The organism is Pseudomonas sp. RIT-PI-o, from assembly GCF_001297215.1.
GTDB lineage: Bacteria > Pseudomonadota > Gammaproteobacteria > Pseudomonadales > Pseudomonadaceae > Aquipseudomonas > Aquipseudomonas moraviensis_A.
This window is the reverse complement of record NZ_LHPA01000011.1, coordinates 286657-399946: the sequence shown is the minus strand read 5'-3', so window position 1 is coordinate 399946 and position 113290 is coordinate 286657. Positions and strand designations below refer to the sequence as shown.

The 113290-nt window shown below is 59.6% G+C and carries 100 protein-coding genes and 3 pseudogenes (2 of these 103 running past the window's edge); 47 read left to right on the top strand and 56 right to left on the bottom strand.

Translation table 11 applies throughout. The annotated features are described in order from the left end of the window. Positions 1 to 483: the 3' portion of a DUF3618 domain-containing protein gene (locus tag AEQ63_RS04375; protein WP_064361916.1), read on the top strand. 330 nt of this gene lie to the left of the window's left edge; the window shows 483 of its 813 coding nt (coding positions 331-813); its start codon lies beyond the left edge, outside the window; its stop codon occupies positions 481 to 483. A 486-nt stretch (positions 484 to 969) separates the two neighbouring features. On the opposite strand, the gene AEQ63_RS04370 is transcribed toward AEQ63_RS04375, so the two are convergent. After that, positions 970 to 1872 (bottom strand): LysR family transcriptional regulator, encoded by a 903-nt coding sequence (locus AEQ63_RS04370; RefSeq protein ID WP_064361915.1) that lies wholly within the window; start codon positions 1870 to 1872, stop codon positions 970 to 972. A gap of 131 nt (positions 1873 to 2003) precedes the next feature. Here AEQ63_RS04370 and AEQ63_RS04365 point away from each other — a divergent pair, with 131 nt between their 5' ends. Continuing rightward, complete coding sequence (locus AEQ63_RS04365) at positions 2004 to 3215, top strand: MFS transporter (RefSeq protein ID WP_064361914.1); 1212 nt, start codon at positions 2004 to 2006, stop codon at positions 3213 to 3215. Between the two features lies 1 nt (position 3216). Here the strand turns inward: AEQ63_RS04365 and AEQ63_RS27055 are convergent, their stop codons facing one another. Next, positions 3217 to 3375: a DUF2986 domain-containing protein gene (locus AEQ63_RS27055; protein ID WP_082367714.1), complete on the bottom strand. Its 159-nt coding sequence runs from the start codon at positions 3373 to 3375 to the stop codon at positions 3217 to 3219. Positions 3376 to 3502: 127 nt separating this feature from the next. Between AEQ63_RS27055 and AEQ63_RS04360 the strand changes: the two genes are divergently transcribed. The 3 genes from AEQ63_RS04360 (at position 3503) to AEQ63_RS04350 (ending at position 6053) form a co-directional block, all read left to right on the top strand. Further along, positions 3503 to 4003, top strand: coding sequence for an anti-virulence regulator CigR family protein (locus tag AEQ63_RS04360; RefSeq protein ID WP_064361913.1), 501 nt, complete (start codon positions 3503 to 3505; stop codon positions 4001 to 4003). A gap of 152 nt (positions 4004 to 4155) precedes the next feature. Further along, positions 4156 to 5130: a quinone oxidoreductase family protein gene (locus AEQ63_RS04355; protein WP_064361912.1), complete on the top strand. Its 975-nt coding sequence runs from the start codon at positions 4156 to 4158 to the stop codon at positions 5128 to 5130. Next, complete coding sequence (locus AEQ63_RS04350; protein ID WP_064361911.1) at positions 5127 to 6053, top strand: LysR family transcriptional regulator; 927 nt, start codon at positions 5127 to 5129, stop codon at positions 6051 to 6053. The genes AEQ63_RS04355 and AEQ63_RS04350 overlap by 4 nt, the downstream gene beginning before the upstream one ends. Positions 6054 to 6258: 205 nt before the next feature. Here AEQ63_RS04350 and AEQ63_RS04345 read toward each other — a convergent pair whose 3' ends face one another. Together AEQ63_RS04345 and AEQ63_RS04340 are read right to left on the bottom strand one after the other, a co-directional pair. Further along, positions 6259 to 6735: a hemerythrin domain-containing protein gene (locus AEQ63_RS04345; RefSeq protein ID WP_064361910.1), complete on the bottom strand. Its 477-nt coding sequence runs from the start codon at positions 6733 to 6735 to the stop codon at positions 6259 to 6261. 257 nt (positions 6736 to 6992) lie between these two features. Next, a complete protein-coding gene (locus tag AEQ63_RS04340) occupies positions 6993 to 7208 on the bottom strand; it encodes a PLD nuclease N-terminal domain-containing protein (RefSeq protein WP_042609659.1) in 216 nt (71 codons plus the stop codon). Between the two features lie 252 nt (positions 7209 to 7460). Here AEQ63_RS04340 and AEQ63_RS04335 point away from each other — a divergent pair, with 252 nt between their 5' ends. Genes AEQ63_RS04335 through AEQ63_RS04325 form a run of 3 tightly spaced genes read left to right on the top strand, consistent with a single transcriptional unit; the run spans position 7461 to position 12989 of the window. Then, positions 7461 to 11303, top strand: coding sequence for an autotransporter outer membrane beta-barrel domain-containing protein (locus AEQ63_RS04335; protein WP_064361909.1), 3843 nt, complete (start codon positions 7461 to 7463; stop codon positions 11301 to 11303). A gap of 59 nt (positions 11304 to 11362) precedes the next feature. Continuing rightward, positions 11363 to 12490, top strand: a complete 1128-nt coding sequence (locus AEQ63_RS04330) for a saccharopine dehydrogenase family protein (RefSeq protein ID WP_064361908.1) — start codon at positions 11363 to 11365, stop codon at positions 12488 to 12490. Position 12491: 1 nt separating this feature from the next. Continuing rightward, positions 12492 to 12989, top strand: coding sequence for a DUF2269 family protein (locus AEQ63_RS04325; RefSeq protein ID WP_042609662.1), 498 nt, complete (start codon positions 12492 to 12494; stop codon positions 12987 to 12989). Here AEQ63_RS04325 and AEQ63_RS04320 read toward each other — a convergent pair. Then, a complete protein-coding gene (locus tag AEQ63_RS04320) occupies positions 12972 to 13424 on the bottom strand; it encodes a thiol-disulfide oxidoreductase DCC family protein (protein WP_064362052.1) in 453 nt (150 codons plus the stop codon). The two genes, AEQ63_RS04325 and AEQ63_RS04320, sit on opposite strands and share 18 nt — an antisense overlap. A gap of 51 nt (positions 13425 to 13475) precedes the next feature. After that, on the bottom strand, positions 13476 to 14396 hold the full coding sequence (locus tag AEQ63_RS04315; protein ID WP_231982503.1) for an AraC family transcriptional regulator: 921 nt from the start codon (positions 14394 to 14396) through the stop codon (positions 13476 to 13478). 87 nt (positions 14397 to 14483) lie between these two features. On the opposite strand from AEQ63_RS04315, the gene AEQ63_RS04310 reads away from it, so the two are divergent. Next, positions 14484 to 15452: an oxidoreductase gene (locus AEQ63_RS04310; protein WP_064361907.1), complete on the top strand. Its 969-nt coding sequence runs from the start codon at positions 14484 to 14486 to the stop codon at positions 15450 to 15452. Positions 15453 to 15859: 407 nt separating this feature from the next. Here AEQ63_RS04310 and AEQ63_RS04305 read toward each other — a convergent pair whose 3' ends face one another. Further along, a complete protein-coding gene (locus tag AEQ63_RS04305) occupies positions 15860 to 16735 on the bottom strand; it encodes a LysR family transcriptional regulator (RefSeq protein WP_064361906.1) in 876 nt (291 codons plus the stop codon). Between the two features lie 98 nt (positions 16736 to 16833). Here AEQ63_RS04305 and AEQ63_RS04300 point away from each other — a divergent pair, with 98 nt between their 5' ends. The 4 genes from AEQ63_RS04300 to AEQ63_RS04285 all read left to right on the top strand — a co-directional run bounded on the left by AEQ63_RS04300 (position 16834) and on the right by AEQ63_RS04285 (position 20787). Further along, positions 16834 to 18003 carry a mandelate racemase/muconate lactonizing enzyme family protein gene (locus tag AEQ63_RS04300; protein WP_064361905.1) on the top strand — a complete coding sequence of 390 codons (1170 nt, stop codon included), beginning with the start codon at positions 16834 to 16836 and terminating at the stop codon, positions 18001 to 18003. A gap of 102 nt (positions 18004 to 18105) precedes the next feature. Then, positions 18106 to 19413, top strand: a complete 1308-nt coding sequence (dctA, locus tag AEQ63_RS04295; protein WP_042610193.1) for a C4-dicarboxylate transporter DctA — start codon at positions 18106 to 18108, stop codon at positions 19411 to 19413. A gap of 142 nt (positions 19414 to 19555) precedes the next feature. After that, positions 19556 to 19987: a MarR family winged helix-turn-helix transcriptional regulator gene (locus AEQ63_RS04290; protein WP_064361904.1), complete on the top strand. Its 432-nt coding sequence runs from the start codon at positions 19556 to 19558 to the stop codon at positions 19985 to 19987. A 65-nt stretch (positions 19988 to 20052) separates the two neighbouring features. After that, a complete protein-coding gene (locus AEQ63_RS04285; protein ID WP_064361903.1) occupies positions 20053 to 20787 on the top strand; it encodes an NADPH-dependent F420 reductase in 735 nt (244 codons plus the stop codon). A 17-nt stretch (positions 20788 to 20804) separates the two neighbouring features. On the opposite strand, the gene AEQ63_RS04280 is transcribed toward AEQ63_RS04285, so the two are convergent. Continuing rightward, entirely contained in the window at positions 20805 to 21296 is a 492-nt protein-coding gene (locus tag AEQ63_RS04280) for an AAA family ATPase (RefSeq protein WP_064361902.1), read from the bottom strand. Between the two features lie 28 nt (positions 21297 to 21324). Beyond that, entirely contained in the window at positions 21325 to 22221 is an 897-nt protein-coding gene (locus tag AEQ63_RS04275; RefSeq protein ID WP_064361901.1) for a LysR family transcriptional regulator, read from the bottom strand. A 222-nt stretch (positions 22222 to 22443) separates the two neighbouring features. On the opposite strand from AEQ63_RS04275, the gene AEQ63_RS04270 reads away from it, so the two are divergent. Further along, the gene (locus AEQ63_RS04270) at positions 22444 to 23070 is read left to right on the top strand and encodes a hydrolase (RefSeq protein WP_064361900.1); all 627 of its coding nucleotides are present in this window, start codon (positions 22444 to 22446) and stop codon (positions 23068 to 23070) included. Positions 23071 to 23163: 93 nt separating this feature from the next. Here AEQ63_RS04270 and AEQ63_RS04265 read toward each other — a convergent pair whose 3' ends face one another. The 4 genes from AEQ63_RS04265 to xylA all read right to left on the bottom strand — a co-directional run bounded on the left by AEQ63_RS04265 (position 23164) and on the right by xylA (position 28474). Then, positions 23164 to 24300 carry a sugar ABC transporter permease gene (locus tag AEQ63_RS04265; protein ID WP_064361899.1) on the bottom strand — a complete coding sequence of 379 codons (1137 nt, stop codon included), beginning with the start codon at positions 24298 to 24300 and terminating at the stop codon, positions 23164 to 23166. Further along, on the bottom strand, positions 24301 to 25857 hold the full coding sequence (gene xylG, locus AEQ63_RS04260; protein WP_064361898.1) for a D-xylose ABC transporter ATP-binding protein: 1557 nt from the start codon (positions 25855 to 25857) through the stop codon (positions 24301 to 24303). A 151-nt stretch (positions 25858 to 26008) separates the two neighbouring features. Next, positions 26009 to 27010 carry a D-xylose ABC transporter substrate-binding protein gene (xylF, locus tag AEQ63_RS04255; RefSeq protein ID WP_064361897.1) on the bottom strand — a complete coding sequence of 334 codons (1002 nt, stop codon included), beginning with the start codon at positions 27008 to 27010 and terminating at the stop codon, positions 26009 to 26011. Positions 27011 to 27157: 147 nt separating this feature from the next. Next, positions 27158 to 28474 (bottom strand): xylose isomerase, encoded by a 1317-nt coding sequence (gene xylA, locus AEQ63_RS04250; RefSeq protein WP_064361896.1) that lies wholly within the window; start codon positions 28472 to 28474, stop codon positions 27158 to 27160. A 286-nt stretch (positions 28475 to 28760) separates the two neighbouring features. Here xylA and AEQ63_RS04245 point away from each other — a divergent pair, with 286 nt between their 5' ends. Then, positions 28761 to 29936 (top strand): XylR family transcriptional regulator, encoded by a 1176-nt coding sequence (locus AEQ63_RS04245; RefSeq protein WP_042610203.1) that lies wholly within the window; start codon positions 28761 to 28763, stop codon positions 29934 to 29936. Between the two features lie 13 nt (positions 29937 to 29949). Here AEQ63_RS04245 and AEQ63_RS04240 read toward each other — a convergent pair whose 3' ends face one another. Next, positions 29950 to 31116: an MFS transporter gene (locus AEQ63_RS04240; protein WP_064361895.1), complete on the bottom strand. Its 1167-nt coding sequence runs from the start codon at positions 31114 to 31116 to the stop codon at positions 29950 to 29952. A gap of 95 nt (positions 31117 to 31211) precedes the next feature. On the opposite strand from AEQ63_RS04240, the gene AEQ63_RS04235 reads away from it, so the two are divergent. Then, a complete protein-coding gene (locus AEQ63_RS04235; RefSeq protein ID WP_064361894.1) occupies positions 31212 to 32105 on the top strand; it encodes a LysR family transcriptional regulator in 894 nt (297 codons plus the stop codon). Between the two features lie 103 nt (positions 32106 to 32208). Beyond that, positions 32209 to 32598: a DUF2694 domain-containing protein gene (locus tag AEQ63_RS04230; protein WP_042610206.1), complete on the top strand. Its 390-nt coding sequence runs from the start codon at positions 32209 to 32211 to the stop codon at positions 32596 to 32598. 112 nt (positions 32599 to 32710) lie between these two features. Here the strand turns inward: AEQ63_RS04230 and AEQ63_RS04225 are convergent, their stop codons facing one another. Beyond that, positions 32711 to 33226 carry a hypothetical protein gene (locus AEQ63_RS04225; RefSeq protein ID WP_042610207.1) on the bottom strand — a complete coding sequence of 172 codons (516 nt, stop codon included), beginning with the start codon at positions 33224 to 33226 and terminating at the stop codon, positions 32711 to 32713. Positions 33227 to 33298: 72 nt separating this feature from the next. After that, positions 33299 to 34249, bottom strand: coding sequence for an aromatic alcohol reductase (locus AEQ63_RS04220; protein ID WP_042610208.1), 951 nt, complete (start codon positions 34247 to 34249; stop codon positions 33299 to 33301). Positions 34250 to 34342: 93 nt separating this feature from the next. Between AEQ63_RS04220 and AEQ63_RS04215 the strand changes: the two genes are divergently transcribed. After that, positions 34343 to 34801, top strand: a complete 459-nt coding sequence (locus tag AEQ63_RS04215; RefSeq protein ID WP_042610209.1) for a winged helix-turn-helix transcriptional regulator — start codon at positions 34343 to 34345, stop codon at positions 34799 to 34801. Between the two features lie 11 nt (positions 34802 to 34812). Here the strand turns inward: AEQ63_RS04215 and AEQ63_RS04210 are convergent, their stop codons facing one another. Beyond that, a complete protein-coding gene (locus AEQ63_RS04210; RefSeq protein WP_064361893.1) occupies positions 34813 to 35226 on the bottom strand; it encodes a PaaI family thioesterase in 414 nt (137 codons plus the stop codon). A gap of 132 nt (positions 35227 to 35358) precedes the next feature. Between AEQ63_RS04210 and AEQ63_RS04205 the strand changes: the two genes are divergently transcribed. Further along, positions 35359 to 35814 carry a GNAT family N-acetyltransferase gene (locus AEQ63_RS04205; RefSeq protein ID WP_042610211.1) on the top strand — a complete coding sequence of 152 codons (456 nt, stop codon included), beginning with the start codon at positions 35359 to 35361 and terminating at the stop codon, positions 35812 to 35814. Positions 35815 to 35821: 7 nt separating this feature from the next. On the opposite strand, the gene AEQ63_RS04200 is transcribed toward AEQ63_RS04205, so the two are convergent. The 6 genes from AEQ63_RS04200 to AEQ63_RS04175 all read right to left on the bottom strand — a co-directional run bounded on the left by AEQ63_RS04200 (position 35822) and on the right by AEQ63_RS04175 (position 40982). Then, the gene (locus tag AEQ63_RS04200; protein WP_064361892.1) at positions 35822 to 36451 is read right to left on the bottom strand and encodes a DUF3885 domain-containing protein; all 630 of its coding nucleotides are present in this window, start codon (positions 36449 to 36451) and stop codon (positions 35822 to 35824) included. A gap of 48 nt (positions 36452 to 36499) precedes the next feature. Beyond that, positions 36500 to 37441: an AraC family transcriptional regulator gene (locus tag AEQ63_RS04195; protein WP_064361891.1), complete on the bottom strand. Its 942-nt coding sequence runs from the start codon at positions 37439 to 37441 to the stop codon at positions 36500 to 36502. Positions 37442 to 37733: 292 nt separating this feature from the next. Further along, positions 37734 to 38558, bottom strand: a complete 825-nt coding sequence (locus AEQ63_RS04190) for an oxidoreductase (protein WP_064361890.1) — start codon at positions 38556 to 38558, stop codon at positions 37734 to 37736. A 197-nt stretch (positions 38559 to 38755) separates the two neighbouring features. Continuing rightward, entirely contained in the window at positions 38756 to 38965 is a 210-nt protein-coding gene (locus AEQ63_RS04185) for a hypothetical protein (RefSeq protein WP_042610215.1), read from the bottom strand. A gap of 206 nt (positions 38966 to 39171) precedes the next feature. Next, on the bottom strand, positions 39172 to 39612 hold the full coding sequence (locus AEQ63_RS04180) for a type II 3-dehydroquinate dehydratase (RefSeq protein WP_064361889.1): 441 nt from the start codon (positions 39610 to 39612) through the stop codon (positions 39172 to 39174). Beyond that, a complete protein-coding gene (locus tag AEQ63_RS04175) occupies positions 39609 to 40982 on the bottom strand; it encodes an MFS transporter (RefSeq protein WP_064361888.1) in 1374 nt (457 codons plus the stop codon). Before AEQ63_RS04175 ends, AEQ63_RS04180 begins: the two co-directional genes overlap by 4 nt. Before the next feature lie 163 nt (positions 40983 to 41145). Between AEQ63_RS04175 and AEQ63_RS04170 the strand changes: the two genes are divergently transcribed. Further along, positions 41146 to 42030, top strand: coding sequence for a LysR family transcriptional regulator (locus AEQ63_RS04170; RefSeq protein ID WP_064361887.1), 885 nt, complete (start codon positions 41146 to 41148; stop codon positions 42028 to 42030). 12 nt (positions 42031 to 42042) lie between these two features. Here AEQ63_RS04170 and AEQ63_RS04165 read toward each other — a convergent pair whose 3' ends face one another. After that, positions 42043 to 42957, bottom strand: a complete 915-nt coding sequence (locus AEQ63_RS04165; protein WP_064361886.1) for a LysR family transcriptional regulator — start codon at positions 42955 to 42957, stop codon at positions 42043 to 42045. 157 nt (positions 42958 to 43114) lie between these two features. Here AEQ63_RS04165 and AEQ63_RS04160 point away from each other — a divergent pair, with 157 nt between their 5' ends. Beyond that, positions 43115 to 44125, top strand: a complete 1011-nt coding sequence (locus AEQ63_RS04160; protein ID WP_064361885.1) for a zinc-dependent alcohol dehydrogenase family protein — start codon at positions 43115 to 43117, stop codon at positions 44123 to 44125. Positions 44126 to 44190: 65 nt separating this feature from the next. Here the strand turns inward: AEQ63_RS04160 and AEQ63_RS04155 are convergent, their stop codons facing one another. From AEQ63_RS04155 to AEQ63_RS04145, 3 genes are read right to left on the bottom strand one after another with little or no spacing between them, the layout of a single operon-like run. Then, positions 44191 to 45192, bottom strand: a complete 1002-nt coding sequence (locus AEQ63_RS04155; RefSeq protein WP_064361884.1) for an NAD(P)H-quinone oxidoreductase — start codon at positions 45190 to 45192, stop codon at positions 44191 to 44193. Position 45193: 1 nt separating this feature from the next. After that, on the bottom strand, positions 45194 to 45526 hold the full coding sequence (locus AEQ63_RS04150) for a carboxymuconolactone decarboxylase family protein (RefSeq protein ID WP_064361883.1): 333 nt from the start codon (positions 45524 to 45526) through the stop codon (positions 45194 to 45196). Between the two features lie 10 nt (positions 45527 to 45536). Next, positions 45537 to 46973: an NAD-dependent succinate-semialdehyde dehydrogenase gene (locus AEQ63_RS04145; protein WP_064361882.1), complete on the bottom strand. Its 1437-nt coding sequence runs from the start codon at positions 46971 to 46973 to the stop codon at positions 45537 to 45539. Positions 46974 to 47185: 212 nt separating this feature from the next. Between AEQ63_RS04145 and AEQ63_RS04140 the strand changes: the two genes are divergently transcribed. Next, on the top strand, positions 47186 to 48112 hold the full coding sequence (locus AEQ63_RS04140) for a LysR family transcriptional regulator (RefSeq protein ID WP_064361881.1): 927 nt from the start codon (positions 47186 to 47188) through the stop codon (positions 48110 to 48112). A gap of 69 nt (positions 48113 to 48181) precedes the next feature. On the opposite strand, the gene AEQ63_RS04135 is transcribed toward AEQ63_RS04140, so the two are convergent. The 3 genes from AEQ63_RS04135 to tspO form a co-directional block, all read right to left on the bottom strand. Further along, on the bottom strand, positions 48182 to 48433 hold the full coding sequence (locus AEQ63_RS04135; RefSeq protein WP_064361880.1) for a DUF2790 domain-containing protein: 252 nt from the start codon (positions 48431 to 48433) through the stop codon (positions 48182 to 48184). 222 nt (positions 48434 to 48655) lie between these two features. After that, positions 48656 to 49639 carry an alpha/beta fold hydrolase gene (locus tag AEQ63_RS04130; RefSeq protein WP_064361879.1) on the bottom strand — a complete coding sequence of 328 codons (984 nt, stop codon included), beginning with the start codon at positions 49637 to 49639 and terminating at the stop codon, positions 48656 to 48658. Beyond that, positions 49636 to 50079 (bottom strand): tryptophan-rich sensory protein TspO, encoded by a 444-nt coding sequence (gene tspO, locus AEQ63_RS04125; RefSeq protein WP_039758892.1) that lies wholly within the window; start codon positions 50077 to 50079, stop codon positions 49636 to 49638. The genes AEQ63_RS04130 and tspO overlap by 4 nt, the downstream gene beginning before the upstream one ends. A gap of 133 nt (positions 50080 to 50212) precedes the next feature. Between tspO and AEQ63_RS04120 the strand changes: the two genes are divergently transcribed. Continuing rightward, the gene (locus AEQ63_RS04120; RefSeq protein ID WP_064361878.1) at positions 50213 to 50479 is read left to right on the top strand and encodes a hypothetical protein; all 267 of its coding nucleotides are present in this window, start codon (positions 50213 to 50215) and stop codon (positions 50477 to 50479) included. Between the two features lie 42 nt (positions 50480 to 50521). Here AEQ63_RS04120 and AEQ63_RS04115 read toward each other — a convergent pair whose 3' ends face one another. Next, on the bottom strand, positions 50522 to 51433 hold the full coding sequence (locus AEQ63_RS04115; RefSeq protein ID WP_042610228.1) for a magnesium transporter CorA family protein: 912 nt from the start codon (positions 51431 to 51433) through the stop codon (positions 50522 to 50524). A gap of 3 nt (positions 51434 to 51436) precedes the next feature. Continuing rightward, positions 51437 to 53017, bottom strand: coding sequence for a RimK family protein (locus AEQ63_RS04110; RefSeq protein ID WP_042610229.1), 1581 nt, complete (start codon positions 53015 to 53017; stop codon positions 51437 to 51439). 94 nt (positions 53018 to 53111) lie between these two features. Between AEQ63_RS04110 and AEQ63_RS04105 the strand changes: the two genes are divergently transcribed. After that, the gene (locus AEQ63_RS04105; protein WP_064361877.1) at positions 53112 to 54206 is read left to right on the top strand and encodes a GNAT family N-acetyltransferase/peptidase C39 family protein; all 1095 of its coding nucleotides are present in this window, start codon (positions 53112 to 53114) and stop codon (positions 54204 to 54206) included. A 10-nt stretch (positions 54207 to 54216) separates the two neighbouring features. On the opposite strand, the gene AEQ63_RS04100 is transcribed toward AEQ63_RS04105, so the two are convergent. Continuing rightward, the gene (locus tag AEQ63_RS04100) at positions 54217 to 55788 is read right to left on the bottom strand and encodes a sensor domain-containing diguanylate cyclase (RefSeq protein WP_082367711.1); all 1572 of its coding nucleotides are present in this window, start codon (positions 55786 to 55788) and stop codon (positions 54217 to 54219) included. A 160-nt stretch (positions 55789 to 55948) separates the two neighbouring features. Between AEQ63_RS04100 and AEQ63_RS04095 the strand changes: the two genes are divergently transcribed. Next, positions 55949 to 56380: a DNA methylase gene (locus AEQ63_RS04095; RefSeq protein ID WP_064361876.1), complete on the top strand. Its 432-nt coding sequence runs from the start codon at positions 55949 to 55951 to the stop codon at positions 56378 to 56380. 39 nt (positions 56381 to 56419) lie between these two features. Here AEQ63_RS04095 and AEQ63_RS28580 read toward each other — a convergent pair whose 3' ends face one another. From AEQ63_RS28580 to AEQ63_RS04080, 4 genes are all read right to left on the bottom strand, one after another. After that, positions 56420 to 56560 (bottom strand): hypothetical protein, encoded by a 141-nt coding sequence (locus AEQ63_RS28580; protein ID WP_161806062.1) that lies wholly within the window; start codon positions 56558 to 56560, stop codon positions 56420 to 56422. Positions 56561 to 56572: 12 nt separating this feature from the next. Next, entirely contained in the window at positions 56573 to 56875 is a 303-nt protein-coding gene (locus tag AEQ63_RS04090) for a hypothetical protein (protein WP_064361875.1), read from the bottom strand. Positions 56876 to 56928: 53 nt separating this feature from the next. Further along, positions 56929 to 57810: a manganese catalase family protein gene (locus tag AEQ63_RS04085; RefSeq protein ID WP_064361874.1), complete on the bottom strand. Its 882-nt coding sequence runs from the start codon at positions 57808 to 57810 to the stop codon at positions 56929 to 56931. 274 nt (positions 57811 to 58084) lie between these two features. Further along, a complete protein-coding gene (locus AEQ63_RS04080) occupies positions 58085 to 59623 on the bottom strand; it encodes a class I SAM-dependent methyltransferase (protein WP_064361873.1) in 1539 nt (512 codons plus the stop codon). A gap of 346 nt (positions 59624 to 59969) precedes the next feature. Here AEQ63_RS04080 and AEQ63_RS04075 point away from each other — a divergent pair, with 346 nt between their 5' ends. Further along, the gene (locus AEQ63_RS04075; RefSeq protein ID WP_064361872.1) at positions 59970 to 61889 is read left to right on the top strand and encodes a tyrosine-protein phosphatase; all 1920 of its coding nucleotides are present in this window, start codon (positions 59970 to 59972) and stop codon (positions 61887 to 61889) included. 127 nt (positions 61890 to 62016) lie between these two features. Here the strand turns inward: AEQ63_RS04075 and AEQ63_RS04070 are convergent, their stop codons facing one another. After that, positions 62017 to 63144 (bottom strand): mechanosensitive ion channel family protein, encoded by a 1128-nt coding sequence (locus AEQ63_RS04070; RefSeq protein ID WP_042610236.1) that lies wholly within the window; start codon positions 63142 to 63144, stop codon positions 62017 to 62019. Between the two features lie 166 nt (positions 63145 to 63310). Then, on the bottom strand, positions 63311 to 64294 hold the full coding sequence (locus AEQ63_RS04065) for a helix-turn-helix transcriptional regulator (protein WP_064361871.1): 984 nt from the start codon (positions 64292 to 64294) through the stop codon (positions 63311 to 63313). 189 nt (positions 64295 to 64483) lie between these two features. Between AEQ63_RS04065 and AEQ63_RS04060 the strand changes: the two genes are divergently transcribed. The 3 genes from AEQ63_RS04060 (at position 64484) to AEQ63_RS04050 (ending at position 68476) form a co-directional block, all read left to right on the top strand. Then, positions 64484 to 64999, top strand: a complete 516-nt coding sequence (locus tag AEQ63_RS04060; protein ID WP_064362049.1) for a sigma-70 family RNA polymerase sigma factor — start codon at positions 64484 to 64486, stop codon at positions 64997 to 64999. Beyond that, complete coding sequence (locus AEQ63_RS04055) at positions 64986 to 65966, top strand: FecR domain-containing protein (RefSeq protein WP_064361870.1); 981 nt, start codon at positions 64986 to 64988, stop codon at positions 65964 to 65966. Before AEQ63_RS04060 ends, AEQ63_RS04055 begins: the two co-directional genes overlap by 14 nt. A gap of 119 nt (positions 65967 to 66085) precedes the next feature. Next, positions 66086 to 68476: a TonB-dependent siderophore receptor gene (locus AEQ63_RS04050; protein WP_064361869.1), complete on the top strand. Its 2391-nt coding sequence runs from the start codon at positions 66086 to 66088 to the stop codon at positions 68474 to 68476. Between the two features lie 79 nt (positions 68477 to 68555). On the opposite strand, the gene AEQ63_RS04045 is transcribed toward AEQ63_RS04050, so the two are convergent. Further along, a complete protein-coding gene (locus AEQ63_RS04045) occupies positions 68556 to 69572 on the bottom strand; it encodes an AraC family transcriptional regulator (protein ID WP_082367709.1) in 1017 nt (338 codons plus the stop codon). 153 nt (positions 69573 to 69725) lie between these two features. Between AEQ63_RS04045 and AEQ63_RS04040 the strand changes: the two genes are divergently transcribed. The 4 genes from AEQ63_RS04040 (at position 69726) to AEQ63_RS04025 (ending at position 73020) form a co-directional block, all read left to right on the top strand. Next, positions 69726 to 70400, top strand: coding sequence for a glutathione S-transferase family protein (locus AEQ63_RS04040; RefSeq protein ID WP_064361868.1), 675 nt, complete (start codon positions 69726 to 69728; stop codon positions 70398 to 70400). 46 nt (positions 70401 to 70446) lie between these two features. Further along, the gene (locus tag AEQ63_RS04035) at positions 70447 to 71187 is read left to right on the top strand and encodes a class I SAM-dependent methyltransferase (protein WP_064361867.1); all 741 of its coding nucleotides are present in this window, start codon (positions 70447 to 70449) and stop codon (positions 71185 to 71187) included. Between the two features lie 157 nt (positions 71188 to 71344). Further along, complete coding sequence (locus tag AEQ63_RS04030) at positions 71345 to 72448, top strand: tetratricopeptide repeat protein (protein ID WP_064361866.1); 1104 nt, start codon at positions 71345 to 71347, stop codon at positions 72446 to 72448. Positions 72449 to 72564: 116 nt separating this feature from the next. Then, positions 72565 to 73020, top strand: a complete 456-nt coding sequence (locus AEQ63_RS04025) for a hypothetical protein (protein ID WP_064361865.1) — start codon at positions 72565 to 72567, stop codon at positions 73018 to 73020. Positions 73021 to 73138: 118 nt separating this feature from the next. Here the strand turns inward: AEQ63_RS04025 and AEQ63_RS04020 are convergent, their stop codons facing one another. Next, positions 73139 to 73750, bottom strand: coding sequence for a transferase (locus AEQ63_RS04020; protein WP_064361864.1), 612 nt, complete (start codon positions 73748 to 73750; stop codon positions 73139 to 73141). Between the two features lie 135 nt (positions 73751 to 73885). Between AEQ63_RS04020 and AEQ63_RS04015 the strand changes: the two genes are divergently transcribed. Beyond that, on the top strand, positions 73886 to 74185 hold the full coding sequence (locus AEQ63_RS04015) for a hypothetical protein (RefSeq protein ID WP_042610244.1): 300 nt from the start codon (positions 73886 to 73888) through the stop codon (positions 74183 to 74185). 30 nt (positions 74186 to 74215) lie between these two features. On the opposite strand, the gene AEQ63_RS04010 is transcribed toward AEQ63_RS04015, so the two are convergent. The 3 genes from AEQ63_RS04010 to AEQ63_RS04000 form a co-directional block, all read right to left on the bottom strand. Next, positions 74216 to 75130 carry a bestrophin family protein gene (locus AEQ63_RS04010; protein ID WP_064361863.1) on the bottom strand — a complete coding sequence of 305 codons (915 nt, stop codon included), beginning with the start codon at positions 75128 to 75130 and terminating at the stop codon, positions 74216 to 74218. 165 nt (positions 75131 to 75295) lie between these two features. Continuing rightward, positions 75296 to 76606, bottom strand: a complete 1311-nt coding sequence (locus AEQ63_RS04005; protein ID WP_064361862.1) for an NTP/NDP exchange transporter — start codon at positions 76604 to 76606, stop codon at positions 75296 to 75298. 58 nt (positions 76607 to 76664) lie between these two features. Further along, complete coding sequence (locus tag AEQ63_RS04000; protein WP_064361861.1) at positions 76665 to 77711, bottom strand: SDR family oxidoreductase; 1047 nt, start codon at positions 77709 to 77711, stop codon at positions 76665 to 76667. A gap of 145 nt (positions 77712 to 77856) precedes the next feature. Between AEQ63_RS04000 and AEQ63_RS03995 the strand changes: the two genes are divergently transcribed. Beyond that, positions 77857 to 78774, top strand: coding sequence for a LysR family transcriptional regulator (locus AEQ63_RS03995; protein ID WP_064361860.1), 918 nt, complete (start codon positions 77857 to 77859; stop codon positions 78772 to 78774). Positions 78775 to 79255: 481 nt separating this feature from the next. Here AEQ63_RS03995 and AEQ63_RS27680 read toward each other — a convergent pair whose 3' ends face one another. Then, positions 79256 to 80836, bottom strand: coding sequence for a hypothetical protein (locus AEQ63_RS27680; RefSeq protein ID WP_152972322.1), 1581 nt, complete (start codon positions 80834 to 80836; stop codon positions 79256 to 79258). A 450-nt stretch (positions 80837 to 81286) separates the two neighbouring features. Between AEQ63_RS27680 and AEQ63_RS28910 the strand changes: the two genes are divergently transcribed. Next, positions 81287 to 81505, top strand: a complete 219-nt coding sequence (locus AEQ63_RS28910; protein ID WP_064361858.1) for a hypothetical protein — start codon at positions 81287 to 81289, stop codon at positions 81503 to 81505. 118 nt (positions 81506 to 81623) lie between these two features. Here AEQ63_RS28910 and AEQ63_RS03980 read toward each other — a convergent pair. Next, positions 81624 to 82244: pseudogene (locus AEQ63_RS03980) on the bottom strand (tyrosine-type recombinase/integrase). 403 nt (positions 82245 to 82647) lie between these two features. Between AEQ63_RS03980 and AEQ63_RS03975 the strand changes: the two are divergent. Next, positions 82648 to 85779 carry a P-loop NTPase gene (locus AEQ63_RS03975; RefSeq protein WP_064361857.1) on the top strand — a complete coding sequence of 1044 codons (3132 nt, stop codon included), beginning with the start codon at positions 82648 to 82650 and terminating at the stop codon, positions 85777 to 85779. Positions 85780 to 86031: 252 nt separating this feature from the next. On the opposite strand, the pseudogene AEQ63_RS03970 reads toward AEQ63_RS03975, so the two are convergent. Both AEQ63_RS03970 and AEQ63_RS03965 read right to left on the bottom strand, forming a co-directional pair. Then, positions 86032 to 87031, bottom strand: a pseudogene (locus AEQ63_RS03970) (diaminopimelate epimerase). A gap of 158 nt (positions 87032 to 87189) precedes the next feature. Continuing rightward, positions 87190 to 87702: a nuclear transport factor 2 family protein gene (locus AEQ63_RS03965; RefSeq protein ID WP_064361856.1), complete on the bottom strand. Its 513-nt coding sequence runs from the start codon at positions 87700 to 87702 to the stop codon at positions 87190 to 87192. A gap of 187 nt (positions 87703 to 87889) precedes the next feature. Here AEQ63_RS03965 and AEQ63_RS03960 point away from each other — a divergent pair, with 187 nt between their 5' ends. After that, positions 87890 to 88870 carry an AraC family transcriptional regulator gene (locus AEQ63_RS03960; RefSeq protein WP_236705232.1) on the top strand — a complete coding sequence of 327 codons (981 nt, stop codon included), beginning with the start codon at positions 87890 to 87892 and terminating at the stop codon, positions 88868 to 88870. Between the two features lie 87 nt (positions 88871 to 88957). On the opposite strand, the gene AEQ63_RS03955 is transcribed toward AEQ63_RS03960, so the two are convergent. Then, complete coding sequence (locus AEQ63_RS03955; protein WP_064361854.1) at positions 88958 to 89644, bottom strand: hypothetical protein; 687 nt, start codon at positions 89642 to 89644, stop codon at positions 88958 to 88960. Between the two features lie 70 nt (positions 89645 to 89714). Further along, a complete protein-coding gene (locus tag AEQ63_RS03950) occupies positions 89715 to 90074 on the bottom strand; it encodes a DUF6124 family protein (protein WP_064361853.1) in 360 nt (119 codons plus the stop codon). 539 nt (positions 90075 to 90613) lie between these two features. On the opposite strand from AEQ63_RS03950, the gene AEQ63_RS03945 reads away from it, so the two are divergent. From AEQ63_RS03945 to AEQ63_RS03920, 7 genes and pseudogenes are all read left to right on the top strand, one after another. Next, positions 90614 to 91936 (top strand): APC family permease, encoded by a 1323-nt coding sequence (locus AEQ63_RS03945; protein WP_064361852.1) that lies wholly within the window; start codon positions 90614 to 90616, stop codon positions 91934 to 91936. Positions 91937 to 92069: 133 nt separating this feature from the next. Continuing rightward, entirely contained in the window at positions 92070 to 92696 is a 627-nt protein-coding gene (locus AEQ63_RS03940) for a TetR/AcrR family transcriptional regulator (protein ID WP_064361851.1), read from the top strand. Between the two features lie 153 nt (positions 92697 to 92849). Then, positions 92850 to 93003, top strand: a pseudogene (locus AEQ63_RS27675) (transporter); the annotation flags it as partial. Positions 93004 to 93103: 100 nt separating this feature from the next. Next, positions 93104 to 94213, top strand: coding sequence for an efflux RND transporter periplasmic adaptor subunit (locus AEQ63_RS03935; RefSeq protein ID WP_064361850.1), 1110 nt, complete (start codon positions 93104 to 93106; stop codon positions 94211 to 94213). After that, a complete protein-coding gene (locus AEQ63_RS03930) occupies positions 94210 to 97299 on the top strand; it encodes an efflux RND transporter permease subunit (protein WP_064361849.1) in 3090 nt (1029 codons plus the stop codon). Before AEQ63_RS03935 ends, AEQ63_RS03930 begins: the two co-directional genes overlap by 4 nt. A gap of 169 nt (positions 97300 to 97468) precedes the next feature. Next, positions 97469 to 98041 carry a hypothetical protein gene (locus AEQ63_RS03925; protein WP_064361848.1) on the top strand — a complete coding sequence of 191 codons (573 nt, stop codon included), beginning with the start codon at positions 97469 to 97471 and terminating at the stop codon, positions 98039 to 98041. Between the two features lie 261 nt (positions 98042 to 98302). Continuing rightward, the gene (locus tag AEQ63_RS03920) at positions 98303 to 98572 is read left to right on the top strand and encodes a hypothetical protein (protein ID WP_064362047.1); all 270 of its coding nucleotides are present in this window, start codon (positions 98303 to 98305) and stop codon (positions 98570 to 98572) included. Positions 98573 to 98739: 167 nt separating this feature from the next. On the opposite strand, the gene AEQ63_RS03915 is transcribed toward AEQ63_RS03920, so the two are convergent. Further along, the gene (locus AEQ63_RS03915) at positions 98740 to 99756 is read right to left on the bottom strand and encodes a hypothetical protein (RefSeq protein WP_064361847.1); all 1017 of its coding nucleotides are present in this window, start codon (positions 99754 to 99756) and stop codon (positions 98740 to 98742) included. 103 nt (positions 99757 to 99859) lie between these two features. Further along, entirely contained in the window at positions 99860 to 100801 is a 942-nt protein-coding gene (locus AEQ63_RS03910; RefSeq protein ID WP_064361846.1) for a LysR family transcriptional regulator, read from the bottom strand. Positions 100802 to 100922: 121 nt separating this feature from the next. Between AEQ63_RS03910 and AEQ63_RS03905 the strand changes: the two genes are divergently transcribed. Continuing rightward, on the top strand, positions 100923 to 101675 hold the full coding sequence (locus AEQ63_RS03905; protein ID WP_064361845.1) for an SDR family NAD(P)-dependent oxidoreductase: 753 nt from the start codon (positions 100923 to 100925) through the stop codon (positions 101673 to 101675). A gap of 219 nt (positions 101676 to 101894) precedes the next feature. After that, entirely contained in the window at positions 101895 to 102491 is a 597-nt protein-coding gene (locus AEQ63_RS03900) for a trypsin-like peptidase domain-containing protein (RefSeq protein WP_152972320.1), read from the top strand. Here AEQ63_RS03900 and AEQ63_RS03895 read toward each other — a convergent pair whose 3' ends face one another. The 4 genes in view from AEQ63_RS03895 to AEQ63_RS28905 are tightly spaced (at most 46 nt apart) and all read right to left on the bottom strand, a layout consistent with a single transcriptional unit that may run on beyond the window. Continuing rightward, the gene (locus AEQ63_RS03895; protein WP_408980794.1) at positions 102492 to 103679 is read right to left on the bottom strand and encodes an HlyD family type I secretion periplasmic adaptor subunit; all 1188 of its coding nucleotides are present in this window, start codon (positions 103677 to 103679) and stop codon (positions 102492 to 102494) included. 5 nt (positions 103680 to 103684) lie between these two features. Then, positions 103685 to 105847 carry a type I secretion system permease/ATPase gene (locus tag AEQ63_RS03890; protein ID WP_064361843.1) on the bottom strand — a complete coding sequence of 721 codons (2163 nt, stop codon included), beginning with the start codon at positions 105845 to 105847 and terminating at the stop codon, positions 103685 to 103687. Beyond that, complete coding sequence (locus tag AEQ63_RS03885; protein ID WP_236705231.1) at positions 105844 to 107280, bottom strand: TolC family outer membrane protein; 1437 nt, start codon at positions 107278 to 107280, stop codon at positions 105844 to 105846. Before AEQ63_RS03885 ends, AEQ63_RS03890 begins: the two co-directional genes overlap by 4 nt. A gap of 46 nt (positions 107281 to 107326) precedes the next feature. Next, positions 107327 to 113290: the 3' portion of a BapA/Bap/LapF family large adhesin gene (locus tag AEQ63_RS28905; protein WP_064361842.1), read on the bottom strand. 1164 nt of this gene lie beyond the right edge of the window; the window shows 5964 of its 7128 coding nt (coding positions 1165-7128); its start codon lies off the right edge, out of view; its stop codon occupies positions 107327 to 107329.

The window sequence follows — 113290 nt, the reverse complement described above, 5'->3', positions numbered from 1 at the left end:
GATGGTTTGGCCGACGGCGTCGACAGTGCGCGCGCGCATCTGCACTCGACCACCGACTCGCTGAAGGACGGGTACCAGACGCTGAAAGGCAAGGCCAGCCACCTCGGTGAAAATGTCGGTGCAGCCAAGGAAAATCTGAGCCATGCGATGCATGACGCCAGTGACCGCTTGTCGCGCAATTCGCAAGTGCTCGGCCAACAGTTCAGTCACCTGCTCAAAGAGCAACCGCTGATGGTGGCTGCCGCTGGAGTCGCGCTCGGTGCGTTGCTCGGCGCGGCGTTGCCGACCACCTCCACTGAGCAGCGCTACATGGGCCGCACCAGCGCCGGCATGGTCGACAAGGCCAAGCAGAAAGCGCAGGAAGGTTATGAAGCGGTGCGCGACACGGTGACCCGGACCACCGAGCAGACCGAGGGTGAAACCAGACCGGATCCGGCGCGGCCGTCGTCCTCGGATCTGTCGCAGGGGCTGGGTACATCCTGAAGGTGAAAGACCAAGGGAGGCCTGTAACAGGCCTCCCTTTTTGTTGGGCGGCGGTGATTCGGTACGGCGCTATCGCGAGCAGGCTCACTCCTACAGGGGTATGAGTGGCGAAGAAGATTGTCGATCTGCCCCGATCCTTGTAGGAGTGAGCCTGCTCGCGATAGCAGCGTGTCAGGCGATGCAGGGTTGTCTGACCGGACGCAATCGCGAGCAGGCTCACTCCTACAGGGGGATGAGTGGCGAAGAAGATGGTCGATCTGCCCCGATCCTTGTGGGAGCGAGCCTGCTCGCGATAGCGGTGTGTCATTCAACGTGGATGTATCTGATCTGGCCTCTTCGCGAGCAGGCTCGCTCCCACAGGGGTAAGAGTGGCGAAGAGGATTATCGATCTGCCCCGATCCTTGTAGGAGTGAGCCTGCTCGCGATAGCAGCGTGTCAGGCGATGCAGGGTTGTCTGACCGGACGCAATCGCGAGCAGGCTCACTCCTACAGGGGAGCGGTGTTCAGCTTCAGTGCTTCGACAAACGCTGCGAACGCTGCCGAGCCCTGGCGCCGGTTCGGGTAATACAGGTGGTAACCCTGAAACGTCGGGCACCACTCTTCCAGGACTTCCACCAATCGGCCGTCCGCCAGATACGGTGCGACCAATTGCTCGGGCACGTACGCCACGCCGATGCCATCCACGGCGGCATTGAGTACATGCATGATGCTGTTGAACACCAATTGCCCGTCGACCTTGACGCTGAAATCCTGGCCCTTGTGCGCAAACTCCCAGGCGTAAATCGCGCCGGCCGGTTGATGGCGGATGTTGATGCAGGTGTGCTCCATCAACTGATGCGGCGTGACGGGTGCCGGGTGGCGCGCGAAGTAATCGGGCGCGGCGACCACCGCCAGGCGCCAGTCCGGGCCGATGCGCACCGCGATCATGTCTTTGCTGATCGATTCACCGAGACGAATCCCGGCGTCGAAGCGCTCCTTGACCACATTGGTGAATCCGTAATCGACGTAGAACTCCAGCGTGATGTCCGGGTAGTCCTTCAGGAACCCGGCGAGCATCGGCCGAATGCACAATTCAATCTGATCGTCCGTGCAAGAAATCCGCAGCGTGCCGCTGGGCTTGTCGCGCAATTCGCCCAAGGCCTCGAGTTCGGCGCTGATCTGCTCGAACAGCGGCGCAATCGATCGCATCAGGCGCTCACCCGCTTCGGTCGGCGAAACATTGCGCGTGGTCCGGGCCAGCAGGCGAATACCCAAGCGCTGCTCCAGCGCGCGGACGGTATGGCTCAACGCAGACGGCGTGACGCCGAGACGGGCGGCGGCTTTGGTGAAGCTCTGCTCCTGCGCCACCGCCAGAAAGGCCTGCAGGTCGTTGATTTTTGCGTTACTCATTGCTGAATTTATCTCAAAAGCACATGAAGATTACCGCTACTAATCAAGTTAACCGCAATCCGTCAAGCTTTGCAGCCTGAGTAGCGGGGCAAAAATTGCTCCGATCAAGTCTTTTCCAAAACAGGTTCTGCATGACGGCCCAAGTAATCGATAACCCGACAGCCCAGTCCATGGACGCCTCCACCGCTGGCGAGCAACCGGCTTACTGGAGCGGCGTTTTCGCGATGACGTTGTGTGTCTTCGCGCTGATCGCTTCCGAGTTCATGCCGGTCAGTCTGCTCACGCCGATGGCGACGGACCTGCACATCAGCGAAGGCCTAGCCGGCTACGGCATCGCCATCTCCGGCGCGTTCGCGGTGCTGACCAGCCTGACGATCGCCAGGCTCGCTGGTTCGATGGATCGCAAAAATCTGTTGCTGCTGTTGACGGCGCTGATGTGCGCGTCCGGGCTAGTGGTCGGACTGGCGCCCAACTACACGGTGTACATGATCGGTCGCGCATTGATCGGCGTGGTCATTGGCGGCTTCTGGTCGATGTCGGCGGCGCTGGCCATGCGTCTGGTGCCGTCCGCCAGCGTGCCCAAGGCACTGGCGATTTTTAACAGCGGCAACGCCCTGGCGACCGTCGTGGCGGCGCCGTTGGGCAGTTATCTCGGTAGCGTGATTGGCTGGCGCGGGGCGTTTTTCTGCCTGATACCGGTGGCGCTCATTGCGCTGCTCTGGCAGTGGATCAGCTTGCCTGCGCTCCCTGCCGCGCCACGCAAAGCCAGCGCGGGCAATGTCTTCGCGTTGTTCAAAAGCCGCCGGGTGGCCTTCGGCATGCTCGGCGCAGGTCTGTTCTTCATGGGCCAGTTCGTTCTGTTCACTTACCTGCGGCCGTTTCTCGAAACCGTGACCCGGGTCGACGTTTCAGTGCTGTCGATGATTTTGCTGGTCATTGGTGTGGCCGGGTTCATCGGCACCGTGGTCATCGGTTCGGTGCTGAACAAAGGCCTGTATCGCGTGCTGATCGCCATCCCACTGTTGATGGCGGTGATCGCCGTGGCGCTGATCGGGCTGGGTAGTTCGCTGGTCGCGGCCTTCGTGTTGCTGGGCTTGTGGGGATTGATCGCGACCGCCGCGCCGGTCGGCTGGTGGTCGTGGCTGGCGCGCACGCTGCCCGACGATGCCGAAGCGGGCGGGGGGCTGATGGTGGCGGTGGTGCAGTTGTCGATCGCTTCGGGGTCGACCGTTGGTGGTCTGCTGTTCGACGGCAGCGGCTATCGGCTGACCTTCTTCGCCAGCGCGGCATTGCTGGTGCTGGCGGCGCTGATGACGTGGCTGACGTCGCGGCAGAAAGCCTGACTCAGCTTTCGACGTTCTCGACCTGCGCCTGCGCGGCTTCGGCTTCCAGCTTCAGGCGATCAGCCTTGCAGATGTACTTGGGCTTTTTCGGCGCCAGTTTGGCGTTGGCCTTTTTGGCCTTTTCCTTGAACAACTGCTGCAGCTTCTTTTGACGATTCATGAATTTTCGATCGCGGGTGGAAAGGACGGGAATCCTGACGCAAGGCCGAGTGGTCAGCAAGGGGAAATCCACTAAGCTGAGCACATTGCTTCAGAACCAAAAGCCGCGCGAACCGAAGGAACCGTCCATGAGAAAAGCTCGCAGATTGATCGCCGCATTGTCCTGCCTCGCGCTGGTGGTGGGCAGCACGACTGCACTGGCCGACCCCGGCAATGGCAAGGGCCAGGGTGGTCAAGGTGGCCAGGGCAATGGCAAGGGTAAGCCGCAGAACATGCAGGATCACGGGAAACCGGGTGGGGGCGCTCAGGGCAATGGCAACAAAGGCCAGCCATCCTCCGGCAATCGCGGCGGCGGGCCGAGCGTTGATCGCGGCAATATTCTCGGCATCGTCGGCGGCTATCGCGGCGAATACTGGAATCCGGGGCCGCCGCTGCCGCCGGGCATTCAAAAGAATCTGGCGCGTGGCAAGCCGCTGCCACCGGGTATTGCCAAGAAGCTGGACGGGCGCCTGCTTGGCCATTTGCCTCACTATGACGGCTACGAATGGCAACAGGTGGGCACCGACCTGATCCTCGTTGCGCTGGCCACCGGGTTGATCTACGAGGTGCTCAACGGCGCGTTCGATTAGCGTTTCCATGGGGAGTGGCATCAGTGCCGCTCCTTTTTTATGATCGGATAGCTGCATGATGTGCAGCAATGAACTGCATCCAACCCGGCTTGTTCATCTGAACCTAAGCTTTCACAGTGAGCTCAACGGTTAATGACTGGACGGAGATGAACATGGTCAACGCAATCCGCTTCACCGAAACTGGCGCTCCGGACGTCCTGCAACTGCAAACGGTCAGCGAGCAACCCCCCGGGCCTGGCGAAGTCTGGCTGGAGCAAGAGGCGGTGGGCGTCAATTACCTCGATGTCAGCCAACGCAAAGGCGCGGTGCCGGTGGCATTGCCGTCGGGGCTGGGTCTGGAGGGCGCGGGGCGGGTCGCGGCTGTCGGCGCCGGCGTGAGCAATGTGCGGGTCGGTGATCGGGTCGCTTATGCTACCGGTCCTTTGGGCGGCTACGCCTCGGCGCGGCTGTTTCCGGCGGAGCGTCTGGTGAAAATCCCCGATGAACTGTCGTTCGAAGACGCGGCAGCGGTGCTGTTCAAGGGCATCACCGCGCAATACCTGCTGAAAGCGACTTACCCGGTCGGGCCGGGCACGACAATGTTGCTTTATGGCGTCGCAGGTGGTCTGGGGGAAATCATGGTGCCGTGGGCCAAACACCTTGGCGCGACGGTGATCGGTGTGGTGTCGAAACAGGCCAGTGTCGACAAGGCTCGCGCGTCGGGCTGTGACGAAGTGCTGGTGTTCAATGCCGAGACCCTCGCCGCCGATGTGATGCGTATCACCGAGGGGCGCAAGGTCGACGTGGTGTATGACCCGATTGGCCGGGTGTCTTTTCAGGCGTCGCTGGACAGCTTGCGTCCACGTGGGCTGATGGTCTCGTTTGGCGCGCAGACCGGCGCGCCGGCAGCGGTGGAAATCGCCACCCTGAATGCCAAGGGCTCGCTGTTCCTAACCCGTCCATCGCTGGCAGCGCATACCGCTACAACAGCCGAATACCAGGAACGTGCGCAAGATGTGTTGGCCGCTGTTGCTGCCAGTATCATCACGCCGCAGATCCGTGCGCGTTATCCACTGGCCGACGCGGCACAAGCGCATGCCGATCTGGAGTCGGGGCGGTCATCAGGGGCGATCATTCTAAAACCATGAATCTGGATGTTCTGAGCAATCCGCACAGCGATGAGATCGCTGCCTTTCTCGCCGTCGCCGCACAAGGCTCGTTCGTCGCGGCGGGGCGTTTGTTGCAGCGCCATCCGACCATCGTTTCCAAGCGCCTTGCTGCGATGGAAAAACGTCTGGGTGTGCGGCTGGTCGAGCGCTCGACGCGACACGTGCGCATCACCGAGCCCGGCCTGCAACTCGAACAACGCCTGCGCGCAGCCGTCGAGCTGATGAACGAGGCGCAGCAACAAGCGGTGCAGGGCGCCAGCGAAGTGCGCGGCACGTTGCGTCTGGCCTTGCCGGCTGCGATGGGGCGCCTGTGGCTGGGGCCGATGTTGCCGGAGTTTCTCAAGGCCCATCCGCACGTCTCAGTGGTCGCCGATTACAGCGAAGGCCTCGTCGATATCATTGAGCAAGGCTTCGACGCGGCCATCCGCATCGGCGAACTGGACGACAATCGGCTGATCGCGAAAAAGCTCAGTGACCATCGCCGGATTCTCTGCGCATCGCCAGCCTACATCGAGGCGCACGGCATGCCGCAAACACCGCAGGATTTATTGCAGCACAATTGCCTGCGCTTCAGCGGGCTGGCGTCGTTCCCGTTGTGGCGCCTGCATCGCGGCGATGAACTGCAGACCATCACGCCACGCGGCAACCTGACCGCCAGCGACAGCGAATCCCTCCTCGCCGCCGCCCGCGCCGACGCCGGCATACTCGGTGCCGGCGACTGGCTGATGAGCCGCGATCTGGCGGCAGGGCGGTTGATCCAGGTACTGCCCGACTGGCAGCTGGATTCGGCGGGAGGGGTCTATCTGGTCAGACCTTCATCGCGGTTTCCAGCGGCGGCAGTGGTGGCGTTCAAGGAATGGATCGAAGCGAAATTCGATCCGGCGCCACCTTGGGCCGTTTGAACACCCCAGCCTTCAGCGCCACCCCCGTCCCTGTAGGAGTGAGCCTGCTCGCGAAAGCGGAGTGTCAGTCATAGATGCTCTGGCTGACCTGACGCTATCGCGAGCAGGCTCACTCCTACAGGGATTGCGCCTATATAGGAAATCCAGTGTAGGCGGCACAGAAAAAAGCCCGGCATTGCTGCCGGGCCTCGGTAACTTCAGCGCTTTACGCGGCGATGTTGTTGGCCGCCATTTGCTTTTTGTGGCTCGCCTTCATGGCTTCCATTTGTGCGCCCAGTTCCTCGAGCTTGGCCTTGCCCAGCAGCTTCTGCGCTTTGGGGAACATCTCTTCTTCTTCCTCTTTGATGTGGTGTTCCAGCAGTTCCTTGACCACTTTGACCCGGCCGGCAAATTCCGGGGTGCCTGGATCCGTCTCTTTCAGATCAGGCAGCACCAGCGAATCCACGGTGCGGTGCTCTTCCTTGGCTTCGTAGTACATGATGTCTTCTTCCTTGCTGCCGGCTTCCTTGAACGCGGGATACAGGATTTCCTCTTCCAGGCGAGTATGGATGGTGATTTCCATTTCCAGTTTGCCCAGCAACTCGGCGCGTTTTTTCAGCGCACGGTCGGTGGATTCACTCAGTTGGCTGAGGATGGCTTTGACTTTTTCATGGTCGGCTTTGAGAAGGTCGATGGCATTCATTTTTTGTCGCCTCTGCTTTTCACGGATTGAACACAGCGTTCTTTTTTTTGCGCTGCTGTGTATTCAGTAAGAGGCTATCGCAGGACTCATGCCAACTCGGCGATAAAGCGCAACCCGTGTAAATCAAGGGCTGGCGCAGAAGCAGGCAGAACGCCTTCGTGCAGCCTGCAAGATATCCGCTCGGCGGACATTGCATATAACAAGCCCGGCAAATGCCGGGCTGTGGATGATGCTTGAGACAGGCCTGCGCTCGTGCTTCAGCGGTTGGCCTGTGAAGGCGAAATCCGCCCGACATGCTTGGGTCCCGCCAGTGCCCAGGCGATCAGGCCGAACAGCGGCACGAACACGATCAGCACGATCCACACGCCTTTACTACTGGATTTCCCCTGGCTTTTGCGCACCCGGTTGATGGCCCAAAGCTCGATCAGCACGAGAATGACCGCCAACACGATCCACACGGTTTCGATTTGCATAGGCTTAACTCCTGATGGTCTGTGCGTTAGGCGACGAGAGGGGCGTTGGGTTCATTCTTTTTGCCCGGCGGCGCTCGCCTGAAAATACCGACTAGAGTTGTTAGCGCGGACACCGCACGTTCCTGTGGGAGCGAGCCTGCTCGCGAAAACGCAGTGTCAGGCGCCATCATTTGAAACTGGCACACCGCTTTCGCGAGCAGGCTCGCTCCCACAGTTTACGCAGGCATTCAGCGTGAGACAGGGAGGTTTTCAATGGACGGTATTCATGGGCATGGCACCCCGCGCCTCATGCGCAGCGCCTTGCTGGTCGGCATGGCCAATGCCCTGCTGTTGAGTGACGCACAGGCCGCTTGCGGGCCACTGGCGGCCGGGGCTTATAGCGTTTCGCAAACCTGCCTTCCCGCTGCCGGTGTCGACGCGTCCATCGCCACCCAACCCGGCACGACCATAACCACCACCGCTGGTTCTTCGCTGTTGAGCAGAGGCAACAACGCCAACTCGACGCTGAGCCTCAGCGGTACCACGATCAACAGCACACCGCCGACGGCGGCCAATGCCGTGTTCGCCAACGTGATCGGCAGCAGCGGCAATGCCAGCCTGACGCTCGATGGTGGAACCAATACGGTCAATGTCGGTGGCAACGGGCTGGACGCTCTGGCAATCACCAACGCCGGCACAGGTTCGTCGACGTTCTCGGTCACCCCTGGCACCACCCTGAATATCCTCAACACCGTGGTCGGCAACGAGCACGACGGCATCGACATCAATGGCAGCGGCGGCGGGGTGATCAACCTCAACCATCAGGGCAGCGGTCAGATCACCTTGCTCGGTGGCAACGGCATCTGGACCAAGGCCACTGGCAGCGGCGCGACCAACGTCAATGTCGGCGCCGGGGTGAGCATTCTGGTCAACAACGACGATGCGCTCTCCGCCGGGCCGCCGATCGGTGATGAAACCTTGCCGACCGCTGGCATCGGCAACCACGCCGGCGTGCACACCCGCGCAGTCAGTGGCAACACTACCGTGGTCAGCGCGGCCAACGTGCAGAGTGTCGGCATGAACGCTTTCGGGATCTTCACCGAGGGCGGCAGCGGCAACACCAGCCTGACGAATAACGGGACGATCAGCACCAATGGCTTGAACGGATTCGGCATTCGTTCGTTCTCGACAGTCGGCAGCATCGCCATCGTCAATAACGGCGCAATCACCACCACCGGTGGCGCTGCTCACGGCATCTACGCCAATGACAACGTCGGCGCGACCGGTTCGATCAGTATCGAAAACAACGCCGAACTCAACGTTGGCAGCACCGCCAATACCGCCGGCTCGCGGGCGATCTACATCATCAAGCGCGGAACCGGCGATGCCAGCGTCACCGGCAGCGGCAACATCAATGTCTTCGGTAGCCCCGACACCACCCGCGCCTACGCAATCCTCGTCAGTGCCGAGCGCAATAACGTTCTGATCGATTATTCCGGCGACCTGTTTGCCAGCGGCTTCGGCGCCGGCGGCATCCGTGTGGACTCGACCGGTGGCAACGTTCAGGTCAACTATCGCGGCGATCGCATCGAAACCCTGCACAGCAATGGCAACGGCATCTACGCTTCGACGCAGTTACCCACCGGCACGGTGAACGTCGATGCTGGCGGCACGATCATCACCCATTCGGACGCCGGAGCAGGCGATGGCAGCGGTATCGGTGCGTTCGGGATCCAAGCGCTGACCCTCGGCGGCGATGTCGGCATCCGCTTCACCGGCCCGCTGATCGACGTCAACGGCGCGGGCGCGGCGCTGCTGGCCGGTAACGCCTTCAACGGCGGCAGCGGCCTCGGCACGATCAATATCAGCAACAGCGGTGAACTGGTCGCGCGTGGCGATCAGCAGCGTGGCGTTCGCACGCTGTCGGTCAGTGGCGCACAGAACATCGTCAACACCGGGGCGATCCAGACGCTCGGGGCCAGCAACAGTCAGGGCATTGTCGCCCAGGCCAGCGGCGCGGCGGATGTGACGGTGAGCAACAGCGGCGCGATCAGCGCACGCGGGACCGGCTCCTCGGCCATTGATGCGCTGACCGAGGGCGGCAACGTCAGCGTCAGCAACAGTGCGAGCCTGCAAGGTGGCTGGGCCGACAGCAGCGGGGTTGCCCTGGGCGGCGCCACGCAAACCCTGACCAACGCCGGAGCCATCGGTGCACTCAGCGATTCGGCGGTGCGCGCCGATGCGACCACGCCGGGCAGCACCTTCGCGTTGAACAACACCGGGCAGATCACCGGCTCAGTGAGTGCCGTCAGCGCCAGTAGCACAATCGCCAACAGCGGCACATGGATTCTGCGCGACTTCTTCGACAGCACTGGCAGCGGCATTCGCGACAGCTGGAACGTCGCCATAAGCAACCTCGGCACGGCCGGCTCCAGCAGCATCGACAACAGCGGCCTGATTCAACTGGCGGCGCAACCGGCCAGCGGCATCGTCAACTTCAGCAGCAGCGGCGCTTATCTGCCGTTGGGGCAAAGCGCCAACGCGCCGACACCGGGCGGCGCCGTGCAGGGGCAGATACTCGGCGTCAGTCGTTTCAGCAACAGCGGCACGCTGGATCTGGCGGCGGGCGGCAGCACGGTCGGCAATGTCTTGCTGATCAGTGGCGCCGACAGCGCTGGCACCGATGGCGGCGGGGTATTTGTCTCGAACGGCGGGCGGGTGCTGCTCAACACCACGCTCAACGGCGGCGGAACCAATAGCCTGTCCGACTTGCTGGTGGTGGACTCGACGGCAACCGCCAGCGGCGGCGCCACCGGTGTCGTCGTGCGCAATGTCGGTGGGCAGGGCGATCTGACCCAGGGCAATGGCATTGCTGTGGTCGAGTTGCTGAATAAAACCGAAGCCGCGAGCGACGCCAACGCCTTCCGCCTCGCCCGCCGTGTGGTCGCCGGGCCGTATGAATATCGTCTGCAACAAGGCGCCGAGGATGGCAGCGCCCGGGATACCTGGTTCTTGCGTTCGGATGCGCTGACACCGCCGAGCCCGCCGGCTCCACCCGGTCCACCCGGCCCGGGCCCTGATCCAGCCCCCGATCCCGGCCCGGCGCCGGTACCCAATTATCGGCCCGAGGTGTCGCTCTACGGCGCCGTGCCCGCGCTGGCGCTGGTTTACGGCCGGACCATGGTCGACACACTTCACGAACGGGTTGGCGAAGAACGCCTGAACCGTGGCGAGCCGTTGCCCAAACAAGATGAGTCGACGTTGGCGCCATCGATGGGCTGGGGCCGGGTGATTTATCGCAGCGGCAAACAGGACGGCGATCGCAAAAACGCCTTGGGCAATACCCCGGAATACAACTACGACCTGACCGCATTCCAGGTCGGCACCGACCTCTATCGCAAAGTCCGCGCCGATGGCAGTCACGAACAGGCGGGCCTGTCGCTGTCGGCGGGCACCATCAATGCCGGCGTCAGCCATTACACGCGCCGCGCCGCCGGCGAAGACACGCTGCGTGCCTACGGTGTCGGCGCCTACTGGACGCACTTCGGCCCGTCCGGCTGGTATCTGGACGGCGTGGTGCAGGTCAATCGCTTCGACATCGAAGCCAAGCCCAATGACCTGGAAAAACTGAAAACCCGTGGCTGGGGCTACACCGCCTCGCTGGAAAACGGCTATCCCTATGAGTTCGATAAAAACTGGTATGTCGAGCCGCAATTGCAGGCTATCTACAGCTACGTCGACCTGGACAGCAGCGACGACGCCGGCGCCAAGGTGCGTTTCAAGGACGTCGATTCGCTGGTTGGCCGCGCCGGCGTGCGCATCGCCAGGGACTGGGAAACCGAGGGCGTCGACAAAACCGCACGGCGCACCAACGCGTGGATTCGGCCCAGCGTCTGGCATGAATTCAAAGGCCAGCCGAAGACTGAATTTTCCTCTGAGTCGGGTTACATCCCGTTCGAGTCGGACATTCAGGGCACGTGGGGCGAGGTCAATCTCGGGGTCGATTATCAGGCCAACCAACGCACTACATTGACCGCGTCCGCCGGTTATCGGCAGGGCTTTGATGGCGACAGCCATGGCTATGACGCAATGCTGGGTTTCAAAATAAATTTCTGAGTGCCGCTGCGGCCTATATTCTCTGCGCCACATGTTTAGGCTGGAACAGGGACAGGGCAATGGGATTCAGGGTGATGGTCGTCGGTGGTTACGGCAATTTCGGCAGTATCGTTTGTCGGCATCTGGCGCAGATGCCAGAGATTGAGTTGGTGTTGTCGGGCCGCGATGCGCGCAAGTTGCAGCGCAAGGTCGAAGAGCTGCAAGCGCAATCGGGCCGTACCAGCCAAGGCTGGTGCGGCGATGCGCTGGGCGCGGGGTTTCAATCGGCGTTGCGCGAGCTGAACATTCAATTGGTCGTGCACACCGGCGGGCCGTTTCAGGGGCAGTCCTACGCGGTTGCGGAAAGCTGCATCAGCGCCGGTGTGAATTATTGCGATCTGGCTGACTGCCGCACCTTCGTCAACGGCATCGATGTGCTTGACGCCCGCGCCAAGGAGGCTGGGGTGGCGCTGCTCAGCGGCTGCAGCTCGGTGCCGACCTTGTCTTCGGCGATCATCGATCAGCAGCGCTCGCGTTTTGCACGGATCGATTCGATCGAGCATGGCATTTCTTCTTCGGCGAAGATGCCTGGGCTGTCCACGGTCGAAGGCGTGCTCGCTTATGCCGGCAAACCGATCAGGCAGTTGGAGAATGGCCAGACTCACGAAGTATTGGGCTGGCTCGATCTGACCCTGCGCAGCATGCCGCAACTGGGCACGCGGGTGCTGGCCAATGTCGATGTGCCGGACATGGATATTTTCGCCCGCCGCTATGGAGCACAGACGCTGCGCTTCAAGGCCGGCGCCGGCCTGAAACTCGGCGGTGTCGCCAACGCCTGGCTGGCGCAGGCCTTGCGCTTCGGTCTGGTGCGCGATCATCGGCGCTGGGCGGCGCGCCTGCATCGACTGGGCACGTGGTTCGAGCGTTTCGGTGATGGCAAAAGCGCGATGTACATCGATGTTCGCGGCACTGGTGTCGACGGCCAGCCGCTGAGCATGACCGCGCAACTCACCGCGCTGAATGACAAAGGCCCGGAAATCCCCAGCTGCGCCGCCGTCGCCCTCGCCTGCAAAATGGCCCGGGGTTATGTACCGCAGGCCGGCGCGCGGCCGTGCGTTGGCGAGATCAGCGTCGAGGAATATCTGACGGCGATCAACGATCCCGCCAATCTGAGTCTGTCGGTGCAGTTCGCCGAAGGGCAGCGTTGAGATGCTCTATCTCTGTCTGAAATACCTGCATGTAATCGCGGCGATTTTCCTCTTTGGTTTCGGCATGGGCTCCTACCTCTACCTGATCGCCGCCAGCCGCAGCGGCAACCCGCAAGTGATCGCCCATGTCGCACGGATGGTGGTGCGCTTTGATACGTGGATCACCACGCCGGCGGGGTTTGTGCAGGTCATCACCGGCTATCTGCTGATGCGCCTTTCGGGGCTGTCGATGAGCACTGAATGGCTGCTGACTTCGCTGATCATTTTCTTCTGTGTGGGCGCGCTGTGGCTGCCGGTGCTGGTCTTGCAAAAGCGTTTGCAGAGCATGGCGTTGAGCGCGGGCGAGGGTGGCCAGCTTCTGGATGATCGCTACGCGAGCACGTACCGCTGGTGGTTCTGGATGGGCATCGCCGGGTTCGCCGGAATGTTTGTCATCGTGCTGATGATGGTGACGAAGATGACGCCGCTGCAACTGATCGGATCAGCCGTGGGCCTTTAGAAAACGGCTTTCATGATCCGCTGTTGGTAGCAGGCAGGTGTCGTACTTGCCGAACAGCCGATAGCGATTCAGGGCGATGCGATCATAAGCCCAGTCGCGCAGCCCGCGTGGGAGTATCCGCAGCAGTTTCAGTGGCTGCCAGCGCCCCGGCAATTGCCCGACCACTTCGAGAAACGCATCGGAACGCTCCCAGTAATGCCGGTCGCGAATCACCGCCATGGTGTCGAACTCATCCAGCGGCAAACCTGCCCACGCGAGCAAGGCCTGGCCCTCGGGCGATTGCACCGCCGCGAGACGCACGCGGCGCTGTTGATCATGGCGTATCAGAAAGCGCGCCCAGCCGTTGCAGAGCTTGCACACGCCGTCGAACAGCACCACGGTTTCGCCGGGCTTGAGCAATGGCGCGGGGGTAGGGCGGGTTTTCATGGCAGGCATGTCCTTGGCGGCGGTTGTCGCGATCATAACCCTGATCAACCGGCGCTTGTTCTATAGCGACGGATCGCGGCGGTATTGCCCCGGCGATATTCCATGCACCCGGCGGAAGGCGGCGCCAAAAGCCGCGTCGGACAAATAGCCCAGCGAAGCGGCGACAGTCGCCACATTGTCCCGACCATTGCGCAAGCGAAACGCGGCCACGCGCATCCGCCAGCGTGTGGCGTATTCGACCGGTGCCAGGCCCATGCGTGTCTTGAACAGCGCAGCGAAACCCGATCGCGACATGCAGGCTATTTCGGCCATTTGAGTCAGTCGCCAGGGTTGTTCCGGAGCCGCGTGAATGGCGCGCAACACGCCGGCAATCGCTGGCTCCCGCAGCCCGCCCAGCCAGGCCAGTTGTTCGGCATCGGCGCTGTTGATGTGATGACGCAGCGCATGGATGAAGATCAGCCGCAGCAGATCGTTGCACATTGCCTGCGAGCCGGCCTGCTGCGAAGGCCATTCGCGGCCCAGTTCATCGAGCAGCCAGCCGAACGACGAAGCACCCGCGGTCTCGGCGCGAATGATCAGCGAGGTTGGCAGCACCTCAAGCAGCTCCGTCGCGCCTGGACCCGACAACGACACGCTGCCTCCCAGCAACTCGACTCCCTCGCCGATGCCGAACGTCGCCGAGGCACCGTCATGGGCGAAAACATCCGCTGCATTCACCGCTTCGACATCGACGCCGCTGGCGAGAATGAACGGCGTGCGCGATACCACAAAACAGTCGCCGGCCTGCAGCAACTGCGCCGGCAGACCCTGCATGCGCAGCCAGCATTCGCCTCGTCGCACGACATTGAATTTCAGTTCGATGGGTTGAAAGCGCAGCGCCCAGATGCCTCCCGCCTGCAAACGAACCGAACAGGCTGCGCGCAGTTCAGAGAGCGCCAATACGGCAGAGAGTGGATCGCCAGCAGGATTTTGGATGATCACGACAGAAACCTGGATTTATCAGACTGGTTCGTCCGCAGAGCTTAGCCAAGAATGAAGGCCTTCGATAGCTCACTCAGGATTACGCCCATGGCTACCCTTCAACTACCTGTGCAATCACCGTTCAACGCCGCCAGCACAGCGGCCGAAGTCATGGCCGGCATCGACCTGCGCGGGCACCTTGCCGTGGTCACGGGCGGGTATTCCGGCCTGGGTCTGCTGACGGTGAAAAGCCTCGCTGCGGCCGGGGCGCAGGTCATTGTGCCGGCCAGAGATACCGCGCGGGCAGAGGCGGCATTGACCGGGATTGACGGCGTCAGGGTAATGCCCATGGATCTGATGCAGGCCGAGTCGGTGGCGGGGTTCAGCCGAAGTCTGGTCAGCGCGGGTCAGCCAGTGTCGTTGCTGATCAACTGCGCCGGAGTCATGGCCGCGCCGTTGCTGCGCGATGCCGACGGCCACGAGAGCCAGTTCGCGACCAATCATCTGGGCCACTATCGCCTGACCTGCGGCCTCTGGCCGGTGCTGGTCAAGTCTGGGCAGGCGCGGGTGCTGTCGGTGTCTTCACGCGGGCATCAGATTGCCGGGGTGGAGTTTGACGACATCGATTTCCTGCGGCGGCCTTATGACAAATGGCTCGCCTATGGCCAGTCGAAAACCGCCAATGCCTTGTTTGCCATCGCCCTCGATCAGCGTGGACGCAGCCATGGCGTTCGCGCATTTTCATTGCATCCGGGGCAGATTCTCACGGATCTGGCACGGCACTTGAGCACGGCGGAACTCGCCGCCTTCGATGCGCTGGATGAACAGGGTCGGCCACGGCTGGATCCGCACAACGGTTTGAAAACTGTCGAGCAGGGCGCCGCTACCGGGTTGTGGTGTGCGACCAGTGGAGTGCTTGCGGATTTGGGTGGTGTGTATTGCGAAGACTGCAATGTTGCGCCGATCAATGGCCCTGAAACAGGTCGCAAGGGTGTTGCGAAATGGGCGGCGGATGCCGGGTTGGCGGAGCGACTCTGGACGGTTTCGGAGCAATGGACGGGGCTCACGGTGGCATGAATCGAGTCAAAGGCCAAAAGCCCCTCACCCTAACCCTCTCCCGGAGGGAGAGGGGACTGACCGAGGTGTTCAGTAGCGGTACGCCGACCTGAAATACCGAGCCGAACGCAGGATTTGAACAGCGCCCAAATCGGCTCCCTCTCCCTCGGGAGAGGGGTGGGGTGGGTTGCCGCGTCAAGCACAGCGCTTCATTCAAGCCGAACCACAATAAATGACCGAAACACGCCGACCCTTTGCAACCGAGCCGAACGCAGGATTTGAACAGCACCCAAATCGGCTCCCTCTCCCTCGGGAGAGGGCTGGGGTGAGGGGCTGCCGCGCCGCCGTAACCCAGTCGTACCCAGACACAACATTTCGCCTGCGCTCGTCACGCCTGTGCACCGCCATCGCGCTTCAGCCCGGTCGGATCAATCCCCCAGCTTCGCCCAGAATTCCTCGGCCGAATGACTGATCGGTGCCGTCGGGCGAGTCAGATGGATTTCCAATGGAATGTCCCAACTTTCATCCAGTGCCCTGACCAGACGCCCATCGGCCATTTCCTGCTCGGTCAGGCTTTTCGGCAGCCAGGCCACGCCTTTGCTTTCCAGCGCCATCGACATCAGCACTGCCGCCAAGTGGCTGCTGAACAGCGGTTTCAAATGCAGATAATCAGCCTTGCCGTGCAGCCTGTGGGCGACGATTCGGCCCAGGCCCGATTCGTGGGTGTAGGCCAGATAGGGGAGGGTTTCGGGCGAAGTGCCGAATTGCGCCGAAGCGCTCGCCAGCGGCATGAGTACATCCTCGCCGACCTTCTTGCCAATGAACTGATCAGGTGCCAGCAACGGCGGTACGTCAGGGTGGCGATGGCACAGCAGGAACTGCACCTGGCCATGAATCAGCATCTGTTCGCACACGGCCATGCTGTCGGAATGCAGGCGAACCGCATCGATCGGCGCACCCCTTTCGGCACTGCGCAACCAGCGCGGGAAGAAGGTGAATGACAGCGAATGAGTGGCCGCGAACTGCAAGGTTTTTGCCGCCATGCCCGCCACTTCCTGGGCTTCGGAACGCATGCGGTACAGGCGTCTGGCCGCTTCCTGAGCACTGGGCAAAATCTGCCTGCCGGCCTCGGTCAACGTCGCGCCTTGCGGGGTGCGCACGAACAGTTCTACGCCCATCCAGTTCTCCAGCGAGCGCACTCGGCGACTGAACGCCGGCTGCGTCACATGGCGCGCTTCAGCGGCCCGGACAAAGCTGCCGTACTCGGCCAGCGCGGAAAAATCCTCAAGCCAAACCAGTTCCAAGGGCAATGCCTCCTGTGCATAGGGCGCGGCATTAATAGCATTGGGCGGGCGTCGTCGCAAAGCATAACGTTGGGCCACCACAACAAGAGGAACCCGTCATGCGTATCGTCGATATCCGTGAAAAAACCGTCTCCATCGCTTCCCCGATCGCCAATGCCTACATCGACTTTTCGAAGATGACCTGCTCGGTCGTCGCCGTTGTAACCGACGTGATTCGCGACGGTAAACCGGTCATCGGTTACGGCTTCAACTCCAATGGTCGCTACGGTCAGGGCGCGTTGATGCGCGATCGCTTTCTGGCGCGGATCACCGAAGCCGACCCGGAAACCCTGATCGATCATGAGAACAATAACCTCGATCCGTTCGCCATCTGGAAAACCCTGATGACCAACGAAAAACCCGGCGGGCATGGCGAGCGTTCGGTAGCGGTCGGCACCATCGACATGGCGGTGTGGGACGCGGTGGCGAAGATCGAAGGCAAACCGCTGTATCGCCTGCTTGCCGATCGTTATCGCGATGGCGTGGCCGATGACAAGGTCTGGGTGTATGCGGCGGGTGGCTATTACTACCCGGGCAAGGACCAGAGCAAACTCAAGGCCGAAATGCAGGGCTATCTGGATCGTGGCTACGACGTGGTCAAGATGAAGATCGGCGCGGTGCCGCTGGACGAAGATATCCGCCGCATCGAAGCGGTGCTGGAGGTGGTGGGCGACGGCCAGCGCCTGGCGGTCGACGCCAACGGCCGCTTCGATCTGCAGACCGGTATCGCGTATGCCGAAGCGATCAAGAAGTACAACCTGTTCTGGTACGAAGAAGTCGGCGACCCGCTGGATTACGCGCTCCAGGCCGAGCTGGCCAATCACTACGAACTGCCGATGGCCACCGGCGAAAACCTGTTCTCTCACCAGGATGCCCGCAACCTGTTGCGCCACGGCGGCATGCGTCCTGACCGCGACTACCTGCAATTCGACTGCGCGCTGTCCTACGGGCTCGTCGAGTACATGCGCACCCTCAAAGTCATGGAAGAGCTGGGTTGGTCTTCGCGTCGTGTCGTGCCGCATGGCGGTCACCAGATGTCGCTGAACATTGCCGCCGGTCTGCACTTGGGCGGCAACGAATCGTACCCGGACGTGTTCCAGCCCTTCGGTGGTTTTGCCGACGGTATCCGCGTGGAGAACGGCTATGTCGGGCTGCCGGAGATCCCGGGTGTCGGCTTCGAAGCCAAGTCTGCGCTGTATGCCGTCATGCGTGAATTGGGCGAGGGCTGATTCAGTTTCATCTGCGGCCTCGTTTGCCGAGGCCGCACTTTCAAGCGTCATCCTCGACGCCAAAGCCACATGCCCACCACAACAATAAAATGAGGTGCTTCCGTGGAAACTTCAAAATCGCGCTGGTATAGCCAGCTCTATGTGCAGGTGCTGATCGGCATCGTCATTGGTGCTGCCATCGGTTACTTCGTGCCGGACATCGGCGCCAAGCTGCAGCCGTTCGCCGACGGTTTCATCAAGCTGATCAAAATGCTCCTGGCGCCGATCATTTTCGGCACGGTGGTGGTCGGTATCGCCAAGATGGGCAGTATCAAGGAGGTCGGTCGCATCGGTGTGAAAGCGCTGATCTACTTCGAGATTCTTTCCACCATCGCTCTGGTGGTCGGCCTGATCGTAGTCAACGTGGTCAAGCCCGGCGCCGGCATGAACATCAACGCCGGCACACTCGATGGCAGTGCTGTCAACAAATACAGCCAGGCGGCGAGCGAGCAGGGCGGTCTCGTCGAATTTTTCCTCAATATCATTCCGCACACCTTCCTCGGCGCCTTCTCCAACGGCGTCATGCTGCAGGTGATTCTGTTGTCGGTGCTGATGGGCGTCGCCTTGGTGCAAATGGGCGAAACCAGCAAGCCGCTGATCAACACCATCGACCTGTTCCTGCAAGGCCTGTTCAAGATCGTGGCGATGGTCATGCGCCTGGCGCCGCTGGGTGCCGGAGCTGGCATGGCGTTCACCATCGGCAAATATGGGATCGGCACTTTGCTGTCGCTGGGGCAGTTGCTGGTCGCGCTGTACATCACCACGTTGATTTTCATTGTTGTGGTGCTGGGTGCGGTGGCGCGATGGTCGGGCATGCCGTTGATGCAGTTTCTGCGCTACTTCAAGGATGAAATTCTGATCACCCTGGGCACCTGCTCGACCGAAGCGGTACTGCCGCGAATGATGGTCAAACTGGAAAAGCTCGGCTGCAAGAAATCAGTGGTCGGCATGGTCCTGCCGACGGGCTACACCTTCAACGCAGACGGCACCTGCATCTACCTGACCATGGCGGCGATTTTCATTGCCCAGGCGACCAATACGCCGCTGACCTTCATGGATCAGATGATTCTGCTCGGCGTATTTCTACTCACGTCCAAGGGCTCGGCCGGAGTGGCGGGAGCAGGTTTTGTGACACTCGCGGCCACCCTCACCACCATTCACTCGATACCGCTGGTGGGCCTGGTGTTGCTGCTGGGCATCGACCGCTTCCTCAACGAGGCGCGAGCCGTGACCAACCTGATCGGTAACGGCATAGGCACCATCGCCATCGCCAAATGGGACAAGTCGTTCGATGTCGAAGCGTGCGAGCGGGAAATCGCCGCCATGAAGCAGGACAAGGCAGCGCGCAAGTCGCTGCTGGTGCACAAGTAATTCGCCAAGCGTGCGGTGTTCCTCTGTTGGCGATCCGGATCGCTGACAGAGGCACTGATCGATACCGTATTGGGTTGCCTAGGTTGACACTCGAATCGTTCTCATGAAATATATAGTGCACTATACAATAGCGAACTATGAAATGAGCTCGAACCGAAACCAAGTGGGAACGCAGCTGTCGTTTTCCCTCTACGCCGCCGCCAATCGGGTCGTGCGTTTGCACAAGCCGTATCTGGAACCGCTGGGCTTAACCTTTCCGCAGTACCTGGTGATCCTGCAGCTTCTGGATGGCGCTCCATTGTCTGTGGGCGAACTCGGTACTTACCTGGCGATGGACGCCGGAACCATCACGCCGCTGCTCAAACGGCTGGAAAGCGCCGGGTTGGTCACGCGCAAGCGCGATCCGGCAGATGAGCGCCGCGTGCTGATCGACCTGACGCCCGAAAGCCGGGCTATGGAAGACGACATCAGAGCCATCACCGGCAAAATCAAGACGGCCTGCCAGCTTGATGAGCAGGGGATTGAGGCGCTGCGTCTGACGCTGGATGCGCTTGCCCATCCGGCGGCTGACTGAGCCATGACTGAAGACAAACGCGCGCTCCACAGGGCGATAACACACGTATCAGAGAGGGTATTGAAATGAACATCGGAATCATCGGCGCCGGCCACATCGGCGCGACGCTGGCGCGCAAGCTGGCTGCGTGCGGTCATCAGGTCAAACTGGCCAACTCGAAAGACCCGCAAAGCATTCAGGCGCTTGCTGACGAAGTCGGTGCCAAGGCTGTCACCAAAGAGCAGGCGGTGTCCGACGTCGATGTGATCATCCTGTCGATTCCCTTCGCCAAATACCCTGATCTGAAGCAGACGCTGAGCCAGGTTCCCGAGCAAGTCGTGGTCATCGACACCTCCAATTACTATCCGCAGCGTGACGGGGTGATCAAGGCAGTGGACGAGGGCAAACCTGAGAGCGTCTGGGTCAGCGAGCAGATCGGCCGCCCGCTGATCAAAGCGTGGAATGCCGTACTCGCCGCTACGCTGGCCGATCAAGGTCAACCTGCTGAATCCGCAACTCGCATCGCCTTGCCAGTCGCCGGCGATGATGTGCGTGCCGAGGCGATCGCGCAGGATCTGGTCGAAGAAAGCGGATTCACCGCGCTCGCTGCGGGCAGCCTTCAGGACTCATGGCGTCAACAACCCGGGACCCCGGCTTACTGCACCGAACTGACCTTGCCGGAACTGAAGCAGGCGCTCGAAGCTGCCGACAAGGCCCGCGCGCCGCTGAACCGTGATGCCTTGATGGCCCGATTCATGGCGCCAAACAGTGAGTTCACCCGCGAGCAGATGGTTGCGATCAATCGGGAAATGACTGCCTGATTAGCGAGCCGACACCTTCAGGTCTGAAGTCGATGAACTTCAACGACCAACCCCTCCGAAACATCCGGGGCACGAAAGTAGCTGGTGATCAGATCGAATTCGGCGTCGGTCGCCGCGAACTCATGTTCGGCGCGTGCATTGCGCTGATGCAGTCGGCGCCGGCAGGTGTCATCGTCGACTTCGAGGTAGTGCAGCCGATGAGCAACCTGCGCCGCGTCTGCGAGGCCGCGCAGCCATTGCCGGTCGGTCGGGGTGTTGGCCGGGAAATCCAGCACCACGGCAACTCCCGCAGCGAGCATGTCCGTTACCAGCGGGCCGAGAACCTGACGGATCTGCTTCGCATGGCGGACGTAGTCGGCAACCGAATTGATCTGCTCAGGGTAAAGCCTGGCCAGCCAGTGATCTTCGCTGAGCAGGATGGCTGAGTGTTCAGCCTGTAATGATCGGGCCAGCGTGGATTTTCCGGCAGCGATTTTGCCGCACAAGAGATGGAGCACAGGTGTTGGCATCGGACAGGTCCTTCTTCCGAGGTGGGTATCACACAGATACAGGCTTGGCGAAATGGGGTGACTGGCCGAACGATTCAATCAACAGTTCGGCCAGGGCGTGAATCTTGCGCGCCGGATGCGGCCCGGGTGGGCGGACCACGTAGGCGCCGGCGGGCGGCGGTGGGAATCGAGTCATGATCGGCACCAGCGCACCGGAGATGACATGTTCATAAGTCAGGCAATCCGGCAGATAGGCGACACCCAGACCCGCTCTTGCCGCCGCGACCAGCGCCACCCCGTTGTCCGCCTTGAAGCGGCCTTGCGGACGCACCGAGATAACCTTGTCGCCATCCATGAATTGCCACGTTTCGGTCGCTTGCATCAGCGCCTCGTGGTCGCCCAGCGCCTGCGGCGATTCGGGTTCGCCGTGGGCTTTTAGGTAATCGGGGCTGGCGACGAGTTTGGTGAAAATCGGCCCGATGCCTCTGGCGATCAGGTTGGAGTCGGGTAGATAGCCAACGCGGATCGCACAGTCATAACCTTCGGCAATCAGGTCAACGAAGCGATCGCTGTAGCAGGTCTGTATTTGCAGCTGCGGATGACGACGAGCCATTTCCGCGAGCATGGGCGCGAAGTGAGTCGGCCCGAAGGATAGCGGCGCGGCGATTCTCAAACGCCCACGGAGAGCGCCGGAAGGCAATATCGTTTCCTTCGCCAGGTCGATTTCGGCACAGACCCGGGCGGCATGCTCGCGAAAGGTTGTTCCGGCCTCGGTAAGCGCCGCGCCACGTGTCGTGCGCGCCAGCAATTGAATGCCCAACTCCGTTTCCAGCCTCGCGAGCCTGCGGCTGACGATCGATTTGGACACGCCCAGCCGGATCGCGGCAGACGATATACCGCCCGCATCAGCGACCTCTACAAAGGTTTGCAGCTCTTCGATATCCAAATCGGCGTTCCTCAAAGTGCGACACAGCAACGCACGCGATGCTACTACTGCGACGAGTCCCGCAACAGCACAATCCTGCTTCCGGACAACTCGGCCAACGGCCGTGCTCCGGAATGAAGTGATCCTCCCGCGCCAGCGAAAGCAGTGAGCGCCCGCCAAGCCATCAAGCGGACTCTCACGCTTCGCTACGCGTAAAAAGACAACTAGAAGCAGGAGCAACACATGACAAGCGAAAAGATCCGCAACCCGCTCACCGATCAACTCCTGTCGCCGGAAAACGCGGCGCTGATCATCATCGACTACCAACCGATCCAGGTGTCCTCGATCCGCTCCATGCCGCGCGATGAGTTGGTGTTCAACATCACCAGCGTGGCCAAGGCGGCCGTCAACTACAACCTGCCCATCGTGCACTCGACGGTCAACGTTGCGACCGGGCGCAACAAGCCGCCAATTCAGCCATTGCAGGATGTGCTGGGGCATCTGCCGACCTACGACCGCACTTCGATCAACAGCTGGGAAGACGTCGAGTTCAAACAAGCGGTCAAGGCCATGGGCCGACGCAAATTGATCATGACCGCGCTGTGGACTGAGGCGTGCCTGACCTTCCCGGTGCTGGATGCGATCCAGGAAGGTTATGAAGTCTACGTGCCGGTCGATGCGGTCGGTGGTACCTCGGTTGCCGCGCATGAAGCCGCGTTGCGGCGGATGGAACAGGCCGGGGCAAAACTGATCAGCCGGGTGCAGATGTATTGCGAACTGCAGCGTGATTGGGCGCGTGAGGCCACTGTTCCGGGCTTCATGGGGGTGTTTGAAAACGCCGATGGTTTCAACGCAGAAAAGCACGCTTAAGCCAGTCGCAAGAGACAGTTCACGCCGTTGATAGGAAAAAGTGAGGCCTGTGATCAGGCCTCATTGGCGTTTTACCAACTCACCTGCAACGTTTCAACGCCGCGCCGTGCGCGTGCTCACATCCACCCAGACCGCGAGCACCAGAATGCTGCCCTTGACGATCATCTGCCAGTAACTGTCGACGTCGAGCATCGACATGCCGTTATCCAGGCTGGTGATCACCAATGCGCCGAGGAGGGCGCCGTAGACGGTGCCGGAGCCGCCGCGCATGGAGGTGCCGCCGATGAAGCAGGCGGCGATGGCGTCGAGTTCGCCCATGCTCCCGGCCGACGGTGAGCCCGCTGCGAGGCGTGCGGTGTTGACCACGCCGGCTAGGGCGCACATCACGCCCATGATGCCGAAGATCCACAGCTTGACCGCCTGCACGTTGATCCCGGACAGGCGCGTCGCTTCCATGTTGCTGCCGACCGAATAGACCCGGCGGCCGAACACGGTCTGGCTGGTGACGTAGCTGAACACGCCGAGCAGAATCAGCAACAGCAGGACCGGCACCGGAATGCCGTCATAGCTGTTGAGGGTCTGGACGAAGCCGGCCAGCACCGCGCCGATCACCAGCACGCGCACAACATCACGCACCAGCGAATGCGCCGCCAGGCCATGCAGGGCGCGGTTGCGGCGCTGTCTCCAGGTCAGAAAAATCGTCAGCACGAACAGCACAATACCCAGGCCGGTGCCGATCGCGTGGGGCAGATAACCCTGGCCGACATACACCAGCTCCGGCGATACCGGGGCGATGGTAGTGCCGCCGGTGATCCCCAGCAGAATGCCGCGAAACGCGAGCATGCCACCGAGGCCGACGATAAATGACGGTATGCGCAGATACGCAGCCATGTAGCCGTTGGCAAGCCCGATGACCAACCCGCACAGGGCTACCAGACTCAGATTCGCCAGCAGCGGAATGTGATAGACCACGTCGAGGATCGCCGCGAGTCCACCGAGCAGGCCGAGCAATGAGCCGACCGACAAATCGATCTCGCCGCTGATGATCACCAGCACCATGCCGCAGGCGAGAATTCCGGTAATCGACATCTGCCGCAGCAGGTTGGAGAGGTTGCGCGGGGTGAGGAAACCGCCCTCGGTCTGCCAGCTGAAGAACAGCCAGATCAGCACCACGGCAAATACCAGCGCGAGCATCTTGTAGCGGGTGAACAGTTGTTTGACCTGATTCATTTACGCGGTTTTCCGATCATTATTGTTATGGCTGCCCGGCTGGCTGAGGGCGGCGGCGAGCACCTGTTCCTGGGTCAGTTCATGGTTGACGAAATCGCCGCGCAGTTGGCCTTCGCCGATCACCAGCACGCGGTCGGACACGCCGAGCACTTCGGCCAGTTCCGACGAAACCATGATGATCGACACGCCCTCGGCGGCCAGCGCGCCCATCAACTTGTAGATCTCATACTTGGCGCCGACGTCCACGCCTCGGGTCGGTTCGTCGAGAATCAGCACGCGCGGTTTCGCCAGGAGCATCTTGGCAAGTACGGCTTTCTGCTGGTTACCGCCAGAGAGGCTGGTGATCGGCAGGGACGGACTTGCGGTCTTCAGATGCAGGCGGGAGATTTCCCGGTCGATGCAGCCCAGTTCGGCTTCGGCATCGATGCGGGTCATTTTCGAATAGCTTTCGAGTACGGCGAGGGTGATGTTCTGGCCGACACCGAGGTCGGGAATGATGCCCTGGCGCTTGCGATCCTCGGGCACCAGGCACAGGCCGGCGCGGATCGCTTTCAGCGGCGTGCGCGTGTCGATCGGTTGGCCGTGCAGCCAGACTTCGCCTTCATGGCGGCCGGGATAGGCACCGAACAGTGCGGTGACCAGTTCGGTCCGGCCGGCACCGACCAGCCCGGCAATGCCGAGAATCTCGCCGCGTTTGAGGCTGAAGGAAATGTCGTCGACCCGTTTGCGCTTGGGGTTGTCGACGTCGTAGCAGGTAATGTGGCGCGCCTCGAAAATCACCTCGCCAATCTCGTGCGGCTCGCTGGGGTAGAGGTTGCTCATCTCGCGACCGACCATCTGCGTGATGATCTGCGGGATGTCCATGTCGGCCATGGCGGTGGTGGCGATGTGTTTGCCGTCGCGGATCACCGAAATGGTGTCGCACACGGCGGCAACTTCATCGAGCTTGTGCGAGATATAAACGCAGGCCACACCCTTGGCCTTAAGGTCGCGGATGATGTCCAGCAGCACCTCGATTTCCGAACGGCTCAAGGCGGAGGAAGGCTCATCGAGGATCAGCAGACGCGCCTGTTTGTTCAGCGCCTTGGCGATTTCCACCAGTTGCTGATAACCGCCGCCGTATTGCGAAACCGGCAGCGAGACATTCATGTCCGGCACTTTCAGCTCACGCATCAAGGCTTCGGCACGGTGGATCATTGCCGGGTAGTTCATGCGCCCGCCGGGCAGCGTCAGCTCATGGCCCATGAAGATGTTCTCGGCCACCGACAGGTCGGGAACCAGGGTCAGTTCCTGATGAATGATGACGATGCCGGCGGTTTCGGTTTCGCTGATCGATTGCGCCCTGAGCGGTTGCCCGTCCCAGAGGATTTCACCGTCCCAGGTGCCATGGGGATAGACCGCCGAGAGGATCTTCATCAGCGTCGACTTGCCGGCGCCATTCTCGCCACACAGGCCCACGCATTCACCGGGCCTGACCTTGATGTCGATGCCGTTGAGCGCTTTGACACCGCCGAAGGTTTTGACGATGCCGTTCATTTGCAGCAGATAGTCGGACATGGAAAAGGCTCGTATACCAAGGACTCAAACACCAGACCTGTAGGAGTGAGCCTGCTCGCGATAGCGTCAGTTCAGATACTGCTCGGCTGGCTGACCCGCCGCCATCGCGAGCAGGCTCACTCCTACAAGGGTTTCGGACAAACCGTCCGGATCACTGCCCGGCGATCTGCGCCTTGGTGTAGAAACCGTCCTGTTCGAGCAAGTCGATGTTGTCCTTGGTCAGCGGGGTTGGCGTGAGCAGGATGGTGTCGACTTTTTTGCTGCCGTTGTCGTACTGCGAGGTGTAGGCCGGTTTCTCGTTGCGCGCCAGTTGCACGGAGAGCTTGGCTGCCTCGGAAGCGATGAGTTTCAGCGGCTTGTACACGGTCATGGTTTGCGTGCCGGCGATCACTCGTTTGACGGCTGCGAGGTCGGCGTCCTGACCGGAAATCGGCACTTTGCCGGCCAGTTGCTGCGCCGCCAATGCCTGAATCGCGCCGCCGGCGGTGGCGTCGTTGGAGGCGACGATGCCGTCGATTTTGTTGTTGTTCCGGGTCAGGGCGTTTTCAACGATGCTCAGCGCTTCGGTCGGGTTCCACTCCTTGACCCACTGTTGGCCGACGATCTTGATATCGCCCTTGTCGATGGCCGGTTGCAGCACTTTCATCTGGCCTTCACGGAGGATCTTGGCGTTGTTGTCGGTGGGCGCACCACCTAACAGAAAGTAATTGCCCTTGGGCGCGGCCTTCAGCACGCCACCGGCCTGCATCTCACCGACCTTTTCGTTATCGAAGGAAATGTAGGCGTCGACGTCGGCGTTGAGGATCAGCCGGTCATAAGACACCACTTTGATCCCGGCCTTCTTCGCCTCGGCCACGGCGTTGGTCAACACGGTGGCGTTGAACGGCACGATGACGATCACGTCGACGCGGCGAGAGATGAGGTTTTCGATCTGCGAAATCTGCTTCTGCTCGTTGGCATCGGCTGATTGTACAAAGACCTTGGCGTCCATTTTTTCCGCCGCCGCGACGAAGTAATCGCGATCGCGCGACCAGCGTTCCAGACGCAGGTCATCAATGGAGAAACCGATTTTCGGGTGGGTAGCGTCAGCCATTACCGGCAGGGCCAACAACGCCAGAGCACTGGCCAACAGCGTACGTTTCAAGTTCTTCATGGTGGTGCGTCCTTTTATTTTTGTTGGAAAGACACGGCCTGACGATGAATCGGGCTGGTAGAACTGTAGAGAATCTGCCGACGCCGCAGGCACAGAATTGTCGTGCAATTGTCACAGCGTCGTGGCGTCGGCAGCGCTCCTTGGCGATCAGCGATAGAGGTAGCGATTGACGATGTTTTCCAGCATTTCCTGACGGCCACTGACGGCTTGCGGGTTCAACTCGTTGGTGAACGCGTGCTCGGCCAAAGACTCGAGATTGAAGTCGCCCGCCATGACCGCTTGCCCGAACGGCTGACGCCAGCCGGCGTAGCGTTGGTCCTTGAGGGTTTGCAGGTGATCGTTCTCAATCATCGCAGCGGCGCGTTCCAGCGACAGGGCGAGGACGTCCATAGCACCGACGTGGCCGTGGAACAGGTCGATCTCGTCGAGACTCTGACGGCGCACTTTGGAGTCGAAATTGAAGCCGCCATTCTTGAACCCGCCGGCCTTGAGGATTTCATAGGTGGCCAGGGTCATTTCCTCGACGCTGTTGGGGAACTGGTCGGTGTCCCAGCCGTTCTGCGGATCGCCACGGTTGGCATCGATGCTGCCGAAAATCCCCAGCGAGGCAGCCGTGGCGATTTCGTGATGGAAGCTGTGACCGGCGAGGGTCGCGTGGTTGGCTTCGATGTTGACCTTGATTTCCTTTTCCAGACCGTACTGCTGGAGAAAGCCGAATACCGTGGCGCTGTCGTAATCGTACTGGTGCTTGGTCGGCTCCTGCGGCTTGGGCTCGATCAACAGGTCACCGGTGAAACCGATCTTGTGCTTGTGCTCGACCACCATGCGCATGAAGCGCCCGAGTTGTTCGCGCTCGCGTTTCAGGTCGGTGTTGAGCAGGGTTTCGTAACCTTCGCGGCCACCCCACAGAACGTAGTTGGAACCCTTGAGGCGATGGGTCGCGTTCATCGCGCTGAACACTTGCGCGGCGGCGCAGGCGAACACTTCCGGATCCGGATTGCTCGCGGCACCGGCAGCAAAGCGTGGGTTGCTGAAGCAGTTGGCGGTGCCCCAGAGCAGCTTGATGCCACTCTGTTCCTGATGCTGTTCGAGGCGATCGACCATTTGCGCGAAGTGTTCGCGGTACTCCTTCAGCGAGTTGCCCTCGGGGGCGACGTCCGTGTCGTGAAAGCAGTAGTAATCGATGCCCAGTTTGCTGAAGAACTCGAACGCTGCTTCAGCCTTGCCGATCGCCAGTTGCATCGGCTCGCCGCTGCCATGCCATGGGCGTTTGAAGGTGCCGGCGCCAAACACATCGGAGCCCGGCCAGACGAAGGTGTGCCAGTAGCAGGCGGCCATGCGCAGGTGTTCGCGCATCGGCTTGCCGAGGATCAGTTTATTGGCGTCGTAGTGACGGAAAGCGAGGGGCGAATCACTGTTCGGGCCTTCGTAGCGAACCGGCTCGATATTGGGGAAGTACTGCATTGACCTTGTCCTTGTTGTTCTTGGCGGTGTCTCGATACTAGCAACGGCCCCGTGCCTGCTGATTATGAAAAGCCTCAACAGCGAGTGCGATTTTGCGTATTGAGCTTCGGCGGCTTCGCGCCTAGGCTGTGTCCATCGTCGCCGCGACAAGGCGGCCCGGAACAGTACAAAAAAATTTGAGACCGCTTTCGCGAGCAGGCTCGCTCCCACACTGAATGTGTGTCGTTCATAAAACCGTGGGAGCGAACCTGCTCGCGAATGGCCTGACGCAAACTCCGGATCCTGAATGAAAAGCCTACCGCCCGTGCACCGCATCGCCCTGTTGTTCAACGGCAGCAAGATCTATGACCGTGGGATCATCAGCGGCATCGGCAACTACCTGAGCAGCACCCGCGCTTCCTGGGACTTGTTTCTGGAAGAGGATTTTCTCTGCCGCTTGAAGGGCATCGAACGCTGGCAGGGTGACGGCATCATTGCCGACTTTGACGATCCGCTGATCGGCGAGGCGCTGGCCGACATTCACTTGCCGGTGGTGGCGGTGGGCGGCTCCTACGAGGATGCGCGCGCCTATCCGAAAGCGATTCCCTACGTCGCCACTGACAACAACGCTTTGATCACTCTGGCTTACTCGCATCTGGTCGAGGCGGGGTTGCAGCGCTTTGCCTGTTTCAGTCTGCCGCAGGCGCAGGCCAATCGCTGGGCGCAGGAGCGGGAAAAAGCCTTCCGCAAACTGATGCAGCGCGACGGCCTGCACGCCGAGATCTATCGCGGCATGGGCACCAGCGCACCGCTGTGGGACAGCGCCGTCGAACAACTGATCGCCTGGCTGCACAGCCTGCCCAAACCGATCGGCATCATCGCCGTCAGCGACGCCCGCGCCCGGCAATTGCTGCAAGCCTGCCTGACCGCCGGCATTGCCGTGCCCGAGCAGGTCGCGCTGATCGGCATCGACAACGACCCGCTGACCCGCAGCCTGACTCGCGTGCCGCTGAGTTCGGTGATTCAGGGCACCGAAACCATGGGCCGCACCGCCGCGCAGTTGCTGCACCAGATGCTCCACGGCATGCCGTCCACCGGCACGCAAATCCTGATTCCGCCGGACGCGGTCAACGTACAGGTATCGAGCCTGCATCAACCGCTGGGCAATCCCTACGTCATGCAAGCGCTGTTGTTCATCCGTCAATACGCCTGTCAGGGCATCAAGACCGCGCAAGTGGCGGCGTATGTCGGCGTGTCGCGCTCATCGCTGGAAGCGCATTTCCGCGCCGAGCGCGGTTGCAGCGTGCATGACGAGATACTGCGTTTCAAACTCGCAGCGGCCACCAGCGGCTTGAAGAATACCGATGCGGCGATTGCCGACATTGCCCAGGCCTGCGGCTTCAAATCGGCGCAATACCTGCACACGGTGTTCCGTCGCGAGTTCGGCTGCACGCCCCGCGAGTATCAGCAGGGCGGGGCGTAGTGCTGCAAATGGCTCACGCCAGCGCAGCGGCACTGGCTCTGGAGCGCCAGGCAAACGCCAGTACCATCAGCAGGCCCAGACCGGCCATCGCCGCGCCGGCCAGGGAAATCGCCGGGTAACCCAGGCCTGCGTTGATCACCGCGCCGCCCAGTGCTGCGCCGATAGCGTTGCCGAAGTTGAATGCACCGATGTTCACCGCCGAAGCCAGATTGGGCGCGTCCTTGGCCGCGTCCATCACGCGCATTTGCAGCGGTGGCACCAGGGCGAAGCTGGCGATGCCCCAGATCAGAATGGCCACGGCGGCCGGCAGTGGCCAGCGCATCAGCACAGTGAACGCCAGCAACACCACAATCAATGCGCTCAGCGACACAATCAGGGTGCGATCGATCGAACGGTCGGCAGCCTTGCCGCCCCACATATTGCCCAGCGTCAAGCCGATCCCGAACAGCACCAGCATCGCCGTGATGAACGCGGCGGAGGCGTGGGTCTCGCTGCTGAGGATCGGCGCGATGTAGGTAAATACCGTGAACATCGCACTTGAACCGACCACCGTCAGGGCCAGCGCAGCCAACACCGGACCTCGGCCCAATACACGAATTTCCGCCAGCGCACCCGCGCCTGGCTCTGCTTTCAGATTGGGCAGGGCGAACCACAAGGCGATCATGGTCAGCACGCCGAGACCGGTAATGCCCCAGAACGCTGTGCGCCAGCCAAGCAGCTCACCAAACCAGGCCGCCAGCGGCACACCGCCGATAGTCGCCAACGTCAGGCCCATGAACATTGCCGCCACGGCGCCGGCACGTTTCTCTGGCGCGACCACGCCGGCGGCAACCACCGAGCCAACCCCGAAGAACGCACCGCGATTGAGCGAGGTGATCACCCGGGCGACCATCAGGCTGGAGTAATCGGTGGCCAGCGCCGACATCAGATTGCCCAGGGTGAAAATCGCCATCAGCCCGATCAGCAGATAGCGCCGAGGGATTTTGCCGGTGGTCAGGGTCGTCAGCGGTGCGCCGAGCAGCACGCCCAAAGCGTAGGCACTGACCAACAACCCCGCAGCGGGAATGGACACGCCGAGATCGGCAGCGATGCCGGGCAACATGCCCATCGGCGCGAACTCGGTGACGCCGATGCCAAAGGCGCCGACGGCGAGTGCAACAAGGGGTGGATTGATACGCATGGAAAGTCTCCTCATCTATGCCGCCAATGCTACGATCCATCGTTTTCCGGCGGTAGATGGCGATTTTGGCAATCACCTTTGCGTAAGAGGCACGAATGGACTTCAACGGCAGATCAGGGGAAATGAGCGTGTTCGTCACCGTGGCGCAGGAGGGCAGCCTCTCAGCAGCGGCGCGTGCATTGGGGCTGACGCCTTCGGCGGTCAGTCGAATCATCGCCCGCGCCGAACAGCGACTCGGCACTCGTCTGTTGCTGCGCACCACCCGCGCGCTGACGTTTACCGCCGAGGGCGAGGCCTTCCTGCGCGGTGCCCGGCGGATTCTCGCCGACATGGACGAAGTGGAAGGGGCCATCACCGATCAAGGCGTACCCAAGGGCCGCTTGCGCGTCAGTGCCGCCCTTGGCCATGGACGGCTGGCCATTGTGCCGCTGGTCGCAGCCTTCACCACCCGTTACCCGAACATCGTCGTCGACCTCAGCCTCGGCGACGAAGTAGTCGACATCCTCGCTGGCCAGGCGGATGTCGCCATACGCTTCGGCCATCTGCCCGACAGCCCGTTGACCGCACGCCGGCTCGGCCACACCGGCCAGGTCGTGGTCGCATCGTCCGACTACCTGAAACGCCACGGCACACCTCTCGAACCGGAAGACCTGCTCAAGCACAACTGCCTGCGCTTCAACTTCCGCCGCGCCGAAGCCAACTGGCCGTTTATCCGCGACGGCAAGGAGTTCTCGCTGAAAGTCAGCGGCAACATCGAATGCAGCAGCGGCGAAGCACTGGCCCAGTTCGCCAGACTCGGTGCAGGCATTGCGCGGATTGGCGAGTTCACCGTCAGGGAAGACTTGCAGCGCGGGGATTTGATTGCGCTGCTGCAAACCTGGAACCCCGGTGATGAGGAACCGATTCATGCGGTGTTCGTCGGCGGCGCGGCGATGCCGGTGCGGGTGCGGTTGTTTGTGGATTTTTTGCTGGAGCAGCATCGGATGTAAGAGGTGACATCTTTTCATCGGATCTGATTCTGTGCACGCAAATGCAATCATATTGCTATCATTTGCAGCTCTTCATTTTTCAGTCTGAATACAGTGAGTACCGATGTTTGTGAAAACGCTGAATGGATTGCTTGTCTTAGTGGTTTGCGGCGTGCTGGGCGCTTGCGGAAAAACAGACCGTTTTGCCGACGGCTGGGATCAAGGCGGCAACCTGCATGACGTGAGTCTGCGCGAGTGGGCCTTTGCAACCGATGCCAACCGGCTTGCCAGTGCTGCCGATTTTGTCCGGGAATTTATTCCGTCGTTGCCAGCAGTGTCTTTGCCGCTCGCGAGCGCCCTGGTTGAAAAGTGCCTGACCGAGAGCGCGCAAATCGCCGCTATCGAGGAAATTCGAGTGCGAAGCAGAATTGAACCCTGTATTGAATATGCTCAACAAACCGCCCAGAGCCTCTCGCAGGAATATGCCAAGCGCCAAGGTGTTTCCAGCCAGTAAACGGTCGCCAGCGAAGTATTGTCGAGTGTCGGCTCCCAGCTACAAAGGGCCACCGCAGAATGATGGACCACGATGTTCTTTACTGGGCGCCGAGCGAGGCAGGTTGTTGTTTTCACTCGACGAATCTGAGGCATGCAAAAGCGGTTTTGATACGCAGTTGCTTGATGGGTTCGATGCTTTCCTGAGATCCGATTTTTTTGACTACGCCCAGGCCGCAGTATTGTTGATTGAAGGTGAAGATCGGGAGAAGGCCAGCCTTGGGTTCAGTCCAGTAGCCCGACTTCAACGTATAGCTGGCCCCAGCCTGAGGGGTGAAAGAGAAGGGTATCTGGCAAAACTTTCCACCAACTGTTTGCCGGTAAGTCAAAACCAGCTCTTTGTCCACAGCTACCGGCGATTGGATAAAACCCTCGGTATAGGGCAAAGGCGTGAAGCCCGCGTAACATCCCGATTCGTTGAAGGTCATCGCATCGAGGTTAGTGCCGCTTTCATATTTAAGCCTGACCGTCGCCGAGGGTTCATCCGGCCGGGGAAATTGATACTGTTTACCCTGAAACAGTGAAGTACAACCGCTCAGTGCCAATGCTCCAGCCAAAAGCGTCAAGCCAAATCTGCCATTCCCGTACATGTACTGCTCCTGGATACCATCGGACTTTTCAAAAGCAGATGATACCGAAAAGTGGCCACATGCTACTAAGCTTTACGAGGTTTCAGACAGCCCAAGATTTTCCCTCGCCCACTGCTCAGCCGTCGTGGCCTGAATCGCCCGCTGCTCATTGAACGTGCCCGCTTTCGGCCACGCCACACCTCGACCTTGGGCAAACACCGCGCGGTATTTTTTGATGTGGTGAGTGGGGTCTTTTTCCAGTTCCTGCATCAGGTGTGGCACTGTCCAGACGTTACGCTTGAAGGGCCGTCCGAGCACGCGTTCGAGAAGGCCCGCGACCTGTTCATAGGTCAGCGTGTCGCCCGACAGATACACGATCTCGTTGCGAAAACGCGGTTCGAAGAAAACGATTTTTGCGGTCAGCTTGCCGATGTCGTCCGGGGTCGTCAGCGTCACGCCGGTGTCCAGGCTGCCCAGGGCGTTAACGGTGTCGTTGTCGAAATCAACGACTTCAAATACTGGCTCAAACAGGAAGCTGGTAAACATGCCGGTCGAGATGATCACCCATTCGGTTTTGTCCTGCGCGCGCAGCAGTTCGCGCACGTCGAGCTGAGCATCGAACAGATCCTGCGGACTGCCCCGGCCGATCACTTCGAAGTCCACGCCAAACTGCCAGGGAAAGTAGCGTTTGATGCCCGACTTGAGCGCAGCAGTCGCCAGCTTCATCGGCGTCTCGCGACCAGCGACCATGCCGGCGCAGCCAATGACGGTATCGAACGGTGCGAAGACTTCGGCCAGTTCGTCGATTGAATCGTTGACCAGATCTGCCGCCACCATCTGCACGCCGAGACTGCGCAGTTCATCGATTTCGGCTTTCTTTTCCGGCACCTGACTGTTGATCGTCGAGGCCCTGAGCAGGACGCTGATCGTGCTGCCGGGCAAGCGCTTTGCTGCTCGCGCAAGGTTGCGCAAAACCGGCAGGCCGAGCTCGCCTGCGCCCAGGACGAGAATGGATTGCGCGGAAGGGTGGTTCGATTCGGTCATGATGTCTCCTGAGATCTGCATGTAAGATCGGCAAATGCTGGCACGATCGGGCAGCACTCAGAAGAAGGCACACGCGTGATACCAAGTGAAGAAATGACTGATCAGCAAGCGCTCAGTGAGGCAGAAGCGATCTGCCAGACGCTCAGACGAGACGATGATGGCGTGCGCCGCGAAGTGCTTGCACACGCCGGTAGTCGCTGGTCTTTGGGCATCCTGCATGCCTTGGGTGTCTACGGCACCATGCGTCACGCCGAGATCAAACGGCAGATGACCGGCGTGACTCAGCGCATGTTGACCAAAACCCTGCGTGCGCTTGAACGCGACGGCCTGCTGACCCGGCGCGAGCTCGACCAGGTGCCGCCGCACGTCGAGTACGAACTGACGCCATTGGGCATGGGATTGCTGGTGCGGATGTCGCCGATCTGGACTTGGGTGGTGGAAAACGTCGAGGGTTTCCGCGAAGCGCGACGCACCTTCGATAGCCAGATCGGCAAGAAACCCTCGTGGCAAATCCCTGTGCCGGCGCGGGACGATCCTGAAGCCTCAGACTGAGGTTTCGCGCTTCAGCTCAGCGGCACCGCGAATACGGCACTGGCGCGCGCGACCGTTCGCTCTCCGATGTGCAGACTGACGCCAGCAAACGCCAGTTGACGTCCCTTTTTGGAGTGTTCAAGACGCACTTCGAGCCATTCGTTGATTTGCACCGCACCGAGATAATCCAGGGTCATGCTCGCCGTGATCAACGGCTGCGGCGGATCGCTGGCAAAGGCCATGGCGTAACCCATCCCCACATCGGCCAAAGTCGCCAATACACCACCATGCAAAGTACCGCGTCCATTGGCGTGGCGGGAGTCGGTCAGTAAACCCAGTTCCAATTGCAGCCCCTGACCCCTGGCGTAGATCGGGCCGAGCAGATCCAGCAACGGACTGCTGCGGGTGAATGGAGTGAAGCCTTCGGGAATGGCCGTGGTGTTCATGATCCCATCCTGATGCAGGTGGCTGACCTGTGTGATTGGGCGAGGAAACACAGAAGGGGGCAAGCACTATGCGGATGGGGAATTTGCTGCGATAAGTGCTGTACACGGAACTGACAAGCAAGGAGCTACTGGGTGGATATTCAAATTCACATCGCGAGCGATGCGGATGCATCGGCTATCAGTGAAACGATCATCAAGACGCTCCGTGAGAGCAATGCCCGCGACTATCCTCCCGAAATCATTGATCGAGTGATTGAAAGTTTTTCGCCCTCGAAGATCCTTCGTTTTTTGACTGAGCGTCAGGTGCTGGTCGCTACGCTCGACAGTCAAATCGTCGCAACGGCAAGTCTCGATCGAGACGTTGTTCGAAGCGTTTTTGTCGACCCGGGCTTTCAAGGAATGGGTGTCGGAAGACAGCTGATGAAGAGCATTCAATCACTCGCCATGGACACAGGTTTCAATCTGCTGCGCGTTCCTTCTTCAGTCACCGCAGAAGGCTTCTATGCTTCCCTCGGCTTCAAGAAAATCAGAGATGAGTTTCATCAGACGGAGCGCACGATCATCATGGCGAAGAAGTTGAAACGATAGCGTTCACCTAACGTTTAAGCCTGCCGAATGTGGCTTCCATCGCTGCCCGGTCATGGTCGAGCAACCAGGCATGATGTCGTTGATAAAGCTGCAAAAGTAGTTCGGCGTTGGCTCCAACCACGTCCATGCCTCTGTCGTCATAGGGAAAGACCATGACTCGCTTGGGCAGATTGAACAGGTAGACAGCACAGTTCGCACGCGGTTGGATAGCACCGAAGTCCTTGGCCAATGCGCACCAGAGTAATGCTTGAATGCTCGCGACAGACGCTTCGAAGGCGACGTTGACCCAATATTCCGGCTCTTCCTCACTGAACCATTCCTCGTTATCTATTTCTTCGCTCCAGATGCAAAGCGCTGATGGAGTATCGATGCCAGAAGATTTAAGGGCGCGAAGAGTGCTGCGATGGGCGAATCGATTGCGACCGGAATGAATGCGCAGGCATGCGACAAACGATGCGTCCCCCTGGAAAATGTCGCCGCAGATGGTTATGGATTTGCACATAGCGGTCAAAAATTGCTCGATCATTCCGCCCGTTTCGGAGAGTTCGAAACGCAATCCTCCGGGCCAGGAATAGAAAAGCGGACGGGCGAATGCCTGGGGGCCAAATGCGTTTTCGATCTCAGCTCTCAGATTCACTTTCTTCCCTTCAATGTGGATTTCTGTGTGTTCAAGACGCGGGTGAAGTCAGTGCGACGACACAAACGGCGAAGCAGTCGTCGGTGCCGGCAGCGCATAGGCCTGTTTCATCCACGCCACTTCCGCCAACGGTGTGCGGCCGAAGAGGCGTTTGAAGTCGCGGCTGAATTGCGAGGCGCTTTCGTAGCCGACCAGAAATGCAGTTTTTGCCGCAGTCAGCTCGTTACGCAGCATCAGCAATCGCGCCTGGTGCAGCCGCGTCGACTTGAGATACTGCATCGGCGAGGAATCGGTAACCTTGCGAAAGTGCAGATAAAAATTCGGCACGCTCATCTGCGCTTCTTCCGCCAAGGCTTCTACGTCCAGATGCTGGTGATAGCAACTGTGAATCTTGTGGATGGCACGGGTCACTTTGCCGAACTGGCCTTGCTGGGCGATGGCGGCGCGCAGGGTGCCGCCCTGTTCGCCGGTGAGGATGCGGTAGTAGAGCTCACGCAGCATCGCCGGGCCGAGGATTCGCGCGTCGGCATCGTTGCTCATCACTTGAAGAAAGCGCAGGGTCGATTGGCGTAGCGGGTTGTCGAGCGGCGAGGCGTACATGCCCGTCGGCTGGGCTGTGGGGAAATCCCACAGCTCATCCACTTGCTGAATCAGCTCGGCAGCCAGGGCGAAATCCAGACGCACGTACACCGCGAGCATCGGCTCCTCTTCGCTGGCGTCGGTTTCCATGGTGAAGGGTACCGGCACCGACACCACCAGATAGTGCTGAGCGTCGTAGACGTAGACTTCATCGCCGAGATAACCGCGTTTACGCCCCTGACAAAGGATCACGATGCCCGGCTCGTACAACACCGGCGTACGTGTCAGCGGTCGGTTGGAACGCAGGAAACGCACATCGTCCAGCGGGCTGAGGTTGTAGCCTTCCAGTGGTGCGAGCTGGCTCATCAACTGGACCATGCGCGTTGTGGGCGGGTCTTTCGGTTTCGGCATGGGTTGTGGGTCTCCCCTTGTGAAAAGGCGCGTTTGAACCTGTCTGGCTAATTGGCGGGGTGTCAGACAGAGCCCTCACCCTAGCCCTCTCCCAGAGGGAGAGGGGACTGACCGTGGTGTTTGGTCGGGATATGCTGACCTGAAAAATCGCGCCGAATGCTGACCGCGCTGATCTGGCGCAATAAGCCCTGCGGAAATCGTCCAGGCAGGCTCAGGATTTGAATCCACCCGAGATCGGCTCCGTCTCCCTCCGGGAGAGGGCTGGGGTGAGGGGCTCTTGATCTTCGTGCCTTCAGCCATCCGTCGAGCGGCTAAGGTCTTCCCATTGCTCAATACTCTCCGCCGTCTGCTGCAACTTGTCACGCACCAACGCCAGAGCATCACTGCCCAACAGCAGGTGAGCCGGCGGGTTTGGACTGTCGATTACCGTCAGCATGGCGCGTGCAGCTTTCTGCGGATCGCCCAGTTGGCGGCCGTTTTTCTCCTCCCGGGCCTTGCGCACCGGATCGAAGCTTGCGTCGTAATCACTGATACTGCGCGGCGTGCGCTGCATCGAACGGCCTGCCCAGTCGGTGCGAAATGACCCCGGCGCTACGGCGGTGACATAAATACCGAAGGGCGCAAGCTCCTTGCTCAAGGTGTCGGAAATGCCCTCCAGGGCAAATTTGCTGCCGCAATAATAGGCGATCCCCGGCATGGTGATATGGCCGCCCATGGAGGTGATATTGAGGATATGTCCCGCACGGCGCTGGCGAAAATATGGGACGAATGCCTTGGTCACCGCCACTGCGCCAAACACGTTGACGTCGAACTGCCGGCGCATTTCCTCCAGTGAGGACTCTTCGAAAATCCCCTCATGACCGTAACCTGCGTTATTGACCAGCACATCCACCGGGCCGTGACGATCCTCCACCGCCGCAACCACCGCATCGATGGCAGCGAAATCGGTGACGTCCAGCAGCACGCCATGTGCGCGCTCGGGCGACAGCGCCTCGAAGTCTGCCAGCGCGGATTCACTGCGTACTGTGCCGATCACGCGATGGCCCTGGGCGAGTGCTTCCGCGGCCAGCGCTTGGCCGAAGCCGCTGCTGACACCAGTGATGAAAAGGGTCTTCATGGATCTTTACTCCTGCAGGCGATGAGAGAGGCCATGCTAGGGCGGATATCGCTGGCGGACGATGCCGAATCGGATCTGAGTATTGCCTGTTCCTATCAGTTTGGTTGTGATCAAGTGGTTCAGCGCTGGTCCCAAAAAGCGGAAAAGTCCTGCAGGTTTCAAACCCGCAGGACTTTTCTGTTCTGGGCATCACGCGCTTAGGCTGCGCGACGACCCGGGGTGCGGTCCGATCCGTCAGCGGCGAGTGCCTCACCCAGTGGGGTGCGGTCTGAACCGTCGGCGGCAACAGTCTGCTGTGGCTCGCTGACCTGGGTAAAGAAACGATCTTCCTGATTGCTCGGTACGGCGAATGCGCTGGCGCTGAGGGCGAAAGTGGCGACGGCGATCAGTTGGCTTACAGTTTTCATGGCGGTGACTCCGGTCAAATCGAGATTGAGGTCCGGGTCGTTCAGATCAGTATCTGGTTAACCCGTTGCAGAGGTGTGTTCTGCATGGGTTCAGATTAGGGGGCAGGGTGGTGTTGGCGTTAGGCAGATCCTGTTGGCGATTTGCCTGATTCTGTTGCGCTGAAGGGGGGCTCGTCAGCGTTCACTGAACGAGCCCAGCGCGCTTTCTATCGACGCAACAAGTCATCGACCGCCCGTATCGCCAGCGCATAACCGTCGGCGCCCATGCCGCAGATCACGGCATTGACCACCCCGGACATGATCGAGTGGCGATGCAATTCATCCCGTGCGTGGATGTTCGACAGATGCAGTTCGATCAGCGGTGTGCTGAGCAACTTCAGCGCGTCGAGTACCGGGATGGAATGAAACGACAGGCCGGCCGGGTTGATGATCACTGCTGCGCCTTGTTCGAAAGCTTCCTGAATCCAGTCGACCATCACGCCTTCATGGTTGGTCTGGCGAAACACGCAGAGCAGATCAAGTTCCTCGGCCAGTCGCTCACTGCCCAGACGAATCTGCTCGAGGGTGGTGTGCCCGTAAATATGCGGCTCACGGCGGCCCAATAGATTCAGATTCGGGCCGTTGAGGATAAAGACTGTGCGGTTCATGGTCGTACTGCAGCGTTATTTGGAGAAAGGGTGGGTGTGGCCGTGGTGTCGGCGTTGTCTGGCGTCACGGCGTTCAGGTCGATGCCGCGGGTTTCCGGGCCGATGAGGATCATCGCCAGCGAAATCAGATTGATCACCGCGCACAGCGTCACCAGGGGCCATGGCGAATTGTCGGACTGGCTCATCAGCCACACGGCAATCATCGGCATCGGGCCGCCGATCACTAGGTTGGCGCCGGTGTAAGCGAGGGCCGAGCCGGAATAGCGCACCTGGGTGGGAAAGGCTTCGGCAAACGCCACTGGCTGGATGCCGCTTTGAAACTGGGTGAAGCCGAGGAACAGACCCATGATTGCCATGATGGCGGCAACGTTCAGCGTGTTGAGAATCGGGAAGTAGATGAACAGGATCAGCAGGGTCATGCACGAGCCGAACGCCAGCGCTTTCTTGCGCCCCCAGCGATCAGACAGATAGCCGCCGGCCAACGCCCCGACAATCGCGAACACGTTGGCGACCATCAGCGACATGAAGCCTGTCGACTGGCTGAAGTCCAGATGCTTGGTCAGGTAGCTGAGGGAAAAAATCACGATCAGGTAGAACAGCGCCGCGGGCGAGCAGAAGAACAGCATCAGACGCAGGATGGTCTTGTAGTGGCTGCCCATGGCCGATTTGAGCGGGCTTCTTTCCTGTTTGACCGGGTTCTGCTTCAACGCGACGAAGGCCGGGGTTTCATCGACCTTCAGGCGGATATAGATCGCGACGATCACCAGCACGAAGCTGAGCAGGAAAGGAATCCTCCAGCCGAAACTTTCAAACTGTTCGCTTGAGGGGGTAGCAGCCAGACCCATCAGCACGCCGTTGGCCAATATCTGACTCAGCGGTGAACACAGACCGAGCAGCCCGGAATAGCGCCCGCGACGATCGGGCGTGGCATGTTCCAGCGCCATCAATTGCGCCCCGGTGGATTCACCGCCGAGCGCGAAGCCCTGGATGATGCGCAGCAGCACCCACAGAATCGGCGCGAGAATCCCCACTTGCGCATAGGTGGGCAACAGCCCCATCAACACCGACGCCAGGCCCATCAGGGTGACCGTGGCGAGCATCAGGTTGCGTCGGCCGAGTTTGTCGCCGAGGTAGCCACAGGTAATCGCGCCCAGTGGTCGGGCGGCGAGTCCGACCCCGAATGTGGCAAGCGATGCCAGCAGCCCGGCGGTCGGCTCCATGGCCGGGAAAAACAGCTTGGGCAGGATGGTTGCCGACACCGCGCCGTACAGGGTGAAGTCAAACCATTCCAGCGCAGTGCCGATGGTCGCAGCGGTCACCGCTTTGCGAGGCATGCGCAAATCGTGTGTCTCGTGACTGATTGTGCTCATTGAGGGGCTCGTCATTATTTTTATGGTTACGGGGTCCCCGTACGATTGCGCTCAGCGCTGGCCTGGGCAGATCGTCGAAGTCAGTAGACAGTAGCCCATCCGGTCTAGAGAATAATTATCGAAATCACGATAAATAGATAAGCCAGCCTTATGGATCATTGAAATGGAATTGCGTCATCTGAAGGCCTTCGTGGTCGCCGCCGAGCTTCAGCATTTCAGCCGGGCAGCCGAACAACTGGACATCGCGCAACCGGCGCTGAGCCAATTGATGCGTACGCTGGAAGCTGAATTGGGGCTGGCATTGTTCCGCCGGGAAAACCGTAGCGTGGTGTTGACGGCCGCCGGCGAGGCATTCCTGCCACACGCGCGGCAGTCCATAGAGGCCAGTGAGCGGGCGACGGCGGCCGCACGACGTGCACGGCGCGGTGAGGTAGGCGAAATCAACATCGGTTATCACTCGGCGTTGTTCGAGGCCAACCTGCCGCAATTGCTGCGGCATTACTTCAGCACATTCCCTGAAGTCAAAGTGTCGCTGGTGGATGCCGGGATCCGAGCGCAGTTCGACATGTTGCTTGATCACAAGCTCGATCTGGCATTTGCCCGCGTGTTCAAGGATCACTTGCCGGATCGTCTGCGCACCCATCATTTCAGCCAGTCACGGCTGGTCTTGTTGATCCCTGATAACCATGAACTGGCGGACAGCTTCAGCGGTGAGCTGGCGACACTGCGCCACGAGAAGTTCGTGCTGTTGCAGGACAGCGCCGGCATCGGCCTGACCTCGCATACACTGCAGGCGTGCCGACAGAACCAGCTGCATCCCGAGAACATCATGTACGTACCGTCACTGATGAGCATCCCGGGCCTGGTGGCGGCGGGCATCGGTTTGAGTATCGTGCCTGAGGCCGTCACTCGTTTGAGCATGCCGGGCATTCGGATCATCCCGCTGAATCAGGCGGAAATGGTCAGTGAGCTGTCGCTGATTTCGCGCATCGATGAGCGCTCCAGTGCAGTGCTGCACTTTATCGAAGAGGCGCAAGGCTGGGAGTGAGGGGGCAGGTCTTCAGTCCTGCACCCACGCTGCGTGCAACTGCACAAACCGCACCTGCAACCATTCGATGAACACTTGCACCTGCGCCGGCAGATGCGTGCGGCTCGGATACAGCAGCGACACCGGCCGAGGCAGCGGGCGCAGCGGTTGCAGAATTTCCACCAGCGCACCACTGGCCAAATGCTCGGCCACCGCAATACCCGGCGCCTGAATAATGCCGAAGCCTGATACGCCGCACTGCACATAGGCGTTCGACTCGGTGACGGTAATACCCTTGCGGCTGACGTAGGTTTTCTGTTTGCCCTCAACTGAAAACTGCCAGGGCAAGGTGCGGTTGTTCTGGCCCGAGAGAAAGTTCACGCCTTGATGGTTCGCCAAGTCTGCAAGCGTCTGCGGTGTGCCGTGCTCGCGCAAATACTCGGGCGCAGCGCAGGTGACCATGGTCGCGAGAGCGATGGGGCGGGCGATCAGGGTTGAGTCGGGCAGTTCGCCGATGCGCAGCGCACAGTCGATGCCTTCTCCGACCAGATCAACCGCGCGATCAGTGACGCCCAGCACCATGTTAATGCCGGGGTAGGTGTCGGTGAATTCGCGCAGGCTTTTGATGAATTCCAGCTGCGCGAACGCCGTGGGAATGTCGATGCGCAGGCGGCCGGATAGTGTCGCCCCGGTGCGATCGAACATGGTGGTGGCGGCGGTGATCTCGGCCAGAATTTCCTGGACCCGCTGATAGAAAAGCTCACCCTCGGCAGTGAGTGCCACTTTCCTTGTCGTGCGCTGGAACAGGCGCACGCCCAGCGACGTTTCCAGTTCCTGAATATAGCGAGTGACCTGCGGCCGGCCGATGTCCAGCGACTCGGCGGCTTTGGTGAAACTGCCCAGCTCCGCGAGTCGGGCGAACAGGCGCATCGATTGCAGTAACTCCATGACTTTCCCGGTGAGCTTCAGTGTCTGGCTTTGTTGCCTGAGAATAGAACAATCCTGTCTGTTTCCAAGTATTTATTGCGCTGCTGTGAAAGCCAATCATAAGCCCAAGGCAAACCTGCTGAGGGTTTGCGGCCAATAAACGCATTTGGAGATCACCATGAAAGCGTGGTTACTGAAAGATTTCGGGCTCGACAATCTGCAACTGGGCGAGACGCAAACGCCGCAGCCCAAGGCTGGCGAGCTGCTGGTCAAGGTCGGCGCGGTCTCTCTGAATTTTCGCGACAAGGCCATCGTTGACGGTATCTATGAGCCGCACCTGGTGCCGAAACCGCTGATTCCGGTCAGCGATGCCGCCGGTACCGTGGTCGCCATCGGTGACGGTGTGACTCGTTTCAAAGTTGGCGACCGGGTTAATTCGCATCTGTACTCGCGCTGGCTCGACGGCGAGCCGGGGCCGAACGAACCGGATTATTGCTTCGGTTCGCCGTTGCCGGGCGGCTTGGCCGAGTACATGATCATCCACCAGGACAGCGCCGTCGGCGCGCCGGCCAATATGAGCGATGAAGAGGCGGCGACGCTGCCAATCGCTGCGCTCACCGCGTGGTACTCGCTGGTGGATTTCGGCGCGATTCAACCGGGCCAGACCGTGTTGGTGCAGGGCACCGGCGGCGTATCGATCTTCGCCGTGCAGATCGCCACCGCGCTGGGCGCCAAAGTCATCGCAACCTCAAGCAGCGATGACAATCTGCACGCGGTAAAACGGCTGGGCGCGGTCGCCGGCATCAACTACCGCAGCACGCCGAACTGGGCGGACGAGGTGCTCAAACTCACCGAAGGCAAGGGTGTGGATCTGCTGCTCGATGTGGCGGGAGGCAACGGCATCAATCAATCAGTCGCGGCGACCAAGGCCTCGGGGCGGATTGCGCAGATTGGCTTTCTGACAGGGCAGACCGTCGAGTTGAACCTGATGCCGCTGATCTTTCGCCAGACCACTATTCGCGGCATTGCGGTGGCACCGCGCTCATCGTTCGACCGGATGAACGTGTTCCTCGCCGAGCACGACATTCGCCCGGTGATCGACCATGTGTATCCGTTTGAACAGGCGCGTGAGGCCTATGAGCATCTGGCGAAAGGGGCGTTTGGCAAGGTAGTGATCAAGGTGAGCTGATCAGCGAAAACGTCAGACAAACCAAAGCCAGTCAGCTCAACTGACTGGCCTTTTTTACGTCTGTCTTAGTGCAAATCCTCCGGCCGCATCGTCAGAATAATCTTTCCGACATTCTGCGAAGACTCCATCCGCCGATGGGCATCGGCTGCGCGGGACAGCGGGAAGGTGCTGTCCACCACCGGTTCCAGGCTCGCAGCACCGGCGAAGCGATTCAGCCAGTGGTCGCGAAAGCGCTGGATCATCGCGTGCTTCTCCGGCTGAGTGCGTGACTTCATCACCGTGCCGATGATTTGCAGGTGCCGGTAGAGGATGTGCTCCAGCTCCATGTCGACCCTGCCGCCGCCGCCAAGAATGCCTACCTGCACCAGGCGGCCGCCGTGGGCCAGCGAGGCGATGTTGCGCGCGAAGTAGGGCGCGCCGACGAAGTCGATGATCACATCGACGCCGCGCCCTTGGGTTTTGTCGGCGATGACTGCGGCGAAATCCTCGGTCTTGTAGTCGATGGCCACGTCGGCGCCCAGGTGTTCGACGCGCGACAACTTGCTGCCTTCGGTGGTCGCATACACCGTGGCGCCTGTAGCGTAGGCCAGTTGCACGGCAGCGGAACCGACGCCACCGGCGGCGGCATGGATCAGCACCGAGTCACCTGACTTGAGTCGGGCCAGGTGCAGCATCGCTTCGTGGGCAGTGACGAACACTTCGGGAATCGCCGCTGCGTGCACATAGTCGAGCTGCGCTGGAATCGGCATGGCCATGCGGTAGTCGATGCGCGCCAGTTCGGCGTAGGCGCCGCCGCCGACCACGCCCATCACCCTGTCGCCGACGGCGAATCCGCTGACCTCGCTGCCGGTCTCCAGCACTTCCCCGGCAATCTCCAGGCCGATGATCAACGAGTCGCCGAAGTTCGCATGGCCGTAGCCGCCGGTTCGGTGGGTCAGGTCGGCACGGTTCACGCCGGCCGCGTAGACGCGCACCAGCAGATCGGTCGGGCGCACTTCAGGGTTGGGAGCTTCGCCAAGTTGCAGCACTTCTGCCGGGCCGAACTCTTTCAGGTTGATGCCTTTCATCTCAGCGTTGCTCCGTGTCGGCAAGGGTGGCATTGGCGATCGCCGAGGCAGTGATGGCGCCCGGGAATCCGACGTAAAAGGCCAGGTGAGTGATCGCCGCCGACAACTCTTCATGGCTCACGCCATTGCTTACGGCACGGCGCAGGTGCGCGGGTAATTCTTCGCAGTGGCCGCCGGCAATCAGCGCGGCGACAGTGATCAGGCTGCGCTCGCGGGGTGCCAATGCGGGGTCACTCCAGATCTGCGGGTACAGCGTTGAGTCAACGAATTGCGCCAGTTTCGGGGTGAAGGCGCGGGCGGCTTCGCGTGGGCTGCTGAAATCGATAGTCGACATGGAAATCCCCTTAAACCTGGCTGATGAATTTGTTGGTGAGGTAGTGCTCGATGCCTTCGATGCCGCCTTCAGAACCGTGGCCGCTTTCCTTCATGCCGCCGAACGGCAACTCAGTGGCGACGATGCGGTACTGGTTGATGCCGATCATTCCGGCTTCCAGGCCATCGGCCACGTCGATCGCGGTGCGCGCATTGGAGGTGAACGCGTAGGCCGAGAGGCCATAGGGCAGGCGGTTGGCTTCTTGCAGCCCGTCGCTCAGTTCATCGAAAGGCATCAGTATCGCGATGGGGCCAAAGGGTTCTTCGTGCATGACTCGCGCATTCATCGGCACATCGGCCAATACGGTGGGCTGAAAGAAGAAACCCGCGCCCGGCAACGCTTCGCCACCGGCCAGCACTCGCGCGCCTTTCTCGACGGCGTCGGCGATCAGTTGCTCCATCTTCGCCAGTTGCCGTGGGTTGGCCAGCGGCCCGACCTGGGTTTGCGGATCCATGCCATCGCCGATTTTCAACGCCTGGGTGGCCGCAACGAAGTGCTCGACAAACTCGGCATAGGCCTCGCGCTGGATCAGGAAGCGAGTCGAGGAAATACACACCTGACCGGTGCCGCGAAAGCGATTGGCGACCCCTTCCACAGCAGCCTTTTCGATGTCGGCGTCAGCAAACACCAGCACCGGGCCGTGGCCGCCCAGTTCCAGTGTGATCGGCTTGACGCCTTCGGCGGCACGGGCCGAGAGCAGGCGACCGATTGGCACCGAACCGGTGAAGGTCACTTTGCGAATGATCGGTGAGGCAATCAAATGGCTGGACACTTGATCCGGCACGCCGAACACCACTTGCAGCACGCCTTTGGGCAGGCCGGCATCGTCCAGAGCCCGGGCCAGGGCCAGCGCGGTGGAAGGGCTTTCCTCGCCGGGCTTGAGCACCACACTGCAACCGGCGGCCAGCGCTGCCGAGAGCTTGCGCGCCGGGGTGATGGCCGGGAAGTTCCACGGTGTGAATGCCGCGACCGGGCCAATCGCCTGGCGTTTGACCAGTTGCAGTACCCCCGGTCGATTGGCCGGCACGACACGGCCGTCGATGCGTCGTGCGCTTTCGGCGAACCACTCGAAATACTCCGCCGCACGGGTCACTTCATCGAGGCTTTCGCGCAGTGGCTTGCCTTCTTCCAGCGTCATTTGCGCAGCGATTTGCGGGGCGCGTTCGAGGATCAGGTCGGCGGCGCGCTTGAGGATTTTTGCGCGCTGGTCCGGCACGGTCTGGCGCCATTGGTCGAAGCTCAGTCGGGCCACTTCGAGGGCGTGATCCAGGTCTTCGGCGGTGGCCAGTGGCACCTGGCCGATTTCCTCGCCGGTCGCCGGGTTGACCACCGCAGCGGTCGCGCGGTCTTGGGCGGTGAGCCATTGACCATCGATGAAGAGATAGAGCGGATCGTAAGGAGTGTTCATGGAGGTCGCCTTCATGGTTTGAGGATTGAATTCGGCGCCTTGTGCGCAATGGTTCAGGCGGCCCGTGGAATCCAGTCTATGGAAGGCGTGCCGTTTGATTTAGCCGGCCAAGAGGGAATCATTGTTGTCCCAGAAGGTAATATCGAGCGCAGGAGCGAGCGTGTAGCATCCGACGTTATCCGCAGTGCTTGCAGGTCTACAGGACGATCAGGATGGACAAACTTTCAAACATGTCGGTGTACATCAAGGTGGTCGAGATGGGCAGTTTCACTGCCGTGGCCAACCATCTCGACTCCACCGTTGGTAACGTATCGCGTGCGGTTTCGGCGTTGGAAAACGTGCTCGACACCCGCCTGTTGCAGCGCTCCACACGGCGTCTCTCGGTGACCGACGCGGGCCGGCGGTTTTATGAGCGCTGCGTGAAGATTCTCGCTGACCTGGAAAGCGCCGAAGCCGAGGCGAGCAATGCCGCCTTGCAGCCACGAGGGACGTTACGCGTGCACTGCGTGCCCGGACTGGCCCGGCAACTGGTGACCGGCGCGGTGCTGGAATATCGCCAGGCCTTCCCAGAAGTGACCGTCGACCTGATGCTCTCCCAGCGCATGCCCAATCTGCTCGAGGATCAGTTGGATGTGTCGATCCTGATCGCGCGCACGCTACCGGATTCGGCGTATGTCAGCCAAAAGATCGGCGTCAGTCACTGCGTACTGGTGGCCTCCCCGGAATACCTGGCGCGGCACGGCGCACCCGAGACGCCGGAACAGCTTTGCGATCATCAATGCCTGCTGCTCGGTACCGTGGATTACGTACGCGATGAATGGCAGCTCAAAAGCAAGGCGGGCGACGCGACGTTCATCCCGACCGGGCCGAGTTTCAGCGTGAATGATATGGATGCAATGGCCGTGGCCATTCGCGAAGGGGCGGGGATTGGTCTGTTGGCAGGCTTCACGGCGATCGACGATTTGCGTGCCGGCAGGCTGGTGCGGGTACTGCCTGATTACCACACCTATGAGCGCAATGTTTATGCCGTCTACACGTCTCGCCAGTTTGTCGATGCGAAGATCACGCGATTCATCGATACGTTGAAAACCCGGGTTGGCGCGCAGCTGGCGAGCACTGCTGAGGAACTTGTCGATTGAAGCGGTAAAAGCATTTGCGTCTCAGCGAAGCCACTCTGAGACGCAATGGGGTGCGAGGTATTGGCTTGATCAGCCGTTGCTGCAGCCGCTGCCCATGACCTCGTATTGCAGGATGTGCTGCTTGCCTTGGGAATCCTGATAGGTCATGTGCACCGGCACTACGGCGCAGACATCCGGCACGGGATCTTCCGAGATGATTTTGGCGACGTCGAGGTGAGTGGCGTAGGTGTATTGCTCGACGGGAGGCGTGGTAGTCGATTCCTGAGCCATGACCACCGAGCTGAAGCCGAAGAGTGCGAGGACGAGCATTGAGACTTTCATGGAGGATGTTCCTTTGCTGAAGTTGAGTGTGCTGCTGGAACAAACTCTATGCGGCGGCTGGCGGGGGAAACAGGCGCGGATCGGGTAAAGACTGTTTACGGTTTGAGCCACAATCGGCATGGGGTGAACGATCGCGCAGGGTCCAGCGCAAACAAAAAAAGGCGCCGGTGAGGGCGCCTTTTGTTTGTCTCGGTTTTTTACGGCTCGCCAGGCAATTGGCAGCTACGAAAGCGCCGGGCTGATCTCGGCGGATTTCACTGAGTAGCTTGCCACTCGCGCCGAAATCCACTCCCGACTGTAAGCCAGCACATTCTCAGCAGTGGCCGTGGGAAAGTGAATAAACCCATGCGGACACTCCGGCAGCACATGCATTTCCACCGGCGCCGCGTGTCGCCAGCGCTCGGCGATGAGCCGCGTGTCATCCAGCAGCGGATCGAGCTCACCGGCAAACAGCAATGCTGGCGGCAGTCCGCTGAAATCGCCATACAGCGGCGACAGCGGTGGCTGGCGTCGTTGTTCGTCGCTGATATCCGGCGTAAGCAGGCGTAACGCTTCGACCATCCCGGGGCCGTCGAGCACCAGAGTATCGGCGGGTGCGGTGCGCACGCTGGGCGTGCCGGTCAGGTCGTAGACGCCGTAATACAGCAGCGCGCCGCAGATCCGTTGCAGCAGTTGCGGCGAAGATTCAAGGGCGAGCAGGGTGGCCGCCGCCAGATGCCCACCGGCCGATTCGCCGACGACTACTACGGGCAATCCGGCAAATTCAGCATTGTTCAAGATGCCGCGAGTGGCGCGCAGACAGTCTTCCAGCAAACCCTCGATTGGCGTCGACACCGCCAGCCGATAATCCCCCGACACCACCGCCACGTCGCAGGTGTTGACGATGGCGATGTTGAAGTGGTCGTTCATCTGCGCATTGCCGATCACCCAGCCGCCGCCGTGGAAATCCAGTACCACGCCTCTGGCTTTGCCCTTGGGGCGAATGATGCGCACGGGCACCGTATCGATGATCTTCCGCTCGGCGGTCAGCCCATGTTGGCGCAGCTTGCCAGCGCCGCCGATCTGACCCGCCCGCAGCAACGCCTGAATCAGCCGTGGGGTGACTCGATTGCGCACCTTGAAGCGCGGCAGCCAGGCGAGCTTTTTGTTGAACGCGCGCACCTGCGCCAGCTCGCGCTCGCCTTGCGGCCAGGGAAAATCGCTCACAGGCGATTTTTCATCAGGATCGAGCAGTTCAGCGCCAGTGCAACGCACAGCCACGCCAGGTATGGGAACAGAATCAGCCCGGTGACCACGTCCAGTTGCAGCGCGAGCACGACCATAACCGCGACGACCACCCACAGCACCGCCAGAATCACCAGCGCCGCCAGCACCTGATGCGCGCCGAAGAACACCGGCGTCCACAGCGTATTCAGAGCGATTTGCGCGGCCCACAAGGCCAGCACTGTTTGGCTGCCGGGGATCAGGCTCAGGCGATAACCGGCCCAGGCCAGCAGCAGGTAAATGATTGTCCAGGCCACGGGAAACGCCCAGTTGGGCGGGGTGAAAGAGGGTTTGGTCAGCGATTCATACCACGGGCCCGGTTTGAACATCACGCCAGTGGTTGCCGCCGCCGCGCAGGCCAAGAGGAAGATGAAAAAGGTCATTGCCAGTCCTTAGCTGTGATCAGCTGTTATGGAGAGTTAAGAAGAGGACGCTTCGCTGCGCAAAAAGTTTGTTTGCAAACGCAAAATGGCAGTCAGGCTGAACTAAAAGCTGACCGTCGCGTCAGGATAAACAGTGCCTTTTCCCACCGACGCGGACGACAACATGTACACCTATCACATCGAATACCGTTTCAACGGCGAGCCTCGTACTTATCTGCTCGAACTCAAGGACGCGCAACTGGCCGAGCACGACGCGGCGATGCATCTGCTGCAACTACATCTGGGCGATGCCGAAAACAGCCTGGTCATGCCCACGGCGGATTCGACGCCAGAGCAGATTCTCGAGCAGGCCGAGCGGGTAGGGATTACGGATATTCGAGTGGTCAGCCGGGCTAATTGACCTTCAACTGCGGCGCAGGCGGCGGCAGGACCTGACCTGGATTCACGCCATGCGCCGCAGTGCAAGCGCCATCCCCGCGCCCACGAGACCCATGCAAGCGATCAGCACCGGGAAAGACATCCACCATGGAACGCCGGACGTCATCATGCTGAACTCCGACATGCCGCCGATGCCGGCAATCAGGTTCAACGGAAGGAACACCACGTTGATCAGCGTCAGCTTGCGCAGCGCCCGGTTCATGCTGTTGTTGGCGAGATTGCCATGGGACTCGATCAGGTTGGCGAACACCTTGGCGTGAATTCTGGCCTGCTGGAAGCTTTGTTCGTTTTCCACGATCAGGTCGTTCAGCGATTCCAGTTGACCGTCACTGAAGCCTTGGCGCTGGCCGTGGTTGCGCAGCAAAGTCAGCACCGCGCCGTTACTTTGAATCGCGTTCACGTAGTACACGAGGCTTTCGCTCAGGTTGTACATCTGCGCCAGTTGCTGATTGTCCATCGCACGGGTGAATTGATGCTGAATCTCCCGGGCGATCTGTTTGACCACGCGCAGATGCCCGAGGTAGTGATGAACGCTTTCAGCGAGCAACGCCATCAGCACATCCAGTGGCCCGGTCATTTGCGCATCTTGCTCAAGGCTGGAGAGCAGCGAGTTGCTCGCACAAATAACCACCAGGCGCTTTTCGCTCAGCACCACTCCGAATGACGAGACGTTGAATGCTCGCCCGTCGAAGCTTTCCGGGCGCTTCCAGATCAGGAACAGGTGATCCGGTTTGATTTCGATTCGGGCCACCTCGTCCGGATCCAGTGACGACTCCAGCACTTGAGCGCCAATGCCCAGACTTGTTTGCAACGTCGATTGCTCGACGGCGTTCGGGGCGACGGCCAGCCAGACAGTCGCCTCGTCTTCGGTGCCCTGGCGCAGTGCGCCGCAATCAATGCAATAGCGTTCAATCATCGCTCACCACGCCTGGCCACGGTGTTTGAGCTCGAGCCTTTGCGTGAACGCTTGCAGCACACGCCGGTACAGTTCGTCGCCCAGCACCGCGTCTTCGATGCCGGCGTCGAGGTTGGGGTTGTCGTTCACCTCGATTACCAGAACCCGATCGCCCGCCTGCTTGAGGTCGACGCCGTAGAGGCCATCGCCGATCAGCCCTGCCGTCTGTACCGCGAGTTGCACGACGTCGGGCGGTGCTTGCTCGACGGGCACCGCCTCGCACATGCCGTTGATCTCGCCGGGCAGGGCCTTGTGGTTGTAAATCTGCCAATGCCCCTTGGACATGAAGTACCTGCAGGCATACAGCGCCTCGCCATTGAGCACCCCGACGCGCCAATCGTATTCGGTGTAGCAGTACTCCTGCGCCAGCAGCAGAACCGAGTGCTCGAATAATTCCTGCGCAGCCGTGGCCAGCGCTTGCGCATCGGTGACCTTGATAACCCCCCGTGAAAAACAGCCATCGGGGATTTTCAGTACCAAGGGAAAACCCAAGCGACGCCCGACATTTTCAAGTTCCTGCGGACGATCCTTGTAGAGGATTTCCGTTACGGGCATGCCCAGACCTCGGCGCTTCAACAGGTCGGCCAGATAAACCTTGTTGGTGCAGCGCAGGATGGACGACGGATCGTCAATCACCACAAGGCCTTCGCTTTCCGCCTTCTTGGCAAACCGATAGGTGTGATCATCCACTCGCGTGGTTTCGCGGATGAACAGCGCATCGAATTCGGCGAGCCGCGCATAGTCCTTTTTCTCGATCAGCTCGACATCGATGCCCAGCTGTTCGCCCGCTGCGATGAAACGCTGCAATGCCTCGGGGTTCGAGGGCGGTAGGGCTTCGTCAGGATCATGCAGGATGGCGAGGTCGTATCGGGCCACACGTTTGGAGGCTGGCTGACGCCACGTCCTGCGATTGAAAGCATCCAGTGCATCAGCGAAAACGTGCTGCTGTTCGTCGCGAAGCCTGTGCAGCGCCCCGGCTTTGATGCCCGCAATCTGCCAGGTCTCACCACGGCGAAACTCCACCAGCAGGATAGGGCAGGGGAACGCCTCGAACAGCTGACGGCCGATCTCTTGCAACGGCTCGATCGAGGCCTTGCCGAAGTACAGCGACAGCGTGAAAGCCTCGGTTTCGCCGTATGGATGGTTGGCCAGCGCCCGCTCCAGGGTGCGTTCCAGATCGTTCAGCCCGACCCCGTAAAGCGCTTTGCGCGCCAGCTCGCTGACGGTGCGAACCGAGGGGAACACCTTGTGCCCGCGCGCCTCGGCCAGCAGTGAGCAGTAATAGCCCTGACCGAGGTATTTGTAGTTGCGGCAGAGGTTGATGACTTGGGTGCGATGAGGAAAATCGTCGCTGTGTTCAAGGTAGTCCTGAGCGAGCATCAGGCTCTCGCTGGGCAAGTAATCAGCCCAGTCATCCTTGCGTTCGACCAGTATGAGCAATCGACTCCCCGAGGGCTTGATACTGGGAGGTTCCTCGCTGAGGGAGATTGTCGAATGCTCGGTTTTGTCTAATACTTCGTTCACGTTGGCTTGCACCGCTGACATGAGTAATGAATCCCTGTTGAAGAAGACGCCGCTTCAATAAATCACGGGCCACTGGGCCTGTCCCGGTTCGTTACTCAAACTTTACGGTGCGGTCATGTCTTTTGATTTTCGCTTTGCGTCGATGGACGATATCGACGATCTGCTCGAACTGGAGCGGGCGTGTTTTGCCCTCGACAGATTGAATCAGCGCAACTTCAGCTGGATGCTCAGTCGAGCCAATGCGGCGCTGATTGTCGCTACATCGGACGCAAGACTTGCCGGTTATGCCTTGGTGCTTTTTCACCGCGGCACTTCGCTGGGGCGCTTGTATTCCATCGCCGTCAGCCCTGTGTGGCGCGGACATGCGCTTGGCCAGCGTTTGCTGGAGGAAGCCCAGGCCTGCGCATTGGCGCGCAATTGCGCATGGCTGCGCCTGGAGGTGCGCGCGGACAACAGCGCTGCCATCCGCCTCTACGAAGCCAACGGCTATCAGCGCTTTGCCAGCGTCGAGGACTATTACGAAGACCACTGCGAGGCGTTGCGCTACGAGAAGCGCATCTTGTGCGAAGCGCCCGCACCCGCCCGCCAAGTGCCGTACTACCAGCAGACCACCGAATTCACCTGCGGCGCGGCGTGCCTGCTGATGGCGATGTCCGCCATCGATCCGACCCGTGCCATGACCCGAGCGGAGGAAATCCAGCTATGGCGCGAGGCAACCACCATTTTCATGACCGCGGGCCACGGTGGCTGCAGCCCTCAGGGCCTCGCATTGGCCGCCTGGCGGCGCGGTTTCGATGTGCGCCTGGAGGTCAGTCACCAGGGCTCGCTTTTTCTTCACGGCGTACGCAGCACAGAGAAAAAGTCGATCATGCAGCTGGTCGAGGATGGTTTTGCCCAAGATCTGGCTGCCACGCAAGTGCAGCAGGTGCTGGCGTCCAGTCTGGATGTCGGTGCGGCGTTGGCGGCCGGCTACAAACCGGTGGTGCTGATCAGCAGCTACCGATTCACCCGCTTGAAAGCGCCGCATTGGGTGATCATCACCGCGTGTGACCAGGACTTCGTCTATTTGCATGATCCGGATGTCGATCACAGCAAACTCAAGCGCGGCCTGGACTGCCAGCACTTGCCGGTCAGCCACGAAGAATTTCTGCGCATGACGGTATTTGGCGTACAGCGGGTTCGCGCAGCTGTGATGCTACGCTCCCGTTGAGGCGCGGCGGCTAAGCGCCGAGCCCTTCATCGCCGATACAGTAGCGATCCCTGCCTTTTTGCTTCGCTGCATAAAGCAGCTTGTCAGCCGACTCGATAAGAGTGGCGGGGGTCACTTCATGTTCGGCCGGTTTGCCAACCGCAATACCTGCACTGGCAGTGACGTGACCCTGCGGATGGGCTCTGTGCTCCAGCCGCAAGGAGCGAATAGCCTCAAGTATTTCCTGGGCCACAAGCGCGGCCCCGCGAATATCCGTGTTGGGCAGCAACACGGAGAATTCCTCGCCGCCATAACGCACGGCCAGATCACCGGGCCGTTTTACCGCTTGCGCAATCGCTTGGCCGACAGCGCTGAGGCAATCGTCACCCGCCGCATGGCCGTAGGTGTCGTTGTAGAGTTTGAAGTGATCAACATCGAGCATGATCAATGAAATGGACGACCCCTGACGTCTGGCCAGGCGAATCTCGTCGGCCAGCGCGGTGTCCAGGCGGCGGCGGTTGGCCAGCCCGGTCAGGCTGTCGGTCAACGCCATGTCCTTCATGGCCTGGTGGGCCTTGCGCAGGTCCTTTTCCATCACCATGCGTTGGCGCAATTGCTTCAAGACAATCAGCCCGAAGACCGTGAACGCCGTGATTACCGACATCAACACGAATCCGGTTTTGATCAGGTCCCAGCGCCACGGCGCAATGATCGATTCGCGGGAAAGTCCGGTTTCAACCACCAACGGGTACGTGGTCAAGGCGCGGTAACCGTACAAACGCTGGGTGCCGTCGACGATGGCTCGGACCTCGGCGATACCTTGATTGGAATAGGGCAGGTAGTTCTTGAAAACCTCACTGTCGGCCAAGCTCTGACCGATCACCGAGGCGATGAAGGGGCGGCGTACGAGGATCGTGCCGTTGCGTAGAGCCAAGACCAGCGCACCTTTGTCGTCGATCTTGAAATCTCCGTAATAGTCGACGAAGTAACTGACCTTGATCGTCCCCAGCAGCACGCCGGCGAAGGAGCCGTCCGGGTTATTCAAGCGACGCGAAATCGGGATGATCAGGTCATCGGTGGATTTGCTTTTGACGACATCGCCGATGCGCACGTTTCGATCGGTGTGGGTGCGGTGGTACTGGAAGTAATCGCGGTCGGCGTTGTTCGCCGGGTCCGGGATGATTTCCTTGTCGGTGACGATCCAGTGCCCGTCCGGGCCGTAAATGAACAGGCCGTGCAGTTGCGGCATCAGCTTGGCCTGCTGGACCAGTAACTTGTGGATGCGTGGCACATCGATGTTCTGCAAACCATCGCCTTCGACGCGCTCGCCCAGCGCGGCGGTCAATACGTCGACCTGGCGAATGGCGTCCTCGGCATGCTGTGCTGTCGCCCGAGCGAGGTTGGTGACCGAATCCCGGGCGGACGAAAACGCGGAGTGGTAGTCACGCCACGTCCGCCATCCTTCCACTCCCAGAAACGCCAGAATTACCGTCAGCATGAAGATCACGGTCAGGCGGAAAGCGGCTATCTCGCTGGCAGCTTTGATGGGAGCGGTTTCTGCGGCGTCATGCCCTTTGCTGTCGGGCAGTTTACGACCGAGCATTTGAAGGTCCTTATGCTTGTCATCTCTCATCTCCTGAAAGATGACCATCCGTTTCCACTGGGGATTCAATTTATTGCCTTGGGCAAGCGGCGGCCATTGGATCGTTCAAAGCGGTGCCGGGTCAACATCTGTAATTGAAACGCGCTTTAGGGTGAGACTTGTGAGTGAAATCATCACGGCCGGTGACTTGAACATCGATCTGCACACCGCCAGCGAAACCGGGCTGTTCAAATGGCTGCTTGCCAGTTTTCTGATGGGCAAAAGGATTCAGGGCGCCATCGCCGCCAAGGCGTACCAAGTCATAGTAGAGCAGCATCAGAAAGACACGCCGCAAAAACTCGCGCAGTGTACGCATCGGCAACTGGTGTCGATGCTGGGGCAGGCGCGTTACGTGCGCTACGACGAGAGCACGGCGGCGCGCTTACTCGCGTTGGCCAACAAGCTCAACAGCGAGTATGCCGGCAAGGTCAGTAACATCGTGGCAGCGAGTGCGGATCGTAAGGCGCTGGAGAAGCGCCTGTCCGAGTTCGAGGGGATAGGGCCGAAGACTGTCGAAATCTTCATGAGGGAAGCGGCTGCGGTGCTGTTTTGAGCTTGCGGTTTGCCGATGCACAAGGCAGCTACCAACCGCTCACATCGCAACAAACCTTCCCGCCAGTTCGCTCATCATGATCAGCGTTCCGCCGGCAAATATTGCACAACCCAGCAGAAACTGGACTCCAGGAGCGAAGGTCAGGCCAGAGGTGAAGCTCGGATTTTTATGCGTTCTCATGTCGCGCTCCTGTCACCGATGAAAACGTTCGGCCATGTCCACTGAGCGGCTTCGCTGCGCGGATGCGCGTTTGGCAACCATGGGCATCATGGCTGGGGTGTCATCGAGTGGTGGCTGCTCGTCCGATGGCTGGACGGTAGTCTCGTCGGCGAAATTATTCGGGAGCAGGGTGCCCAGACCGAATACATTCACCGCCATGCTGACTTTCAGCCCGCGACAGGCCTGTCGGCAGTCCAGTTCGAAACCCGCGGAGGCCTGCTCCATCAAGCGTTGAAAATGTTCAGAGGTCAGTGCCAGGACTTTGCTGCTTTTCATGTTGTTCTCCTTGAGCAAGTGGCGACCCCGGGACGGGGCCGCCGGGACTGGGTTCAGACATCTCTGCCTTGCACATAACCGGAACCCAGATCAGCACCGGTCACCGGTTCGCTGAGTGGGTCAGAGGCTGTGCGGGTCTTCATCGCTTCCAGCACTTGTTCGTCTTCAGCAGGAAGGTTGACGGCCGCCAGACCATCGCCGCCGTCGACCGCCGGCTCTGGGTTTTCCACGTACTCCCACGCACCGCCCTCGTTCCACGGGCCACGAACGTTGGGTTCGCCAGACATGTTGAAGTACTTGTTGGTGAACTCCGGCATGCCCGGCAGTTTGCCCTGGGGGAAGTTTGGCTGGATCGAATGCAGGGCTTTTTCGAACGACTGTTGATGGGCAATTTCCCGCGTCATCAAAAAGCCAAGCGCCTCTTTCACGCCAGGGTCATCGGTGATGTTGATCAAGCGTTCGTAGAGAATTTTCGCCCGCGCTTCAGCTGCGATATTGGAACGGAAATCGGCGGTCGGCTCGGTGATCGAATCCACATACGCCGCTGTCCACGGCACACCGGCCGAATTGACCAGAGGCGCGCCTGCGCCATAGAGCAGGCTGGTGATGTGCGAGTCATTGCCGGCGCCATTCAGCGCGCGATACAGCTCGCCTTCTTCCTGAACACCCTCGGCAAGTTGGCCTTTGGCACCTTTGTTGAGCATTACGATGATCGAACCGACCACCTCCAGGTGGCTCAACTCCTCGGTGGCAATGTCCAGCAGAAGATCTTTTCGCCCCGGATCTTCCTCGGCCAAGGCTTGAGTGAAGTAGCGCGCTGCCGCGGCCAATTCGCCATTGGCGCCCCCGAATTGTTCCAAAAGCAGATTGGCCAGACCCGGATTTGGCTCGGCCACTCGAACGGTGTACTGAAGTCGCTTGTTATGTATGAACATTCAAATTTTCCTCAGACCAGGCTATCGCGCAGTCACCCTTGTGGGTGTGAGCGCATGCATAGTTGTGAGGAGCGGGTGGGGCGGAAATTTCGTTTATTGCGAGGTGGCAGGACGGACGGCAGAGGGCGGAAAGTTCCGGAAACAGGACGGTTGGTTCAGGGTCAGGGTTCACCCGTGACATCTAGAATCAAAAGCCCCTCACCCCAGCCCTCTCCCGGAGGGAGAGGGAGCAGACCGGGTCGTTCTGTGGAAATAAGCAGACCCGATTTAAGCGTCAGGCGATCTTCAACGCTCTCAGCACCACCAGCGTTTGCTCGGCAAACACCTGCGCCTGTGCGGTCAGTGCGGCGATATTGGCTTCGGGCGTGAGCAGCGGCTGGCCGTTGTCGACCAGCACTTCACCTTGTTCGCTGATCACGCCCCATGCCAGTTGTGCCCATTCGGCCGGTTGCTGTTTGCCTTGTTTGATCGAGATCAGGAACAACTGCTGAAAGCGGCTGACCGTCACGCCGCCGCCGGTGACGGGACTGGCCAGGGTCTGGATGTTGGCGCCGTACAGCGAGCGTTTGCATAGTTGCAGATTGAGTGCGGCGCAGCGTCCGCTGACCTGCGACTCGGCAGCTTCGCTCTGGCACGGCGCCACAGCGCCCATGCCGATCAGCACCGCGAGGGCTTGTTCGAGGTCGTCGTAAGCCAGCGCAGCCTCGGACAGCAGCTGACGCATCGATTTGGCGGCATAGTCCTGCGCCGCCAGCGCATCGAGTACCGGGCCGTAAATCTCCGGTTGCAGGGTCGCTTCGCCGGCAGGACCGGTGACCGAGCCTGCCACGGTGTCCCAGGGTTGCAGCAGCACAAAACGCGTGTGGAGCATTCGCGCGCGGCGTTCGGCAGCGGACAGGCGGGTCGCGCCACGCACGTACAGATCGCGGCGGAAGTGCTGGTTGACGAAATAGTCACGCGCTTGCTCACGCATGACCGGGTGTTCGATGGTTTCCAGAAAGTCCATGCCTTCGGCGCTCAGGTTGAGCGGGTCGACCGAATCCAGCGGCACGGCGGTGGTGGCGTAGTCGAGCTTGGCCGGGGCCAGCGCGTCGACCATGTCGGCGAAGTACATGCAATTCCAGTCGCGGTTGAAGTATTCGTGGGCGACGTAATGACGATCCTGGCCTTTGATGCTCTGCAGCCGTGCGCCGAGACTCGGCGCCGCAGCAGCGTATTTCGGGTTGGCGGCGAGCAACGCTTCGGAAAATTGCAGCGCGGCGTCGATGCGCTGATCGGAGCGCGATGAGGCATTGGCAAAGCGGTCGTGCAGGCTGAACAGGTTGCGCAGGGGCGCCGACGGCGACCAGCCCGGAAAGCAGTTGTAGCTGACGTAGAGCATGCCGCCGGGTTTCAGGTGGCGGCGGGCGAATTCGACGATGAGTTTCTGGTTGTCGCGGCTGACCCAGGTCCAGATGCCGTGCAGGCTGATGCTGTCGAACTGTGGCAGGTCATTGCGCGCCAGCAGCTGTTCGAAACTGTCGTCATACAGACGGGCGCCGTTGTTGGCGGCAGTCGCGAGGTCGATGGCATGGGCCGCCATGCCCGGGTGAAAATCCGTGCCGACAAACGAGCCCGGGTTGGCCGTGGCATGGATGTTGATCGATACGCCCTGACCAAAGCCCAGTTCGCAGTGCACGCCGTCGTTGCTGTCCAGCGTGGCGAAACCGCGCAACAACAGGCAGTAACGCAGGAATACCGGATTGATCTCCCGGCTATAGCTGTAGGTGTAGCCTTCGTCGGTGAAATAACCTTCGTTCCAGGCGTTGCTCATGGGGGCGGTCTCTTGTTCTCGGAAGTGATGGCAGTCTTATAAGGGGTTGTCGCTGCGCGCGACAAGTACAAAAACCCGATAGTTGCCTGACACACCGAGATCCCCTGTAGGAGTGAGCCTGCTCGCGATAGCGGTGTTTCAGTCACCATCAATCAACCTGAACCACCGCTATCGCGAGCAGGCTCACTCCTACAGGGGATTTGTGCCGGATTCGAGATTCATGGACAAATCACGCACCCCACGGCCCATTCGCGCAGGCATTTCGTGGCCGCCCGAAACTGTCATATTGCCTCCCACTCGCCTGCCCATAGTGACCAGCCCAACGCTGATCTCATGAGGCTGCACTGTGTTCCAACGTCTTCTGTGTTCGTTGTCCGTTCTGAGCCTGTCCATCGCCGCTGCCAATGCGGCCACGCCTGTCGCACTCGACACGCCGCACTTGTCCGGCATCGACAACTTTCGCGACATTGCCGGCATCACTTCCGCCTATTCCACGACCCACGACGGGACCATGCGCAGCGGTGTGTTCTACCGCTCCAACGCATTGACGCCGTCGGCGGCGGATCTGGCAACGCTCAATGGTCTGGGCATCAAAGCCATCTACGACTTGCGCACGCCCAGCGAAATCGCCGCTACGCCGGACACGATGATCACGGGGGCGGCCTATCGCAATATCGACATCATTGGCAGCACCACCTCGGGTGCGGACATCACCAGCATCTCGTTTCGCAGCGCCGCCGAAGCCGTGGCGATGATGGAACAGACCAACCGTGCGTTCGTCAGCGATGCCGGCATGCGCGGGCAGTTCGGCCAGTTGTTCAATGAGCTGGCGAGCGTTGACGCCGCGCAGTTGTTCCACTGCACCGCCGGCAAGGATCGCACCGGCTGGACCGCCGCTGTGCTGCAGAGCATCGCTGGTGTCGATGAGGCGACCATCATGGCCAACTATCTGGCGACCAACGACTACACCGCCGCCCGTGTCGCTGCGACTCTGAAAGCCTTGCCGCCGAGCATGGCCGCCGTCTACGAGCCGCTGCTCGGCGTGCAGGCCAGTTACTTGCAGGCCGGGCTCGACCAGGTCGCCGCCGAGTACGGCAGCATGGACAACTACCTCAAGCAGGGCCTCGGTCTGTCCCAGGAAACCATCTATGTGCTGCGCGGCAAACTGGTCGAGTACAACAGCTTGCCGGGGCAGGCCGGGATGATCGGCAATGCCGCCGCTGGCGCTGAGTTGCTGCGGCAGTTGCAGAACTCTGAGCTGTCCGGCACCTACAGCGCCTACAACTATTACCTGCAATCGGCGATCGACGCCGGCACCTTGGGCGGTGTCGAAACGCAAGTCGGCGGTCAGGTGCATGCGGATGCGGCCAGCTATCTCTTGCGGCAGAACGCGATGATCGAACAAGCCGCCGCAGCTTTTGCCAGCGGCAGCGATCTGAAGGTCGGCCAGTACCGCCTCTGGAGCAGCGCACTCGCGAGTCACCTCGGCACCGACGGCTCGGCGCACGCCGACAGCAGTAACGAACACAGCCAGGGCCTGATGCTTGGCATTACCCAGCGCTTCAGCGAACAACTCAGCGCGCGGGCCGGTTTCGGCTACAGCAAGGGCAGCGTCGGCGGGGCGGGCGGCGAGGCCGATACTGATTTCACCTTCCTCAACCTCGGGGCGCGTTACGGCTTGACCAGCCTTGAGCGCGGCGTGTTTGTCGACGCTAGCGCCAGCGCCGGTTACGTCGACTACGACAGCAAACGCGAGCTTGGCGGTGGCCTCGGCACAGCCAAGGGCGACAGCCACGGCAATCTCACTGGCGCGACCTTGGCTTTGGGATACCGCGCACTGCTCAGCGGGGGGATTGTCGAACCGAGCCTGGGCTTTCGCGTCAGTCATCTCGACTTGCAAGGTTTCAAAGAGAAGGGCAGGGAGCTGGCGCTCGACGTCGATGGCATCGAGCAGACCCGCCATAGCGCGGTGGCCAATCTCGACGTTTCATTTGCCCCGGTAGCGATGAGTGCGTGGCAGTTGGTCCCGGGCGTCCGCGTGGGCTATGAACGTGCGCTCGGCGATCAGCAGGTCGACAGTCAAGGCCACTTGCTGGGGCTGGATATCGAGCAGCGCGCGGCGTTCGATAACCGCGATCAGTTCAGCGGCGGCGTTAACCTGATGGCCAACCTCGGCGCCCTGAGTGTGGGCGCTGAGGTTGGCGCCAACGGTGGCGGTGACAGCCACGGATTTAATGGCGGGCCCAAGGCCCGGTACGCGTTCTAACCCCGGCGAACATATCACTGTGGCGAGGGAGCTTGCTCCCGTTGGGTCGCGAAGCGGCCCTGTAAAAGACGGGGCTGCTGCGCAGTCCAGCGGGAGCAAGCTCCCTCGCCACAGGTTACTTTCCGCCTCAGGCATGCTGCGCACGCGACGATTGCTGGGTGCGTGCCGGCTGCGCGGCGGGCTCGGGCAGCGAGGCGACATGCACCGTGCGCGCCGGGAAGGCGAACGTCGCGTCCAGCTCGGCGACCGCTTCCATGATTGCCAGGTTGATCCGTTGCTGCACGTCCATGTAGACGTTGTAGCTGGCGTCCAGGACGATGTACACCGTCTCGAATTCCAGCGCGCTCTCACCAAAACTGCGGAAATGGCAGCGGTCGAAGCGCGCCTGTTTTTCGTTCTTGATGATGCTTTCAACGCGCTGGGTAATCTGGCGGATCTGTTCGGTGGTGCACTCGTAAGTCAGACGAAACTCGAATACCACCCGACGTTCCTGCAAGCGTTTGTAGTTCTGAATGGTGCTGCCGATCATGTCGGCGTTGGCCATGACAATCTGCTCACCGCCGAGACTGCGGATGCGTGTGGTCTTCAGGCCGACGTGCTCGACCGTACCGGCCAGCGTGCCGACGACGATGAAATCGCCCACCTCAAACGGCTTGTCCACGGCAATCGACAGCGAGGCGAACACGTCGCCAAGAATGTTCTGCACCGCCAGCGCCACGGCAATACCGCCGACACCGAGGCTGGCGACAAACGCAGTGATGTTGACGCCCAGGTTCGATAGCATCGCCAGCAGAATCACCGCCCACAGCAACACCTTGACGCCCCAAAGACTCAGGGTCGCCAGCGCGCTCGCCTGAAAGGTGCCGGTAGCGTTGTGCCGCGAGAAATAGCGATGCAGCCCCAGCGCCAGCGCGCGGTTGGTCCACAGGCCGACCTGCAACGCCGCGACTACGAACCACAAACTGCTCACGCGCCCGAGCCAGCGCTCCGGCAAATCCAGCAACCCGATGCCGACCAGGATCGACGCCAACAGCAGCAACGTGGTGCTGGTCGCCGCCAACACTTCGCTGGCCATGTACGTCAGATGCCCATTGCCGGCGCTGGCCCGCGCCTGCACCTTGCGGAAAACGAAACGGATCGCGGTGGTGGTCAGCAGATAACTGAGTGTCGCGGCGAGAAACGCCAAGACCCAGTTCGCCAATGAAATGCCTAAAATGGTGTGCGTCGTGAAAAAGCCGATGAAATCCTCGGTCATTGAAACCCCCTTGCGAAGCCTGCGACGACGCGGCACCGAAGCCCACCGCCGGCCGCAGCCAGGTAAACGCCGCTTGAATGGCTGTGCCGCCAAGCGACCTGTCTGGGGTTAGTCGCCCTGAGATGCCTGCTGTTCAATCAAATGCAGTTTTCACCGGAGCGAATGGTCAACGCCTGGCCTTCAACTCCGCCGGGCTTACGCCGTAAGCACTCTGAAAATACTGACAAAAGCGCCCGACATTGCTGAAGCCAAAGCGCAATGCCACCTCCGTCACGGAGCCCGCATGCCCGCGCGCTAACGCTTCATAAGCGCGCTGCAAACGCACTTGACGCTGATACGCCACGATCGACATCCCGACAAAACGCCGAAAGCCTTCCTGCAACGCGCGCTGGCTGACATGGCTCAACCGCGCCAGGTCCACACCACTGACCAGCTGCTGCGGATGCGCCTGGATAAACTCCATCGCCACCTTCACATGCCGCGGCGCCACACACGGCGCCGGCCCCCGTAATGCCTCGGTGAAATTGTGCGGCCACGCCTCCAGCACCGCATCGATCAACATCTCGCGCAAACGTGACGGCATCAGCGTGCCGCTGTTGATCAGCGCATCGAACTCAGTGCCCGTAGCCAGATCGATCAACGCCTTGAGGCCCTGGAATGCCGGCGTATTCAGATCCACGCTCGGCTCAAACACGATCTTCTGCACGATCGGTTTCTCCAGCAACGCAGACAAACGCTCGGTGAGCTGCTGACGATTGACCGAAATGCCGTGATGCGCGTGATCATCGACAAAGCGCATCGAACGGATATCCGCCTTGTCGATCGCCAGGCCGACGTGCGCCATACCGATGGACTCGGTGGCGTGGTTGAAAACGATCTTGCCGGCGGTGGGGATGACGAAAGTGATTTCGTTGTGCGGATCGGGGAGGGTGACGCTGAAGTCGCCGTGGTAATGCATACGTCGAAAACTCACGCCGTCGTGCCGCCCGTAGACCCCGCCGATGATGATGTTGGAGGGCGGTGGTGGAGTGTCGGCGTAACGATTGCCGAAAAGCCTGGAGAAGAGCGCGCCGAAGTCGGAGGAGGTGAGATTGTCGGAGCGCAGGATGATGTTTTGCCGGGTTGGGGATGCGATGGCGATTGGCGGCATGTTGGAGTGCGGGCTCGTGGGTCAACGGTAGAGATCGGTAGAGATCGGTAGAGCCTAGGGGGCAGGCGTGACGGTTGAGTGACAAGGCCGGGAGCATGGTGGGCTTTCGACGAAGCCACGTATTTACCTGAGACCTGTCGCATGAGTAGAATGCGATTCATTATCAATCATGTATGTCCCGGGATGCCGATGCGTAGCGACGAAACACTAGGTACTGCAGATCCAGGGCTGCTCTATCGCACCCACCACTCCTGGTTGCAGGGCTGGCTGATGCGACGCACTGGATGTCGCGATAATGCAGCAGATCTGGCCCAGGACACCTTCGTACGGGTGCTCAAGGCGCGTCAATCCAGCCCCTTGCGGGAACCACGCGCCTATTTGAGCAGCATCGCCCGTGGACTGATGATTGATCAGTATCGGCGTCGCGAACTCGAACGTGCCTACCTGGAAAGCGTCATGTCGCTGCCGCAACACGAGGTTCCCTCGGAAGAAAGCCGGCTGATGATTCTGGATGCGCTCGAGCGCATAGACCGCATGCTCGGTATGCTCAAACCGAGAGTTCGCCAAGCGTTTTTATTTGCCCGCCTCGACGGTCTGACGTGCGCGCAAATCGCCGAAAAACTGAGTGTTTCCCGCGCGACGGTGGAACGCGACCTGGCCACGGCCCTGCAACACTGCTATCGCTTGCGTTATGTCGAGTCGTGAGCCGCAGGCGCTGGATCCGGCCATTGTCGACGAAGCGATCCGATGGCAAGTGCGCCTTCGCTTCAATGAAGCCGATGAACAGACGCAGCGCGCTTTTGAGCACTGGCTCCAGCAGCGCCCAGAGCATGTGTTGGCGTGGCAGCGTGTGGAATCGCTAGGGGATGAGTTCGCAGGCGTACCCACTCAACTGGCCCGACAAACCCTTGAAGGCAGCAACCTTGGAATGCGCCGGCGGGAAAGCCTGAAGCTCCTGGGCGTATTGGCGACTGTCGGCGCGGCCGCCTGGCTTGGCCGGGACTACACGCCCGTACCGGCCATGCTTGCCCAGCAACGGAGCAGCACCGGCGAGCAACGACGCTTCCAGCTCGACGATGGCAGCCTTGTCCAGCTCAATAGCGATAGCGCCGTCGACAGCGAATTCGACGCCCAGCGACGCCTGATCATCCTGCGCCGTGGTGAAATCATCGTGAATGTCGGGGCGGATCAACACTCGCCTCAAGCGCGACCGTTCTGGGTGCAATCCCGTGACGGGCTCATGCGCGCCCATGGTTCGCGCTTTCTGGTACGCGAGCGTGACGATGGCACGCTGGTCGCGGCTCAGCAGGGATCAGTCACGGTTTTCCCCGGCTCCAGTCAAACCCCTGCGAGCGCCAGCGCCCAAGCGGGCAATCCCCTGCTGTTCACCTCAAGTGGCGCCCGAACGTACAGGGACAACGGTCTGGATCTATGGAGCTGGGGTGACGGGGTGATCAGTGCGCGCAACATGCGCCTCGATGATTTCATCGTGGAGTTGTCGCGTTATCGGCCCGGGGTATTGCGCTGCGCCGAAGAGGTCGCGGATCGCCGCGTTTCCGGCACCTTTCAGCTGGCTGACAACGATCAGGTCCTCGCATTGATCGCGCAATCACTGCGCTTGCACGTTGACTACCGAACCCGATATTGGGTGACCGTGTCCGCTGCGACCTGAGGCCATCAGGATTTTTGCGTGACGTGAAAAATAATGAGGTGGTTTCTCATTCTCGTTCGACCTCTAAGGAAGGCCGGAATACAGGCCAGTCTGCCGATGTCCTTTCTTGGAGCGAGAAAATGAGTTCGTCCCCGGTTTCACAGCGCCATCCATTGAATCGTGCCATGCACGCTGCGATTTTCGGTTTGATCGTGAGCAGCTACGCATTGCCATCGCTGGCGCAAACCTCGAGCGCTGACCACAGCAATGAGGTCAAGCAGTGGAACATTGCTGCCGGCCCATTGGCGCCGGCGCTCGACCGCTTTGCGCGCGAGGCCGGGATCAGTCTTTCCTTCGACGCGGCGAGTGTTGCGAACCGCACCACTGCTGGCGTGAATGGCACGCTCGAGACTTCGACAGCGCTGTCATCGTTGCTGCAGGGGAGCGAATTGCAGATCGAACAGCAAGGCCCGAATGCTTATCTGCTGGTCCCCCAAGCGAAGACCGCCGGCCCGCTGGAACTCGATGCAACAGATGTCGAGGATTACCGCCTCGCACCCCTCATCATCAATGCCAAGGTCAGGGTCAGTGCCGACGACGACACCAACTCGGTGGTCGCCAAGGAGCTTTGGGTCGGCGGCAAAGTAGCGACCAGCATTCTCAATACACCGGCATCGGTATCAGTCGTTACCAACAAGGAAATGCAACAGCGCAGCGTCAGCACCACGGAAGAGGCGCTGCAATACACGCCCGGCGTGGTCAGTGATTTCTACGGGACGGATGACCGCAACGACTACTTCCAGATCCGCGGCTTCCAGGCCACCACCTACCGTGACGGCTTGACCCTGAGTTCGATGCGTGGCGTACGCGAAGATCCATTCGCCTATGAGCGCATCGAGATTCTGCGTGGCGCCAACTCCACGCTGTTTGGTCCCGCGGACCCGGGCGGTTCGGTGAACTTCGTGACAAAACAGCCGCGCTTCGAAAAGTTTGGCCAGGGCTATGTGACCTACGGTTCGTTTGACCATGTCGAGACAGGCATCGATGTGGGGGATGCGCTGAACGACGAGAAAACCCTGGCTGGCCGCTTTACGGCCAAAGGCCAGAACAGCGATCGCGAGTACGATCACTCACAGGACGACAACCAGTTGTTTATGGGTGGTCTCACCTGGGCACCGACCGATTACACGTCGGCCACGGTGATCCTCGACTACCTGAAAACCGAAAGCTCGCCCAACAGTGGCGGCTATCCGCTGGACAAGGAATACGACCGCAGCAAGTTTTACGGTGAGCCCAGCTACAATTTCCACGATGTCGAGCGCACCAGCCTCAGCGGTAACGTCACCCATGACTTCGACAACGGCTTCGTATTGCGCAGCAATCTGCGTTACAGCAAGCTGACCGATGATTTTGGCTACGTGTACCTCAGCGACAGCGCCGCCCGTGTCGGTACTACTGTCGATCGATACCTGTTTGGCACGGACACTGATGCCGACCAGTTCAACGGCAATCTGATGCTGCAATACGATGCCCGTTTCGAGAACATCGACAGCAGCAGCCTGGTGGGCGTGGAGTATCTCGATTCGACCACCAAGGAGAGCTCGGTCTACGCCCTGACGACCCCGATCGACATCGCCAATCCCGTGTTTACCGGCGTTTCACGCTCGATCACGCCGTACGCCGTGAACAAGCGAGACGCGACCACCAAGGCCGTATTCCTGCAGCAGAACCTGTCGTTCTACGAGCGGTTCATCGTCACCGGCGGTGTGCGCAACGACTCGATGGACCTGACCAGCAAAGGCTTGCAATCCACCGAGAAAGACACCTTCTCAGAAACTTCTTACCGAGGTGCGTTGACCTATATCGTCAACGATGAAGTGTCCACCTACGTGAGCATGGTGGAATCGGTATCGCCGCCGCAGGTTGGCGTAACACCGCAGACGGGCAGGCAGTACGAGGTGGGCGTGAAGTATGCGCCGATGGGGATGGACGCACTGTTCTCCGCAGCCGTGTATGACCTGACCCAGGAAAACGTCACCATCGCCGTGGTGCTGCCGAGCGGCATCATTGAGCAGCAGACAGTGGGCGAGTCGCGGGCGCGTGGCCTCGACCTGGAGGCCAAGGCGCAGGTGACGCAAAACCTCAGCCTGATCGGTGGCTATTCCTATATGGAGTCCGAGGTACTGCGCGGTTCGTTGTACGACGGCAGTTCCCTCAAGGGGAACGAGTTCTCCACCGCGCCCAAGCATTCCGCTTCGCTCTGGAGTTACTACGATGTGCCCGCCACTGATGTCAGCGTGGGCTTGGGTGCGCGCTACGTCGGCTCGTATTACTTCGATGCAGCCAACTCCGGCAAAAGCGACGGCACCACGCTGTTCGACGCCGCTTTCAACTACAAGATCGCCAAGGGCACCGACCTCGCAGTGAACGTCAGCAACCTGCTGGATGAGCAGCATGTGGTCGGTTCCGGCACAGCGAACTTCTACAACCCGGGTCGCGAGATTACCGCCAAAGTGAGTTACAACTGGTAAGCAGGTACAGGATGCGGTGCCCGCTTTGTTGCGGGCACCTGGCATCTGCTTTCGGCCCGAAGCGCACTTCCTGCCAGCGTCATGGGTGAGTCGCTGAGCGTCGCCACTGACCGGGTGAAACATTTTCTCGCTGCCGGAAGGCCCGATAGTACGAGTTGACGTCTTCATAACCGAGAAGATAGGCCACCTCTTTAAGCTCCAGGCTTGTATCAGCCAGTAGCTGAAATCCCACTTGACGCCTCGCCTCGTTGAGCAGTGCATTGAAGGTCGTACCCTCGGATGCCAAGCGGCGTTGCAGTGTGCGCTCGCTCTGCAGCAGTTCTCGGGCGAGATGTTGCAGGCTGGGCCGTCCGTTCGCCAGTGCGCGTTTCAGTATTTCGATGACCTGCTCACAGAAGCCTGGCGGCGCTTCGATCGCGCGTAGTGCGGCATCGAGGCCGGGACTCATCATGTGCAGCACCTGCGGATTGTGTTGCAGAAACGGCCGATCAAGATCAGAGGCGCTTACGATCATCTCGTCATGGCTGGCGCCGTAGCGGATGGGACATGCGAAATAATCCGAGTGAGTTTCCAGCGGTGGCTTTGGCCGTCTCAAGCGTAATGACAGAGGCGCAATGTGTTCACCGCTGCCTCGTCGACCGAGCTCCAGTACCAAGGCAAAACACGCTTCCACAGAAAGACAGGGCGCCGGCCCCGTGCCGGAAGGCCACTGAATCGTGAATGACACACTCTCCTGGCGCTCGACCATGGATAACTTGTCGGGACTGCACAGGCGCTGCAAGCGCGCCAACCGCGCAAGTCCGTCGCGAAAATCAGCCGCATATAACGCCGTGATGAACGCCATTTTGTGCTTCGCACTGGGCGTGTCGCGAACCATTTTTATCGCAAAAGCGGGGTCTGCCGAAAGCGCCTCAATGGCGTTCCAGACAGCGAATAACTGCTGTGTGCTGACAAAGGTCGATTCGTTCAGGTGCAGGTCGCGGGGCAATTGAGCGTGTTGCTCAATCGACGAGGGATCCAGGCCCAGCTGCGCTATCGATTCCCAGAAGACCCTGGGCAATTTACACCGCTCGGTGCTGGTGTGATGGTGCGGCATTTCCAGGCTCCGAACCGCAGGATAGCGGTGATGCGTGATGCAACGCGCCGCCAATGGCGCGTTCTGCAAGTATTCTGGCGCAAGGCGCCCACAGGCTGATACCGCTTCGCTCTTACCATTGTCGTCAACACACCGAGCCAAAAGGAGCTCACGATGACAATGACGTTCTATACCAACCCCAATTCTCGCGGGCGTATGGTGCGCTGGATGCTCGAAGAAATCGGCTGCGCGTATGAGACGGTGGTCATGGATTACCAGTCGACCAGTCAGGCTGACCGTTGGGGTGGTGCCGCGCTGGCAGTGCCAACGATGGCCGACGCTGATGATCGGCGCGTCAGTTTTTTTCGCGACGTGAACCCGATGGGAAAGATCCCGGCCCTGGTGCATAACGGGCAAACCATAACAGAAACTGCCGCCATCTGTGCGTACCTCGCGGAGGCATTTCCCGACGCCGGGCTGGCCCCGGTGGCAGCGGAGCGCGCCGCTTATTTCCGGTGGATGTTTTTCGCTGCCGGGCCGCTGGAGCAGGCGGTCACCAACCACCGCGCCGGTTTCAACCCGACGCCGGATCAGGAGTTCTTCTTTGGCTACGGCAGCTATGAACGCACGGTCGATCAGCTCGAACGCGCGGTATCGGCGCATCCGTTTATTGCCGGCGAACGCTTCACCGCTGCAGACGTTTATGTTGGCTCGCACATTGGCTGGGGGTTAGGCTTGCAAACCTTGCCGCCCAGAGCTGCGTTTCTCGCCTATGCCGAGAGGTTGATCAGCCGCGACGCCTATCAACGTGCGGTGGCGAAGGATGAAGCGCTGCTGGGTGCCAGATGACTGACGTGCCTGCCATGATTTTTCGCAAAACTCAGGGAATTTGATAATGCCGCTCAACCGACTCGACTTCACCACACGCTTGCTGATCGACGCGGGCATCGGCAAAGAAATGCGGATCCTCGACGTAGGCTGCGGTTCGGGTGATGTTTCTTTGCTGCTGTGTGATCTAGTGGAAAACGGGGAAGTCATCGGAGTCGATCACGACGCCGCTGCGATTGCCATTGCACGCCAGCGCAGCGCAGGACATGCGCTGACTTTTCTCGAGGCAGACCTCCAGGAATTGCCAGACTCTGTCGGCACTTTCGACGCCATCGTCGGCAGGCGCGTCCTGATGTATCAACAGGACGCGGTGGCGACGATCCGAGCACTGTCGAAGTGTCTGCGCCCCGGCGGAATCATGGTCTTCCAGGAACACGATACGACGCTGGCGCCTGCCAGTGTCGAGCCGTTCCCTTTGCATGAAAGAGCGCAACGCTGGTTACAGCAAATGCTTGCTCGCGAAGGAGCGGATTTGCACATCGGGTTTAACCTGCACGGCATTTTCAGCCAGGCAGGCTTGACTGTTGAAAGCGTACGCGCCGAATGCCTGGTACAAACGCCTGATGCGCCCTACAACCTTGGCGCCATCGTTCGGGCATGCTTGCCGCGAATCATTGCGTTAGGGGTGGCCAGTGCAGAAGAGGTGGACATTGAAACGTTGCAGGCGCGTCTGGATCAGGAGCGTTCAGGCTCTTCAGGCGTCTATGTTGGGGATGTGATGTTTGGGAGTTGGGCTCGGAAAAATTGACTTCGGTCTTTTTTTATCTGATACGAAGAGCGGCAGTCGGCGAGAGTAATTGGCACTTTGTAAAGGCGATGTCATAAAGCTAATCATGAAACTGGCGATAACCTGTCGGGCGACTCGGCCCCGAGCGTTGTCCTCCCATTCATGAACGGATTCAAAATTGCGCAAGCTCTCGATTGCTCTATGCCTCAGCCTCTTGGCCTTTCTTCTTGTTACCTTCGTGATCGCACTATGGCGAAGCCCTTATAGCCTTACTGCCTTGATCGCCTCAGCCTATGAGGAGGGGCTGATAGTCAGCCGCAACCCTGGCAAAGCCGCAGACTGGTACTTGAGCGCTGCAGAAAAAGGCGACCCCGTTGCGCAATACAAGATTGGCATCATTGAATATTACGGTCGAGGCGTCGAAGTTGATCGACCAAAAGGTCTGCAATGGATAACTGAGTCGGCCGATCAGGGATACGCCGACGCACAATATTACATGGGGGTCGCAAGCATCGCGGGTGGAGAGGTGGCCAGTGATTTTGTTCAAGGCGCGCAATGGTTCAGCAAGGCAGCAGAACAAGGTCATACAAAGGCTCAACGACAACTCGCTATCTTTTATGACAAAGGTTACGGCGTTGAGGCAAACGACCAACAGGCGTTCAAATGGGCTAGCAAGGCAGCCGATCATGGAGATGCCGAGGCTCTGACGCTATTAGGCACACTCTATTTTTCCGGTAAAGGAATTCCAGCCGACCCTCAACACGCCGTCAAATTGCTCACCCAAGCGGCCAATGCTGGCGATAGCTTTGCATTTGAATTATTGGGGGCGGTCACTTTACAAGGCACTGGTACTCCTAAAGACGTACCCGCCGCATTGCGTTGGTATACCCGTGCCGCCGATCAGGGCCGGGTCAACGCCCAGTACGTCCTCGGCTATCTCTATAGCAGTGGCGGGGATGTACCGGTGAACTATCCACTTGCCAATCACTGGCTGTTGCAGGCGGCGGTTCAAGGTCACGCTGTGGCGCAGATTACTCTCGCCGTTCATTTCGATAATGGGCAGGGCGTCAGCCGTAACAAGCTCAAGGCTTGCGGATTGTTGCGTGTGGCGCTTAAACAGACGCTGCCGAGCGATATTGCAGACCCCATGCGCGAGCAGCTTGAGAAAGAAGAGAAAACACTTTCGCCGCAGCAACTGGCTGAGATATCGGCTCTGGAGACCCTCTATTCAAGCCCGTCGGGTCTCAGGGGACTCAAAGGTGATCTGACAAGCGAACAGTAAGCTGCAGGGGTGGCCCGCCTGGTATCGCGTTTTTCATTTATCATGCACGCCGCCTGTTCCGGCGGTTTCAGCCAGACGGCTGCATTGCGAATTTCAAATGGAAGGATTCCCGCGTCATGTCCAATACGTTGTTCCGCACACTGGCTTTGTCCAGCCTGTTCGTGCTCGCCAGCTGCACCACTGCAACGCCAACCGCACCGACACCTGTCACCTCCAAAGCGATTGAAGCTTTTATCGACATTTGTCTGAAAACCGCCCCGTCGTTCGCCGGCTCGGCTGAAGCGGCCAAGAGGAACGGCATCACCGAGCTTGTGGACATGGGCTTCACGCGCATCGGCTTCACCGCAGACAAAAATCTTTCCGTGCAACTCTCCGAAAAGGAATGCGTCGTCGCCACTGCCAGTCAGTCGGATGACAGCCTGACCCGACAATTGCTGAGTGCCGCGCAGATTTACTCGCAAACGCCGGTTGCTGATCGTGTGCCGTCGAAGGTGCGTATCCAGGACAACAACTTCATTCTTCAGCATGACCGCAAGGGCGGTGAGACTTATGTGTTGTTGAGGAACAAGTAAGCGGCATGCTTGGTCGATGCCTGAAGAAGCCCGCTTTGCGGGCTTTTTCGTATGGGAGATTGGCTGAGTTGGGCAGCCCCGCGCGACGGCGATTCAGTTCCTGAGTACACATTTCGTTTTAATCGTAAGCAAACTGATCAATCATTCCCAGACGAGGCACACGTGTGTGGGGCCGCAACAAAGCTCCAGGAGCGATCACGGCATTTGCGCCAATTTTGCAGCCGTCACCCACCAGCGCTCCGAATTTGCTGACGCCCGTTTCGATCACCTGATCTTCGTGGCGGATCTTGATATCGGCCCCGTCCAGTTCGTTCCGGTAGTTGGCGATGATCGCGCCGGCTTCAATATTCACCGCTTCGCCAATCACTGAGTCGCCGACGAAGTTGAAGTGGGCAAGTTTGCTGCCATCGAGCATGAAAGTACTCTTCAGCTCACAGCTGGGGCCAACGATGCAGTTTCTGCCGAGATACACACCACCACGAAGATAAGCGCCCGCGGCTACAAAACAGCCTTCGCCGATGATGATTGCGCCTTTGAGAACAGCGCCTTGCTCAACGATGGCGGTCTCATGAACGGCGCAATTGCCTTGACGCCGGTAGCCGGCGCCGAGCGTTTCAAGCAATTCGAGGATTCGGCTCTCGCAGTCCTGAGTCACCGCCCAAGGGGCAGTCGAGCCGACGGCCAGTAAAGGCCAACTGGCGATGTAGTCGTCGATTTTTGCTGATTTCATAAGCATCTTCCGAACAAGTGAGATTGGTATGCGATCTGCGTAACATCATGGGCGCGGTCAAACTGTCGACGGTTGGAACGACACGCTGTGCCTGCCAGTCGTACCTGTTTACGAGCATTCTTCAGGTACAGCGCAATGGATAAGACAATTACCGTGGACCAACTGGCTACCACTGATCTGGGATCAATCAACGAGATATGGCTCGGCGGAACTCATACCCAGTTATGCCTATGGCGTGCTGAACAGGTCTTCACCCACGAAATGCTCAGCGAGGGTACTCATGATCAGAACGTCCAACGCCTGTGCTTGCAACTGGTGGATCCTGACGATCAGGCCGCAGTGGCTCGCGTTGAAGTGATCGCGCGCGAACGACTGGAAGAACTTGGCAAGCAGGGTGAGTTTTATCCCGCCGAAGAGGCGGACACTTATCAATAATTGCTCTGCATCCGATGAAAAGCGCTGCGGCTAAAGCAGCGCCTCAAGCGGGCCTTCAAGCCTGCGCACATCACCCAAGGAATCACGCTGCATCGACTGCAAGTTCTTTTCAATGGTTTCGCACAGCGCTTCCATTTGAATCTGGTGTTCGCTGTGGCGGAACGGGCTTTGCAGATCGGTGCCGATGCGTTCGATGGCCAGCAGCATGAACCCGACCACGGTCGACGCCAGGGGCGTGAACCAGCCCAAAGATTCAACCAGTCCCACCGGTACGATCAGGCAGAACAGCGAAATGAACAGCCGTGGAAAATACACGTAAGGGTAGGGCAGCGGCGTGTTGGCGATCCGCTCCATGCCGCCCTGGCTGTTGGACAGGTCCACCAGCGTCGACTCAAGCCGCGCCAAGCGAATACTGTCCAGATGCCCGGCCTTGTATTCCTTGGCGAGTAACGTCGCCGAGCCGGTGAGGATATCGTTGGCAAAGTTATTGGTTGTGCCACTGCGGGCGAACTCTTCGGCGGGAATAAACGCCCGCACCTCGTCGGGACACGGCTGGCCCTGCAGATGCGCGGCGAGACAGTTCACATAGGCGACGTGGCGGCGCAACAGCGTGGATTTGACCGGATTTACCTCGCCACCCGCATCGTCCAGCAGCGTCAGCACCTGCCGGGCAAAGCTGCGGGAATTGTTGATCATCGACCCCCACAGCGTTCGGGCTTCCCACCAGCGGTTGTAGGCGCTGCTGTTGCGAAAACTGATCAACACGATTAACGCTGAACCGAGCAAGGTCAGCGGCATCAGCGGCAGATTCAGCTTGGCGTTGAGAAACAGCATGAAATCCACGGTGACGGCGATGTCCCAGAGCAGCAACCAGAACAAGGACCAGCCCACGTAGCCGAGGGTCTTGATGATCAGACGGTATTTTTTGACGATGGCAGCTTTCAAACGGAAACCTCGTGGCGAGCAGTTTGCTTAAACGCTTAAGCTCGGACGATGCCTGGCACCGGCAGTTCCCTGGTGAAGCGGTCAACCGTCAGTCAATCTGCGGAGCCGGGCTAGCTGAACGGCTGATATTTTCGAGAAAAATCCTTATGTGTCGACTTGACCGCGTTACGTATGGGGTTGCCGCGCTGCCGACGCACTGGATTGTCGGTCCGCCCGGTCGCCGAGCCGCCAACCCAGCAGACCCCATAGCAGTGCACACAGCGCGCCGACCAGCGCTGCCATGCCTGCACCTTGGCTGAGGGCGTCCAGCGCGCTTTTCGCCCAGGCACTGATGGCGTCGCCGGCGCGGTAGACCACGGTGTCGATGACGTTCTTCGCCTTGTACTTGCTTTCGGCATCGAGCGGGGCAAACAGCATCTCCCGGCCTGGGCGCACGAAGGCGTATTCACCGATGCGGCGCACGATCATCAGCGCCGCGATCAGGCCGAAGCTGGGCGCGAAAATCAGGCCGATGAACCCCGCGCACATGACCAGCGGCACCATAGCCAACAGCACGCCGACGCCGAGCTTTTGGGCGAGGCGTCCAGTGATGAACAGCTGGCAGAGCAGGGCGCCCGCCTGCACGACAAAGTCGATGATGCCGAACACCCGCACCTGCGCCTCGCGGTCCGGGAAGTGTTCGGCGACGACGCGTGCCTGCTCGAAGTAAAGGAAGGTGGAGACTGTCGCCAGCAGCACCACAAAGCCGCAGATGCCGAGCAGATAGGGTGATTTCAAAACGGCCGTCATACCGCTGAACGGATTGCCCGGCAACGGCCTGCGGGGGCTTTCGCTCGGCGCGGCATCGGGGCGTCCTGCGCCACCCCGTTCACGCCAGTGCATCAGCTGGCGCTTGAACCACATCGCAGCGGCCAGCAGAACAGCGGCCAGCAGCATCAGGCCGGACTCACCCAGCGGACCGATCAGCAAGGCGCTCAGCGCAGGGCCACTCAGGCCGCCGACGCTGGCGCCCGCCGCGATGAACGCGAACAGACGTTTGGCCTGGGCACTGTCGAAGACATCGGCCATCAGGCTCCAGGCGACCGATACGACAAACAGGTTGTAGACCGATATCCACACGTAAAACACGCGCGCCAGCCACGGGCTTTCCTCACCCACAAACAAGGCGGCGAACAACAGCAGGTTGGCGCAGAAAAAACCGTACACCCAGTCCACGAAATGCAGGCGCGGCACGCGTGCGCTGAGCCAGGCGAACAGCGGAACGGCCGCCAGCATGACCAGGAAGGTCGCGGTGAACAGCCACTGCAGGTTCTCGACGCCGGCAGTGATGCCCATCGATTCGCGGATCGGGCGGAGCATGAAATAGCCGGCGAACAGGCAAACGAACAGCAGAAAGCCATGGAGCGCAGGGCGCAGCTCGTGCGCCTCGGCATTGATGATAGTGCCCGCGCGGTGGGCGAGAAGGGACATATCCATGTTGCGCTCCTGTAGGAGTGGCGGGGCAATGGCACGGGGCTTGCCCGTGCCGGCGCGGTCAGCGGTAAGTGACGCCGGTGAGTCGCTCGGAGAGTTGCCACAGTGTGTCCGAATTCGAGCGATCGGCAGCGGCCGGTGGCATCCTGGCAAAGCCCAGCGGTCCGCGCTTCTCGTTGTCTCCGGTGGGCCCATAGTAGGCGCCGCCGACGGCCTCCAGCGCCGTCGCCGCATACAACGTCGGCAGCGCGCCCTGCGCTGCGGAATGATACAGGTCCCGCTCTACCGCCCATTGTTTGCCGAATTGACTGTCCAGGCCAGGCCCACGGGCGATCAGCTCGGTCACGGCAACGCCGGGGTGCGCGGCGATGCTGCGTATGCCCCAACCGGCAGCGTCGCTGCGCTGCTGCAGCTCAATACTCCACTTGAGTATCGCCAGTTTCGATTGGCTGTAGGTGGCGAAAGGGTCGTAAGCGCGCTCAGCCTGCAAATCGTCGAAGTTCAGGGTTGCGCGGCCTGCGGCGATGCTCGACAGGCTGACCACCCGAGCATCGTCGCTTTTGCGTAGCAGGGGCATCAGCAGGCCGGTCAGGGCGAAATGCCCCAGGTAATTGGTCGCCAGCTGCATCTCGTAGCCGTCGGCCGAAACGCCGCGAACCGGCGGCGACATGATCGCGGCATTGTTGATCAGCACGTCGAGCCTTGGCAGGCGCCCTTGCAGACGGTTGGCGAGGTCGCGCACCGATTGCAGATTGGCAAGATCCAGGGTTTCGAATTGCACGCGCGCCTCAGGCACGGCTTGTTTGATGTTGGCGATCGCTTCGCGGCCGCGCTCGGCGTTGCGTGCGGCGATGATCACCTCGGCACCGGCTCGTGCCAAGGCCAGCGCGTCCTCGTAGCCCATGCCGCTGGTCCCCCCGGTGACCAGCACGATGCGGCCTTTCTGGCTGGGCATGTCCTGGGTGGACCAGTCCGGCTTCGGCTCCGTTCGGGGAGTGGCCTCCGCAGCCAGTGTGCCGGTCAGTGCGGAAATGGCGAACAGCGTTCGGGCGGCCTTGAGGATGCGTTGGGTCGCGGTATTGCTCGGCGTAGCGGGTGAATGAATCATCGGGGAGTTCTCATTCGCGTCATAGGTTCCCGGTTGGCGGGGCGAGTGAGCAGTATCGGTGTACGAATGCGCGAGGATAAGCCGGGCATTGGTGGATGGCCCGTACGGTATGGCGTACAGTCAGGCGCCTGCGGAGGGAGCATCCATGCGTAAACCAAACCTTACCGATGTGTCGATATTTGCTGCGGTGGTCGAGGCGGGGGGGTTTCGTGCTGCGGCGCAGAAGCGCGGTTTGTCCGCCTCGTCGCTGAGCGACTGCATGCGTCGGCTGGAAGGCGATCTGGGCGTGCGCCTGCTCAATCGAACCACCCGCAGCGTCACGCCAACGGCAGCCGGCGAGCGACTGCTCGAGCGCCTGCGCCCGGCCTTGCAAGAAATTGACGCCGCTTTCAACGATCTCGACGACGACGCTCAGCGCCCGGTCGGCACGCTAAAGCTCAACGTGCCAGTGCCGGTGGCACGCTTTCTGTTGCCCGACCTGCTGGCGCGTTTTCTGCGCCTTTATCCAGGGGTCAGTGTCGAAGTCGTCATGGACAACACCTTCGTCGACGTCAACGCTGGAGGGTATGACGCCGGCGTGCGCTATGAAGAGAGCCTGGCCAAGGACATGATCGCCGTGCCCATCGGCCCGCGTCGCCAACGCTTCGTCGCGGCGGCCGCGCCGCGCTATCTGGCTGAACGTGGGACACCCACTCACCCCGAAGAACTGCCAGGCCATGACCTGCTTGGTCATCGATTCGAGAGTGGCAAAGTGGGCGTGTTCGAATTCCATCGAGACGGCCGCATTGTGCGTATCCCGCCTCAAGGGCCACTGCTGACGTCGTCCCACGATTTGACAGTTCGCTCGGCCATCAACGGGCTGGGCATCATCTATCCCTTCGAGGATTTTCTGCGCGAGCCGCTCTCCGATGGTCGACTGGTGCCGATCCTCGAGGCCTGGTGGCAGGCCTTCGACGGGCCGTTTCTTTACTATCACGGCCGCCGTCACATGCCTTCGCCGCTGAGGGCGTTTGTGGATTTTTTGCGGGGGGAAGGGGAGATTGCGGAGAGTTCAGGTGTTTGAAGCGCTGTTTCGTGAGGCTAATGCATGGTCTGCCAGCAGGGCGCGCATGGCGACGGGCAGCAATCGGCCAGAAGCGGCCCCTCACTCATATACTGGCGAGTACATTAAAAGTGCCTCTGTAGTCTAGTGACTGGCTGCTGCGAGATGCTCAAAGCCGAAATGCAAAAAAATCGAAAAACCTGATTGTGGTTCGACTGAGGTTCAGTTTCTGAAATTACTGATCGCGAAGCGACCGGGAATTGTCCAGCCACTTCAGGCAGCCCTTAAGGCACTAGTTTTTTTGCCCGAGGCGACGCGGGTATCAAATAACAATGCCAGAACGTGGAAGCGAACAAAACAAGTGACCGTGATTATTTTTATCACACACAATAAATAAATATTTTTGGGCTGTATAGCCTGCGCCCCCATTTACAGTGACGACCACACAACAACTCACTCAAAAAAAGCGCCAGAGAACTGGCGCAAGTAGAAATAAATATTTTTAAGAGATTAATGCAGAACCTTGGTGCCAGTAGTAAAAGTTTCTCATGTCGAAGGTCACTTTCATACCAGTCAAATTCGCAGCATCTGTGGCGATCTCAACCTCTCGACCGTCAATAAATTTTATATCCAATATATTAACCTTGGGATCACTAAATACAAAAGTCGTCTTACCGCTTTCAAACCAGGCATCTTTTATTATTTTAACAATAGCAATCCCGCCTACAGAGCTAGCAACAAGCTCTGGTTGCGGCAACGGCATATCCCATGTCTCGAGCCATAACGAATTTGAAAGGGGATCTCCATCATCATTACTTTCTAGAAACAAATAGTCCATACTTACCATGTTGGCGTTTTGAGCCCTAGTATAACAACACTCTGTAGCTCTAAATGCGAACATTTGAGTCATATCGTGATTCACTGCACGCTCCATGGGATAATGATAGCCTCCAGCCTGTGAGTTCGATATATAAAGCTTACCCTCCGATATAGTCGTAGCGATAATACCTATTCCATCTGTAACACCATCTCCTTTCCCTAGGATGTCTGTCGCTTTGGGCGACTTGGGAAATACCAGTAGGTTATACCCAAAGCCCCTCCCATCTAGAACCATTGCCTCAACAGCATCTCCGCCATGCACGTCGAAAAGATGCTGCCTTCCATCTTTCATTACGGCTATAGGTATATGAAAATTTCCATGATAATCCCTTGCTACCGGCGAAGACGTGGGTATTACCAAGTCCGGCTTGAACCCATTGAGATCGACAGGAGAAAAGGCGGAAAAATTATTCCCCTGATCAACAGATATCGCAAAATTCGGAATTAACTCACCATCAAACATCGAATCCACATGTAGCATCACCTGATTTTCATGGATTGAAAAATCAGCCCCACCCAAAACTAATTGATCGCTTAGTTCTCGCTCAGGAGCAACGCGTCCAGAAACATCCATAGAGCGAACAAACATCTTCCCACTTGAGCGACACTTGTATGTGATTAGGCCGAAAGACGGCTCTGCCATGGGGACATTTCCTTTTGGCTCTTGCGACCAAGCCATAAAAGGAAAATCCAAATCGCTTGATAATGTTTTCAGCTCAGCACTATCAAGATAAAGCCCGTAAGACCCATCACTTTTCTTCAAACAATAAAGACAGCTTACCTTCCCTGAGTAATTATTTAAGCAAATAGTCGCTCGCCGCACCTCCCCTTCCTGCACTACAAGCTTAGTCTTTATCACCCCAAGCTCAGTAGTTATCAAGTACAACGCATCAGATTCCATTACCAAAAAGTGAGACAACTGTCTAATATCATCCCGAGTTGCTACAATTTGGGGCCCCAGAAAAAATCTAGTATTTTCGATTCGGTGCGATAATGAAATCGCGTGATGGACATATTTCTCGCTAACCCAATGCGCAGGAATATCTTTTCTAGTAATTGATATTCCATCTAAAAGTTCATCCCTAAGCAGCGCAGAAGCAGATAGAGACAGTAGCCCAATTTGCGAAGCATCAACACGTTTTAGAGGCGAGAACGCGTCCCAAGGGCGATTTCCAATTTGACTACCTCGATTTATATATGCCATTTCATGCTCCTTTGTTTTTTTGGTTTTCACTCACGCTATGCGCTGAGGTGGGATTTAGAGTAGGCCAGCAATGACCTCACAGCGTTACTCCACCCCCCTAAAATACAAATCAAGCCGATAATATTTTGGAATTAACTCTCGCCCTAAAATTGCGAAATCAAATAATGCATCCTTCAAATCGTCTTAGACAGTTTATAGTGAGAGCGATCTAAGGACATCGGACTGAAAAAAAGCTACCGGTTGCCGGCTTTTAATCCGTTTCAATCGATTATTCGTGGCTAGTAGTGACCGACAGCTTTGGGTCGACCTCTGCCGGTCATAACCTAGGGATGCACAGGTCAAATTCGGTCCAAAGGAGCGTCAGATCGAATCCAAATAGCTGGGTAGATCTGGGAAAGGCAACGGCGAGATGAACTAGGCTTCCGGCATCATTACTCAAGGACGACCGTCATGCCCGATAACTCAAATTGCAAAATCGCCACAGCGGACGCTCTGACATTGCTCCTCCACATCCAGCACGCCCTATGTGCAGCGATAGAAGAAATAACCAAATGGCTGGCGGAAAATGGGGTAGGAACTGTCGCCGCTAATACGATATCGGCAATGGAAACGCTGGACACAAATGCTCAAGCCATCACAGATTCCATTATGAGGGTACGCCAGTCTTAGATCACTCAGTGAGGTCCAGGACTGCCCTCTGATTGGAATGGCCCCGTGACTTTGTAGACACAAGTGACTGATAGAGGGACGGATGGCGACGGTCAGGCACGACCGTCGCTGTGAATGGTCACACCTCCGTCTGCTCCGCCATTTCCAAGGCATCATCGACTTCGATTCCCAAGTACCTCACAGTGCTTTCAAGCTTCGTATGACCAAGCAGGAGTTGAACCGCTCTCAGGTTCTTCGTCCTGCGATAAATCAACGAAGCCTTGGTTCTCCGTAGCGTGTGAGTACCATACATGGTTGGGTCAAGGCCAATGGTCGTCACCCACGCTTTGACTATTCGAGCGTATTGCCTAGTGGATAAATGCTCTGAAGCGTGCAACCGGCTCGGGAACAAAAAATCCTCACTGCGAAGACGCGCCTGGCGCATCCACGCTTCCAGAACCGTACGGGTCTGTTCCGTGATTTCAAATTGCACTGGGTGTTGAGTTTTCTGCTGCATCACGATGGCCCGTTACGACACATGCTCCCCATGGGCAATGTCTCGGACCCGCAATTTGGTTAAGTCACAGGCACGCAGTTTGCTATCGATGGCCAAGTTGAAGAGCGCCAAATCACGCGTCTTCTCAGCAAGCTGAAGTCTTACACGGATAGCCCAGATATCTCTGACTCGGAGCGGGGCTTTCTGACCGACAAGCTTTCCCTTGTTCCAAGGCTGATGGCGGTATCTAGCAACAGTATTCATGGCTCGTCCTCCACGTTGAGGGAAGACAAGGGTGGATCAGTCACAATGGCTGGTGGTGGCTATCAGACCCATAGCTGCCTGTCAGCAAAGGCATAAATCGACCCAAAGCTGCCGGTGGCATCTGGTGGCAGAGGATTGAACGTAATCTAGCGAGCGATGCTGCAAGCAATGTTTTTTCTCTGGTTCTACCTCCTGCCCAGAAAGCAAGCGATGAGCAAGCCAGCCGCCCACAAAGCTTTACGTGTAGTCACTAGCTCATCATCAGGTGAGAGCCATATTCTAGTTCATCGGCTCCTATACGGAAGGATAGGCATTAGGCATTATCTCGACATCAGGAACTCGACATCAGGACCACTCGAACTGGGCTGACCTCTCACTATCACGGCTATAGGGAATTTAGAATATGGAAGATCATATCGGGGCTTGGATGCTGGATAAAATTGCGAAAGGCAAGGCTATCCTATTCTTAGGTGCAGGTGCTTCGTTTGGTGCATGCGGCCCAGAAAATGAGCGGCCTCTGTCGGGTGAGGGGCTGAGGGATAAAATTTCAGACCAGTTTCTAGGGGGTGACGAAAAGAAAAAAACGCTGGTACAAGTAGCAGACTATGCGAAGAATGAAGCTGGGCTGTTAGAGGTACAGCAATATATTAAGAAGTTATTCCACCCACTCCAGCCTGCCGATTTCCACAAAATCATTCCGACATTTCGTTGGCACTCAATATTTACAACTAATTACGATTTGATTGTCGAGCGCGCATATGCGTCTTCCCCTAATCGTCTGCAAAATATTTCGCCTATTATTCGTGATGGAGATAATTTTAGTGAGGTCATAGGTAGTTTAAATGATCTTCCGTACTTCAAGCTGCATGGTTGTTTAAATACGATCAATGATCCGCTACTTCCACTGATTCTAGCTAGCGAAGAATATGCTAAATACAAAAATGGGCGAAAGAGACTTTTTGGGCATTTATCTGAGTATGGTTTAGAACATCCTATTATATTTTGTGGCTATCAACTCAGTGATCCGAATATCCAGCAAATTTTGTTCGATCTAAACGATATGGGAATCAATCGGCCATCTTATGCATTAGTCGATCCCGGTTTAGGGAAGTACGATATGAAAATGTGGTCAGGCAGGCGTATAACGCCAATAAAAGCCACGCTGGAAGAGTTTTTAGCTTATTTAGATCAAAAAATCGATCGCAGCACTAGAATACTTGCAAGTCTTAAACTTCCTGAGAAAAGCCCGATCTTTAAGCACCTCAAAAATGATGTGCAAATTTCTGCTGAACTTAATACCTATCTAAGCATGGAGCTTGAGCATATTTATCCTGGGTTAACCACTCAAGGTATTTCGCCTATCGATTTCTACAAAGGGCTCGATACCGACTGGGGTGGTATTCAGCAAGAGCTTGACATCAAGCGGCGAGTTGGCGACACCATAATTATGGACGCTGTTATTGAAAGCGACCTAAAAGGCGTTAATACCTTTCTTCTTAAGGGATACGCAGGCAGCGGCAAAACAATACTTCTCAAAAGAATAGCATGGTACACCGCTAACGAGTTAGAGGGTACAGTCGTTAGGTTGCGTGACGGTGCGATGCTTCGGCCTTCTTTGGTTAAGGAGCTTGCACTAAAGTGTGAAGGGAGACTAATTCTAATAATTGATGATGCTGTAGCCAATGTCGCTGAGATGATAAAGCTCTATCGAGCTTTTGAGTATGAACCAGCAAATATTTCAATCATAACTAGTGCTAGGAGTAATGAGTGGAATAGATTTGCTGCTGACATAGATCAATATGTGAAATCTGAGTACGAAATTTCAACTCTCTCTGAAAGAGAAATCACAGAGCTTATTGATAAACTTACAAAGCATAATTGCCTTGGGAGTTTTAAATCAGAAAAAATCGAGCGTATTCGAGAGCACTTTTCACTTACCGCTGATCGGCAACTATTGGTGGCGTTGCATGAAGCCACTGCCGGGAAACCATTCGAAGAAATTGTGCTCGACGAGTATAGACATATTACGCCATCGGAAGCGCAAATTCTGTATATGGATGTCTGCACTCTAAATCGACTAAACGTCCCTGTAAGGGTCGGTTTAATTTCTCGAATTTCTGGCATTGGTATTGAAGATTTTCGGAAGCGATTCTTTGGCCCGCTTGAACATGTTGTAAAAGTGTACTTGGACCATTCGTCTCGTGATTATGCGTACGTGGCTCGACATCCCCTTATAGCGAAGTTTGTATTCGAACACGCACTTCGGACATCTGAAGAAAAAGCAGCACAGATAGTGCGTGTGTTAGAGCATTTGAATCTTGAATATAGCGCAGACAATGAAGCGTTCGCACATCTTATAAAGGGGAAGTTGTTAGCTGAGCTTTTTGGTGATAAAGCTTTAGTAGGGCGAATTTACGACGTGGCAGAGCAGACAGGAGCCTCCGCTCACTACGTTCTTCATCAAAAAGCTGTTTTCGAGCTTAATCATCCTGGTTGCGATACGAAAGCTGCTCTAAGTGTAATTCTTCAAGCGGAGAAAGCACTTCCTGAGCATCGTACTGATAAAGCAATCGCACACACCAAAGCAATGATCTACAAACGTCTAGCCAGAGAGGCACGTACGGATCTAGAGGTTGATAAATACCGCACAGAGGCTCGTGCCATATTTGAAAGACTTATTCTCAGCCAAAAAGACTCTAGGGCATCAAATGGATTGGCAGAGTTACAACTCGATGAGCTAGATGAAAAGGTTCGCGACATAAATGCGCATCCGGATGACGATCTAACAAAAAGGGCATTTCTTGAACTCGTGAAGCGGATCGAGACAACCATTTATAATGGCCTTCAAAAATTCCCTGGTGATGAGTACCTTCAAACAAGGCAGGAGAAGCTTGCGATAAAGCTGAATGACGATAATAAAGCTAAGATAATATTGGAAGAAGCGTATAAGTCCCATAGTTCTAGCGAGTTTGTCTCAATCCGACTCGCCCGGCAGCGAGCACAAAGTAATAACATACTTGATGCAGAGAGGATACTTAGGGAAGGTATCTCTCAAAATCCAAATAGTAAGCCACTGCACCTGGAGTTGGCAAAGCTGTTGATTGATCAAAAAGACGATAATAAAAATGACGAAATAGATCACCATTTGAAACGCAGTTTTTCGCCATCGGACTCTAATTATGATGCGCAATTTTGGTACGCCCGACATCAGTATCTAAATGGCAGTAGAGCGAAAGCCAAAGAGATTTTTGCGTTTTTGAAAAGAGCTAGAATTTCTCCAAGCCAAAAAAATTACATACAGGGAGATGTTATTGGTAATGAAGGTTCTCCCAAGTTATTTACAGGGCATATTACTCAGGAACATGTAAGTTTTTGTTTTGTACGGTGCACAGAGCTGAATGATAGTATATTTGCAGGATCCTCTCGATTTACTAATTTACCCTCTGAGGGCATCAAGGCAAATGTTGATGTGGTATTTACACTTGCATTTACAATGAAAGGCCCTACGGCAAGACAGGTATCTATTAAATTTTGATTTGGCGGGGGCTGCGGCGATACTTTGTAGGTAGGTGTGTGCTCTTTCAGCGATATCGCATCACTGTTGGTAACTGGAGGAGCTTGCATCGTATTAAATGCTTTATAGTGCGCTCCCAACGACTTGGATCGTGCCGTCCAAAATTTGTCAGACGGCTCGACGTCCGCTTCTGGCGGAGTCTTGCCTTACTGGAGGCGCTGAAAACGACCCATAGCGGACAGATGAGGCCGAAGTGATAGAAAGGACTGCTGTCTAAACCACGCCCAACTTATGCGCGACGCCGAACAGTAAGACTTGCTGCAACTTTCCATTTTGTTCAAGAAGTCGCACGGGGGCGATCCCGCCTGGCATTCTTACTTTCACCACTCCTGCTTTGATCCACCCTATCATCCAGGCCGCACACGCTACGGCGCTCGCACTGGTGCCGGAAGACGCCGTCGGCCCTTCACCGCGTTCGAAAATCACGGCATCGATCTCGTTGTCTGCCGCTAAACAAGCCCATTAAAGATTTACATCAGCGAGACACGGGTCACCTCCGCCTAACTCGCCTTTAGCGAATGCGATGTGTGTAAGAGCGGTGAGCAGGGGATCCACATGCAGCAGATCGAAACCGGGAAGGTCGTGCGAATCCGAGCAACGTCACGCAATGGGGGTTGCCAACCCTGACCAATACGCTACGTGTCCATTTATCCCGGATCTGCTCTAGCCCCTTTAAAGAACTAACAGGTCGACCGTTCAGCACCGCAGAACTGATATTTGGGCCGAAAGCATCAACGGCATGTGGCCCGAATAGTGGCTGGCCCAGATGAAGCCAAAATCCTGATACGCCGTCGATATGTGCCGGCTCAACGGTTACTGGTGTCGGGGATCGAATTGCATCGTGATGTACCCACATCGTGAAGGGCGTTTCAGGTGCCACCCGTTCGTTATCGGTCAACGATTGGGCAAATATTGTTAGTCCATTGCCGCTGCGTTCGGCCAGCGTGCTGTCTGTATTGACGATAATTAGATCGAAAGGCGCCGCTTGTTGAAATGGGCCAACTAAAAGGCCGTCAGAACGGTGAACCTTGGCTCCGGCGGGTCTCTCACCACTGGGCCAACTGCACACTGCACTGATCGCTTGCGGTGCCCATGACCTGTATGTCGAAGCGGCCTCTTCGGGGTCAACAGGCACATCGATACCGAGCGCACGCAATGTCTGCGGGCTGGCGACGGCGTAGATATTGCCACGTGCGTTGTAACTGTGGGTCATTGCGATTCCTTGCGGTCTCAAGCAGATTGGGGAAGTGCGTCGCTCGCCAGCGATCGACCGCTTCTGGCCGAAAGCAGACATTCGCTGACATTGCGCACCTACGTAAAATCTCGCAGCGTCTCGCGAGCAGATCCTCCAGTCGATCCTGGCGGGCTTATCTATTCCACATCGCCCGCTTCAAGCGGAATTCGCCTGATAACGTCGTCATAAACCACCAGATCGAGAAAGGCAGTGACTTCAACTGCCTGCAGATTTTGCATGCGCATGATCCATACGTAGCTGTTGCGATAAGGCGCGCCATCGGCTGCGGTGGCGGTGCCGTCCCAGTGCACGACGACGTCATCGCCTTCAGCCCAGATATCCGTCACCGTCGGGCGAACGGGCGAGGCAAGCCGTTTTGCGAAGGGTTGGACTGCCCGTTTCAAGAAGTCATCCCGACCCCGATAAGTACCCGCCGAGGGACTCGTTCCCTTGATTGTCCAGATCACATCGGGAGCCAGGACATCTGTGAAGAACGTCCGGCCGCCTTGAGCCCACTGGTTGAACGCTTGCGCGATGAATTGGCGATTGCGTTCCGTAGTCGGTTCGCTGGCCACGGCGGGCGCCAGCCCTGCAATGAAAGTGGAGAGGACTAGTGCTACCGCTGTAGAGAAGCGTTGAACAAACGTCATTTGCTGTGCTCCTTAATCTGTCCGATGAGCCCCGCCGAGTTCGATGGGCCGTTGTTGTCATCTGTAAGCCGCTAGTTGCGTTCCCCGACGCCGTTGTTCTATATGGGTCTTTGGCAAAGAGTCGTCGGCGCGGGACGCTAACCTCCGGGCCTCATCTGAAGTGTGACTTACGAGCGGAGGAGGGCTGTTGCAGGATCGTCCTGATTTCTTGCTTGATCATCCGATACCAGTTGTTAAACCGCCGCATGCCCTCGTTATGGAGTTGCGTTTGAGTTCCCTTTCCAAGCTTGTCGATATCGTTGGTCGTCACGCCCGGAATGACGGCATCCACAGCACCGCGATTCCGGGTGTCAGACTGATTCGCTCGGCTACGCCCACGATGCCTATGCCGGTGGTTTACGAGCCAACGCTTTGCCTTGTGGCTCAGGGACGAAAACAGGCGATGCTGGGTACTACCGCTTATGTTTACGATCCGGCCAAGTACCTGATTGCATCGGTAGACCTTCCGGTCATGGGCTCGGTCATCGAGGCGAGTGAGGCTGTTCCTTATCTGTGCCTGGCGCTGGATCTCGATACCACTGTGATGAGTGAACTTGCGCTGCGCCATCCTCTGCCTGAAGAGAGCGGCAAGGTGCCTTGCGCAGGCATCGTGCTCCACGATACGACTCCGGAGCTGCTGGATGCCGCGGTTCGGCTGGCCGGGCTGCTCGACAGGCCACGGGATATCGAAGCGCTCGCTCCGCTGGTGATTCGCGAAATGCTTTATCGCCTTCTCACCGAGAACGGCAACAGCATCATCAGGCAGATGGCGCAGGCAGGCAGCCGCTTGAACCAGATCGCCAAGGCCATTGCCTGGCTGCGCAGCCATTACAACGAAGCGTGCCGGATAGATGACCTCGTCGGTATCGCCGGGATGAGCCGTTCCTCGTTTCATGCGCATTTCAAGGCGATCACCTCAATGAGCCCGCTGGAATTTCGTAACCAGTTGCGGCTACAGGAAGCACGGCGGCTGATGGTCACCGAAGCGGTCGATGCCGCAGAGGCGGGTTATGCAGTCGGCTATGAAAGTCCCTCGCAGTTCAGTCGGGACTATGCCCGCTTGTTCGGTATGCCGCCGGCGAAGGACGCTTGGCGGCTGCGTAGGGCAGTCGAGGTGTCGAACGGATGATCGGATGACCGGGCGACGGTTGCCCTGCGGGCTAAAGCGCTTGGCTCCCAGGACGGGATCCACACGAAGCGGCATGGATTACGAACTTCACCGCTTGTATTTATAACTCTGCACCTCGCCAGAGATGCTTTTGAGCCCTGTCTTCGGTAGTTCGAATGTCTGAAATTCAATGCCTGCTGCGTCAACCTTGACTCGTTTCAGTAGATAAAGCATGTCGTCAGATTCTGAAACCTTGCACCCGCTGAACTGGTCGAGATTCTTGTAGGTAAACTGCCGCACCTCGCATGTTGTTGCCAGTTCCAGCGCTGCTGCCCGTCCCGCATTTGAAGGCACTCGGACCAACAGATACCAGGCGGTCATCAACAAAAACGCGAGGAGGAAAATAGAACCCACGATGATAAACATGCCGCGGTTTTCTGCGGCTCGTTCACGCACATCGGCGACCCATTTTGCCGGTGGGGCAGGTTGGGGCGCGTCCAGTTTTCTTTTTTCGAAAAGCAGTATCAGCAGGGAAACAATCCCGACCAGAGCCATGGCGAAGAAGAGAGCAGAGAGAAAAGATCCGAACCCGGAAGCACCATAGGAAAGGTATTGCTGGGCGCTGATGTTTAATCGTTCGATGGGCACATCGAGCGTTAGATAAAACTTCTCAAGGTGAGCGAAACCGCTCAGCGTAAAAGCGCCCAGCATGCTGGCTATAAAAAGAGCTGCGTCGATGCGGAGATATTTTTTCAGTCCGCGCTGGTCTGCCGATGGGTTGTTCTGGTCGCTCATCTCTTGTCCTTCAGATCTGAAGATTGGAAACCCTGTGAGAGCTTGGTAAGTCGTCACAGGGCGTTTTCGGTTACTCCACCGGCACGACGTTATCCAACGCCTGATTAACCGCCAGCTCGCCGAGCATGACGACCTGCGCGATACCTTGCAGTGTCTTGCGCGCAGATCCTTCAACCATCCCGATCACATCACTCAACATCACCGAGGCCGAGCCCAGCGATTCGCTGGCGTTGACCAGCAATTCTTCAGTCGCGATTTTCGGGTTGGCGAGGAACATGCTGCTGGTTTGGTAGGGCGTGGTTTTGAGGGTGTCGGTGGGTTTGAGGTAGTGGTCGAGGGCGCGGTCGGCGGCTTCGTGGAGTTTTTTTGAGTCGAGGGATTCGTAGGGGGAGGTGTCGGTGTTCGGGGGATTAGGTGTGACCTTGAACATGATGTTTCTCCTCATGCCGCTTTAGAAAGGAGCCATCACCCGTTCGCTACCAAACGAAGGGTGGCGGCCATGCACAGGTTGGTAGACCGGGACACGAGGCAAAACCGGCGCGCTCGAAAGCGCCCTGCGCATAGCCACCATAGAAGCCAGGCGAAGACTTGGCCAAATGGTGTCATTGCGCACCTCGTATACCCGGGCTACCAAACCCGATCACTGTTTTTCAGTGACCGGCCAACGATAGAACCACGGCCCGAGGCGCACAAGCCGGCGGATTCTGGCGTAGTCGTAGGCAATGGCGCAAGGCGTTGTAGCTTGCTGGCATGGTCTGGATATCGCTTTTAAACGAGGTGTTTAGGAAATTGGGTTTGGCTGATGTTGTGTGTTGACTGGGCTGGAGTCTTCGCGAGCAGGCTCACTCCTACAGGGGAGGCACTTTGTACTCTGCGGTTCATCCCATCACAGATTTTGAACTTTGCTTTCGGCGCCATTTCCATTGTTTGAGGTGACAACCACCAGCTCCTCCACACCTGAACCAAGGAATGACCGTGACGGCTCCCTCTGATAAAACTTCTCTGCGCCGGGCTATCACTTTCCCGATGCTGTTTCTGTTTATTCTCGGCGATGTTCTGGGGGCGGGGGTTTATGCCCTCGCCGGAACGATCGCGGGGGAGGTGGGCGGCGCGATTTGGGTGCCGCTGCTGATTGCGCTGTTCTTTGCCATGTTGACGGCGGGTTCCTACGCGGAGCTGGTGACCAAATATCCCCACGCCGGCGCGGCTTCGGTGTTCGCGGAAAAGGCGTTCAAGTCACCGCTCATTTCCTTCCTCGTCGGTTTTTGCATGCTGGCGGCTGCGGTCACCAGCGCTGCGGGTTTGTCGCTGGCGTTTGCCGGTGATTACTTGAACGCCTTCGTCGACGTATCGCCGCAGGTTGCCGCGCTGGTGTTTCTTCTGGCTATCGGCCTGCTCAATGCGCGGGGGATCAAGGAGTCGCTCGGGGCGAACCTGGTGATGACCGTGATTGAACTGTCGGGGCTGCTTCTGGTAATCGTGGCTGCGGTCTGGTATTTCCGCACAGGCGAGGCGGATCTGGGGCGAACGCTCACGTTCAAACCGGGCGTCAGCCCCATGCTGGCGGTGCTGGGTGCGGCATTGCTCGCGTTCTACTCCTTCGTGGGTTTCGAAACTTCGGCCAATCTGGCCGAGGAAATCAAGGATGTGCGCAAGGTCTACCCGCGCGCCTTGTTCGCGGCTTTGATCACGGCTGGCGTGGTTTACATGGCGGTGGGTGTGGCGGCTTCTTCGGTGTTGCCTACCGAGAAACTGGTAGCCACGTCGGCGCCTTTGCTGGAGGTTGTCCGCGCGTCGACCCTCGCAATCCCGCCGGCGCTGTTCTCTTTCATTGCGCTGATCGCTGTGGCCAACGGTGCGCTGTTAACCATGATCATGGCCAGTCGATTGACGTATGGCATGGCCAATCTGGGTCTGTTGCCGGGGGTTTTGGGGGCGGTGCTGCCTGAACGAAAAACTCCTTGGGCGGCCATTGTCGCAACCACCCTGGTGGCGATTGCGCTGACACTCACGGGCACTTTGGCAACGCTGGCAGAGACGGTGGTTTTACTGTTGCTGTTCGTGTTTCTGAGTACCAATGTGGCGGTGCTCGTGCTTCGTCGCGACAGGGTCGAGGAGGAGCACTTTCGCGTGCCGACCTTCGTTCCGGTGCTTGCGATCGTGTCGTGTCTGGTTCTGCTCAGTCAGCAGGGCTGGGAGACGTGGTTGCGGGCGGGGGCGTTGATCATTGTCGGGATGTTGCTGCACGGCTGCTCTCGTATCAATTTTTCCGCGATCAGTAAGGCCGGGTAGTGCAGCAGCTTGGAGAGTTGTGTTGTTTGGGCGGGCGTTATCGCGAGCAGGATCACTCCTACAGGGGGTGGGTCGTGGTATTCAAAATGTGTCGCACGTTGTCAGTCGGCGGGCGGGTGAGTAAGCTGCCGACATGAATCAGACTTCAGTTTCCCCATCCTTCCCCGGCCCGCGTGGTCCCGTCGATCACGACATTCGTGATCAGATTGTCGCGGCGGCCAACGAGCATTTCAGCCAGTACGGCTATGCCAAAACCACGGTGTCCGATCTGGCCAAGGCCATCGGTTTCTCCAAGGCGTACATCTACAAATTCTTCGATTCCAAGCAGGCGATTGGCGAAGCCATCTGCGCTAACTGTCTGGGCCAGATCGTTGCGGCGGTGGAGCAGGCGATAAACGAGGAAGACCTGACGCCCACCGAGCGTCTCCGCCGTTTGGTGAAAACTGTGATTGCCACGGGTGTGAACCTGTTCTTCAACGATCGCAAGCTCTACGACATCGCAGCCTTTGCCGCCGGCGAAAACTGGCCGAGTGCGCAGCGTTACGATGCGCAGATCAAGCGCTTTATCACCGACATTGTCCGTGAAGGGCGCGAGGTCGGTGAGTTCGAGCGCAGGACGCCGCTGGATGAAACCGTCGAATCGATCCACTTGGCGCTGCGGCCCTTCGTCAATCCGCTGATGCTGCAACACAACCTCGACTTCATCGAAGTGGCGCCCACGCTGACTTCGAACCTCATCTTGCGAAGCTTGATGCCTTGACGCTCTGCTGATCCGGGGAGTCGGATCAGTCGGATCAGTCGCCCCAACCCAATCCTGTTCCTGACGCAACGAAATTTCCGCTGTTCTGGGTGTGACTGCTGACTGGTATGGTCACTCGGGCTACATGGCCGCTGCAGTTTGGTTATTTCAGTGCTGCGTACCGGGTTCTCGGTTGATCAGTCTCCGGCCAACAACACCAATCGCGGACCGCGTATTCAACGACACCTCGGTAGGCAAAGGTTCGTACAGCGCCAAATACAAGAACAACGCCAACGGCCTCGGCACTTCCGTCAGTTACCGCTTCTGATTCAGCGCGGAAAATCGGGCCGGCGACGTAGTGACTGTTGACGATATCGGTCACAAGACTGAGAATATGATGGTCATCTTATTTTCAGTGAAGGAATTCTATGCGCCGGCTCCGACCTTTTCCCCTCGCGGTATGTTTGTTGCCCTTGGCCCTGACGGCGTGCGGGGATTCCTCCAGCGCAAAAGACCCGCGTACCTTGGCGCCGATTGTCAGATCGGCGGCGGTGCAACCGGCAGAAAATGGAACACGATCATTCACCGGTGTCGTGGCGGCGCGAGTGCAGGGCGATCTGGGCTTTCGCGTCTCGGGCAAGGTGCTTGAGCGTCTGGTTGATACCGGCCAGGCGGTCAAGCGCGGGCAGCCACTGATGCGTCTTGACCCTATCGACCTCGGCCTGCAGGCGCGAGCGCAGCAAGAAGCGGTGAGCGCCGCTCGCGCCCGAGCCACGCAGACAGCCGGTGACGAAGCGCGCAATCGCCGGCTCGTCGCCGCCGGCGCCATTTCGGCATCGGCCTACGATCAGTTCAAAGCCGCCGCCGACACCGCCAGGGCGCAACTCAATGCCGCTGTCGCGCAGGCGGACGTTGCGCGCAACGCTTCCGGTTACGCGGTGCTGGTGGCGGACGCTGATGGCGTGGTGGTGGAAACCCTTGTCGAACCGGGGCAAGTCGTCAGCCCCGGCGAACCGGTGGTGCGACTGGCGCGCGCCGGTCAGCGTGAAGCCATCGTTCATCTGCCCGAAACCTTACGCCCCGCAGCAGGCTCAACCGCCCAGGCAAAGCTGTATGGTGATACGTCGGCTGCCGTCAGTGCAAAACTGCGTCTGCTTTCCGACTCCGCCGACCGCGCCACTCGCACCTTTGAAGCGCGCTATGTGCTTGAAGGCAAACTGGCCGATGCGCCGATCGGCTCGACGGTCACCATTGAAATCCCGCAAAGTTCTGCGGCAAAACAGGCGCTGAAGGTGCCCATGGCCGCAATCTACAACCCGGGCAAAGGCCCCGGCGTTTGGGTGATCGCAGGCACACCGGCGAAAGTCTCATGGCGTCCGGTCGAGGTGCTCGGATTGAGTGACGATTCGGCGCGCATCGCTGGCGAACTCAACGTCGGTGAGCCGATTGTGGCGCTGGGTGCGCATCTGCTGCGCGATGGCGAAGAAGTGCGATTGCTTGCCCGCGACGATGGCCAGCTTGCCGGGAGCCGTCCATGAGCGAGGGCCGGTTCAACCTTTCCGCCATCGCCGTTCGCCAACGGGCGATCACGGTGTTTCTGATTTTTCTGATCGCCGTTGCCGGTGTCCTGGCGTTCTTCAAGTTGGGCCGGGCGGAGGATCCGCCGTTCACGGTCAAGCAGCTGACGGTGATTACCGCGTGGCCGGGGGCGACCGCGCAGGAGATGCAGGACCAGGTCGCCGAACCCCTGGAAAAGCGTCTGCAGGAATTGAAGTGGTACGACCGCACGGAAACCTACACGCGCCCGGGGCTTGCATTTACCCTGGTGTCGTTGCTCGACAGCACACCGCCGGGGCAGGTGCAGGAAGAGTTTTATCAGGCACGGAAGAAACTCGACGACGAAGCAATCAGGCTGCCGGCGGGTGTCATCGGGCCGATGGTCAACGACGAGTTTTCCGACGTGACCTTCGCGCTGTTCGCCTTGAAAGCCAAGGGCGAGCCGCAGCGCTTGCTGGTGCGCGACGCAGAGACATTACGCCAGCGCCTGTTGCATGTGCCGGGGGTGAAAAAGGTCAACATCATCGGCGAGCAGGCCGAGCGGATATTCGTTTCGTTTTCCCATGATCGGTTGGCGACGCTGGGCTTGTCGCCGCAGGACATCTTCGCCGCGCTGAACAATCAGAACGTGCTGACCCCCGCCGGATCGGTCGAAACCAAAGGGCCGGAGGTTTTTCTGCGCGTCGATGGCGCGTTCGATACGTTACAGAAAATCCGTGACACGCCTGTGGTTGCGCAGGAGCGAACCCTCAAGCTATCTGATGTCGCGACGGTCGAGCGCGGCTACGAAGACCCGGCAACCTTTCTGGTGCGCAACAACGGCGAGGAAGCGTTATTGCTCGGCGTGATCATGCGCGAGGGCTGGAACGGTCTCGATCTGGGCAAGGCGCTGGATGCCGAAACGGTCAGGATCAACGAGGAAATGCCCTTGGGCATGACCCTCTCCAAAGTCACCGATCAGGCAGTGAATATCGACTCGGCCGTCGGCGAGTTCATGGTCAAGTTCTTTGTCGCGCTGCTGGTGGTCATGCTCGTGTGTTTTCTCAGCATGGGCTGGCGTGTCGGCGTGGTAGTCGCAGCGGCGGTGCCGTTGACCCTGGCGATCGTGTTTGTGGTGATGGCAGCCACCGGCAAGAACTTCGACCGGATCACCTTGGGCTCATTGATCCTGGCGCTGGGGCTGCTGGTCGATGACGCGATCATCGCCATTGAAATGATGGTGGTGAAAATGGAGGAGGGCTACGACCGCATCAAGGCCTCGGCCTATGCCTGGAGCCATACCGCAGCGCCGATGCTCGCGGGTACGCTGGTCACGGCGATAGGTTTTTTGCCAAACGGATTCGCCCAGTCCACGGCGGGCGAGTACACCAGCAACATGTTCTGGATTGTCGGCATCGCGCTCATTGCTTCATGGGTCGTCGCTGTGGCTTTCACGCCGTACTTGGGCGTGAAGCTGTTGCCGGACATCAAGAAAGTCGAAGGCGGGCATGCGGCAATCTACGACACGCCGCGCTACAACCGCTTCCGGCGGATTCTGACGTGGGTGATTACCCGGAAATGGCTGGTGGCGGGCATGGTTGTCGCGCTGTTTGCCGTTGCGATCCCAGGCATGGGGCTGGTGAAGAAGCAGTTCTTTCCGACCTCTGACCGTCCCGAAGTGATGATCGAAGTGCAGATGCCTTACGGCACGTCCATTGAGCAGACCAGCGCGGCGGCGGCCAAAGTCGAAGCCTGGCTGCAAAAGCAGGAAGAGGCCAAAATCGTCACGGCCTATATCGGCCAGGGCGCGCCACGGTTTTTCCTGGCGATGGCGCCGGAGTTGCCGGATCCATCGTTCGCCAAAATCGTCGTGCTGACCGACGGCCAGGACGCTCGCGAAACCCTCAAGTTGCGTTTGCGCGAAGCCGTCGCTGAAGGGCTTGCTCCAGAGGCACGCGTTCGGGCCACGCAAATCGTGTTCGGCCCGTACTCGCCATTCCCGGTGGCCTATCGCGTGATGGGGCCTGAACCGGCGAAGCTGCGCGACATCGCCGAGCAGGTCAGGGCGGTGATGCAGGACAGCCCGATGATGAGAACCGTCAACACGGACTGGGGGCCGCTGACGCCGACGTTGCACTTCAACCTGAATCAGGATCGCTTGCAGGCGGTGGGGCTGACGTCCAGCGCGGTGGCCCAGCAGTTGCAATTTCTTCTGAGCGGCGTGCCGATCACGGCGGTTCGTGAGGACATCCGATCAGTGCAGGTCGTCGGCCGTGCGGCGGGCAATATCCGCCTCGACCCGGCACAGATCGAAGGCTTCACCCTGGTCGGCGCGGCGGGGCAGCGCATCCCGTTGTCGCAGATCGGCCAGGTGGAAGTGCGCATGGAGGATCCGATCCTGCGCCGCCGTGATCGCACGCCGACCATCACCGTGCGTGGCGACATCGCCGAAGGTTTGCAGCCACCGGACGTCTCCGGCGCGATCATCCAGCAGTTGCAGCCGATCATCGAAAACCTGCCATCCGGTTACCGGATTGAACAGGCGGGCGCCATCGAAGAATCCGGCAAGGCTGGCAAGGCGATCTTGCCGTTGCTGCCGATCATGATTGCCATGACGTTGCTGATCATCATCGTGCAGGTACGTTCGATCTCGGCGATGATCATGGTCTTCCTCACCTCGCCGTTAGGCTTGATCGGTGTCGTCCCGACGCTGCTGATCTTCAATCAGCCGTTCGGCATCAACGCGCTGGTCGGGTTGATCGCGCTGTCGGGAATCCTGATGCGCAACACGCTGATCCTGATCGGGCAGATTCATCACAACGAGCAGGAAGGGCTGGCGCCGTTCCATGCCGTGGTCGAAGCGACAGTGCAACGGGCGCGGCCGGTGTTGTTGACCGCGCTGGCAGCCATTCTCGCGTTCATTCCGCTGACCCACTCGGTGTTCTGGGGCACGCTGGCCTACACGCTGATCGGCGGCACGTTTGTTGGCACCATCATCACGCTGGTGTTTCTGCCGGCGATGTATGCGATCTGGTTCAGGATTCGGGCTGAGAACAACCAAGAGGCTGACACGGTGAAATCGGCCTGAATCGAAGGACGGGCAGAAGAGGCTCGTCACGCGGCGGGTCTTTTTTTTGGCACAAGAACAGCGCCGCAGAGGCTCTATGACGGTTTGAGTGATATCATCCCGATATCACTCGAACCGGAAACGGCCGCTGTTGACGAAGCGGCCGTAGGTATCTCAACAAGGAAGAACAATGCGTTCGTCGTTTTTCAATTCGCCACTCAAGCTATCTGCGGTTCTGCTGGCAGCCATTTTCACCACCGCCTGCTCCAACTATCACTACAAGGATTACCAGGGCGAATGGGCGCCGGAATCGATGACGCCTTATGATCTTTCCAATAACGCTCCCGACGCCGCGCTTGTCTACTTCGCGACCACTCAATTTCGCGCTATCGGCGTGCCCTTTCACCGACTGCTGCTGGCCACGCAAGTGGATGACCAACCGTTGCCGGGCGCCGGGCGTGCGTCAATTCTCGACGTTTCCGGTAAACAGGCGCTACGCCTTACGCCCGGAAAGCACTCCTTGGGCTGGTGCTGGGTATCGATGAACGGGCTAGGTACCGGCGGCGCAAAATGCGGCTTCGGTGCACGCGATGTCGAATTGCGCGCCGGCCAGCGTTACGTGGTGGACTTCTCCACCAGCACCGCTATCAGCGGACCTCGCGGACGCGAGGTATCAACCATCAGCATCGAATCCGAGATTCGCAACCTGGACACCCAGCAAGTCATTTATCCCACCGCACTGGCTCAACAGGTGAAGGAATGACTGGCAGACCCGCGAGCAGGGTTTGTGGCAGCGTCAAGCTCCTGCCGAGCTGATGCGCGATTTCTTTCGCCGAAACCAGGACGAAGAACAGGATGCGCCTTTTAGTGCAAGGCGCTTCCAGATCGCCAACACCTTTTGAACTTTCAGCCTGCGATTGTCGACGTTTGAGAAAAATTGAACGGCATTCCACCAGCTACGCCTAATACTGAGCCTGTGGGCAATTCCGCAGGCAGTGCGCTAATGTCAGCACTACTCCGAGAGGTGGTTAACGTGGCTAAAGATGACAAGAAGAGCAAAGGTGAGACTTCGAAAGCCAGTAAAGAATTGAAAGACAAAAAGTCGTCATCGGCGAAGAAATCGGATGCGGCTTCGACTCTATCAAAGTCCTCCGACAAGAAAGAAAAGCCCTCTGACAAGAAAGAAAAGAAAAAAGACGCCAAACCCAAGGATTCCGCCAAGAAAGCTGACAGCAAACCGGAGAAGGCAAATAAATCAGAGAAGGCCGACAAGCCAGCGAAAAAGAAGAAGTGACATTTGCCAGGGCTCTGCGCCCTGCCTTGAGCTTAAGGCAGGGCTACGCTCAGGTTGGCCGCAAGCTCTGACTCTGTGCAAACAGGGGAAGGAAGTAAAACTGATGCTCACCTGCGACCCTGTCGTCTGTGTGTTTGAGTAGCGACCAGCCTGGTCGTTACGATTTTTTATCCAGTCACTTCTCTGTTCAGCTCAATCAATTCACCACCGTCCTTTTCCAGCCGCTGCAAAAACACCTGCGCGTTCAGCAACTGATACGGAAAATACAACCCCGGCCTCACAGGCGCTTGCCCATCCAGCCCAACCAGTCGCTCCAGCAGCATGGCCACGCTGAGCCCGGTCAATGCCGCCGCACCTGCGCGGTGAACCACGGCGTGCCGTGTGCGCAACGCAGATCCCTTGTGATCCGTGCCTTCTATTTCGATCAATATCTCTGTCGACATCGGCTGGCCCTGACGCCGGGTCGAGCTGACGCCGCTGGCGAGGTTGAACTCGACGTTCGGGCCGTCGGTGGCGGCGGCCAGGCCGGTGACGTCGATGGAGGAAAAACCGGCGCCTTCCAGAGTGGTACCGTCGACGGCGCGGAAGCTGACCTTGGCGTCGTCGCCTTCGCGCCAGATGAACTCGCCGTCACGGCGGGGGAGCGCGGCCGGCAGCCTTTTGTTCGGGGGTGCGAAAACGACCGCCACAGTCGGGGCGCCGCCATCCTGTTCGTCGACCAGTGCGTGGATGCGGATTTCGTGCACACGGGCGAAGGCCTTGGCGAGGTGCAGGGTCGCTACCGTGGTCGCGCCGACCATCCATTCGTAGCCGAGAACGATCGGCGCCGCGTCGGGCATGTGAATGAAACTGGCGATTTGCGGAGCGATTTCGAATACGCCGGAAGAAATGCTCAGGTGCGGCACCTTGCGCTTTTGCGCAAAACGCAGCCCGGCGAGGGCGTGGTCCATGTAGAAAAGGGCGAGGGCGCTGACCGGGCGATCACCCAGTCCCAGATCTTCTGCGCGAGCATTGATAACCACACCCTGGGCATTGCCGATTTGCTCGGCGGTTTGCTCAGCCCTGGCGAGGTCGCGCCCGCCGATCAGCAAGGGTACGTCGGGATGCGCCGCGCGCAATGCGCGGGCTGTCTGGTGGCCGATGGCGCCGGAACCGCCCATGAACAGAATGGGATGAAGTGGCATGGATCCTCCTCATTTTTTCCTGGATTGAAACGTGCTTTGGCTAGACACCCTAGCACGCACTTTCCGGATTGCCCGTGCGGTCGTCCGGCGTACCGACGAACGTTCATTTGAGCAAATGCGCAGCGTGCGCCTGATCACAGCGCCACACTGGCTCCGACAGATGCTCGGCAAAGAAGTCGGACAGCGCGCGGATCTTCGCTGGGCGACTGCGTGCAGACGGCGTCACGAAATACAGCCCGCCGCGAGTCATGTGCCACTCCGGCAGCAACACTTCCAGCCGCCCATCGGCCAGGTATTCGCTGGCGATGAATTCCGGCAATTCGGCAATCGCCAATCCCTCGAGCAACACCGGCAGCAGCGCATCGGAATTGGTCACGCGCAACGGGCCTTTCGGCACGACATCTTCCTCGATGCCGCTGTGATGGGTGAAGCGCCAGACTTGCGTGCGCGCGCGGTATGCGTAACTCAGGCACGAACGCGTCGCCAGATCACGCGGGTGCATGGGGCGTCCGTGAGCTTCCAGGTAGCCGGGAGACGCCACCAGCAACTGGCTCACGGCGCACAGCCGACGCGCGACCAGCGATGAGTCGGGCAGGGCGGCGATGCGCAGCGCGGCGTCGAAACCCTCGGCGATCAGGTCGACCGAGGCGTCGTGCAAATGCAGATCGACGAACAGCTCCGGATAGCGGCGCAGCAGCTCAGGCAACAACGGCGCGACCCAGCGCAAGCCGAATGACATGGGCACGGCGAGGCGGACTTGTCCGCGCGGCTGCACCGAAAGGTCTTGGGCTTCACTCTCGACTTCCTCGGCCTGGCGGTAAATGTCCCCGGCTTTGGCTGCCATGCTCGAACCGAATTCAGTCAGCGCCAATTGCCGCGAGGTGCGATTGAACAGGCGACCGCCCAGGCGCTCTTCGAGCCGCGCCACCGCACGCGACACCGTGGGTACCGAGACGCCCATGACCCGCGCGGCGGAGGCGAACGAACCTTCCTCTGCAACTTTGGCGAACATCGCCAGACCTTCAAAATCAGGCAGTTTGCTCATTTCAATTCTGCAACGATGAGTTTCAGACAATTCTATTTTGAAAGGTCGGTAGCGTCGATAAGCTTTTCCCCAGCTCGAAACCAAACCCCGATCAGCTTAAATCACGTTCTGGAGAAGACTCATGACTGGCAAACTTCAAGGCAAAATTGCTCTCGTTACCGGCGGCACCTCCGGCATTGGCCTGGCCACGGCCAAGCGCTTCGCTGAGGAAGGCGCTTACGTTTACATCACTGGCCGTCGCCAGGCCGAACTCGACGCCGCCATTGCGCTGGTCGGCAACGCCAAAGGCGTGCAGGTTGACTCGACGAACCTCGAACAGCTTGATGCGCTTTATCAGCAAATTGCTGCCGAGAAGAGCCATCTCGACGTGCTTTTCGCCAACGCCGGCGGTGGCTCGATGCTGCCGCTGGGCGAGATCACTGAGGCGCACTACGACGACACCTTCGATCGCAACGTCAAGGGCGTGCTGTTCACTGTGCAGAAAGCCTTGCCGCTTTTGGCTAAAGGCGCTTCGGTGATACTTACCGGTTCCACGGCGGGCAGTTCCGGCACGGCGGCGTTCAGCGTGTATTCCGCGTCGAAGGCTGCGGTGAGGGCTTTTGTGCGCAGCTGGATTCTGGATCTGAAAGACCGCAACGTGCGCATCAACACGCTCAGCCCGGGCGCAACCAAAACCCCGGGCCTGGTGGAGCTGGCCGGTCCGGACGCCGAACAGCAGCAAGGTCTGCTCGATTACATGGCATCGCAAATACCGATGGGGCGTGTTGGCGAGCCGGCAGAAATCGCTGCTGCCGCGGTGTTCCTCGCCTCGGACGACGCTAGCTTCGTCAACGGTATCGAGCTGTTTGTCGACGGTGGTCAGGCACAAATCTGACGCGCAAGGGGACGATGGCAATCATCGTCCCAGCCTCGCTACTTGGATCCAATCATTTACTGACTATATCGCTCGCCGACAAGCGGTAGGCTCAGACTATTGCTGAAGTGATGGCGCAATGACATATTGCAGCACCTTCCCTCACTTCAAGATGTACCGAAAATGCGCCCCCTCAAGTCACTTGTTGCAGCGTCGATGCTGCTCAGCGGGTGCAATGGAATGCCAGTCGCTTTTGTTCAGGATCCTGTTTTAGACCAAGCCTTTGTCGTTCACTCCGGCGCGCCTTTGCCTTACGTGCTGATGGGTTCGGCTGTGCAATGGAATGAAGATTACGCCGTGACGGTGAAGCACATTCCTTACCTGTCGGGCACGGTTTTCCAGGGGCAGGCAGACGTGCAGTTCTTCCGCCACAAGGCCAATAGCGCGCCGGGATGGCGCGGCTACAAGCCGGGCGAAGAGCTGACCTCGGTGGGGTTCAATTCGCTGTACATGTCGGTCAAGGGCACCGGTCAGGCATTGCCGGCGATGGTTCGCCTCGACGTCAAAGAGGGCAACGTGCTCTATGGCACTCACAATGGCGCACTGGCCAAAGGCATGTCCGGCGGGCCGGTATTTTCCGCCGATGGCAAGGTAGTCGGCATCAACGTGGCGTTTTTGACCCGCGATGACGTCAGCCGCCTCAAGCGCCCGGACCTGCTTGATCAACCGCGCGTGAGCATTTTCCTGCCGTACGCGGAGATCAATCGCGAGTGGGCGCGCTATCAGGCGAGTATTACCCCGACGGCGCCGCCGGCGACCAAGCTGGCCAGTCGCTGATCAACGTTCGCGCAACGCTTCGCGGGCGCGGTTGAGCGGTTTGATCAGGTAGTCCAGCACGGTTTTTTCGCCGGTACGAATGTCGACCGTAGCGATCATTCCGGGCACGATGGCGAAGCGTTTGCCGGCCTTGTTACGCAGTTCATCCGACGACGTGCGGATGAACACGCGGTAGTAAAAAATCTCCGGCTTGGCTTCGTCCTGAATCGTGTCCGGCGAGATCGTCACCACTTCGCCGTCGAGGCTGCCGTAGATCGAATAGTCATAAGCGGTGATTTTCACTTTCGCCGCCTGACCCGGATGAATGAAGGCGATGTCGCGCGGCGAGATGCGCGTCTCGATCAGCAGTTGTTCATCCAGCGGCACGATCTGCATGACCTGGCCGTTGGGCGCGATCACCCCGCCAATGGTGCTGACTTCGATGTCCTTGACGATACCGCGCACCGGCGAACGCAGGGTCAGGCGCGACAGCGAATCGGTACGACCACGGATCACTGCCTCGAGCATCTGCGCTTCGGCGTTGGCTTTGGCCAGGTCTTCGCGGGCGCGAACCATGTAATCGGAGCGGGCTTCGGTGGCCTTCAATTCCAGCTCCGAGCGCTGACGGGTCAGGCGCAGCACTTCCACCCGACTCGAGGCACCGATCTTCGCCAGATTCTCGGTGATCGCCAGTTCGCTGCGCACCAGTTTCAGCGAGCTCTGGATACCGTCGAGGGTTTCCGCCAGACCTTTGCGACGGGTCTGGTAGAGCTCGGTTTCGGCGCGGATCAACTCGGGAAACTCGTGCAGCGAGGCGTCAAAGGCCAGCGGTTTTTCGCTGACCTCGGCCTGCAAGCGGTTGACGCTCGCCAGCGCCGCGCGGTACTTGGCCGCGCTTTCGCCGACGTTGGACTGGTTCTTCACCGGGTCCAGTTGCGCGAGAATCTGGCCGCGCTCGACCAACGCACCTTCAGTAACGTTGAGCTGCTCGAGAATGCCGCCTTCCATCGACTGAATCACTTGCTCGCGCGAGCTCGGCACCACTTTGCCGGTGCCGGTCGAGACCTCGACGATCTCAAACCACGCCGCCCACGCGACGAAGCAGGCGAGCATCAGCGCGCAGCCCCAGATCACTTTTGCGCCACCGGCCAGGGCACGCTCATCGCGGCCGTCGAGATAGGACATCGGGTCCGGTACGTCGGTCATCATCGGTTTCATACCGCCACTCCTTTGCCCGGTGCGCGCAGCCGCGCGAGTGCCGCGTCGCGATGGTCGTCAATGACGATGCGGCCGTTGTCGAGAACGATGATCCGCTCGACCAGTTGCAACACGCTGACCCGGTGCGTGGCGACCACCAGCGTTCGGCCCTGAGTCCAGGTCGCGAGTTTTTCCAGCAGCAGTCGCTCGGTGACGTCATCCAGCGCCGCGGTCGGTTCGTCGAGCAACAGCACTTGTGGCTGACGGATCAACAAGCGCGACAGCAGCAAGCTCTGACGCTGGCCGCCAGACAAACCCAGCCCCCCTTCAAGTACCAAGTGATCCATGCCTTTGGGCAACTGCCGGACGAAATCCAGCGCACCCGTGACGGTCAGCGCGGCAATGATCTCCTGATCGCTGGCCTGACCGGCGCCGAGGGTGATGTTGTCGCGCAGGGTGCCGTGAAACAGCCGCGCCTGTTGCGACAACAAGCCGACATCGCGGCGCAGGTCAGCCGGGTCGAGATGCGCCAGGGCGATGCCGTCCAGGGTGGTTTCGCCGCTGCTCAGATCCATGGCGCCGCCCAGTGCCTGGAGCAAGGTCGACTTGCCGGCGCCGTTACGGCCGAGCAGGGCGATGCGCTCGCCGGGGCGAATGCTCAGGTCGATGCTGTTGAGCGCCGGGGACGATTCCTCGCTGTAGCGGAAACTGGCCTGACGCAGGCGGTAGTCGCCGCGAATCGCCGGCAGGTGCACGCGCTGGCTGCCTTCGGGATGATCCACCGGCATCTGCATGATCCGGTTCAGGCCTTCGAGCGCGACCTTGGCCTGCTGCCAGCGGGTGAGCACATGGGTGAGTTGCGCCATCGGCCCCATCATCCGCGACGACAGGATCGACGCCGCGACCAGACTGCCGGTGGTCAGGTCGCCGGCAATCACCATCGGCGCGCCGAACACGATCACCACCGCAAACACGCCGCCCTGCACATTCTGCGTCCAGGCCACCAAGCTGTTGGTCAACGTGCGCAAACGCAGGCTGCTGTCCGCCGAGGCAGCGTTGTATTGATTCCACTGTTGCTGGAAACGTTGCTCGGCCTGTAGTGCCTTGATGTCATCGAGGCCTTGAATGCTTTCCACCAGCATGGCGTTGCGCAGCGCGGCTTCGCGCATCGACGCATTGGCCAGTCGTGCCAGACGCGGTTGCGCGATGATCCCGGGCAGCAACATGAACACCAGCGCCACCAGTGGAATCAAGACTAGCGGCCCGCCGATCAAATAGAACACCAGCAAGAACAGCAGGAAAAACGGCATGTCCGCCAGCGCCGTCGCGGTGCTGGAGGTGATCAGATCGCGAATCTGTTCCAGCTCGCGCAGTTGCGAGATGAACGAGCCAGTGGATTTCGGCCGCGCCGAATTGCGCAGGCGCAAGGCATGGCCGAACACCAGATCGGAGACGCGCAGATCGGCGCGCTTGCCCAGCACATCGGTGATGCGCAGACGCAGGATGCGCATGACGAAATCGAACAGCAGCGCCAGCATTACCCCACCGAACAGCACGTACAGGGTCGGCAGCGATTCGGCCGGAATCACCCGGTCGTACACCTGCATGGAAAACAGCACTCCGGCCATCCCCAGCAGATTCGCGACCAGCGAGGCGATCATCACTTGGCTGTAGGGCCGCAGGTCGGTGAGGACGATGCGCCGGAACCAGTGTTCGTCGTACGGCTTGATGTAGTCGTTGGTGCGCACGTCCGCCACCGGTTGCGTCGGGCGCAAAATCACCGTGCGCAGGGCCTGCTCGGCGAGAGCGGCGGCGTCCATGCGGCTCTGCAAACCCTGATCGCCGCTGAAGCAGATGCCCAGCTCGCCGGTCTCGCCAATGCTTTCAAGCACGCCGACCTGACCATCGCGCAGTTGCACCACCAGCGGCGTGCGCCAGCGGCTCAGGCTCTTGTTGTCGAACACCGCGAACTTGACGCTGAGTCCGGCCTGACGCGCCATGTGCCGAACCACTTCTTCGACGCGGCCTTCGCTGTGCACCGAAGCCAGGCGCACGCTTTCCGGGGAGACGTCGAGGCGATAGTGGCGGGCGACCTTGAGCACCGCTTCCAGCCACGGTGAGTAATCTTCGCGAACCTCGGCAGCGGCGGGTTCAGCAATAGTGATGCTGGCATCGGTCATGGCAGGATCTCGACATTCTGGATGGCGCTGTGGTCGATGCCGAAGACCCGGCGAATCGCACCGCTGTTGTAGAAGCAGTCGATCTGCAGGCGTTGCAGATCGGCTTGGGTGTTGACCAGATCAAAGCGCGACTGGTGGATTTCCTGCTCGGCGTTGAGCAAGTCCAGCAGCGGGCGGGTGCCCAGCTCGAGGTATTGGCGGCCGTACAACATGCGCGCTTCGGTGATGCTGGTCTGGCGAAATTCCAGCGAGCGCAGCCGCCGGTTCAGGCCCGAGGTCTGCGCCTGGGCTTCAGCCAGACCCTGACGCGCTTGCAGGCGCGCGAAGTCTTCGGCCGAGTCCGCTGCGGTCAGCGCATGGCCGGCGGCGCGGCTGCGCGCGCTGATCGCACCGCCCTGGTAGATCGGCACTTCGAGGTTGAGAAAGATCCCGACCTGGGTGCGATCAGCGCGGGAGTTCTGATCATCGTAGTGGTCGTCCAGGTATTGATTGACCGACGGTTGCAGAGACAGGGTCGGGTAGGCTTCGGCCTTGGCCTGGGCCAGTTCGGCCTGGGCCTGAGTGCGTTGCGCAGCGGCCTGGAGGACGGCGGGCAGGGTGTCGGAGATTTGCGAAATGTCACAGGCTTGGCTCAGCGTCGGCGCAGCAGCGTCGCTAACCGCTGGCGGCGTTCGCCGTCCGAGCAGGCTGGTCAGGGTGGCTTGCCAGCGTGCGTATTGCGCCTTGAATTCCTGCAACGTCGCCGTCGCACCTTCGGCCCGGGACTGCGCCTGAACCATATCGGAGCGGGTGCTGGCGCCCATGTCGCTGCGCTGTTTGGCCAGGTCGACGATGCCGCCAATACCTTGAATCTGTTCGCGCGCAACCTCGAGCAGACGATGGTAGCGCTGCACTTCGATGTAGGCCTTGGCGGTGTCGCGGGCAATGTCATCGATCGCCAGCAGAATCCCGGCCTGACTGCGTGCCACCCGGGCGCGGGCGGCGTCGACCGAACTGGATACCTTGCCGAAGTCATACAACATCTGCTTGAGGGAAATGTTCACCGACTGGCTGCCGGCATCGCTGCCGTAACCGCTGGTGTAGCCACCCTTGATGCCGCCGGTGACCTGCGGGTAATAGCCGGATTCGGCGACGTTAACCCCTTCGCCTTGCTGGAAAAGCGTGCCGATGGCCTCGCCGATGCGTGGGTGCCAGTCCACGGCCAGCCTGACCGCTTGTTCCAGCCCCAAAACGTCCGTATCGGCGGAGGCCTTGGAAGCAGGGGCAGGGCGCTGACGACTGTCATTGCCCGCCGGTTGTTGCAGTTGCGACGGGCTGATGCTGCGCAAGCTGCTGTCGAAATTGTCGTCGGCGCGAACGCCGACGGTGAGAGCGGGGTAGAGGCCGATGGTCAATAGGACCACCGGCCATTTCTGGCGAAAAACTGACTCCACAGACTTCCCTTACTGTTGAGAGACGGACGTTGCTGATGCCTTTGTTTCAAACCACTTGAATGCCGTTCTGCACCCACAAGTGGTGGCTCGGATCCTCCTGCGCCGTGTATTGAACATAGTCGATGCCGTCGGCTTGCTGCGTGCCATCGGCGACCCAGCCATCGGTCATGTGCACGCTGTCCTTTTCGTCACCCTTGATCAGCAGGGTGTTGTTATCCGAGGACGTGATCGCCAGCAGGTCGCTGAGGTTCAGCGTCAGGGCAACCGCACTGGAATGGTTGAGGTCGAGGATCTCGACGTTGTGGATCTTGCTCTGCAGATCGCCGAGGTTGATCGACACGTCGCCACCGGCCCAGAGCAGGGTGTCGGTGCCGCTGCCGCCATCGACCGAAGCGAACTGCTGGTCGGCGATGATCAGCGTGTCGTCGCCACCTCCACCTTGCAGGGTGACGGCGCCACCGTGGGAGCCGTCGAGAGTGTCGTTGCCCTCGGTGCCCTGGATCAGCTCGCTGCCAGCGGCGTGGGCCAGACCCAGGTCATCGCTGGCCAGCGCCGAGAACGCGGTACTGGCGAAAGCGCCGGCCTTGTTCAGGTCGATGGTCAGCGTCGCGGTATCGACCGTACCGTTCGGGTGGGTGAGCTGATAGGTGAAGGTGTCTTCCTGACCGATCACCGCATCGGTCAGCCCGGCCTTGAGCGTGTAGGTGTAGTTGCCGTTGGCCTGCACCAGCAGGGTGCCGTAGTTGCCGACCAGCGAGACGCCGTTGTAACCCGGCGCCACGTAATTACCGGCGACCAGTACGCTGAGCAAGGTGTACACCGAGCCCAGCACATCGGCACCGCCGCCTGCGGTGTCGGTGAGCAGATTGCCTGACACCGGCGTGTAGCTGCCGACCACGAACTGATTGTTGTAGGTCGCCACGTTGATCAGGCTGGTGTTGACGCTGGTCAGCAGTCCGAGGCCGCCCACCGCTACCCGCACCTGATAGCTGCCGGCAGTCTGGTCATCGAACCGGATCCCGTAGTTGCCACCGCCGAGGTTGAGCAGCGCGTTGCCGCCGTAGCTTTTCACCAGCACATACTGGTTGGTCGCCGTGTTGAGTTTGTACAGGCCCACTGTCATCGAGCCGAGCAGCGCCAACAGGTTGCTCGAGTTGACCACCACGGTCAGGTCACTGACGGTATCGGCCGCGACCACGGTGTTGTAGTTGCCGCTGCCGCCGCCCAGCAGCACATTGAACGTGCCGAGCGCGGAGTTGGTGGTGACTTCGCGGTTGACCAGAGTGACGTCGGTCGAGGCGATGTCCGGCGTCGCATCCACCACCAGTGCCGGGCTGCCAAGGTTGGCGTCATTCCACACTTCGGTGGCTTGCGGGCTGTCGATGCGCACATACAGATTGGCGGTGTCGCTCAAGCCGTTCGGGTGCACCAGTTGATAATTGAACACATCGACTTTGCCGACGCTGCCCACACTGCCGTTCGGTTTGTAGCTGTAGTTGCCGTTGGCGTCGATCGTCAGCGTGCCGTACAGCCCTTGCACGGTGGTGCCGGCACCGGCGCTGACCCAGGCGCCGTTCTTGAAGATCTGCAATTGCGCGCCGTTGTCCGGACCGGTCTGATCGACCGTGCCATCGACGCCGACGTTGGTGATGACGTTGCCGGTCACCGCCGGCCCGGCAATGCCGTTGAACTGGGTCAGGCTGCTGACGTCCAGTTGCAGCTGGGTATTGACCGTGGTCAACACGCCGATGCCGGTGCTCGACACGGTCAGTCGATAATCGCCTGACAGCAGGTTACCGATGTCGACCCGCACACCCTGGCCGGCCAAGGCAATCAGATCGAGCAGGCCACTGCTGCCGTTGACATCCAGGGTGACCCAGTTGCCGCTGGCATCCTTCACTTGCAGGGTATAGACCACGCCATCGATCAGCGAAATCAGGCTGCTGGTAGTCAGCGTCAGGGTCGGATCAAGACGCGTACCGCCGGCGACGGTGAAGGTGAAGGTTTTCGAGAACCCGGCCAGCAGGGTGGTGAACGAATCGTTGAAGGTCTGCGACGCGGTGACCGGGGCCAGCGTGACAGTGCCGACGGCGAGGTTATCGCTGGCGACCACTGGCGCGTTGACGTCGACATCCGGCGCGGTGACGTTGGCGGCCACCGAAACGTTGCCACGTGCGTCGCTGAGATTGACGGTGAGTTTTTCGCCGTTGATCTGCGCACTGTTCAGGGTGACGGTGAACACCCCGAGGTTGTTGACCGTGCCGGTGCCCAGAACGGTGCCGGTGGCCGACTTGATGGTCACCGTGGCGCCGGCCTCACCGGTACCGGTGACGGTCAGGCCGTCGGCACCGACCAGCAGCGCCGTGGCCGCCGCCGGAGGCGTGAGGTCCGGTGCCGTTGCGGTTGCCGCTGCCGATACGTTTCCGCTCGGATCCGCCTGGGTAACGCTGAGCACCTGGCTGTTGATCTGCGCCGAGGCCAGCACCACCGAGAAGCTGCCATTGGCGGCGACGGTCGCGGTGCCGAGTACCACACCACCGGCGCCACGCACGCTGATCGTCGAACCGGGCACGCCGACGCCGGTAAGCAAGGTGCCGCTGCCGTTGACGCTGACGCCGGTCGGTGCGCCGGGGGCGGTGACGTCCGGTGCTGTCACGCTGGCGTTGGGCGACAGATTGCCGGCCGGGTCGACCAGGCGCACGGTCAACAATTGCCCGTCCAGTTGCGCGGTGTTCAGGTTGAAGCTGAACGTGCCACCACTGCCCACGGTGTTGGTGCCGAGCAGCGCGCCGCCCGGGCCGTAGACGTTGACCGTTGCACCGGCTTCACCGGTACCGCTCAAGGTCAGACCGTTCGCAGCGAGCGTCAGACCGCTGGCCGCGACTGGCGCCTGCACATCCGCTGCCGTCAGGTTGAATACCGGCGACAGGTTGCCGGCCATGTCTGCCTGCTGAACGTTCAGCTGCTGGCCGTTCAGTTGGGCGCTGGACAATTGCACGGTGAACGTGCCGCCGGCATTGACCACGGCGGTGCCGAGCACGGTACCTGCGGCGTTGGTCACGCTGACTGTGGCGCCGGCTTCACCGGTGCCGCTGACGGCCAGGCCGGTACCGTTCAGGGTGACATTGCTCAGCGGTGCCGGCGCTGTCGTATCGGCGACGCTGAGGTTGGTCGCTGGCGAGACGTTGCCCGCCGCATCACTCTGCGTGACGCTCAGTTGTTGGCCATTGAGTTGAGCGGAGGACAAGGTCACCGAGAAAGTGCCATTGCCCGCTACTGTCGCAGTGCCCAGCACCGCGCCGCCGACACCGCGTACGGTGACGGTGGCGCCGGCTTCACCGAGCCCGCCGAGCACCAGACCGGCGCCGCTGAGCACCAGCGCCGTCGGAGCCGCCGGAGGGGTGATGTCCGGCGCGGTTACGTTAAGGCCGGGCGAAGTGTTGCTGGACGCATCGGTCTGAGTCGCATTGAGCACCTGACCGTTGACCTGCGGCGCATTGAGCTGCGCGCTGAAGGTTCCGTTCGCGCCCACCGTCGCATTGCCCAGCACCACGCCGCCAGCGCCGGTGATGGTCACAGTTGCGCCGACTTCGCCGCGACCGGTGACCAGTGTGCCGCTGGCGTTGACCGCCAGATCGCTGAGTGGCGCCGGCGCCGAGGTGTCCCCCGCGGTGATTTCAGTCGGCAGCGACGCGCCACCCAGTGCGGTGTTGGCGGTGACTTCCAGGCTCTGGCCGTTGGTTTGCGCCGGCGTGAGCACTACGCTGAAGGTGCCATCCGCGCCAGTGACGCCAGTGCCGATCAGACTGTTGTCAGGCCCATAGACATTGATGGTGGTGCCGATCGCCGCCGTACCGGTCAGCGTCACCCCGTCGGCTGTCAGCACAAGATTGTCCGGCGCATCGGGGGCTGGCACTGCCGGAACGGTCAGGATGGCGTCTGCCGAGACGTTGGTTGCGACGTCGGTCTGATTCACCGTCAGCACCTGGCCGGCGGTGATGCCCGGATCCAGATCGATCAGGAATGTACCGTTGGCCGCCACTGTGCCAGTGCCGACCACATTACCCAGCGCGTCGGTCACTTCGACCGTCGCGCCGGCTTCACCACGACCGGCGAGTTGGGTCAGATCGCCGCTGATGGTCAGACCGGTGACGGCGTCCGGAGCGGTGGTGTCAGCCGCCGGGTAGAGCAGAACCGGCGATACGTTTTGCGCCTCATCCGTTGCGATCACCGACAACAACTGACCGTTGGCCTGGGGCGGATTCAGGGTGATTGTGTAGGTGCCGTTGCCCAGCGCCACCGCTGTGCCGAGCACGGTGCCGTTGGCAGACAACACGGTGACGGTGCTGCCGGCTTCGGCGGTCCCGGCGAGCAAGGTGCCGGCGCCGGTCAGCGAGGTGACTGTTGGCGCGATCGGTGCGGTGCTGTCCGGCGAGTCGACCAATACCGGCTCGGACAGGTTGTTTTGCGCGTCGGCCTGCACAACGGACAGTGCGCGGCCATCGATCTGCGCGGCGGACAGGGTGACGCTGAAACTGCCGTCTGCGGCCACCGTCGCGTTCCCGAGCACCACGGTGCCGTCGCGCACGGTGACGGTTGCCCCAGGCTCGCCGGTACCGGTTACGGTCAAGCCGTCCGGACTGACGTTGAGGTCGGCGACTTCCAGCGGATCTGTGGTGTCGCCTGCCTGCACGGGCGCTGATGGCGAAGTGTTCGACGCCAGATCGGTCTGGTTGACGCTCAGCAGCTCACCGTTCACCTGCGGCGGATTGAGGGTCACGCTGAACGAGCCATTGCCTGCCACGGTTGCCGAACCCAGCACGGTGCCAGTTGCGCTGAGCACGCTTACGGTGGCGCCGGCTTCACCGGTGCCGGTCAGCGTCAAGCCGTCGGCAGTGAGCACCAGGCCGGTGGGCGCGGCCGGCACGGTGACGTCCGGTGCAGTGACGGGGACGATCGGCGAGGGATTGCCCGCCGCATCACGCTGGATCACCGACAGGGCTTCGCCGTTGAGCAGCGGTTGATCGAGGGTGACGCTGAAACTGCCGTCGGCCTGCACGGTGCCAGTGCCGACGATGGTGCCCAGCGCGTTTATGACGACCACTTGCGAGCCCGCCGCACCGGAACCGGTGATCAGGCTGCCGCTGGCGTCGATATCGACGTCGGTCAATGCGGCAGGAGGCGTGCTGTCAGGTGCCGTCAGGGTGCCGGCAGGCGAGGCATTGCCGACCGCATCCGCCAACACCACGAACAGCGCCTGGCCATTGGTTTGCGCCGGGGTCACGTTGATCTGGAAGCGTCCATCGCTGCCGACGGTGCCGGTACCCAGTTCGGTGCCGTCCGCCGCTGTCACCCGCACAGTGGCGCCGACTTCGCCGGTACCGGTGAGCGTGTCGCCATCGGCATTCAGCTGCAGCTCGGCCGGGGTCGCCGGCGGGGTCAGATCCGGCGCGACGACGGTCACCGGCGCGCTGACGTTACCGGGTGGATCGGCCTGCTGCACGCTGAGAATCTGTTCGTTGATCTGCGGCGGATTGAGGGTGACGCTGAAGGTGCCGTCGCCGAGTACCACGCTGGTGCCGAGCAAGGTGCCGTTGGCATCGCGCACGGTCACGGTCGCGCCCGGTTCGCCAGTGCCGATGACCAGCGCACCCGACGAGTTGATGTCGACGTTGGCGAGCGGATCGGGCGGGGTGAAGTCCGGTGTGGTCAGGTTCACGGCAGGCGAGTCGTTGCCGGCCGCATCGGCCTGGACCACGGTGATCACTTCGGCGTTGGTCAGCGCCGGGGTCAGGGTCAGAGTGAAGGTGCCGGTCGGGCTGACCACGGCGGTGCCGAGCACGTTGCCGTCACTGTCGATGACTCGAACCTGCGCGCCCGGTTCGCCGCGCCCGGTCAGGCTTGCTCCGTCGCCGCCGATGGTCAGTTGCGTGACAGCCGCTGGCGCTGTGCTGTCGACTGAGGTGAACGGTGTGGCCGCCGAAGTGTTGCCCGCCGCATCCGTCAGCGA

What these genes read in the sequence shown, in the direction of transcription:
- AEQ63_RS04330 (WP_064361908.1), top strand. Translation starts at nt 11,363, where the DNA reads ATGGGATTCAGGGTGATGGTCGTCGGTGGTTACGGCAATTTCGGCAGT.
- AEQ63_RS04000 (WP_064361861.1), bottom strand. Translation starts at nt 77,711, where the DNA reads ATGATTCATTCACCCGCTACGCCGAGCAATACCGCGACCCAACGCATC.
- AEQ63_RS04015 (WP_042610244.1), top strand. Translation starts at nt 73,886, where the DNA reads ATGGATAAGACAATTACCGTGGACCAACTGGCTACCACTGATCTGGGA.
- AEQ63_RS04180 (WP_064361889.1), bottom strand. Translation starts at nt 39,612, where the DNA reads ATGAACCGCACAGTCTTTATCCTCAACGGCCCGAATCTGAATCTATTG.
- AEQ63_RS04370 (WP_064361915.1), bottom strand. Translation starts at nt 1,872, where the DNA reads ATGAGTAACGCAAAAATCAACGACCTGCAGGCCTTTCTGGCGGTGGCG.
- AEQ63_RS04060 (WP_064362049.1), top strand. Translation starts at nt 64,484, where the DNA reads ATGCGTAGCGACGAAACACTAGGTACTGCAGATCCAGGGCTGCTCTAT.
- AEQ63_RS04195 (WP_064361891.1), bottom strand. Translation starts at nt 37,441, where the DNA reads ATGCCGAAACCGAAAGACCCGCCCACAACGCGCATGGTCCAGTTGATG.
- AEQ63_RS04100 (WP_082367711.1), bottom strand. Translation starts at nt 55,788, where the DNA reads ATGCTCGGTCGTAAACTGCCCGACAGCAAAGGGCATGACGCCGCAGAA.
- AEQ63_RS04175 (WP_064361888.1), bottom strand. Translation starts at nt 40,982, where the DNA reads ATGAGCACAATCAGTCACGAGACACACGATTTGCGCATGCCTCGCAAA.
- AEQ63_RS03900 (WP_152972320.1), top strand. Translation starts at nt 101,895, where the DNA reads ATGCCAGTCGCTTTTGTTCAGGATCCTGTTTTAGACCAAGCCTTTGTC.
- tspO (WP_039758892.1), bottom strand. Translation starts at nt 50,079, where the DNA reads ATGACCTTTTTCATCTTCCTCTTGGCCTGCGCGGCGGCGGCAACCACT.
- AEQ63_RS03950 (WP_064361853.1), bottom strand. Translation starts at nt 90,074, where the DNA reads ATGTTCAAGGTCACACCTAATCCCCCGAACACCGACACCTCCCCCTAC.
- AEQ63_RS04270 (WP_064361900.1), top strand. Translation starts at nt 22,444, where the DNA reads ATGACAAGCGAAAAGATCCGCAACCCGCTCACCGATCAACTCCTGTCG.
- AEQ63_RS28910 (WP_064361858.1), top strand. Translation starts at nt 81,287, where the DNA reads ATGCCCGATAACTCAAATTGCAAAATCGCCACAGCGGACGCTCTGACA.
- AEQ63_RS04215 (WP_042610209.1), top strand. Translation starts at nt 34,343, where the DNA reads ATGACTGATCAGCAAGCGCTCAGTGAGGCAGAAGCGATCTGCCAGACG.
- AEQ63_RS03975 (WP_064361857.1), top strand. Translation starts at nt 82,648, where the DNA reads ATGGAAGATCATATCGGGGCTTGGATGCTGGATAAAATTGCGAAAGGC.
- AEQ63_RS04005 (WP_064361862.1), bottom strand. Translation starts at nt 76,606, where the DNA reads ATGGATATGTCCCTTCTCGCCCACCGCGCGGGCACTATCATCAATGCC.
- AEQ63_RS03905 (WP_064361845.1), top strand. Translation starts at nt 100,923, where the DNA reads ATGACTGGCAAACTTCAAGGCAAAATTGCTCTCGTTACCGGCGGCACC.
- AEQ63_RS04155 (WP_064361884.1), bottom strand. Translation starts at nt 45,192, where the DNA reads ATGAAAGGCATCAACCTGAAAGAGTTCGGCCCGGCAGAAGTGCTGCAA.
- AEQ63_RS04025 (WP_064361865.1), top strand. Translation starts at nt 72,565, where the DNA reads ATGTCCAATACGTTGTTCCGCACACTGGCTTTGTCCAGCCTGTTCGTG.
- AEQ63_RS04240 (WP_064361895.1), bottom strand. Translation starts at nt 31,116, where the DNA reads ATGCGTATCAATCCACCCCTTGTTGCACTCGCCGTCGGCGCCTTTGGC.
- AEQ63_RS04290 (WP_064361904.1), top strand. Translation starts at nt 19,556, where the DNA reads ATGAGCTCGAACCGAAACCAAGTGGGAACGCAGCTGTCGTTTTCCCTC.
- AEQ63_RS04165 (WP_064361886.1), bottom strand. Translation starts at nt 42,957, where the DNA reads ATGGAGTTACTGCAATCGATGCGCCTGTTCGCCCGACTCGCGGAGCTG.
- AEQ63_RS27055 (WP_082367714.1), bottom strand. Translation starts at nt 3,375, where the DNA reads ATGAATCGTCAAAAGAAGCTGCAGCAGTTGTTCAAGGAAAAGGCCAAA.
- AEQ63_RS03955 (WP_064361854.1), bottom strand. Translation starts at nt 89,644, where the DNA reads ATGAGCGACCAGAACAACCCATCGGCAGACCAGCGCGGACTGAAAAAA.
- xylG (WP_064361898.1), bottom strand. Translation starts at nt 25,857, where the DNA reads ATGTCCGACTATCTGCTGCAAATGAACGGCATCGTCAAAACCTTCGGC.
- AEQ63_RS04050 (WP_064361869.1), top strand. Translation starts at nt 66,086, where the DNA reads ATGAGTTCGTCCCCGGTTTCACAGCGCCATCCATTGAATCGTGCCATG.
- AEQ63_RS04065 (WP_064361871.1), bottom strand. Translation starts at nt 64,294, where the DNA reads ATGCCGCCAATCGCCATCGCATCCCCAACCCGGCAAAACATCATCCTG.
- xylA (WP_064361896.1), bottom strand. Translation starts at nt 28,474, where the DNA reads ATGCAGTACTTCCCCAATATCGAGCCGGTTCGCTACGAAGGCCCGAAC.
- AEQ63_RS04110 (WP_042610229.1), bottom strand. Translation starts at nt 53,017, where the DNA reads ATGTCAGCGGTGCAAGCCAACGTGAACGAAGTATTAGACAAAACCGAG.
- AEQ63_RS04085 (WP_064361874.1), bottom strand. Translation starts at nt 57,810, where the DNA reads ATGTTCATACATAACAAGCGACTTCAGTACACCGTTCGAGTGGCCGAG.
- AEQ63_RS04150 (WP_064361883.1), bottom strand. Translation starts at nt 45,526, where the DNA reads ATGTCGACTATCGATTTCAGCAGCCCACGCGAAGCCGCCCGCGCCTTC.
- AEQ63_RS04135 (WP_064361880.1), bottom strand. Translation starts at nt 48,433, where the DNA reads ATGAAAGTCTCAATGCTCGTCCTCGCACTCTTCGGCTTCAGCTCGGTG.
- AEQ63_RS04055 (WP_064361870.1), top strand. Translation starts at nt 64,986, where the DNA reads ATGTCGAGTCGTGAGCCGCAGGCGCTGGATCCGGCCATTGTCGACGAA.
- AEQ63_RS04285 (WP_064361903.1), top strand. Translation starts at nt 20,053, where the DNA reads ATGAACATCGGAATCATCGGCGCCGGCCACATCGGCGCGACGCTGGCG.
- AEQ63_RS04035 (WP_064361867.1), top strand. Translation starts at nt 70,447, where the DNA reads ATGCCGCTCAACCGACTCGACTTCACCACACGCTTGCTGATCGACGCG.
- AEQ63_RS04235 (WP_064361894.1), top strand. Translation starts at nt 31,212, where the DNA reads ATGGACTTCAACGGCAGATCAGGGGAAATGAGCGTGTTCGTCACCGTG.
- AEQ63_RS28580 (WP_161806062.1), bottom strand. Translation starts at nt 56,560, where the DNA reads ATGAGAACGCATAAAAATCCGAGCTTCACCTCTGGCCTGACCTTCGCT.
- AEQ63_RS03890 (WP_064361843.1), bottom strand. Translation starts at nt 105,847, where the DNA reads ATGACCGATGCCAGCATCACTATTGCTGAACCCGCCGCTGCCGAGGTT.
- AEQ63_RS04020 (WP_064361864.1), bottom strand. Translation starts at nt 73,750, where the DNA reads ATGAAATCAGCAAAAATCGACGACTACATCGCCAGTTGGCCTTTACTG.
- AEQ63_RS04320 (WP_064362052.1), bottom strand. Translation starts at nt 13,424, where the DNA reads ATGCCTGCCATGAAAACCCGCCCTACCCCCGCGCCATTGCTCAAGCCC.
- AEQ63_RS03910 (WP_064361846.1), bottom strand. Translation starts at nt 100,801, where the DNA reads ATGAGCAAACTGCCTGATTTTGAAGGTCTGGCGATGTTCGCCAAAGTT.
- AEQ63_RS03995 (WP_064361860.1), top strand. Translation starts at nt 77,857, where the DNA reads ATGCGTAAACCAAACCTTACCGATGTGTCGATATTTGCTGCGGTGGTC.
- AEQ63_RS04220 (WP_042610208.1), bottom strand. Translation starts at nt 34,249, where the DNA reads ATGACCGAATCGAACCACCCTTCCGCGCAATCCATTCTCGTCCTGGGC.
- AEQ63_RS03925 (WP_064361848.1), top strand. Translation starts at nt 97,469, where the DNA reads ATGCGTTCGTCGTTTTTCAATTCGCCACTCAAGCTATCTGCGGTTCTG.
- AEQ63_RS04280 (WP_064361902.1), bottom strand. Translation starts at nt 21,296, where the DNA reads ATGCCAACACCTGTGCTCCATCTCTTGTGCGGCAAAATCGCTGCCGGA.
- AEQ63_RS03935 (WP_064361850.1), top strand. Translation starts at nt 93,104, where the DNA reads ATGCGCCGGCTCCGACCTTTTCCCCTCGCGGTATGTTTGTTGCCCTTG.
- AEQ63_RS04230 (WP_042610206.1), top strand. Translation starts at nt 32,209, where the DNA reads ATGTTTGTGAAAACGCTGAATGGATTGCTTGTCTTAGTGGTTTGCGGC.
- AEQ63_RS03940 (WP_064361851.1), top strand. Translation starts at nt 92,070, where the DNA reads ATGAATCAGACTTCAGTTTCCCCATCCTTCCCCGGCCCGCGTGGTCCC.
- AEQ63_RS04145 (WP_064361882.1), bottom strand. Translation starts at nt 46,973, where the DNA reads ATGAACACTCCTTACGATCCGCTCTATCTCTTCATCGATGGTCAATGG.
- AEQ63_RS03930 (WP_064361849.1), top strand. Translation starts at nt 94,210, where the DNA reads ATGAGCGAGGGCCGGTTCAACCTTTCCGCCATCGCCGTTCGCCAACGG.
- AEQ63_RS04325 (WP_042609662.1), top strand. Translation starts at nt 12,492, where the DNA reads ATGCTCTATCTCTGTCTGAAATACCTGCATGTAATCGCGGCGATTTTC.
- AEQ63_RS04185 (WP_042610215.1), bottom strand. Translation starts at nt 38,965, where the DNA reads ATGAAAACTGTAAGCCAACTGATCGCCGTCGCCACTTTCGCCCTCAGC.
- AEQ63_RS04080 (WP_064361873.1), bottom strand. Translation starts at nt 59,623, where the DNA reads ATGAGCAACGCCTGGAACGAAGGTTATTTCACCGACGAAGGCTACACC.
- AEQ63_RS04355 (WP_064361912.1), top strand. Translation starts at nt 4,156, where the DNA reads ATGGTCAACGCAATCCGCTTCACCGAAACTGGCGCTCCGGACGTCCTG.
- AEQ63_RS04040 (WP_064361868.1), top strand. Translation starts at nt 69,726, where the DNA reads ATGACAATGACGTTCTATACCAACCCCAATTCTCGCGGGCGTATGGTG.
- AEQ63_RS03945 (WP_064361852.1), top strand. Translation starts at nt 90,614, where the DNA reads ATGACCGTGACGGCTCCCTCTGATAAAACTTCTCTGCGCCGGGCTATC.
- AEQ63_RS04140 (WP_064361881.1), top strand. Translation starts at nt 47,186, where the DNA reads ATGGACAAACTTTCAAACATGTCGGTGTACATCAAGGTGGTCGAGATG.
- AEQ63_RS04245 (WP_042610203.1), top strand. Translation starts at nt 28,761, where the DNA reads ATGAAAAGCCTACCGCCCGTGCACCGCATCGCCCTGTTGTTCAACGGC.
- AEQ63_RS04070 (WP_042610236.1), bottom strand. Translation starts at nt 63,144, where the DNA reads ATGACCGAGGATTTCATCGGCTTTTTCACGACGCACACCATTTTAGGC.
- AEQ63_RS04105 (WP_064361877.1), top strand. Translation starts at nt 53,112, where the DNA reads ATGTCTTTTGATTTTCGCTTTGCGTCGATGGACGATATCGACGATCTG.
- AEQ63_RS04265 (WP_064361899.1), bottom strand. Translation starts at nt 24,300, where the DNA reads ATGAATCAGGTCAAACAACTGTTCACCCGCTACAAGATGCTCGCGCTG.
- AEQ63_RS03895 (WP_408980794.1), bottom strand. Translation starts at nt 103,679, where the DNA reads ATGATGACCGACGTACCGGACCCGATGTCCTATCTCGACGGCCGCGAT.
- AEQ63_RS04310 (WP_064361907.1), top strand. Translation starts at nt 14,484, where the DNA reads ATGGCTACCCTTCAACTACCTGTGCAATCACCGTTCAACGCCGCCAGC.
- AEQ63_RS04090 (WP_064361875.1), bottom strand. Translation starts at nt 56,875, where the DNA reads ATGAAAAGCAGCAAAGTCCTGGCACTGACCTCTGAACATTTTCAACGC.
- AEQ63_RS04225 (WP_042610207.1), bottom strand. Translation starts at nt 33,226, where the DNA reads ATGTACGGGAATGGCAGATTTGGCTTGACGCTTTTGGCTGGAGCATTG.
- AEQ63_RS04190 (WP_064361890.1), bottom strand. Translation starts at nt 38,558, where the DNA reads ATGAAGACCCTTTTCATCACTGGTGTCAGCAGCGGCTTCGGCCAAGCG.
- AEQ63_RS04210 (WP_064361893.1), bottom strand. Translation starts at nt 35,226, where the DNA reads ATGAACACCACGGCCATTCCCGAAGGCTTCACTCCATTCACCCGCAGC.
- AEQ63_RS04365 (WP_064361914.1), top strand. Translation starts at nt 2,004, where the DNA reads ATGACGGCCCAAGTAATCGATAACCCGACAGCCCAGTCCATGGACGCC.
- AEQ63_RS04335 (WP_064361909.1), top strand. Translation starts at nt 7,461, where the DNA reads ATGGACGGTATTCATGGGCATGGCACCCCGCGCCTCATGCGCAGCGCC.
- AEQ63_RS04340 (WP_042609659.1), bottom strand. Translation starts at nt 7,208, where the DNA reads ATGCAAATCGAAACCGTGTGGATCGTGTTGGCGGTCATTCTCGTGCTG.
- AEQ63_RS04300 (WP_064361905.1), top strand. Translation starts at nt 16,834, where the DNA reads ATGCGTATCGTCGATATCCGTGAAAAAACCGTCTCCATCGCTTCCCCG.
- AEQ63_RS04045 (WP_082367709.1), bottom strand. Translation starts at nt 69,572, where the DNA reads ATGCCGCACCATCACACCAGCACCGAGCGGTGTAAATTGCCCAGGGTC.
- AEQ63_RS27680 (WP_152972322.1), bottom strand. Translation starts at nt 80,836, where the DNA reads ATGGCATATATAAATCGAGGTAGTCAAATTGGAAATCGCCCTTGGGAC.
- AEQ63_RS04160 (WP_064361885.1), top strand. Translation starts at nt 43,115, where the DNA reads ATGAAAGCGTGGTTACTGAAAGATTTCGGGCTCGACAATCTGCAACTG.
- AEQ63_RS04170 (WP_064361887.1), top strand. Translation starts at nt 41,146, where the DNA reads ATGGAATTGCGTCATCTGAAGGCCTTCGTGGTCGCCGCCGAGCTTCAG.
- AEQ63_RS03915 (WP_064361847.1), bottom strand. Translation starts at nt 99,756, where the DNA reads ATGCCACTTCATCCCATTCTGTTCATGGGCGGTTCCGGCGCCATCGGC.
- AEQ63_RS04350 (WP_064361911.1), top strand. Translation starts at nt 5,127, where the DNA reads ATGAATCTGGATGTTCTGAGCAATCCGCACAGCGATGAGATCGCTGCC.
- AEQ63_RS04345 (WP_064361910.1), bottom strand. Translation starts at nt 6,735, where the DNA reads ATGAATGCCATCGACCTTCTCAAAGCCGACCATGAAAAAGTCAAAGCC.
- AEQ63_RS03965 (WP_064361856.1), bottom strand. Translation starts at nt 87,702, where the DNA reads ATGACGTTTGTTCAACGCTTCTCTACAGCGGTAGCACTAGTCCTCTCC.
- AEQ63_RS04360 (WP_064361913.1), top strand. Translation starts at nt 3,503, where the DNA reads ATGAGAAAAGCTCGCAGATTGATCGCCGCATTGTCCTGCCTCGCGCTG.
- xylF (WP_064361897.1), bottom strand. Translation starts at nt 27,010, where the DNA reads ATGAAGAACTTGAAACGTACGCTGTTGGCCAGTGCTCTGGCGTTGTTG.
- AEQ63_RS04115 (WP_042610228.1), bottom strand. Translation starts at nt 51,433, where the DNA reads ATGATTGAACGCTATTGCATTGATTGCGGCGCACTGCGCCAGGGCACC.